92 protein-coding genes, 1 tRNA gene, 1 pseudogene and 1 riboswitch are annotated in these 92776 nt (G+C 60.6%); of the genes and pseudogenes, 42 read left to right on the forward strand and 52 right to left on the reverse strand.

The window, feature by feature from the left end; genetic code table 11:
• Positions 1–59: 59 nt before the first annotated feature.
• Positions 60–120: riboswitch (Fluoride riboswitch) on the forward strand.
• 285 nt (positions 121–405) lie between these two features.
• Both M5B44_RS27310 and M5B44_RS27315 read right to left on the reverse strand, forming a co-directional pair.
• Positions 406–570, reverse strand: a complete 165-nt coding sequence (locus tag M5B44_RS27310; RefSeq protein ID WP_248741142.1) for a DUF2986 domain-containing protein — start codon at positions 568–570, stop codon at positions 406–408.
• 68 nt (positions 571–638) lie between these two features.
• Entirely contained in the window at positions 639–1520 is an 882-nt protein-coding gene (locus M5B44_RS27315; RefSeq protein WP_248741143.1) for a LysR family transcriptional regulator, read from the reverse strand.
• A gap of 102 nt (positions 1521–1622) precedes the next feature.
• Here M5B44_RS27315 and M5B44_RS27320 point away from each other — a divergent pair, with 102 nt between their 5' ends.
• The gene (locus M5B44_RS27320) at positions 1623–2216 is read left to right on the forward strand and encodes an isochorismatase family protein (protein WP_248741144.1); all 594 of its coding nucleotides are present in this window, start codon (positions 1623–1625) and stop codon (positions 2214–2216) included.
• Positions 2217–2277: 61 nt separating this feature from the next.
• Here M5B44_RS27320 and M5B44_RS27325 read toward each other — a convergent pair whose 3' ends face one another.
• Genes M5B44_RS27325 through M5B44_RS27335 form a run of 3 tightly spaced genes read right to left on the reverse strand, consistent with a single transcriptional unit; the run spans position 2278 to position 4511 of the window.
• Positions 2278–2973, reverse strand: coding sequence for a tRNA (adenine(22)-N(1))-methyltransferase (locus tag M5B44_RS27325; protein ID WP_248741145.1), 696 nt, complete (start codon positions 2971–2973; stop codon positions 2278–2280).
• A 53-nt stretch (positions 2974–3026) separates the two neighbouring features.
• A complete protein-coding gene (locus tag M5B44_RS27330) occupies positions 3027–3623 on the reverse strand; it encodes a LysE family translocator (RefSeq protein WP_248741146.1) in 597 nt (198 codons plus the stop codon).
• A 51-nt stretch (positions 3624–3674) separates the two neighbouring features.
• Entirely contained in the window at positions 3675–4511 is an 837-nt protein-coding gene (locus M5B44_RS27335) for an AraC family transcriptional regulator (RefSeq protein ID WP_248741147.1), read from the reverse strand.
• Between the two features lie 160 nt (positions 4512–4671).
• On the opposite strand from M5B44_RS27335, the gene M5B44_RS27340 reads away from it, so the two are divergent.
• Together M5B44_RS27340 and M5B44_RS27345 are read left to right on the forward strand one after the other, a co-directional pair.
• Complete coding sequence (locus M5B44_RS27340) at positions 4672–4866, forward strand: PLDc N-terminal domain-containing protein (RefSeq protein WP_085708371.1); 195 nt, start codon at positions 4672–4674, stop codon at positions 4864–4866.
• A gap of 220 nt (positions 4867–5086) precedes the next feature.
• Positions 5087–6148, forward strand: a complete 1062-nt coding sequence (locus M5B44_RS27345) for an alpha/beta fold hydrolase (RefSeq protein WP_248741148.1) — start codon at positions 5087–5089, stop codon at positions 6146–6148.
• Positions 6149–6169: 21 nt separating this feature from the next.
• Here M5B44_RS27345 and M5B44_RS27350 read toward each other — a convergent pair whose 3' ends face one another.
• From M5B44_RS27350 to M5B44_RS27385, 8 genes are all read right to left on the reverse strand, one after another.
• Positions 6170–7195, reverse strand: a complete 1026-nt coding sequence (locus tag M5B44_RS27350) for a GlxA family transcriptional regulator (protein ID WP_248741149.1) — start codon at positions 7193–7195, stop codon at positions 6170–6172.
• A gap of 127 nt (positions 7196–7322) precedes the next feature.
• Positions 7323–8813 (reverse strand): aldehyde dehydrogenase, encoded by a 1491-nt coding sequence (locus M5B44_RS27355; RefSeq protein ID WP_248741150.1) that lies wholly within the window; start codon positions 8811–8813, stop codon positions 7323–7325.
• Position 8814: 1 nt separating this feature from the next.
• Positions 8815–9717 (reverse strand): dihydrodipicolinate synthase family protein, encoded by a 903-nt coding sequence (locus M5B44_RS27360; protein WP_248741151.1) that lies wholly within the window; start codon positions 9715–9717, stop codon positions 8815–8817.
• Positions 9718–9783: 66 nt separating this feature from the next.
• Positions 9784–11112, reverse strand: coding sequence for an MFS transporter (locus M5B44_RS27365; RefSeq protein WP_248741152.1), 1329 nt, complete (start codon positions 11110–11112; stop codon positions 9784–9786).
• 63 nt (positions 11113–11175) lie between these two features.
• The gene (locus M5B44_RS27370; protein ID WP_248741153.1) at positions 11176–12492 is read right to left on the reverse strand and encodes an NAD(P)/FAD-dependent oxidoreductase; all 1317 of its coding nucleotides are present in this window, start codon (positions 12490–12492) and stop codon (positions 11176–11178) included.
• Positions 12493–12657: 165 nt separating this feature from the next.
• On the reverse strand, positions 12658–13680 hold the full coding sequence (gene proX / locus M5B44_RS27375) for a glycine betaine/L-proline ABC transporter substrate-binding protein ProX (RefSeq protein WP_248741154.1): 1023 nt from the start codon (positions 13678–13680) through the stop codon (positions 12658–12660).
• Between the two features lie 42 nt (positions 13681–13722).
• On the reverse strand, positions 13723–14676 hold the full coding sequence (proW, locus tag M5B44_RS27380; RefSeq protein WP_085708380.1) for a glycine betaine/L-proline ABC transporter permease ProW: 954 nt from the start codon (positions 14674–14676) through the stop codon (positions 13723–13725).
• 54 nt (positions 14677–14730) lie between these two features.
• Positions 14731–15765 (reverse strand): quaternary amine ABC transporter ATP-binding protein, encoded by a 1035-nt coding sequence (locus tag M5B44_RS27385; protein WP_248741155.1) that lies wholly within the window; start codon positions 15763–15765, stop codon positions 14731–14733.
• A 366-nt stretch (positions 15766–16131) separates the two neighbouring features.
• Here M5B44_RS27385 and M5B44_RS27390 point away from each other — a divergent pair, with 366 nt between their 5' ends.
• The 3 genes from M5B44_RS27390 to M5B44_RS27400 all read left to right on the forward strand — a co-directional run bounded on the left by M5B44_RS27390 (position 16132) and on the right by M5B44_RS27400 (position 19894).
• Positions 16132–17091, forward strand: coding sequence for a LysR family transcriptional regulator (locus M5B44_RS27390; RefSeq protein ID WP_114882519.1), 960 nt, complete (start codon positions 16132–16134; stop codon positions 17089–17091).
• A gap of 123 nt (positions 17092–17214) precedes the next feature.
• Positions 17215–18555, forward strand: a complete 1341-nt coding sequence (locus M5B44_RS27395; RefSeq protein WP_248741156.1) for an MmgE/PrpD family protein — start codon at positions 17215–17217, stop codon at positions 18553–18555.
• Between the two features lie 103 nt (positions 18556–18658).
• On the forward strand, positions 18659–19894 hold the full coding sequence (locus M5B44_RS27400) for an aromatic ring-hydroxylating oxygenase subunit alpha (RefSeq protein WP_248741157.1): 1236 nt from the start codon (positions 18659–18661) through the stop codon (positions 19892–19894).
• Positions 19895–19921: 27 nt separating this feature from the next.
• Here M5B44_RS27400 and yddG read toward each other — a convergent pair whose 3' ends face one another.
• Entirely contained in the window at positions 19922–20821 is a 900-nt protein-coding gene (gene yddG / locus M5B44_RS27405) for an aromatic amino acid DMT transporter YddG (protein ID WP_318653960.1), read from the reverse strand.
• Positions 20822–21203: 382 nt separating this feature from the next.
• On the opposite strand from yddG, the gene M5B44_RS27410 reads away from it, so the two are divergent.
• A complete protein-coding gene (locus M5B44_RS27410) occupies positions 21204–22514 on the forward strand; it encodes an MFS transporter (protein WP_248741158.1) in 1311 nt (436 codons plus the stop codon).
• 60 nt (positions 22515–22574) lie between these two features.
• On the opposite strand, the gene M5B44_RS27415 is transcribed toward M5B44_RS27410, so the two are convergent.
• Both M5B44_RS27415 and M5B44_RS27420 read right to left on the reverse strand, forming a co-directional pair.
• The gene (locus tag M5B44_RS27415) at positions 22575–24563 is read right to left on the reverse strand and encodes a peptidase U32 family protein (protein ID WP_085708386.1); all 1989 of its coding nucleotides are present in this window, start codon (positions 24561–24563) and stop codon (positions 22575–22577) included.
• A gap of 125 nt (positions 24564–24688) precedes the next feature.
• Positions 24689–25069 carry a RidA family protein gene (locus M5B44_RS27420; RefSeq protein ID WP_065261325.1) on the reverse strand — a complete coding sequence of 127 codons (381 nt, stop codon included), beginning with the start codon at positions 25067–25069 and terminating at the stop codon, positions 24689–24691.
• A 510-nt stretch (positions 25070–25579) separates the two neighbouring features.
• Here M5B44_RS27420 and M5B44_RS27425 point away from each other — a divergent pair.
• Positions 25580–25963 (forward strand): DUF6124 family protein, encoded by a 384-nt coding sequence (locus M5B44_RS27425; RefSeq protein ID WP_248741159.1) that lies wholly within the window; start codon positions 25580–25582, stop codon positions 25961–25963.
• Positions 25964–26072: 109 nt separating this feature from the next.
• Here the strand turns inward: M5B44_RS27425 and M5B44_RS27430 are convergent, their stop codons facing one another.
• Positions 26073–26390, reverse strand: coding sequence for a hypothetical protein (locus tag M5B44_RS27430; protein WP_248741160.1), 318 nt, complete (start codon positions 26388–26390; stop codon positions 26073–26075).
• A 427-nt stretch (positions 26391–26817) separates the two neighbouring features.
• Here M5B44_RS27430 and M5B44_RS27435 point away from each other — a divergent pair, with 427 nt between their 5' ends.
• Together M5B44_RS27435 and M5B44_RS27440 are read left to right on the forward strand one after the other, a co-directional pair.
• Positions 26818–26985, forward strand: coding sequence for a hypothetical protein (locus tag M5B44_RS27435; RefSeq protein ID WP_248741215.1), 168 nt, complete (start codon positions 26818–26820; stop codon positions 26983–26985).
• A gap of 208 nt (positions 26986–27193) precedes the next feature.
• Entirely contained in the window at positions 27194–27838 is a 645-nt protein-coding gene (locus tag M5B44_RS27440) for a transposase (protein WP_248741161.1), read from the forward strand.
• Between the two features lie 56 nt (positions 27839–27894).
• Here M5B44_RS27440 and M5B44_RS27445 read toward each other — a convergent pair whose 3' ends face one another.
• On the reverse strand, positions 27895–28287 hold the full coding sequence (locus tag M5B44_RS27445; protein WP_248741162.1) for a hypothetical protein: 393 nt from the start codon (positions 28285–28287) through the stop codon (positions 27895–27897).
• A gap of 860 nt (positions 28288–29147) precedes the next feature.
• Here M5B44_RS27445 and M5B44_RS27450 point away from each other — a divergent pair.
• Positions 29148–30830 carry an MFS transporter gene (locus M5B44_RS27450; protein WP_134826597.1) on the forward strand — a complete coding sequence of 561 codons (1683 nt, stop codon included), beginning with the start codon at positions 29148–29150 and terminating at the stop codon, positions 30828–30830.
• Positions 30831–30865: 35 nt separating this feature from the next.
• Here M5B44_RS27450 and M5B44_RS27455 read toward each other — a convergent pair whose 3' ends face one another.
• Genes M5B44_RS27455 through M5B44_RS27475 form a run of 5 tightly spaced genes read right to left on the reverse strand, consistent with a single transcriptional unit; the run spans position 30866 to position 35669 of the window.
• A complete protein-coding gene (locus tag M5B44_RS27455; protein ID WP_248741163.1) occupies positions 30866–32899 on the reverse strand; it encodes an LTA synthase family protein in 2034 nt (677 codons plus the stop codon).
• A gap of 3 nt (positions 32900–32902) precedes the next feature.
• Positions 32903–33505 carry a hypothetical protein gene (locus M5B44_RS27460; protein ID WP_248741164.1) on the reverse strand — a complete coding sequence of 201 codons (603 nt, stop codon included), beginning with the start codon at positions 33503–33505 and terminating at the stop codon, positions 32903–32905.
• A complete protein-coding gene (locus M5B44_RS27465; RefSeq protein ID WP_248741165.1) occupies positions 33505–34800 on the reverse strand; it encodes a sialidase family protein in 1296 nt (431 codons plus the stop codon). Before M5B44_RS27465 ends, M5B44_RS27460 begins: the two co-directional genes overlap by 1 nt.
• A gap of 51 nt (positions 34801–34851) precedes the next feature.
• A complete protein-coding gene (locus M5B44_RS27470; protein WP_248741166.1) occupies positions 34852–35403 on the reverse strand; it encodes a cytochrome b/b6 domain-containing protein in 552 nt (183 codons plus the stop codon).
• Positions 35403–35669, reverse strand: a complete 267-nt coding sequence (locus M5B44_RS27475; RefSeq protein WP_114882494.1) for a PepSY domain-containing protein — start codon at positions 35667–35669, stop codon at positions 35403–35405. Before M5B44_RS27475 ends, M5B44_RS27470 begins: the two co-directional genes overlap by 1 nt.
• A 170-nt stretch (positions 35670–35839) precedes the next feature.
• Between M5B44_RS27475 and M5B44_RS27480 the strand changes: the two genes are divergently transcribed.
• The 3 genes from M5B44_RS27480 to mntP all read left to right on the forward strand — a co-directional run bounded on the left by M5B44_RS27480 (position 35840) and on the right by mntP (position 38668).
• On the forward strand, positions 35840–36502 hold the full coding sequence (locus tag M5B44_RS27480) for a response regulator (RefSeq protein ID WP_119429240.1): 663 nt from the start codon (positions 35840–35842) through the stop codon (positions 36500–36502).
• Entirely contained in the window at positions 36499–37896 is a 1398-nt protein-coding gene (locus M5B44_RS27485; RefSeq protein WP_248741167.1) for an ATP-binding protein, read from the forward strand. Before M5B44_RS27480 ends, M5B44_RS27485 begins: the two co-directional genes overlap by 4 nt.
• A 208-nt stretch (positions 37897–38104) precedes the next feature.
• Complete coding sequence (gene mntP, locus M5B44_RS27490; RefSeq protein WP_248741168.1) at positions 38105–38668, forward strand: manganese efflux pump MntP; 564 nt, start codon at positions 38105–38107, stop codon at positions 38666–38668.
• Between the two features lie 15 nt (positions 38669–38683).
• Here mntP and M5B44_RS27495 read toward each other — a convergent pair whose 3' ends face one another.
• From M5B44_RS27495 to M5B44_RS27505, 3 genes are read right to left on the reverse strand one after another with little or no spacing between them, the layout of a single operon-like run.
• The gene (locus tag M5B44_RS27495; protein WP_248741169.1) at positions 38684–40030 is read right to left on the reverse strand and encodes an MFS transporter; all 1347 of its coding nucleotides are present in this window, start codon (positions 40028–40030) and stop codon (positions 38684–38686) included.
• A gap of 49 nt (positions 40031–40079) precedes the next feature.
• Complete coding sequence (locus M5B44_RS27500; RefSeq protein WP_248741170.1) at positions 40080–41153, reverse strand: C45 family autoproteolytic acyltransferase/hydolase; 1074 nt, start codon at positions 41151–41153, stop codon at positions 40080–40082.
• Between the two features lie 40 nt (positions 41154–41193).
• A complete protein-coding gene (locus M5B44_RS27505) occupies positions 41194–42921 on the reverse strand; it encodes an amidohydrolase (protein WP_248741171.1) in 1728 nt (575 codons plus the stop codon).
• 105 nt (positions 42922–43026) lie between these two features.
• Between M5B44_RS27505 and M5B44_RS27510 the strand changes: the two genes are divergently transcribed.
• Both M5B44_RS27510 and M5B44_RS27515 read left to right on the forward strand, forming a co-directional pair.
• Positions 43027–43932, forward strand: a complete 906-nt coding sequence (locus M5B44_RS27510) for a LysR family transcriptional regulator (protein WP_096821669.1) — start codon at positions 43027–43029, stop codon at positions 43930–43932.
• Positions 43933–44014: 82 nt separating this feature from the next.
• Positions 44015–44989 carry a helix-turn-helix transcriptional regulator gene (locus M5B44_RS27515; RefSeq protein WP_119429100.1) on the forward strand — a complete coding sequence of 325 codons (975 nt, stop codon included), beginning with the start codon at positions 44015–44017 and terminating at the stop codon, positions 44987–44989.
• A gap of 29 nt (positions 44990–45018) precedes the next feature.
• Here the strand turns inward: M5B44_RS27515 and M5B44_RS27520 are convergent, their stop codons facing one another.
• Complete coding sequence (locus tag M5B44_RS27520; protein ID WP_248741172.1) at positions 45019–46929, reverse strand: tyrosine-protein phosphatase; 1911 nt, start codon at positions 46927–46929, stop codon at positions 45019–45021.
• 214 nt (positions 46930–47143) lie between these two features.
• On the opposite strand from M5B44_RS27520, the gene M5B44_RS27525 reads away from it, so the two are divergent.
• On the forward strand, positions 47144–47428 hold the full coding sequence (locus M5B44_RS27525; RefSeq protein ID WP_248741173.1) for a FecR/PupR family sigma factor regulator: 285 nt from the start codon (positions 47144–47146) through the stop codon (positions 47426–47428).
• A gap of 19 nt (positions 47429–47447) precedes the next feature.
• On the opposite strand, the gene M5B44_RS27530 is transcribed toward M5B44_RS27525, so the two are convergent.
• Together M5B44_RS27530 and M5B44_RS27535 are read right to left on the reverse strand one after the other, a co-directional pair.
• Positions 47448–48752, reverse strand: coding sequence for an MFS transporter (locus M5B44_RS27530; RefSeq protein ID WP_248741174.1), 1305 nt, complete (start codon positions 48750–48752; stop codon positions 47448–47450).
• Positions 48753–48782: 30 nt separating this feature from the next.
• The gene (locus M5B44_RS27535) at positions 48783–49961 is read right to left on the reverse strand and encodes a M20 aminoacylase family protein (RefSeq protein WP_248741175.1); all 1179 of its coding nucleotides are present in this window, start codon (positions 49959–49961) and stop codon (positions 48783–48785) included.
• Positions 49962–50104: 143 nt separating this feature from the next.
• Between M5B44_RS27535 and M5B44_RS27540 the strand changes: the two genes are divergently transcribed.
• From M5B44_RS27540 to M5B44_RS27560, 5 genes are read left to right on the forward strand one after another with little or no spacing between them, the layout of a single operon-like run.
• Complete coding sequence (locus tag M5B44_RS27540; RefSeq protein WP_248741176.1) at positions 50105–51058, forward strand: LysR family transcriptional regulator; 954 nt, start codon at positions 50105–50107, stop codon at positions 51056–51058.
• A gap of 58 nt (positions 51059–51116) precedes the next feature.
• Complete coding sequence (locus M5B44_RS27545) at positions 51117–51623, forward strand: PaaI family thioesterase (protein WP_248741177.1); 507 nt, start codon at positions 51117–51119, stop codon at positions 51621–51623.
• Complete coding sequence (locus M5B44_RS27550) at positions 51620–52003, forward strand: hypothetical protein (RefSeq protein ID WP_248741178.1); 384 nt, start codon at positions 51620–51622, stop codon at positions 52001–52003. The genes M5B44_RS27545 and M5B44_RS27550 overlap by 4 nt, the downstream gene beginning before the upstream one ends.
• A gap of 31 nt (positions 52004–52034) precedes the next feature.
• Complete coding sequence (locus M5B44_RS27555) at positions 52035–52442, forward strand: RidA family protein (protein ID WP_248741179.1); 408 nt, start codon at positions 52035–52037, stop codon at positions 52440–52442.
• Positions 52443–52474: 32 nt separating this feature from the next.
• Positions 52475–53137 carry a glutathione S-transferase family protein gene (locus M5B44_RS27560; protein ID WP_248741180.1) on the forward strand — a complete coding sequence of 221 codons (663 nt, stop codon included), beginning with the start codon at positions 52475–52477 and terminating at the stop codon, positions 53135–53137.
• A gap of 9 nt (positions 53138–53146) precedes the next feature.
• Here M5B44_RS27560 and M5B44_RS27565 read toward each other — a convergent pair whose 3' ends face one another.
• The 4 genes from M5B44_RS27565 to M5B44_RS27580 are packed head-to-tail and all read right to left on the reverse strand — an operon-like array spanning position 53147 to position 57382.
• Positions 53147–54265 (reverse strand): agmatine/peptidylarginine deiminase, encoded by a 1119-nt coding sequence (locus M5B44_RS27565; RefSeq protein WP_248741181.1) that lies wholly within the window; start codon positions 54263–54265, stop codon positions 53147–53149.
• 47 nt (positions 54266–54312) lie between these two features.
• Positions 54313–55416, reverse strand: a complete 1104-nt coding sequence (locus M5B44_RS27570) for an extracellular solute-binding protein (RefSeq protein ID WP_248741182.1) — start codon at positions 55414–55416, stop codon at positions 54313–54315.
• Between the two features lies 1 nt (position 55417).
• A complete protein-coding gene (gene aguB, locus M5B44_RS27575; RefSeq protein ID WP_134826579.1) occupies positions 55418–56326 on the reverse strand; it encodes an N-carbamoylputrescine amidase in 909 nt (302 codons plus the stop codon).
• Between the two features lie 3 nt (positions 56327–56329).
• Positions 56330–57382, reverse strand: coding sequence for an agmatine/peptidylarginine deiminase (locus M5B44_RS27580; protein ID WP_248741183.1), 1053 nt, complete (start codon positions 57380–57382; stop codon positions 56330–56332).
• Between the two features lie 137 nt (positions 57383–57519).
• On the opposite strand from M5B44_RS27580, the gene M5B44_RS27585 reads away from it, so the two are divergent.
• Positions 57520–58380: a LysR substrate-binding domain-containing protein gene (locus tag M5B44_RS27585; protein WP_248741184.1), complete on the forward strand. Its 861-nt coding sequence runs from the start codon at positions 57520–57522 to the stop codon at positions 58378–58380.
• Here the strand turns inward: M5B44_RS27585 and M5B44_RS27590 are convergent.
• Positions 58343–59284 carry a LysR family transcriptional regulator gene (locus M5B44_RS27590; RefSeq protein ID WP_248741185.1) on the reverse strand — a complete coding sequence of 314 codons (942 nt, stop codon included), beginning with the start codon at positions 59282–59284 and terminating at the stop codon, positions 58343–58345. The two genes, M5B44_RS27585 and M5B44_RS27590, sit on opposite strands and share 38 nt — an antisense overlap.
• A 134-nt stretch (positions 59285–59418) precedes the next feature.
• Between M5B44_RS27590 and M5B44_RS27595 the strand changes: the two genes are divergently transcribed.
• The 4 genes and pseudogenes from M5B44_RS27595 (at position 59419) to M5B44_RS27610 (ending at position 61612) form a co-directional block, all read left to right on the forward strand.
• The gene (locus M5B44_RS27595; protein ID WP_192553396.1) at positions 59419–59823 is read left to right on the forward strand and encodes a RidA family protein; all 405 of its coding nucleotides are present in this window, start codon (positions 59419–59421) and stop codon (positions 59821–59823) included.
• A 78-nt stretch (positions 59824–59901) separates the two neighbouring features.
• Positions 59902–60459 carry a helix-turn-helix transcriptional regulator gene (locus M5B44_RS27600; protein WP_248741186.1) on the forward strand — a complete coding sequence of 186 codons (558 nt, stop codon included), beginning with the start codon at positions 59902–59904 and terminating at the stop codon, positions 60457–60459.
• Positions 60460–60544: 85 nt separating this feature from the next.
• Positions 60545–61102, forward strand: a pseudogene (locus M5B44_RS27605) (HD domain-containing protein); the annotation flags it as partial.
• Complete coding sequence (locus M5B44_RS27610; protein ID WP_248741213.1) at positions 61100–61612, forward strand: GNAT family N-acetyltransferase; 513 nt, start codon at positions 61100–61102, stop codon at positions 61610–61612. The pseudogene M5B44_RS27605 and the gene M5B44_RS27610, both read left to right, overlap by 3 nt.
• Before the next feature lie 14 nt (positions 61613–61626).
• On the opposite strand, the gene M5B44_RS27615 is transcribed toward M5B44_RS27610, so the two are convergent.
• Entirely contained in the window at positions 61627–62079 is a 453-nt protein-coding gene (locus tag M5B44_RS27615; protein ID WP_134826572.1) for an Lrp/AsnC family transcriptional regulator, read from the reverse strand.
• A gap of 123 nt (positions 62080–62202) precedes the next feature.
• On the opposite strand from M5B44_RS27615, the gene M5B44_RS27620 reads away from it, so the two are divergent.
• The 5 genes from M5B44_RS27620 to leuD all read left to right on the forward strand — a co-directional run bounded on the left by M5B44_RS27620 (position 62203) and on the right by leuD (position 66366).
• Positions 62203–62820 carry a LysE family translocator gene (locus M5B44_RS27620; protein WP_134826571.1) on the forward strand — a complete coding sequence of 206 codons (618 nt, stop codon included), beginning with the start codon at positions 62203–62205 and terminating at the stop codon, positions 62818–62820.
• 26 nt (positions 62821–62846) lie between these two features.
• The gene (gene panB, locus M5B44_RS27625; RefSeq protein WP_248741187.1) at positions 62847–63716 is read left to right on the forward strand and encodes a 3-methyl-2-oxobutanoate hydroxymethyltransferase; all 870 of its coding nucleotides are present in this window, start codon (positions 62847–62849) and stop codon (positions 63714–63716) included.
• Positions 63713–64198, forward strand: coding sequence for a MaoC family dehydratase (locus tag M5B44_RS27630; RefSeq protein ID WP_248741188.1), 486 nt, complete (start codon positions 63713–63715; stop codon positions 64196–64198). Before panB ends, M5B44_RS27630 begins: the two co-directional genes overlap by 4 nt.
• Positions 64199–64332: 134 nt before the next feature.
• Positions 64333–65754, forward strand: a complete 1422-nt coding sequence (gene leuC / locus M5B44_RS27635) for a 3-isopropylmalate dehydratase large subunit (protein WP_248741189.1) — start codon at positions 64333–64335, stop codon at positions 65752–65754.
• Between the two features lie 3 nt (positions 65755–65757).
• Positions 65758–66366: a 3-isopropylmalate dehydratase small subunit gene (leuD, locus tag M5B44_RS27640; protein ID WP_248741190.1), complete on the forward strand. Its 609-nt coding sequence runs from the start codon at positions 65758–65760 to the stop codon at positions 66364–66366.
• Between the two features lie 40 nt (positions 66367–66406).
• Here the strand turns inward: leuD and M5B44_RS27645 are convergent, their stop codons facing one another.
• Entirely contained in the window at positions 66407–67324 is a 918-nt protein-coding gene (locus M5B44_RS27645) for a LysR substrate-binding domain-containing protein (protein ID WP_248741191.1), read from the reverse strand.
• Between the two features lie 547 nt (positions 67325–67871).
• Between M5B44_RS27645 and M5B44_RS27650 the strand changes: the two genes are divergently transcribed.
• The 7 genes from M5B44_RS27650 (at position 67872) to M5B44_RS27680 (ending at position 71978) form a co-directional block, all read left to right on the forward strand.
• The gene (locus tag M5B44_RS27650; protein ID WP_248741192.1) at positions 67872–68057 is read left to right on the forward strand and encodes a DUF1843 domain-containing protein; all 186 of its coding nucleotides are present in this window, start codon (positions 67872–67874) and stop codon (positions 68055–68057) included.
• A gap of 34 nt (positions 68058–68091) precedes the next feature.
• Positions 68092–68727: a DUF1842 domain-containing protein gene (locus tag M5B44_RS27655; RefSeq protein WP_114882446.1), complete on the forward strand. Its 636-nt coding sequence runs from the start codon at positions 68092–68094 to the stop codon at positions 68725–68727.
• A 40-nt stretch (positions 68728–68767) separates the two neighbouring features.
• Positions 68768–69349, forward strand: a complete 582-nt coding sequence (locus tag M5B44_RS27660; protein ID WP_119429119.1) for a DUF1842 domain-containing protein — start codon at positions 68768–68770, stop codon at positions 69347–69349.
• A 99-nt stretch (positions 69350–69448) separates the two neighbouring features.
• Positions 69449–70912 carry a GDL motif peptide-associated radical SAM/SPASM maturase gene (locus M5B44_RS27665; RefSeq protein WP_248741193.1) on the forward strand — a complete coding sequence of 488 codons (1464 nt, stop codon included), beginning with the start codon at positions 69449–69451 and terminating at the stop codon, positions 70910–70912.
• 79 nt (positions 70913–70991) lie between these two features.
• Positions 70992–71276, forward strand: coding sequence for a hypothetical protein (locus tag M5B44_RS27670; protein ID WP_248741194.1), 285 nt, complete (start codon positions 70992–70994; stop codon positions 71274–71276).
• Positions 71260–71709, forward strand: a complete 450-nt coding sequence (locus tag M5B44_RS27675) for a hypothetical protein (protein WP_248741195.1) — start codon at positions 71260–71262, stop codon at positions 71707–71709. The genes M5B44_RS27670 and M5B44_RS27675 overlap by 17 nt, the downstream gene beginning before the upstream one ends.
• A gap of 194 nt (positions 71710–71903) precedes the next feature.
• Positions 71904–71978: transfer RNA gene (locus M5B44_RS27680), tRNA-Gln, on the forward strand.
• A gap of 52 nt (positions 71979–72030) precedes the next feature.
• Here the strand turns inward: M5B44_RS27680 and M5B44_RS27685 are convergent.
• The 3 genes from M5B44_RS27685 to M5B44_RS27695 form a co-directional block, all read right to left on the reverse strand.
• Entirely contained in the window at positions 72031–72423 is a 393-nt protein-coding gene (locus M5B44_RS27685; RefSeq protein ID WP_248741196.1) for a DUF1801 domain-containing protein, read from the reverse strand.
• Between the two features lie 154 nt (positions 72424–72577).
• The gene (locus M5B44_RS27690; RefSeq protein WP_248741197.1) at positions 72578–72919 is read right to left on the reverse strand and encodes a hypothetical protein; all 342 of its coding nucleotides are present in this window, start codon (positions 72917–72919) and stop codon (positions 72578–72580) included.
• A gap of 85 nt (positions 72920–73004) precedes the next feature.
• Positions 73005–73649, reverse strand: coding sequence for an ATPase (locus M5B44_RS27695; RefSeq protein ID WP_248741198.1), 645 nt, complete (start codon positions 73647–73649; stop codon positions 73005–73007).
• 163 nt (positions 73650–73812) lie between these two features.
• Between M5B44_RS27695 and M5B44_RS27700 the strand changes: the two genes are divergently transcribed.
• From M5B44_RS27700 to M5B44_RS27710, 3 genes are all read left to right on the forward strand, one after another.
• Complete coding sequence (locus M5B44_RS27700; protein WP_248741199.1) at positions 73813–74058, forward strand: hypothetical protein; 246 nt, start codon at positions 73813–73815, stop codon at positions 74056–74058.
• A 51-nt stretch (positions 74059–74109) separates the two neighbouring features.
• Positions 74110–75141 (forward strand): NADPH-dependent aldehyde reductase Ahr, encoded by a 1032-nt coding sequence (gene ahr, locus M5B44_RS27705; protein ID WP_248741200.1) that lies wholly within the window; start codon positions 74110–74112, stop codon positions 75139–75141.
• A gap of 189 nt (positions 75142–75330) precedes the next feature.
• Entirely contained in the window at positions 75331–75792 is a 462-nt protein-coding gene (locus tag M5B44_RS27710; RefSeq protein ID WP_248741201.1) for a DUF3574 domain-containing protein, read from the forward strand.
• Here M5B44_RS27710 and M5B44_RS27715 read toward each other — a convergent pair.
• From M5B44_RS27715 to M5B44_RS27775, 13 genes are all read right to left on the reverse strand, one after another.
• The gene (locus M5B44_RS27715; RefSeq protein WP_248741202.1) at positions 75789–77153 is read right to left on the reverse strand and encodes an APC family permease; all 1365 of its coding nucleotides are present in this window, start codon (positions 77151–77153) and stop codon (positions 75789–75791) included. The genes M5B44_RS27710 and M5B44_RS27715 overlap by 4 nt on opposite strands.
• Positions 77154–77194: 41 nt before the next feature.
• Complete coding sequence (locus M5B44_RS27720; protein ID WP_248741203.1) at positions 77195–79582, reverse strand: TonB-dependent receptor plug domain-containing protein; 2388 nt, start codon at positions 79580–79582, stop codon at positions 77195–77197.
• Positions 79583–79690: 108 nt separating this feature from the next.
• On the reverse strand, positions 79691–80746 hold the full coding sequence (locus M5B44_RS27725; protein ID WP_248741204.1) for a substrate-binding domain-containing protein: 1056 nt from the start codon (positions 80744–80746) through the stop codon (positions 79691–79693).
• 31 nt (positions 80747–80777) lie between these two features.
• The gene (locus M5B44_RS27730) at positions 80778–81803 is read right to left on the reverse strand and encodes an ABC transporter permease (protein WP_248741205.1); all 1026 of its coding nucleotides are present in this window, start codon (positions 81801–81803) and stop codon (positions 80778–80780) included.
• Entirely contained in the window at positions 81796–83352 is a 1557-nt protein-coding gene (locus tag M5B44_RS27735) for a sugar ABC transporter ATP-binding protein (RefSeq protein ID WP_248741206.1), read from the reverse strand. The genes M5B44_RS27730 and M5B44_RS27735 overlap by 8 nt, the downstream gene beginning before the upstream one ends.
• A gap of 8 nt (positions 83353–83360) precedes the next feature.
• The gene (locus tag M5B44_RS27740; RefSeq protein ID WP_263860305.1) at positions 83361–84032 is read right to left on the reverse strand and encodes a methionine ABC transporter permease; all 672 of its coding nucleotides are present in this window, start codon (positions 84030–84032) and stop codon (positions 83361–83363) included.
• Positions 84029–84829 carry a methionine ABC transporter ATP-binding protein gene (locus M5B44_RS27745; RefSeq protein WP_248741207.1) on the reverse strand — a complete coding sequence of 267 codons (801 nt, stop codon included), beginning with the start codon at positions 84827–84829 and terminating at the stop codon, positions 84029–84031. Before M5B44_RS27745 ends, M5B44_RS27740 begins: the two co-directional genes overlap by 4 nt.
• The gene (locus M5B44_RS27750; RefSeq protein ID WP_248741208.1) at positions 84826–85635 is read right to left on the reverse strand and encodes a MetQ/NlpA family ABC transporter substrate-binding protein; all 810 of its coding nucleotides are present in this window, start codon (positions 85633–85635) and stop codon (positions 84826–84828) included. The genes M5B44_RS27745 and M5B44_RS27750 overlap by 4 nt, the downstream gene beginning before the upstream one ends.
• 27 nt (positions 85636–85662) lie before the next feature.
• Positions 85663–86715 (reverse strand): isopenicillin N synthase family dioxygenase, encoded by a 1053-nt coding sequence (locus M5B44_RS27755; protein WP_248741209.1) that lies wholly within the window; start codon positions 86713–86715, stop codon positions 85663–85665.
• Positions 86716–86963: 248 nt separating this feature from the next.
• Positions 86964–87359: a hypothetical protein gene (locus M5B44_RS27760; protein WP_114882430.1), complete on the reverse strand. Its 396-nt coding sequence runs from the start codon at positions 87357–87359 to the stop codon at positions 86964–86966.
• A 136-nt stretch (positions 87360–87495) separates the two neighbouring features.
• Positions 87496–87759, reverse strand: coding sequence for a PAAR domain-containing protein (locus M5B44_RS27765; protein WP_248741210.1), 264 nt, complete (start codon positions 87757–87759; stop codon positions 87496–87498).
• Positions 87760–87826: 67 nt separating this feature from the next.
• Complete coding sequence (locus M5B44_RS27770) at positions 87827–88159, reverse strand: hypothetical protein (RefSeq protein WP_134826548.1); 333 nt, start codon at positions 88157–88159, stop codon at positions 87827–87829.
• Positions 88156–92776 (reverse strand): RHS repeat-associated core domain-containing protein (locus M5B44_RS27775; RefSeq protein WP_248741211.1); only part of this gene is annotated, 4621 nt, incomplete at its 5' end. The genes M5B44_RS27775 and M5B44_RS27770, both read right to left, overlap by 4 nt.

The following is a 92776-nucleotide window of genomic DNA, read 5'->3' on the forward strand; positions in this document are numbered from 1 at the left end:
CCCCTGAAAATAGATCTGTCCCCTTTTGTGGTGGAAGCGCCACCTCTGAGGCTATAGGATCTTTTCCAGGAGATGGCATTCCTCCTCAAACCGCCTCGTGCTGATGATGCCTACGTGAACCCTGGACAGGGTGCGTAGGTGTGTCTCCTCCCCTGTCCCACTACACCAGGACAGGATCATGATTCGACTTATTCAACCCGCCGTTTTTCGCGTTTCCCCTCTGCTCCCTGTTTGGCCGCAACAGCCTGAAGAGGTGGCCCCGACATGCTGAAATCACTGCTGGTCATTGCCGCAGGTGCCTCACTGGGCGCCTGGTTGGGCTTTAAAGGGGACGGGCTTTAAAGGGGACAGATTTATTTTCTATTTTCTGAAAATAAATCTGTCCCCTTTAAAGAAGAAAGCACATCACTCTTCAGTGGAATGGCTCGGCTCCTGGCTGGCTTCAGCTTCCATCTTCAAGCGGTCAGCCTTGCTGATGTACTTGGGCTTGTTGCTTTTCGGCGCCAGTTTGGCGTTGGCCTTTCTGGATTTTTCCTTGAAGAGTTGTTGCAGTTTCTTCTGACGATTCATGGTGTCTTGCCTGGCTTGGAAGTGGGTGGATGATATCAGCTTCGACCCGGCGGGTTGCGCCGCATCCGTTACGCACAATCGAGCCTGTCGCGCAGAAACTCGATGAAGCGTTGGGTCTTGGCCGGCAGCAGCCGGGTCTCGGTCAGCGCATAGACCGGGACCGGGGGGGCTTGCCATTGCGGCAAGACGCGCCGCAACGAACCGCTCGCCACGTCCTGCGCTGCGATGCCATCCGGTAACAGCGCGATGCCCAGGTCCAGAGAGGCCAGACGCCGGAGCATGCCCACGCTATTGACTTCGAATCGCCCACCGACAGCCACTTGCTCGCTTCCTTTCTCGTTGGTCAGCGTCCAGCGGTCAGCATCGGGACCGCGCATTCTCAGGCATTCGTGATTCACCAGTTGAGCGGGTTGCTCCGGTTCCCCGGCGACATCCAGATATCCGGGTGATGCGTAGAGGCCGCGTTTCAGACTTGCGAGCCTGCGGGCGATCAGGTTTGAGTCGGGCGGTTCCCCCATGCGAATGACCACGTCTACAGGATCGCTGATCAAGTCTGCCTGATGCGGTGTGAGGTCGAAATCGAAGTGGATGCCGGGGTATTCTCGGGAGAACTCTGCAATGAGCGGCACCAGGTAAATGTTGGCAAAATCCACCGGCAGCGAGGCCCGCAGCAGCCCGCTCGGCCTTGCGAGCATCTCGCCCAACTGCTCGTGAGCCAGCCGCGCCTCTTCCACAATCCGCTTGCAGCGTTCGTAGTAAAGCTGTCCCGCTTCCGTCAGTTCGATGCGGCGTGTGGTGCGATGCAACAGGCGCAGGCCAATGGATTTCTCCAGGCCACTGATCCGTCGGGAAAGCGTTGAATTGGGCATGCCCAGCGACTCCGCGGCCCCACGAAAACCACGCCTCTTCACGACTTCCACAAACAACGCCATGTCATTCAAGTATTCCAACGCCCATTGCTCCACCTATGGATCAGTCATTTCAATTTAACCGGATTTATCCCGTTTTTGAATTGACTGAAGATGCGCCCGACACTGTTGAGGAGCACCGCAATGAACGTACCCTTTTCCGAAGGTTTCAACGCTGACAATGCTGCCTTTCTGCTGATCGATCACCAGGTCGGCACCATGGGCTGGGCCAGATCGATGCCCTTTGAAGAACTCAAGCGCAACGCCCTGATGCTCGCCAAGGCCGCGCGCATTCTGAAAATGCCCGTCGTGTTGACGTCGAGCATGGAAGAGCACGCACAAGGCCCGCTTCTGAGCGAGCTTGAGCAGATCCTGCCGACCGCATTCGCGAGCCGCATCAAGCGCCTCGGCATCGTCAATGCGATGGACGACGAACACTTCGCCGCCGCCGTGAAAGCCACCGGGCGCCGGAAGCTCATCATCGCCGGCGTGACCAACGACGTCTGCACCGTTTACCCGGCGCTCTCGCTGCTGCGCGATGGCTATGAAGTCCAGGTGGTCGCCGATGCCGGTGCCTCACCGACCAAAATGGCCGATGACATCGCATTGCGTCGCATGGACAAGGCCGGGGTCACGCTGACGAGCACCAATCAATTGATTGCCGAATTGGCGGGAAGCTGGGCGACGCCAGAAGGTGGCGAACTGGTTCAGGTGTTGATGGAGTCTTTTGGTAACTGAGCCAGTCAGCGGGCGAGCCCGGGATAGCGCCTCCCGGACTCGCTCGAATGGAGACGTCACCTCAAGCCAGCACGTCGGTAATCCACCGCACCTGCTGTGTGAGCTCCTGCACCTTGCGCTCGCACACCCCATGCCGCGCCCGCCCGAAGTGGCTCAGGGTCTGTTGCTTGTGCCGTAACCGGTGCTGCCACTTGCTGACAAACGCCGGGCTGCGGGCCTGCAATTGCAGCGGACCGAAGTACAGTTCTTCGGCGGAGTAAATCACCGGCTCGCCACGCTCGGCGACGATGATTTCGTAGTCGAAGCGGTTTTCCCGCAGGACTTCTTCGCAAAGGATCCGGTAGTCGTTGTCCATCAACCATTGGCGCAGCGGTTGCTCGCCGCCGTTGGGTTGCAGGATCAGGCGTTCGAGGCCGCTCAGGCGCGCCTTGCCAGCTTCGAGAATGTCGCGGATGGTCTCGCCGCCCATGCCGCACATCGTAATCGCATTGATCCCATCAGCCGGTTCCACGGCCATCAAGCCATTGGCCAGACGCACGGTGATCTGCTGCTGCAGATCGTTCTCGCAAACGGTGCGTTCAGCCGAGCGAAACGGTGTCAGAGCCATCTCCCCCGCCACCGCCGCCTCGATTGCACCACGACGCATCAACGCCACCGGCAAGTAGCCGTGATCCGAGCCGATATCGGCCAGGCGCGCACCGGCGGGTACGTGCGCAGCGACACGCTCCAGGCGCATGGACAAAGTCTGTTCGTTCAACCGCAACCTCTTTCGACTTGGGCATCCGGGATCGGGGCGCGATTCTGGGGGGACTACACCAACACCGTCAACCACGCCGACAGCAACAACAAAAACGCCAACCCGGCATTCATGCGCCTGAATGCCCGTGGCGAGCCAAAGAACCGCGCACTGCCCACACCCAGCACCGCCCACGCCGTCATGCACGGCAGGCAGACCAGCAGAAACACAAAGGCCAGCAACAGCATTCGCATCTGTTCATCGCCATTTCCGCCAAACACGCTCACCACCGCCACCGCCATCATCCACACCTTGGGATTGATCAGTTGCAGGCCGGCGGCGCCATAAACGCCGACCCCTTCTTCACCCGCCGTTGCCGGGTCAAGGGACGGCGGCGTACTGCGGAAGATCTGCCACGCCAGCCAGCTCAGCCACAGCACCCCGGCCCAGGCCATTGCCTGCTGCACGCGGGGATAACGCAGCAGCGTTTCACCCACGCCGAGCCCGACCACCAGCACCACCAGCGCCGCCGACAGACAGGCACCGAAGATGATCGGCAGCGTGGCCACCATCCCGCGCCGCGAACTGTGGCTCATCACCAGAATATTGGTCGGCCCTGGGGTGATCGAGGCGACGAAGGAAAACAGCAGAAAGGGCAACAACGATTCCATGGGATGGACTCCGGATCAGAACAGGAGTCCATGGTCGCGGTTGCGAGACGTTCAGTCTGGAAGGTTTGAGCAACGCTTGCGATAGTCCGCCGGCGTCAGGTGATAGGCGCGGCGAAACCAGCGGCCGAGATGGCTTTGATCGGCAAACCCCAGCGCACTGGCGACGTCGACGGGCGTTTCGCCTCGCGCCAGCAATTGCCGGGCCCGAGCCAGTCGCAACTGGATCAAGTAACCGTGGGGCGCGAGCCCGAAGGCCGACTTGAAGGCCCGGGTCAGCCGAAAGCGATCAACCCCGCAGGCCCGGGCCAGATCATCCAGCCCGATGTCTTCGAAGGCATGGGCATGCAGGTAGTCCCGCGCCACCTGCGCCACGCGCGGCAAGCGTGGATCGAACGCCTGACGCTTGCGCCAGTCGAGGTGGGACGTCAAAGCCCCCAGCAAGTGGTCGACCGCGCTCTGCCGGACGATACGCAGGTCACCGTGATGCAGGGCCTGAAAGGCCTGATTGATGGACGTGGCCAGACGCGGATCCTGGCTGAGGGTGTCGGCGAATCCGAGCTGACTGTTGTCCGGCGCCTGCTCGAACAGCGCCAGCAACTCGCGCTCCAGCCAGTGCGGATCGAGATAGAGCATGGAATAGGTAAAACCTTCCTCGGTGGGCGCGTGCCCGTCGTGGATCTCCTCTGGCTCCAGCATGAAAATCTTGCCCGGCGTACTGAAATGTCTCACCCGCCGGCAATCGAACTGCTGAACCCCTTGCTCGGTGACACCCACCAGAAAGCTGTCATGCCAGTGCGGATCGTAGGCATGCCCCTGGAAATGGGCACGGATCGACTCGATGCCGGTGTCGGCATCCTGAGACAGGTCGATCCAGTTGCGTTTGTCCACGCAAAGGCTCCGGAGAATTGGGTTCGATGCCTAACTTACCGCGCTTCACATCGAAGCGTTTAGAAGATTTGTGCAGGTTGACTGACGCAGGCCAGGCGCAAATTTAATGAACCCTCGGTTTCACCGCCCGCCTAACCGAATGACCATCAGGAGGTAGCTCATGCAAATCGAAACCACGTGGATTGTGCTGGCCATCATTCTTTTGCTCGTCGAACTGTGGGCAATCAATCGGGTACGCAAGAGCGAAGGGAAATCGAGCAACAAGGGCGTCTGGATCGTACTGATCGTGTTTGTACCGTTACTGGGACTGATCGCCTGGGCCCTGGCAGGACCGAAACACATTACCCAGGCCTGAATCTGCGAAAAGCGCAAAACAACCAGGCCCCGATCATTCGGGGCTTTTTCATGGACGGCGGATTTGTATCGCACTGTGTACGGGATGCCTGCTGATACACACGCCCTTAACTCGGGAGCAAAACCGAAACAGCACGGATACACCAGCAGGTTTTACTGGGCTCCAGTTCAGAAGGGTTCACCCAGAACCCCATCCCCGTCGATTGCAAAGGAGCCTGACCATGAAACCTGCACTGCACACCACCGCTACCGGCAACACCCGTCGCCGCCTGCTGGGCCTGTCGATTCTCGCCACCGCCCTGATGCAATTCGGCGCGTTCGCCAACGCTCAATCGGCGGCACCGGAACCGGTCAAGACCGTAGCCGCCACTGTAAGCGCCGACCTGCCCTTCGGCCCGTTGAAACATGTGAAGGCCGGTGTGCTGGACGTGGCCTACGCCGAAACCGGCCCGGCCGATGGCCCGGTGGTGATTCTGCTGCACGGCTGGCCCTACGACATTCACAGCTACGACGAAGTCGCACCGATTCTGGCGGCCAAGGGTTATCGAGTGCTGATGCCGTATGCGCGGGGTTATGGCGATACGCACTTCCTTTCCGACAAGACTGTGCGCAACGGTCAGCCGGCGGCGCTCGCCAGTGACGTGATCGATTTCATGGATGCACTGAAAATCAAACAAGCCGTACTCGGCGGCTACGACTGGGGCGCACGTTCGGCGGATATCGTCTCGGCGCTGTGGCCTGAGCGCGTCAAAGCGCTGGTGTCGGTCAGCGGCTACCTGATCGGCAATCAGGCCGCCGGTAAGAACCCGCTGCCGCCCAAGGCCGAGCTGCAATGGTGGTATCAGTTCTACTTCGCCACCGACCGTGGTGCGGCCGGTTACGCCAAGAACACCCACGATTTCGCCAAGCTGATCTGGCAAACCGCCTCACCGAAATGGGCGCTGGACGATGCCACCTTCGACCGCAGCGCCAAGGCTCTGGAGAACCCGGATCACGTCGCCATCACCGTGTTCAACTACCGCTGGCGCCTGGGCCTGGTGCAGGGTGAAAGCCAGTACGAAGCGCTGGAGCAGAAACTCGCCACCGCGCCGTCGATCAGCGTGCCAACCATCACCCTGGAAGGCGATGCCAACGGCGCCCCACACCCGGCGCCCGAGGATTACGCAAAACGCTTTACCGGCAAATATGAGTTCCGTCTGATCAACGGCGGCATCGGCCACAACCTGCCGCAGGAAAGTCCGCAGACCTTCGCCAAGGCAATTATCGACGCCGATCACCTCTGAAGCAATACGCCGAACGGCTCGTCATTTGACGAGCCGTTTTTCCTTGGACGGCCGATAACCGAAATAGGCGCTGTAGCACTTGCTGAAATGGCTTGGCGAGACGAACCCGCAAGCCACCAACACATCCACCTGGGACAGCTCGGTGTGCTGCAACAAACGCCGGGCCTCAGTGATGCGCAGTTCCATGTAATAACGCTGCGGCGTGGTGCCCAGTTGTTCCTTGAACAGCCGCTCCAGCTGACGCCGGGAACGCCCGGCGTACACTGCCAGTTGTTCCAGCTCCAGCGGCTCTTCGAGGTTGGCGTCCATCAGCTTCACCACTTCGCGCAACGGCGCACTGACGCTGATGTTTTCGGTGGGTTTGATCCGCCGGTAGCGCGATTCCTCGAACGCCAGAATGTCTTCGATGCCCTCGACCAGCGCCTTGTCGTGCAGGCCCTTGATCCAGTCCAGTGCCATGTGGAATGCACCGGACGGGCTCGACGCCGTCAACCGGTCGCGGTCGATCACATAAGGCTCGCTGCTGACCTGGGTGGCCTTGGAGATTTCCGCCAGCGCCGGTCGATGCTCCGGGTGAATCGCACAGCGATACCCTTCCAGCACCCCTGCCCGGCCCAGAAACCACGAACCGTTCCACAACCCGGCCAACAGCACGCCGGCCTCGGCGGCCATTTTCAGCAGGCCGATGAACTCGTCACTGGCCTTCAATTCCGTGCGGTAACCGCCGCAGATCACCAGCAGATCCAGTTCCTGCAACACACTCGCGTCAAGCCGTGAATCCGGGCGGATTACCAGCCCAAGGTCGCTGATCACTTCACCGTCGCTCAGGCCAAAAGTGCGGGTGGAAAACAGACCGGGACGCAGCAGATTGGCGGTGACAAGGGTGTCCAGCGCCTGGGTGAAGGCCGGCAGGGAAAAATGCTCCAGCAGCACGAACCCGGTACGGGTCATGCGCCCCGCCCCGGAGGAAGGCTCGTTCAGGTAGCGAAGGTTCTTGCCCTTCATGCCACCGCTGAATTGACGTCGTTCGATCAAGATGCGGTCCATCAGTTACTTGTTATGCCGCCATGCTAACCGCCGGGGCGGCAAAATACTCGGGAATGAATGCAATTCGCCCCAACCGGTACAAACGTGCCGATCGGGGCGAAAAAGACCTGCGAAAAACCGCGATGAATCAGGACGCGTCGATCCAGATGGTTTTCAGCTCGGTGTACTGGTCATGGGCCCAGATCGACTTGTCACGCCCGCCGAAACCGGACTCCTTGTAGCCGCCGAAAGGCGTCGACGCATCGCCTTCGCCGAAGCAGTTCACGGTGACGATACCGGCGCGAATGCCCCGCGAGAGTTTCAGCGCATGGCGCAGGCTGCCTGTGTAGGCCGAGGCTGCCAGGCCATAAGCCGTGTCGTTGGCCAGGCTGATCGCCTCGTCGACCGAGCTGAACGTGGTCACGCTCAGCACCGGGCCGAAGATTTCTTCCTGGAACAGACGACTGTCACGGCTGACGCCATCGACGATGGTCGGCTCGACGAAAATGTTGTCGGCCGTGTTGCCCCCCGCCAACACCGAAAGATTCTCATCCCGGGCATGGTCGAGGTACGAACGGACCTTCTCGAAATGCGCCTTGCTGATCATCGAGCCCAGACGGTTTTCCGGGTCCAGTGGATCGCCCATTTTCCAGTCAGCCAGATGCACCCGCACGCGCTGGAGCAGTTGGTCCTTGATGTCGGTGTGCACGATCAGCCGCGACGACGCCGAGCAGTTTTCACCCATGTTCCAGAACGCGCCGTTGACCACGTGCTGGGCGACCAGATCGACGTCTTCGACATCGTTCATCACCACCGCCGGGTTCTTGCCGCCGCACTCCAGCACGATGCGTTTCAGGTTGGATTCGCTGGAATACTTGAGGAACAACCGCCCGGTGTCGGTGGACCCGGTGAAGCTGACCATGGCGACGTCCGGGTGACGGCCCAGCGGTTCGCCCGCTTCCTTGCCGCCGCCGGGCACCACGTTGAACACGCCGGCGGGAATCCCGGCCTGATGCGCCAGTTCGGCCACGCGCAGGGTGCTCAGGGTGGTTTCCTTGGCCGGTTTGACCACGATGGAGCAACCGGCGGCCAGCGACGGGCCGATCTTCCACGCGAGCATCAGCAGCGGGAAATTCCACGGCAACACCAGGCCGACCACGCCAATCGGTTCGCGCACCACCATGGTCACCGCGCCGTTACCGGTCGGTGCGGTCGAGTCGTAGATCTTGTCGATCAGTTCGGCGTGCCAGCGCAGGGTATGAATTGTCTCGGGCACATCGATGTTCTGGCATTCACGGATCGGTTTGCCGCTGTCGAGGCTTTCCAACACCGCCAGTTCATGGGAGTGGTCGTCGAGCAATTGGGCGAACCGCAGCAACACCGATTTGCGCGCCGACGGGGCCAGCCCTTGCCAGCGCCCGTCCTCGAACGCAGCCTTGGCGGCGGCGACAGCAACGTCCACGTCCTGGGCACCGCAGGCGGTAATCTCGGTTAACACCGCTTCAGTGGCCGGGTTGGTCGTGGTGAACGTCTTGCCGGACAGCGCGCTGCGAAACTCGCCGTTGATGAACGCCTGATTGCGAAATTCAAGCTTCGCCGCCAGTTCGCGGTATTGCGCTTGACTCAGAAGATCGGCCATTTCAAACCTCCGCGACGATGCGCGCCACATTCTGCTTCAGGGTTTTGATCACGCTTTCCAGCACTTCCTTCTCGGACGCATCCAGCGCTTGCATCGGTTTGCGCACGCCGCCGGCACGCAGGCCGACCAGCTCGCTGCCGTGCTTGATCGACTGAACGAACTTGCCGCTTTCCAGCACGTCCATCAGCGGTAACAGCGCCGACATGATCCGCCGGCCCTTGTCGAAGTTCTTCTCCAGAACGCAGGCTTCGTACAGCGCGATGTGCTCGGCCGGAATGAAGTTCGAACCGGCACAGACCCAGCTGCGCGCGCCCCAGGCGAAGAACTCCAGGGCCATGTCGTCCCAGCCGCAAGACAGCTGGATCGAGGGGTGCGAATGCGCCAGACGGTGCAACTGGGCGGTGTCGCCGGAGCTTTCCTTGATCGCGACGATGTTCTTGCAACCGGCAATCGCTTCGAAGAACTCAGGGCCCATCGCTACGCCCATCCGCGTCGGATAGTTGTAGAGCATGATCGGCAGGCCGGCCGCCTTGTCCACGGCCAGCACGTGGGCGGCGATTTCCTTTTGCGTCGGCAAGGCATACGGCGGTGAGCCCACCAGAATCGCGTCGGCCTCGATCGACTTGGCATGCTCGGCGAAGGCCACCGCATCTTCGGTGCGGATCCCGCCAGTGCCGATCACCAGCGGAATGCGGCCATTGATCACTTCCCTGGCGCGCTCGGCCACTTTCAGCCGCTCAGCGGTGGTGTGGGCGTAGTACTCACCGGTCGAACCACCGATGACGATGCCGTGAACCCGCGACTCGATCAGATACTCGAGCACTTCGGCGAAGACCGAGTAATCGATCTGGCCATCGGCGGACAAAGGCGTAATGGCAGGGGTAAAGATGCCGTCAAAGTTCATAGGGTTTTCTCCAGTGATTACAGTGTTCAATTCGTTGGCCCGACGCCGCTACGGCCCGGGCAAGGTTCAATTCAGCGAGGCAGCCTGTTGCAGGTTGAGCGAGCGGGTTTCCGGCGCGAGCACCCACGACAGCACCAGGCCGACCAAGGTGACGGCCGCCGCGATGTACATGGTCTGGGCGATGCCCAGCGTGCTCAGGGAAACCGGCACCAGATAAGTCCCCGCCGCCGCGCCGATGCGCGACAGTGAGGTGCCGACACCGACCGCGAAGGCGCGGATTTCCGTGGGAAACAGTTCATTGGGGTACACCAGCGTCAGCACCTGGGCGCCGCCGATGAACAAGGCGTAAACGGCAAAGAACGCGAGCACCAGCGCGTTGGGCCCGGCGTGACCGATGGCCAGCCCCAGCAGCGCAAGGCCGGAGCAGAGAAAGCTGTAGATCAGCAGATTGCGTCGGCCGACGCGGTTGATGATTCGGGTCGAAATCACGCAGCCGATGACAAAGAACAAGGTAATCGCCACCGAGCCCAGGGATGACCAGTCGCCCTGCAGATTCAGCGCGGCCAGCACCTTCGGCGCATAGGCATACACGGCAAACAGCGGCACCACCGAACAGGTCCAGAACACCACGACAAACAGCATCCGCTTGCCGTAGCCGGAGTGCAGCAGGTTAAGGATCGTCAGCTTCTCGCCCACCCGGTGCTCGGGAAGATTGGCCAGGGAGAAGTCGTTGCCGTAGACCTGTTTGATGACAGCCTCGGCTTCGGCGGCGCGGCCCTTGCTCAACAGCCAGCGCGGCGATTCGGGTGTGCCGATGCGCACCAGAAACAGCATCGCGCCGATGACCGCCGCGCTGGCCAGCACCAGCCGCCAGGCATCGGAGCCCCACAGCTTGAACATCAGTTCGCCCACCACATACGCCATCGCTGCTCCGGCGAACCACATGATTGTCAGTGTCGCCAGACGCGGGCCGCGATACTTGCGCGGCATGAACTCGACCAGCAGCGAAGTCGCCACCGGGTACTCGATGCCGACCGCCACCCCCAGCAGCAGCCGCAGGACAAACAGCGCCAACGCCGAATCGACCCACAGTTGCGCCAGCGATGCCACGATGAACAGGGTCGGCCCGACAAACAGCAGACGCTTGCGCCCCAAAACATCAGTCAGCCAGCCGCCGAGAAAACCGCCGAAGAAAATGCCGATCAGCGCCGAGGCGGCGATCATGCCTTCCCAGAAATCGTCCAGCGCCAGAGACCTGGACATATGCACCAGCGCCACGCCGATGATGCTCAGAACATACCCGTCGACAAAGGAGCCACCGGCCGAACGGATCGTCAGCAGACGATGAAAACCATTGAGCGGTACGTCCTCGATTGATACAGCAACGTTGTTCATTTCTTGTCCTTGTATTCAGTGCATCGTTACTTCAGCTCATCGCGAATCGCGGGCCATGAGCGTTCAACTTTCGCGGCCGGCGCGGTATTGCCCCCACTTCAGGTTCATGTTCACGCCCAGCGACAGAAACGGTTCGGGCGGGTTGCCCGTCGGCCCCGGAGCCTGCAACAGGAAATCGATCAAGCCGTCGCGCTGCCCGGCCAACCAGTCGGCCAGCAACTTGCCGGTGACCGTGCCACGGGTGACGCCCAGGCCATTGCAGCCCAGCGCGCCGTAAACGTTCGGCGCCAGTTCGCCGAAGAAGCCGTTGTGGTTCCTCGACATGGCCAGCGCCCCGCCCCAGGTGTATTCGAATTGCACCCCCGGCAGCATCGGGAAGCGCTGATCGAACGAGGCGCGGTGACGGTGCACGAAGCGCTCGTTGTATTTGCTGTTGCTGCGGCCATCGGGGTTGAAGCTGAAGCTGTTGCGGATCAACAAACGGTTGTCGGGGGTGCGCCGCACCGTGGTGCCGAACGGATCGGCGGGGATCGCGCCCCAGAACGGTTTGCCGCCCAGACGCGCCTGCTCCTCGTCGGTCAGCGGGCGGGTGATGCTGGCGTAGGTGTAGATCGGCAACATGCGGCCCTGCAGAAAACCGAAGCGCATGCCGAACGAGTTGTTGGCGAGGATCAGTTTGTCGGCGGTGATGCTGCCGTGAGCGTGCTTGAGCAAGGTTTTGGCGCCGTACTCCACTTCCAGAATCGGCGTGCGTTCGTACAGGGTGACGTTGGCCGGCAGACTGTCCGCCAGTCCCTTGACCAGCGCCGACGGCTGAACCAGCACCGCGCCGGGAGTGAATAGCGCCTTGCGGTAAAAACGAGTGCCCAGATGCTCGGGCAATTCTTCGGCCTCGATCATCTGATACGGCTGACCGAGCTTGTCGAGCCCTCGGCGATAAGCCTCCAGCACCGCGATCCCGCGTTCTTCCACGGCAGCCTGATACTTGCCGCAGGCTTTCATCTGGCAATCGATACCGAACTGATCGACCAGATTGCGCAGGATCGACTGACCTTCCAGGTTCAGCTTCAGACTGATCCTGGCCAGGTCGATATCACCGATATAGTCCTCGGCCCCGATGTCATGGGGCAGATCGATCGCGAAACCGGCATTGCGACCGGACGGCCCCAACCCCACTTCCTGCGCTTCGATCAGCACCACTTCCTCGTCGGGGAAGTTCAGCGCGAGCTGGCGTGCCGCCGCCAGCCCGGTGAAGCCGGCACCGACGACGACCCAACGCGCCGAACGGTGGCCGCGATGGCCAGGCTCGGGGCTGCGTGGCCGGCTCAGGTGGAACCAGCCACAGCTGTCATCATCGGCGGGCAGCGAACTGACTTTCATAGTGTTGAACCGTTTATTGTTGAAATGACAAATCGAACCCGACACGAAGCGAACGCGCGGAATCGCGTTGAATGAAAACAGCCATCAAAGTTGCGTAAATGAATGCGTTTGAATGACGGCTTTACGCCACGGGATAACCGCCACTCGAACTAACGAACAACCCGCTTACTTGGCCGCCGCCCGCGCATCGCTCAGCCAGCCGTCATAACTTTGCTGGTGGGCCTTGATCCATTCGGCAGCGTGGCGCTTGATGTCGGCCAGGGACTTTTCGCCGTTCTGCATCTTCAGGTTCTGCGCACTTTCGTCGGCGGTGCTGATGCTGACTTCGGAGAGGAACTTGCGGGCTACCGGGTTCTTCTCGGCGAATTCCTTGTTCATGACGGCATTGATCGTGTCCACCGGGAAGCCGAGGTTCTTGCCTTCGTAGAAGGTGTCCTTGCTTTCCTTGCCGTCAGGCAGATCGGTGTAAGGCACCGGTAGCCAGACCACGTCGCGCCCTTCGACCAGCACGCTGGAAATCCACTGCGGCACCCAGGTAAAGAACAGCACCGGTTTGCCTTGCTGGTAGCGGGCAATGGTGTCGGCCATCAAGGCGAAGTACGAGCCGCGGTTGTCGACAACGGTCGGTTCCAGGCCGTAAGCCTTCATGTGGTGTTCGACCATCACTTCGCAGCCCCAGCCCGGGTTGCAACCGGTCAGGTCGGCCTTGCCGTCACCGTTGCTGTCGAACAGCTTGGCGATCTCCGGTTTCTTTAGATCCGACAGATCCTTGATGTGATAGGCGTCTGCGGTTTTCTTGTCGATCAGGTAACCCTGCAGCACGCCTTTCATGATCTGCCCGACCTTGACCATCACGTCATCGCCACCGGCCTTCTCGTAAAAGGCTTCGTGCAGGTGCTCCCACTCATGCACGGTGAAGTCCGCGTCGCCGTAGGACAGCGCGAGGAACATCGCCGGGTAATCGGTTTCCTTCGGCTGTTTGACGTCGTAGCCCAGTTCCTTGAGCCCGGCGATCACCACTTCACCGCGAAAGCGCTCTTCGGCGATGGTCGGGAAAATCGGCGTGATCGACACACCGGCGCCGGGTTTGTTGGCATCGGCCGCATAGGCTGCCGAACACAGCACCGTGCCCAGCAAGGAAGCAACCACACCTGCCACGACGCTTTTCTTGAGATTTGCCAGTTTCATGTTTCACCACGCTTTGGAGTTTTAATCGGTGAGCAGAAAGGTTCAGTTAATGACCGCACGAGCAACGTTCTTCTTTTTCTTCAACTTCATGACCAGGCCGACCGGCCCGCTCTCATACCAGCGCTGTCCGGTGGCCAGATCGCTGCTGCGTTCACCCATGGCCTGGGTCAGGCGATCGAGGAACACCGCCAGCAACACCAGCCCTGCTCCGCCGACGCTGGCCAGGCCCATGTCGAGGCGACCGATGCCGCTGAGCACCATCAGCCCCAGCCCGCCGACCGAGATCATCGAGGCGACCACCACCATCGACAGCGACAGCATCAAGGTCTGGTTCAAGCCGGCCATCATGGTCGGCGCGGCCAGCGGCAGTTGAACCTTCATCAGCATCTGCATCGGTGTGCAGCCAAAGGCCCGCGCCGCCTCGACCTTGTCCGCCGGCACCTGACGGATGCCGAGGTTGGTCAGGCGCACCAGCGGCGCGACGGAGAAGATGATCGTGACGATCACACCGGGCACGTTGCCGATGCCGAACAACATCACCACCGGCACCAGGTACACGAATGCCGGCAGGGTCTGCATGGCGTCGAGCACCGGGCGGATGATCATTTCCGTGCGGTCGCTGCGGGCACACAGGATGCCCAGCGGAATGCCGATCACCGCGCAGAACAACAGCGAGGTCAGCACCAGCGCCAGGGTGACCATCGCGTCGTTCCACACGCCGATCAGCCCGAGCCCGGTCAAGGTCGCCACGCTGAAGATCGCAATGCGTTTGCCGCCGATCTGCCAGCTGATCAGCCCGGCGATGATGATGAAAACCGTCGGCGGCAGCGAAAGCAGCCCCCACTGGACGCCGTCGAGCACTTGATCGACCGGCCAGCGAATCGAGCGGAAGACATCCCGGAAGTTATGCACCAGATATTTGAGGGCGGTTTCAACCCACGACCCCAGGGGGATATTCAAACTCTGGAAGGGATCCAGAAAGTTAAAGTCAGACATGACACTACCTCGCACTTGCGGACTGCGTGACCATTCTTTTTTTAAAACAGGATCTCAGCTATTGCCCAGGCAACTTAATAGATGCCCTTGCGAGATCGACCCTTTATAAAGTCCAACTTCATCAACTACCGGCATTGGTGTTGAAGATGCTGCAACAAGATGAAAGATCTCGCGCAAGGAAGCATCAGCCTTTATCGGAGTTTGACGACCCGGTTCATAAACAATGCCGGAATCGGCTTGTGCGATATCGCCGGCGCGCAATATCCGGCTGGTATCGAAACCGTTGAAGAAGTCCCGGACATATTGGTTCACCGGGTTGCACAGCAGCTCACGGGGCGTACCGATCTGCACCACCCGCCCACCTTCCATGATCGCGATGCGATGGCCGATGCGCACGGCTTCTTCAATGTCGTGGGAGATGAAAATGATGGTGCGATCCTGCTCGGCCTGAAGCTTGATCAGCTCGCCCTGCATCTCGCTGCGGATCATCGGATCGAGGGCGGAGAACGCTTCGTCCATCAGCAGGATGGCCGGGTCATTGGCCAGCGCCCGGGCCAGGCCAACCCGCTGTTGCATGCCGCCGGAGAGCTGATGAGGGAAGCACATTTCCTGCCCGGAAAGCCCGACCTGCTCAAGGGCGCCCATGGCCCGGCAGTAGCGTTCCTTTTCGCCGACTCCGCTGATTTCCAGGCCGAAGCTGACGTTGTCGATGACGCTCATGTGCGGCATCAAGGCAAACGACTGGAAGACCATGCCCATGTCTTTGCGGCGCACTTGCAACAGGTCCTTGTCGCCCAGTCCGGTGATTTCCCGGCCATTCAGAAAGATGCTGCCGGAGGTCGGTTCGATCAGGCGATTGAACAGTCGGACCATGGTCGATTTGCCCGAGCCGGACAACCCCATGATGACAAAGATCTCGCCTCGCTTGACCGAGAAGTTGGCATCGAATACACCGATGGCCTGGCCGGTCTTTTTGAAGACTTCGGCTTTCGAGGCGCCCTCTTCGATCAACTTCATGGCCAGTGCTGGCTGAGTGCCGAAGACTTTATAAACATTCTTCACGCAAATTATTTCGTCGGAGCGAGTCATACCTTGCCTCCATCGCGTTGTGCATATTCAAATTCAAACAATATGCAATCGAGCGAAACGGTTTTAGAGCGGCAGCGGTAATAGTTATAAGTCGTCACGACGGGTTTCCTTTTATTATTTTTGGGACTCCAGGAACGAGGGACGTTTCAAATTTATTAGCATCCCCCTGCTTAATCCAACGACATTTACAGGGGCATGTTGATAACGTCGGGTTATCGATCAGGCCGGCATCCGCCGCTGGCAGCCGGCATCGCCTGCCAGCGACCGCGACTATCCTTGCTGCGACGCCGGCGTATCCCTGCGCGCAGGCTTGGGCTACCCTCGTCGCGCTTCGCCCGGGAGCCGTATCGTGAGGAGGCCGTACAAATGACCAAGCATGTCGACCCAGACACCATCTTGCTGAAGATGCCGTCCTTGCGGGCCGTAAAGGCATTTGTCGCAGCCGCCAAGTACCAGAGTTTTACCCGTGCTGCCGAAGCATTGTGCGTTTCCCAAGCCGCGATCAGCCGGCAGATCCGCGAACTGGAAAGCTACCTGGGGGCGCAGTTGTTCACCCGCGTCGGGCGGGCCGTAGAGCTTACTTCGGCAGGTGCGCTGTTTTTCGACGCCGCTCAGCTGTCGTTCGTGAACATCGCCCAGGCCGCCGAGCGCATCCGCAGCAGTCAGTCGGTCAAGAAGGTGCTGACCATCTGTTGCTCCCCGGCGTTCTCGGCGCTGTGGCTGTCGAATCATCTGCCGGAGTTCTTCGCCCAGAGCGAAGGCATCGAGCTGAACCTGATCACCACCCAGAACTTCCTGACCATGGAACCGGGCGTGCAGCCCGACGTGTTCATCACCAAGATTTCGCGCATCCGCGAAGGCTATCGCAGCTACCCGCTGTGCCATGACCTGATCTACCCGGTGTGCACGCCTCAGTATCTGGAGCAGCACCCGGAAATCGCCACCATCGAAGGCGTGCGCGATTCGGCCCTGCTCAACCTCAGCCCCTACGGGCGTTCGCAAGTGGCCGAGCATGTCGACTGGGGCGTGTGGCTGGCGTTTCAGTCCATCGACATCGACGACCGCCCGGCGACCAGTCCGCAGATTTTCAACGCCAACGACTACAACCTGCTGATCAGTATGGTGCTGACTCATCAAGGCATCGCGCTGGGCTGGAATCATCTGGTTGCGCCGCTGTTGCAGCGCGGCTTGCTGGTGCGTCCGATCGAACAGGAAGTGCAACTGCGCAACAGCTGGCACTACCTGAGCTGCCGCGAGAACGCCGACAACGAAGACGCGCTACGGCGGTTTCGCGAGTGGATCCTGTCGAAGTTTCCCCGCCGTTAGCCATCGATTTGGTTATCAATTGCCCGACGAAAATGTCGTTGGAGCCGCACAACCTTCCTGACTCATTGTGGAGCGGCGCCGGCCGGGATCTGGCCGGCTCCCCTCACAGGAAGGAATTGTTGAATGTCACTCTACGAATTCTGCCGCGACTTTGATTTCCTCCAGGCCCCGGCCAAGACCCGGAATATCCTGCAGAACAGCCTGCTGGATATCGTCGGCGTCATGGCCGGTGCCGCGTCCAATGACACCAGTGTGGCGCTGCGCCGTTTTGTCGTTGCCCACTACCCCGCCGGCGAGTTCGGCAGCCGTCTGCTGTTCGACGGTCAACGCGTGAACCTGCTGGGCGCGGGTTGGGCCGGCGGCTTTTCCGCCGACAGCCTCGACGCCCACGAAGGCCACTTCCGATCCAAGGGGCACGCCGGCGCAACCGTGGTGCCGGCCCTGCTCGCCCTCGCCGATGCCCTGCATCACCAAGGCAAGGAAGTCAGCGGGCATGAGCTGTTGAGCGCGCTGTGCATCGGTTATGAAACCGGGCTGCGCGCCGGAACGGCGCTGATGGCGACCTCCCCGACTTATCACGCGTCCGGCGGCTTTTCGGCGATTGGCGTGGTTTGCGCCGGTGCCCGGCTGCTCGGTTTTGACGAGCCGACGTTCCGCCATGCCTTGGGCATTGCCGAGTACTTCAGCGCCCGTTGCCCGATGATGCGCCTGATCGCGTTTCCGACCATGTTGCGCGACGCCCACGGCAGCGGCGCCTTTGTCGGATTGAATGCGCTGTTGATGGCCAAGGAAGGCGTGACCGGAGCGCCGGCGGAAACCGTCGAGGACGCTTCGGTGGCCGAGCACTGGCTCGACCTCGGTCAGCGCTGGGAAATCGACAGTCAGTATTTCAAACCCTGGCCCGTGTGCCGCTGGGCGCAACCGGCGCTGACCGCGATGCTGCAACTGCAACAGGATCATCCTGGGCTCGACGCCGAGGTAATCGAGACCATCCGCGTCGAGACCTTTTATGAGTCGATGTGCCTGCAAGGCCACACCCCGGCGGATGCCGATCAGGCGCAATACGCCCTGGCCTTTCCGCTGGCGGCGCTGATCGTCAGGGGCAAACTCGGGCCGGACGAAGTCACCGGCGAATCGATCCACGCCGCCGACATTCGCGCCTTGAGCGCACGCATCGAGATCGTCGAGGCGGCCGATATTTCCGCGCGGTTCCCCAATGAAATCCTCTCGCGCGTCACCGTCACGCTGAAAAACGGCAACGTGCTCGTCAGCCCGATCACCGCCGCACGGGGCGATCCCGAAACGGCCCTGAGCCGGGAAGAACTGGAGCAGAAGTTCGACCTGTTCGCCTCAAGCCTCGGCCACGAACGCAGCCTCGCGGTGAAACAGGCGATTCGCGATCTGGGCCAGTCTGCGTCGGCCATCGCCACGCTTGAGCCGATCTTCGAACGGATTCACCCATAACCTCAACGCATCGATTGCCCGCAGGAAATGTCGTTTGTGACGGCTTTCCCGGCACAGATAGGCTGGAACCCGTTCCGGCCCTACGCGCATGACGAGGATAACAATGAACAATAAAGACACCGTGGCTGACCTGATCGCCCAGCGCAAACCCTGGCACTCCCTACCGGGCGCCCTCTACCAGGATGAAAACGTCTACCGCCAGGACCTTGAACAGATCTGGCACAAGGACTGGATTTTCGCCGGGCACACCTTCGAAATTGCCAAGCCCGGCCAGTACTTCACCCTGCAGATCGGCGATTACCCGGTCGCCGTGGTGCGTGGCAAGGATGGCGAAGTCCGGGCGTTTCATAACGCCTGCCGCCATCGCGGCGCCAAGATCTGCGAACACGAGCACGGCAAGGTCGCGAAGATGGTCTGTCCCTATCACAAGTGGACCTACGAGCTGGACGGCAATCTGCTGTTCGCCGGCAACATGGGCCAGGATTTCGACAAGGCCCAGTACAACCTCAAGTCCGTGCACTGCGAGATCGTGCACAGCTACATCTATGTCTGTGTCGCTACTAGGGCACCGGACTTCGAAGGCTTTCGCAAAGCAGTCAGCCCGTTCATTGCCCCGCATTATCTGGACCACTGCAAAGTGGCGTTCGAGTCGACCATCATTGAGCAAGGCAACTGGAAATTGGTGTTCGAGAACAACCGCGAGTGCTACCACTGCGACGGCTCCCACCCCGAACTGCTGAAATCCTACGTCGACAACCCGTCCGTGGGCGGCGCCGGCGGCGAGGATGATCCGCACCTGACCGCCTACTGGAACACCTGCGAGAAGGCCGGATTGCCGAGCCGCCTAGTGATGGACATCAACGGCCAGTACCGCATGACCCGCATTCCGCTGTCGTCCGGGGCCGTCAGCTACACCATGGACGGCAAGCCGGCGGTGAACGGGCGTCTGGACAAGACCGCCGAGCCGGACATCGGCGCCCTGCTCTATTTCCACTACCCGTCCACCTGGAACCACTTCCTCGGCGACCACGCGCTGAGCTTCCGGGTGCTGCCGATCAGCGCCACGCAAACCATGGTCACCACCAAATGGCTGGTGCCCGACACCGCGATGGAAGGCGTGGATTACGACCTCGAACGCCTGACCAAAGTCTGGGTCGCCACCAACGATCAGGACCGCACGCTGGTCGAAGGCACCCAGCGCGGCGTGACGTCCCCGTCCTATGAACCGGGGCCCTACTCGGAAACGGCGGAAACCGGCGTCTGCCAGTTCGATGACTGGTACTGCGCCACGATGACGGACCGGCTCAAGGGGCCGGTTCCGTTGAAGTCCGTAGGCTGATTGGCATTCGCGGCAACGCCGGTTTTTTCAGGAGATCTGACGTTGCCGCGTCGCCTGCCAGCAGATCAGCGAACCTGCGGTCACCAGCACCGCACCCTGCCAGAACTGCATCTGCAAACTGACGCCCAGCCACAGCGCGGCGAACGCCGACGACAGTACCGGTGCGCCGTAGGACGCGGTGGCCAGCAAGGTCAGATTGCCGCGCAAGATGCCGATGTTCCACAACGCATAACCGCCGGCCATGGCGATGCCGGTGGCGATCAGCTCCAGGGAGTTGCTAAGAGTGAAGGCGGAAATCCGTTCACTGCTGAAGCTCCACTTCACCCACAGCACAATCGCCGTCAGCACAAAAAACAGCACCACCAGACTCTGCCCGTTGGCGTAGCGGCGCGTGACGTTGCAATACAGCGCAAACGTGATCGCACAAGCCAGCGCCAGGCTGTAACTCAGCGGGTTGGAATTGACGTTGGCGATGATCCCCGGCAGCGACAGGCCCTGACCGCTGACCACCCAGAGGATGCCGAACAGCGCGAGTGCACTGCCGGGAACGATGAACCAGCGGGTCTTCTGCCCGTTCATGAAGATCGCCAGCACCACGGTCAGGCACGGCCACAGGTAATTGACCACGCCCAGTTCGATGGACTGTTGCCGGTCACTGGCAAAACCCAGCGCCAAAGACAGGCACACCTCATACGCAACGAACAATGCACTGCCGAGCAGGAGATACAGTGTTGACGTGGAACGAAGACGCGGTCGCCCGAGAAACATCACCAGCAGGATCGCCCCCAGGGTGTAAATCATCGCCGCCCCGCCGAGCGGGCCGAAATGTTCACTGACGCCCCTGATCAACCCGGCGGCGGTGCTCCACAACACAATCGCCAACAGCCCGCACGCCGTGGCGGCACGCTCGCCTCTTATCTGCATCATTGCCTCTGGATCAATATCTCGATTCGACCGTACAGGCTAACGAGGGAAACCGCATTGATACAGCTACTTTTCCTCCGGGCAAAGAATGCGCTGCCGTTATCGATCCTGTCTTTATCGATCCGGCCTGCGTCCCAACGTCGCAGGCCCGGCACCTTGGCAAACGCCGCACAAGGCTTAAAATCGCGCCTCCTCTTGCAGTCGCCCGACCGGCGCCTGCCCGCAGCCATGACAACCCTCAGGTTTGAACAGCCGGCGACTTTCACGAAGTCAGCCAGGCTCAATCGTCCTGCCCGTTCGGCGGTCGTTTGTCTTCAACACACTTCGGCTTGGCACTCGCATGCGCAGAGGCGCACGTTCCGCTGTTCGATCACTTGAGGTTTTTATGACACCGCGTTTGCTGGCCATGGCGCTGGCGCCCCTGCTCGGGCTATTCATTGTTGCCCTGGGCAACGGCTTTCTGTCTTCTTTGACCACCTTGCGCCTGGGCGCGGCCGGCGAATCGGCGACGATGATCGGCATCGTGTCCTCGGCCTATTTCATCGGCCTGACCCTGGGCGCGATCTTCAACGACCGGCTGATCCTGCGCATCGGCCATATCCGTGCCTACAGCAGCTTCGCCTCGCTGATCGCCGCGACCATCCTGCTGCAAGGGCTGTTTTATGACACCTGGGGCTGGGTCGTGCTGCGCCTGATCAACGGCTGGGCCACGGTCGGCGTGTTTCTGGTGATCGAGAGCTGGCTGCTGCTGGCCGGTGACGCGAAGATTCGCGGGCGTCTGCTGGCGCTGTACATGATCGTCCTCTACGGCGCCGGGGTGCTGGGTCAGGCGTTTTTGGGGAGAATCACCGGGCTGGGCGACACCGCTCCGTTCATGGTCGCCGGCATGCTGGCGACATTGTCGGTGCTGCCGATCGTGATCCTGCCGCGCGTTTCGCCGTTGCTGGAACAGGTCGAACCTCTCAAACCACGGGCCTTGCTCGGCGTATCGCCTACCGGACTGGTCGGCTGCTTCGGTTCCGGCGTGACTATCGCCGCGATATACACCCTGCTGCCGTTGTACCTGCAACGCATCGGCCTGAACGTCGGCGAAGTCGGCAGCATGATGGCCTGGACGGTCCTCGGCGCGATGCTCCTGCAATACCCGGTCGGGCGCTGGTCCGACCGCAAGGATCGACTGCAAGTGCTGACCGTACTGTGCGCCGCGTGCACCGTGCTGTCGCTGGTGATCGTGCTGGTGCCGCTGTCCTCGGCCATGCTCGCGGCGATGCTGTTCCTGCTGGGCGGCGGCGTGTTCGCGCTGTACCCGGTGGCGGTCAGCCATGCTGCCGACCGTGCGCCGGTGGAAACCCTGGTGCCGATGATTCAGGGCATGCTGCTGATCAACTCGCTGGGCTCGGCGATGAGCCCGCTGCTGATCTCGCCGGCGATGAACGCCCATGGCGAAACCGGCCTGTTCTGGGCCTTCGCGCTGGTCAACCTGGCCATGGTGACGTTCTTCTTCTGGCGTCGTGGCAAGCGTCCGGTACCGGCCAACCCGGCACCGTTTGCGGCGGCAGCGACGTTCTCGCCAACTGGCGCAGAGCTGCGGGTGACCGAAGATCTGCGTCAGGCCGCGCAGGACCATCCGCCGATGGTCGATGCGTTGAGTGGCGAAGCGGCGCCGCCAACGGCATCGCGCTACGAAGCCAGTTGAGTTTCTGGCAGGCATAAAAAAACCGGTGACTTTCGTCACCGGTTTTTTATTGCCTGCAAATTAGTGCGGCGCCCGAGGAATGGTCTTCATCAGGTCTTCAGGGCTGATATGCCCCACCACACTGCCCGGCTGCGGCAGATTCAGGATGTGGCCCTTCATCTTGCCGATCACGTGCATTTCGCACGGTTTGCAGTCGAACTTCAGGGTCAGCACTTCATCGCCGTGAATCAGCTGCATCGGCGCGACTTTGGTCTTCACGCCGGTCACGCCTTTGGCCTGTTTCGGGCACAGGTTGAAGGAGAACCGCAGGCAGTGCTTGGTGATCATCACCGGCACTTCGCCCGCCTCTTCGTGGGCCTCGTACGCCGCGTCGATCAGCTTCACGCCGTGACGGTGGTAGAAGTCGCGAGCCTTCTGGTTGTAGACGTTGGCCAGGAACGACAGATGCGCCTCCGGGTACACCGGCGGTGGCGTGGTCTCGGCCTTGCGCGAGCCGCGTGGGTGGGCGGCAACGCGGGCAGCGGTCAGCGCTTCGATCACTTCACGGCGCAACGACTTGAGCTGCGAGTTCGGGATGAAAAACGCTTGCGGCGCATCGAGTTTGATCGAGGTCGCGTGGTACTCGGTGGTGCCGAGCTGGCCGAGCAGGTCGTGCAAGGTGTCCAGCGCCTGTTCCGGTTTGTTGGCGACGCCGAACGGGCCGTCCAGCGCGACGCTGGCGCTGATGCCCTCTTCACTGGTCACGGTCAGTTCCAGACGCTCTTCACGCAGCTTCGCCAGCCAGCTCACGCCGATACGACGCTCGGCGGAGGTCTTGAGCAAGGCCTGCTGCCAGTTGTGGTCGAGGTTGCGGTTCAGCGGATGGTTCGGGCGCAGCTTGTACAGGCCTTCCGGCATTTCGTTCGGCTCGACGCGGTAGCGGTAACGCTTCTCGCCTTCTTCCTCGAACTCGCCCTTGGCTTCGGCGATGTTGGCGCGGAAACCCACCACTTCGCGTTTGACCAGCACGTTGAGGCCGTCGCCGTTGGACAGCGGCTCGTGGGTGATGACCTGCATGTCACGCTTGCCGACTTTCTCGACCGTGCCCACCGCCAGACCGGTGAAGGTCGGCGAATCGAAGGCGCCGATGTCGATCTTGCGCTCACTGACGAAGTAGTCGGTGCTGCCACGGTGGAAGGTCTTTTCCGGGTCCGGCATGAAGAAATGCGCGGTGCGGCCACTGGAAGCGCGGGCCAGGTCCGGACGGTCGTTGAGCACGTCGTCGAGGCGCTGGCGGTAATAGGCGGTGATGTTCTTCACATAGCCCATGTCCTTGTAGCGACCTTCGATCTTGAACGAACGCACACCGGCCTCGACCAGTGCGCGGATGTTGGCGCTCTGGTTGTTGTCCTTCATCGACAGCAGGTGTTTTTCGTAGGCGATCACGCCACCCTTTTCGTCTTTCAGGGTGTACGGCAGACGGCAGGCCTGGGAGCAGTCGCCACGGTTGGCGCTGCGCCCGGTCTGCGCGTGGGAAATGTTGCACTGACCGGAAAACGCCACGCACAACGCGCCGTGAATGAAGAACTCGATGGCAGCATCGGTTTCATCGGCGATCGCGCGGATTTCCTTGAGGTTCAGTTCACGGGCCAGAACCAGTTGCGAGAAACCGGCCTGATCGAGGAACTTGGCCCGCTCAAGGGTGCGGATATCGGTCTGGGTGCTGGCGTGCAGCTCGATGGGTGGAATGTCCAGCTCCATCACGCCCAGGTCCTGGACGATCAGCGCATCGACGCCGGCGTCGTACAACTGATGGATCAGCTTGCGTGCCGGCTCCAGTTCGTTGTCGTGCAGGATGGTGTTGATGGTGGTGAAGATGCGCGCGTGATAGCGACGGGCAAATTCCACCAGTTCGGCGATTTCGCTCACCTCGTTGCACGCGTTGTGGCGCGCCCCGAAGCTCGGGCCGCCGATGTACACCGCGTCGGCGCCATGCAGGATGGCCTCGCGGGCGATGGCCACGTCACGGGCGGGGCTGAGCAGTTCCAGGTGATGTTTGGGCAAGGACATATGTTTTTTTAGTCAGGCTGTCACGGTCGAAGCGCGCATTGTAGCCGCGAAACGCGTGGGCGGCACGCCTGTGCTGCCGGGTGGCAGCCCTGCTCAGGGCAGAACTGCCAAACCGAACCGCAAACTCAGGCCTTGGCAGCCATCGCAGTCACTTCCACCTTCATCCCTTCAACCGCCAGCGCCGCCACGCCAACCGCCGCACGCACCGGCCAAGGCTTGGCGAAGAAGCGTTTGTACACCTCGTTGAAGGCAGCGCGATCAGCCATGTCGGTCAGATAAATGGTCAGGTGCAGCACGCGGTCCATCGAGCTGCCGGCCTTTTCCAGCGCCACTTTCAGCGCCTGCAACGTGCATTCGCTTTGCGCGGTGACGTCGCCCAGTTCCAGGCTGCCGTCGGCACGGGTCGGGATCTGGGTCGACATCAGGATGCCGTTGAATTCGGTCACGTCCGAAGAGATCGAGTCTGCATCCGGGTCCGGGGTGTAGGTGATGTCTTGGTTGGCCATGGGAAAGTCCTTCGCTGGCAGTGAGGACGGCGCCATCGCGCGCCGTTTCGGGCGGCCAGTTTACAGACACGGCGGCGGGATTGAAGCCATGGCGGTTTTCGGGGTGGTTTCTGACGGATGTTTCAGTGTGTTTTGTTGGCCGCCAAACACGTTTCGATGCGGGTGTTTAGAGACATCTGGAGTTACGCGCAATTGCCCACAAATCCTTGCGCCAGAGCCTACGGCTACGCCAGAATCCGCCGGCTTGTGCGCCTTGGGGTCGGCCGGTAACTTGGATCGGGTCACTGATTCGCAGTGATCGGGTTTAGCAGCCCGGAGCATTTCACCCAAAGTTGCACGTGCTTTATCCAGTCAGGTCTTGACCTGTATTTGATGGTGGCTGTGCGCATGGCGTCCTCGGACGCGCCGGTTTTTTGGGTGGCTTTGGCCGGTCTGCTAACTTGCGCACAGCTGCCTCCCCCTTCGTTTAGCAGCGAGACGGTTGCAGCCTCAAATTAGAGGTTACCCAACATGTTCAAAGCAACGCCAAATCCCCCGGTCACCGAACCGGCCAGCATCACCGACCCGACTTCCCCCTACGAATGCCCTGATTCGAAGAAATTCAACGAAGCCGCCAACCGCGCCCTCGACTACCACCTCGGCCCGATGACAGCCCACATGATGGCCGCGCCCTACTCCCCCAACCGCCTCTACCAGACCAACCCGGCCAGCAACAACGAATCCCTGTTGGTCGACGCCGTCGAAACCCTCGGCTCGGCCAACGTCATGCTCCACAACTTCGCCGACCTGCTCCAAGGGCCTCACCGCAAGACCGCGCAGGGTATTGCGCAGGTTGTGATGCTGGCGGAGCTGGCGGTGAATCGGGTGTTGGATAAAGTTGTGCCGACGGAATAAGTCGCACCGGTAAAGTCTCATTTACGCTACCACTCAACATCAAAAGGGGACGATTAAACAAATCTGTCCCCTTTTAATTCCGTCCCCTTTTAATTCCTTTTGACCTAATTTATTTCGACTGAGCCTCATCCCCTACATAAGCATCTTTTTGCCCCATGCCAACCATAATACCGTGGTGCGCCCTACTATATCTTTCATCAAACAAAGCCGAAGTCGAATCCAAAAAGTCTGAAACGATGACATCCTCGGTATACCCCAAGATTCCCCGCAGCTTCTCGGAATCATTCACATATACCAATGCCTTTGATTTTGACCTGTCGATCTGAATAGCATCAAAACCAATTCCCATAACCCTTAGCTTTGCTTGAAGATCTGAATCCGTTAGTAATTCTTCCGAGGGAAGATTCATCAACAGTAATTTTTTCACAACCACACCCTCCAACAGACAATACAACCAACAAAGACAATCAAAGGGGACAGATTTAATTACTGCGCCCCCATAAGCAAAGTATCAACATAAATACCCACAAACACACCTGATAGAAATGACAGGTTTTAATACTTATTTAGAACAACAAAAATTCTGAATAACTATAAAAACCACGAACGCAAACTCATTTAATTCATTCCCTCCCCGAACCAACCAACCCATCTCCATTTCGCCCCATCCACACCGTTCCCAACTGGATATCCCCCCAATCCCAATTATGCTCAAAGAAACCCCGCCCTCCCGCGAGGTCGAGAGTCTGTGCACGCTCCACGAAGCACCTGCTCCAGCACCAACCAAAGGCCTCGGGTACGCGACGTTGATGAAGTGCTCCGGCCTCTAACAACAAGCACGACGGAGAACCCCCATGGCCGTACTCGACAGCATGTCCACCGGCAGTGCGCCGCATCCGCACCACAGTGTCAGCAAGGAGGAGCGCAAGGTCATCTTCGCCTCCTCCCTCGGCACGGTGCTCGAACGAACAAAGGGGACAGATTTATTTTCCGACCCTCCACCCGAAAAAGTATCGACATAAAGGCCTAAAACCACACCTGATAGAAATGACAGTTTTTAATACTGATTCAGAACAACCAAAATTCTGAACAATCATAAGAGGTAGCAGGCACAGACTTATTTAACTCACCCTCTCAGCCCAAGCGGATACATTCTCTGACACATCCCACCAGCTTCAGCCTCACCACCTTCTAAACTTCATCCGTCAAAACAAGGACGTAGGAAGACTCATGCCCAGAACGGGACGCATCGTGCTACCCCACTACCCGCACCACATCGTGCAGCGCGGCCACAACAGGCAGGTCGTATTCGCCGCGCCAGCTGACTTCGAACGCTATCTCTCTGACCTGCGCGAACTCAAAGAAGCATTAGGTATAAAAGTTTATGCCTACTGCTTGATGACCAACCATGTCCACTTGCTGCTCGCCCCTGGGGAATCAACGTCCAGCCTTGGACAGCTCATGAAAGCCCTCGCCGGACGGATGACGCGGTATCGCAACAAGGTAGAGGGGAGGACCGGGACGCTGTGGGAAAGTCGCTACATCGAGCTAAACCCGGTGCGGGCCCGGATGGTGGCTCGTGCAGAAGATTATCGCTGGTCAAGTTTTGCCCTGCGCCTGAGCGATTTCTCTGCATCCACATGGCTGGACAAAGATCCCTGTTTTCTGGAGCTGGGGCCTACGGATGCCATACGGCGAGAACGCTATAAATCGTTTATTGAGATGGCGACACCCACCAATGAATTGCAACTCATAAGGGGTGCACTTCAGCGGAGCCAACTGACTGGAAACACGAGATTCGTCGACGAGATCGAGAAAATCACCGGAAAACGAATTGACTTCAGAGCGCGAGGACGGCCCGAAAAAGATGCTTAACGTCAAAAGGGGGCGATTAAATAAATCTGTCCCCTTTTGATGTTAATATTTTTGAATCAGGGAGCGTACAAGTCCAACATCCCCTCCACCCTTTCATCACATTGAACGTCACTTATAAAGCACAAAAGAGTGCCCTTGTAATTGCTAATAGTAGTCGTTGGTTTCGTTTTGACCGTTATGACTGTCTTCGCCGCCGAGAATGCCTGATAAGTTGAGGTGAGTATTGAATTCCGTCCTTGCTCACCAATGAACTGCACCGCACAGCTAACTTTCCCCTGTAGATCATCGTCCACAGTCAATTCAACCCCAATGGGGCTCCCTGCCGCCACGTCGGGTGTTGTCAGAAGTGCTGACACTCCATCGCAGGTGGTCGGTGCTGCCTGTAGAACTACCGGCACACCTGAAGCGATAAAAAACACAAAAGCCATACTTGCGCCAAGGTAACTCATAAGTTCTCCTCCTTAACGGCGAGGACGCCCAGATAAAACTGCTTATCGTCAAAAGGGGCGATCAAATAAATCTGCCCCCTTTTGATTTTAAATAAATCTTTCCCCTTTTGATTAATAAAGGGAGACCAATAAAGGGACAGATTTATTTACCAAAGGACGATTAAATAGATCTGCCCCTTTTTTTATTTGTACGGCTCCAATAGATCAACTACCTTTATGCCGGTGACCAGAATCTCATCTTGCACAGAAAGCTCAACAAACTCTGGCGCTTCATTTTTTTGCCGAGGAAGATCGCGAAGCTACTTCTGCGTACTCAACGATGGCTTTCCTAGACTCCCTTTCTATCGAAACGCTTATTACCATCACCCCAACTTTTCGCAAATCAGCAGCAAGGTTTTCGGAAGTTGCTGCTAATGGTACGTCGGGCAACATAAATTTAGGCATAACCAACTCCTCAAAACAAATGTAAAAAAAATATGGGGACAGACTTATTTTCCGACCCTCCACCAAAAAAAGAATCGACATAAAAGCCTGAAAGCGCACCTGATAGAAATAACAGTTTTTAATAATTATTTAGAACAACTCAAATTCTGAATAACCATAAGAACCTACGCCCGCAAACTCTTTTAACTCATTCTCTCCTCGAACCAACCAATCTCTCTCCGTCACTGCCCACATCCGCCGACACTGGATATCCCCCCAATCCCAATTATGCTCAATGAAACCCCGCCCTCCCGCGCGGGGCGGTGATTCTGTGCACGCTCCACGAAACACCTGATACGGCATCCGCCACAGGCCTCGGGTACGCGACGTTGATGAAGTGCTCCGGCCTACAAAAACAAGCACGACGGAGAACACCCATGGCAGTACTCGACAGCATGTCCACCGGCAGTGCGCCGCATCCGCACCACAGTGTCAGCAAGGAGGAGCGCAAGGTCATCTTCGCCTCCTCCCTCGGAACGGTCTTCGAGTGGTACGACTTTTACTTATACGGCTCACTCGCGGCGATCATCGCCAAGCACTTCTTTGCCGGGGTGAACGAGACCACCTCCTTCATCTTCGCCCTGCTCGCCTTCGCCGCCGGTTTTGCGGTACGGCCGTTCGGTGCGGTGGTGTTCGGGCGATTGGGGGACATGATCGGGCGCAAACACACGTTTCTGATCACGATTGTGATCATGGGTGTGTCGACGGCGATTGTGGGTTTCCTGCCCGGTTACGCGACCATCGGGGTCGCGGCGCCGATCATTCTGATTACCCTGCGACTGCTGCAAGGCCTGGCGCTGGGCGGTGAATACGGCGGCGCGGCGACCTATGTGGCCGAGCATGCGCCGAAGGGTAAACGCGGGTATTTCACCTCGTGGATTCAGACCACCGCGACGCTGGGGCTGTTTCTGTCGTTGCTGGTGATTCTGGCCTGCCGCACCGCGCTGGGCACCGAGGCGTTCGAGGCCTGGGGCTGGCGGATTCCGTTCCTGCTGTCGATCCTGCTGCTGGCGGTGTCGGTGTACATCCGTCTGCAACTGAACGAGTCGCCGGTGTTCATGAAGATGAAGGCCGAAGGCAAGGCGTCGAAAGCGCCGCTGACCGAATCCTTCGCCCGTTGGGATAACCTGAAAATCGTGATCATGGCCCTGCTTGGCGGCACCGCCGGGCAAGCGGTGGTCTGGTACACCGGGCAGTTTTACGCGCTGTTTTTCCTGCTGCAAACCCTGAAGATCGACCCGCAGACCGCCAACCTGCTGATTGCCGGATCGCTGCTGATCGGGACGCCGTTCTTCGTGATTTTCGGCAGCCTGTCCGACCGCATCGGGCGCAAGGGCATCATCATGGCCGGGTGCATTCTGGCGGCAGTGACCTACTTCCCGATCTTCCATGCGCTGACCCAGTACGGTAACCCCGACGTGTTCATCGCCCAGGAAAAGAATCCGGTCAAAGTGGTCGCCAGCCCTGACCAGTGCTCGTTCCAGTTCGATCCGGTGGGCAAGGCCAAATTCACCAGTTCCTGCGACCTGGCGAAAACCATCCTGGCCAAACGTGCGATCCCGTACGAAAACGTGGTGGCGGAACCGGGCACCGTGGCTCAGGTGCGCATCGGCGACAAGGTCATCGAAAGCTTCGAAGGTACCGCCCTGCCGGCCGCCGACTTCAAGACCCGCAACGACGCCTTCACCGCCAGCCTAGGCACCGCATTGAAAGAGGCCGGTTACCCGGAAAAGGCTGACCCGGCCAAGACCAATTACCCGATGGTCTTGCTCCTGCTGACCGTGCTGGTGATCTACGTGACCATGGTTTACGGCCCGATTGCGGCATGGCTGGTCGAGCTGTTCCCGGCGCGCATCCGCTACACCTCGATGTCGCTGCCCTATCACATCGGCAACGGCTGGTTCGGCGGGTTCCTGCCGACCGTGGCGTTTGCCATGGTCGCGGCCACCGGGGACATCTACTACGGCTTGTGGTACCCGATTGTCATTGCGGTGATGACGGCGATTCTTGGCATCTTCTTCATGCCGGAAACCAAGGATCGGGACATCCATCACACCTGAAACCGTGGCGGCCCTCTTTCGTCGAGAGAGGGCCGTCAACGCACGTTGCGATACAGCATCAGCCGTGCGCTTTCGTGCAGTCCCCGGGTCAGCTCGACCAGTCTCTGAAATTCTTCGGGATGCGCATCGGCGACGTTCTCCAGCGGTGTCGCCGATTTCAGGTCATGCAACGTCGGCGCGCTGCCGTCGTGTTGCATCTGCAGCAAGTGATCCTTGGTTACTCCGCCGATCAAAGGGAACGTCCCTTCGCGCAACACCAATGGCACCACCCGCTCGCCTTCGGGCGCCGGTTGCTGCAGGTCGCGGCCCATGGCGCCGTTCTCAAAAGCCACGCCGGCCATGCCCGCCACCGTCGGCAGCAGATCGGCAAGCCCCACCGCCTCTTCGATCACCTTCGGCTTGAGCAGCCCCGGCGCATGAATCAGCATCGGCACATGGTTGCTTTCCAGCCCCAGTTGTTCGAAGGCCGGCGGCATGTGCGGGATGCGGCTGATGCGGGTGTTGTGGTCGCCGAAGAACACGAAAATCGTGTTGTCGTAGTAGCCGCCGGCCTTGGCCAGTTCCATCAGGCGACCGATGTTGAAGTCCAGCAGCCGCACCGCGTTGTATTGCTCGACGCTGCGCGAGCCGGCGTTTTGCACCTGCTCCAATGAGAGATTGCTGATTTCGAAGCCGTCGTTGTCCTTGGGAATGGTGAACGGCCGGTGATTGCCCGAGGTTTGCACGTAGGCAAAGAACGGTTTGTCCTTGGGCAGTGCGCGCAGAATCTCATCGCCTTCCTTGAACAGGTCCAGATCGGAAATCCCCCACACATCCACCCGTGGCGAACGCCAGTCGCGCTCTTCGTAGAGGCGCACACCGTCGATGCTTTGCTGGATCAGCGCATTGATGTTGGCCCAACCGGCGTTGCCGCCAATCATGTAGAGCTTCTGGTAGTCGGTGAAGGCATTGATCAGCGTGCGTTGGTTGGTGATCAGCGGATGGCGGGTAGCGGTCTCCTGCCGGGTGACGTCGGGGACGCCGGTGATGCTCGCCCACACGGTTTTCGCAGTGCCGGTGACCGGGACGTAGAAATGTTTGAAGAACCAACTCTCGTTTGCCAGCCGATCCAGGTTAGGCGTCGGATTTAACGGGTTTCCGTATGCACCCACCGCGCTGGTGCCCAAAGATTCAAGCATCACGAACATCACATTCGGCGCTCGCTCCGCCGCGACGCTGTAGGGCTGCACGGATTGCCGGCGTTCGAACGCAAGGCTTTGCGCATCCGGCGGATCCACCCCCAGATAACGGGAAATGACCGGGTAATGCGCCCGCACCTGCGCCTCGTCGAACTGCGCCTGCCCGGCCTTTAGCGTGTCATAGAGGAACAGCACCGGATTCAGGCCCACGGCAGCAATCTGTCCGTTACCGGAAAAGAACGCATCACTCCAGCGCAGCGGCACCGGGTTTTCCAGGTTGAGCTTGTCGACCCGGCCCAACACCGCCAGCAGGACGGCCACGAAACCTACACCGGCACCTACGGCGATTGACCTGCGACGAATAACCCGTGGCTCGCGGACCAGCGTCAATCGTTCCAGGCGCACAAAACCGTAGAACCACAGCGTAAGAACCGCGAGCCAGCCCAACGCAATCCACAGCACCGGATAGGTTTCCCGAACCATCTGCTGCGAGATCTGCGCATCGTCCAGATATCGCAGCACCGTGGCGTTGATCCGCACGCCGAGGTAGGCGTAATGGCCAAAGTCGATGATGTACACCAGACCGATCAGCCCCAATGCCAGCAACAGATAAACCCGGGCCACGCCGCGCAATAGCGGCACCGTGGTCAGATTCCAGCGCGGCAGCCACGCCAGCACCGCCAATGGCAGCACCAGCAACAGCGCCAGCCTCAAATCGAAACGAAAGCCGATGCCCAGGGTTTGCAGCCATTGCGGGTCGGCAAAGAACTGCGCGGCATCCACCCCGGAAAACCCGAACAAGAACACCAGCCGCAGCAACGCAAACAGCAGAAACGCCAAACCTGTCGCGCCCACGCCATAGCGCAGGCGACGCGATTGCAACCACCCCATCGTTTACCTCTGTGTTGTTCGTTGAGATGGCAGGAATTGCCACGCTGCCTTGATGCAAAATCCGAAACCGGCGATCAGGCAATAACCCGCCAGCAAAGGATCGATCAGGTAATCCCAGTAGTTTTCCGAAGGCTTGAGGCGCAGCGCGAACGCCAACGTAGCCAACGCCAGCATCGCCACGCCCAGTGTGTTACGCAGCCAAAGCAGCGCCAAAGTCGCCAGCCCGACAGCCACAATCATCGGCCGCGGATTGAAGCCCCAACGGTAAGGATCGACATAGGTCAGGCCCATCGTCGCCGGGTACAACAGCGCCGTCAGCATCACGAACAGTCCTAACACCTGCACTCGCGAAAACGTTCTCAAGGGTTGAACCACACCGAGGCGCAACAACGCGGCCCAGCCAAGAAACACCAGCGTGGTGATCGCCAGATCATCGGTAAAACTGCGTACATATGCCGCCAGCGGCAGGCCGTTGAGCGGGATGAAGCTGACCAGCGCCAGCATCGGCAACAGCCACGGACGCCAGCGTTGGGTGAATTGAAAGGAACCCAGCAAAACAAAACCGAGCAGGATGAAACTCAAATGGGCTTGCCAGAGAAACAGCATCACAGGCGCTCCGCCAGCCAGGCATCGTTGAAGCTGACATGTTTGATGAAGGTGTTGTTCCAGGAATAAACCAGGTGATACAGGCCATCGCTGCCACGGCTGAAGTACGGGTATTCGTACTCGAATTCACAGCCTTCGGGCTTGCACACGCGGTAGTCGAGATTGCTCAGGAAACGTTGTTCCAGTGGCAAACGCTGGGCGCCGCTGGAGGCGCGAAAGCCTTCGCCGATGATCGCCTTGTAGGTCTCGGGCGAAAACGGCTGGCCGAGGGGATCGGGGGACTGGTCGAGTTCGATCACGTTGCGCCAGTCGTTGAGATTGGCATCGGTGCCGTACAGGCTGAGCTTGAAGCGACCGTCGCGCAGGTCATTGAGCGCCACCAGCAAACCGTCATCAGCGGTGCCTACCGCCGCCAGCGACGAATTGGGGTTGGCCGGTTCCAGCGGATAGGGCTCGCTCCAGGTCTGCCCAGCGTCTTCGGTGCGGCTGGCCAGCACCTTGTGATGGGTTTCACCGGCATAACGCAGCATCGCCACGGCGCGGCGTTCGTCCTGCGGCACGATGGTCGGTTGCAGCGAATGCTTGCCCCGGCTGATGCGGAATTTGTCGATCACGGCGCCGTCCGCGCTCAGGTACAGGTACTCGGCGAACTTGCCCATGAACTCGTGATACACCGGCAGCCCGATCGAGCCATCGGCATGAAACACCGGCGCGGCGCGCACCAAAGTGCTGATATTGAAGAACGGCGAAGTGATCAGCTGTCGCGGCGCCGTCCAGTTGCGCCCCAGGTCATCGGAAACCATCACGTTGATCGCACTGGTGGCCCAGCCGCCCACGGATACCGAGACATAGAACATCCACAAACGCTGATCCGGCGCGAGAGCGATCACCGGGTTGCCGAGTTTGCGGATGTAGCGCTGGGTGCCGGCGACGGTGGACTCGCGGGTGGCCAGCACCTGTTCGGCGCCCCACTCTGCGGTTTTGGCGTTGTAACGCGCGGTGCGGATCTGCACGTCGGCGGCGCCTTCGCGGGAGCCGGCGAACCACACGGCCATCAGGTCGCCGCCGGGCAGCGCGGTGAGCGAAGACGAGTGCACGAAATCATCCAGTTCCGAGGACACGAAACGGCTGCTGTACATCGGTTCCGCAGCGTTCGCCGAGGGTTGGACGGCAGGCGTTTCAACCGCAAACGGCGCCAGTACATGCTCCGGGTGACTGCGCCACGCCGCGATAAAAATCAGGCTCACGGCAAGCGCGGCGACAACGAATCTCAAGCGAAAGGACAAGGCACGCATAGGCAGCTCATGGCAGTTACGAGATGGCAAACCATCGAAAGAACATCCCTGTCACTGGCCCGGATCGTCCGGCAGACGGCGCCGGCGCCGGCGCCCGGTGAGCATCGACAACGGCAGGTTGTCGCGCACTTGAACACTTTCAAACAGCGCCGCCGCGATGTGCACGATCACCAGCGCCAGCAACGCATCGGCGGCGGTTTCGTGGACTTGCAGCGGCCAGTCGGCGCCCCACAGGGCATCGATTTCTTCCATGGCCCAGCCGCTGAGGCCGACCGTCAGCATCGCCAGCAGCATCGCGATCATCACCAGTGCGCCGATCGGCGAATGCCCGAGACGATGCTCGGGCCGCCCGGCGATCAGCGACCGGGCATGGGCCGCCAGCCGTGACGGCGTCGGCCAGAAGTCCGACCAGCGCGCACTGCGCGGCCCGACGAAACCCCACACCAGACGCACCAGCAGCCAGCCCATGGCGTAATAACCGAGCCAGACATGCCAGTCGTCACCGGCCTCATTGAAGAAGTAGTTGGCGGCAAAGACCCCGGCAATGGACAGGTGGAACACCCGCACCACCGGGTCCCAGAGACGCAGGGAGTCCCGTGGCATCAACCCTTGATCTCGGTTTTCACCGCTTTGCCGCTGACCGGGTCGTGGTAGATCTCGACCTTGCGCTTGTCCTTGTCGAAGCCGTAGATCTCGTAGCAGTTGCCGTCGGTGACCTTGAACTTGCTGATTTCGTAGCCCTGGGATTTCAGCTGTTCCTGAAACGCCTTCTGGTCCTGCCACTGCGAACGTTCGGCCGTGGTGCATTGCGGGCCGGCGACGGCCAGGGGGCTGGCGACAATCAGGGACAACAGCACAAGTTTGCGCATGGAAGCACTCTCGCTGGATGGGAAAGGCCTCACTGTGCAAAACCAAGCTTAACGAAAGCTTAGTTGGCAACGAGTCGTAACATCTTCGCCGGCGCAAGGGCTGCCACGGCAGCAAGGCGAGCGGCATGATGCCGCCGGACACGCGCCCGATTTCCCACAGAGAACATGCCATGCGCCTACTTCTGGTCGAAGATGACCGCGCCCTCGGCCAGGGCATCCGCGTAGCCCTGAGCAACGAGGGCTACACCCTCGACTGGTTGCAGGATGGCGTCAGTGCGCTGCATGCATTGCGCAGCGAAAGCTTCGATCTGTTGCTGCTCGACCTCGGCCTGCCAAGGCTCGACGGCCTGGCGCTGCTGCAACAATTGCGCGCCAGCCAGCATGATTTGCCGGTGCTGATCCTCACCGCCCGCGACGGCACAGCCGAACGCATCGCCGGGCTGGACGCCGGCGCTGACGATTATCTGGTCAAGCCATTCGATGTCGACGAACTCAAGGCGCGCATCCGTGCCTTGCTGCGGCGCAGTCAGGGCCGTGCGCAACCGGTGCTGGAGCACGCCGGCGTCTGCCTCGACCCGATCAGCCAGCAAGTCACCTGGCGCGGCAGCACGGTGGTGGTGACGCCGATGGAATATCAGCTGTTGCACCAACTGATGGCCCGCCCCGGCAAGGTCGTCACCCGCGAACGCCTGTCGCGCACCTTGTACGGCTGGCAGGAGCGGGTCGAAAGCAACACCCTGGAAGTGCTGATCCACAACCTGCGCAAGAAACTCTCCGCCGAGCTGATCCGCACTGTGCGCGGTGTGGGGTATGTCGTGGAGCTCAAGCCATGAACTCGATTCGCGCGCGGATTCTGCTGCCGGTTCTGTTTCTGGTTCTACTCGGCGATGTGCTGATCAGCTGGGCGGTGTTGCGCTACAGCCACCACGAAATCGAAGAAATCTACGACGCCCAGCTGGCGCAAAGCGCCCGCCTGCTGCAAGGCGTGCTGGCCCAGCGCGCACCCGGCGACAACGATTGGGAGCGCCTGCATCAGGCCTTCGACGAAGCGATGAGCCGGGACGGTGACGGCGATGGCGAAGCTGCTCACCCTTACGAAACACGCCTGACCTTTCAGGTCTGGCGCAATGACGGCCAGTTGCTGATGCGCTCGGCCGAAGCGCCGATTCTGGATGCACCGCCGGCCACCCTCGGCGCCCATGACCTGATGGAAAACGGTCGCGACTGGTGCGCCTTCCTGCTCCAGGACCCGCGACAAGGCCTGTTGATCTGGGTCGGCGAGCGCGACGACATCCGCCAGGATCTGATCACCCGCATCGTCGGCCATACCCTGTGGCCAAGCCTGATCGGCGTGCCGCTGCTGACCATTTTGATCTGGCTGGCCATCGGCTGGGGTTTGCAGCCGTTGCGGGCCATGGCCCAATCGATTCGCGGCCGCGACACCGACACCCTGAAACCCCTGCACCTGAGCCCCCTGCCCCAGGATCTGGAACCGATGCAGACCGCGCTCAACCGCCTGCTGCAACAGATCGACAACCTGCTGGCCCGGGAGCGACGCTTTATCGCCGACGCCGCCCATGAACTACGCACACCGCTGGCGATCCTGCGGATTCATGCGCAGAACGCGCAATTGGCCAACACCCCGCAACAGCGCGAGGAAGCGCTGGAGTTTCTGGTCAGCGCCGTGGACCGCGCCACGCGTATCGCCAGCCAGTTGCTGACCATGGCGCGCATCGAACCGCGTCTGGCATCCCCGCAAAACGCCCGCGTCGAACTGACCGCGCTGGTGCGCGAGGAACTGGCCGAGCTGACACCGCTGGCCCTGGAAAAAGACGTCGAACTGATCCTCGACAGCGATCATCACTGCCCGGTCGATACCGATCCGGTGGCGTTGGCCATCGCTCTGCAAAATCTGGTAACCAATGCGCTGAACTTCGCCCCGCCCGGCAGCGAAGTGCGGGTTCAGGTGCAGCCACAGGCCTGCGGTTCGGTGTCGATCAGCGTCGAAGATGCCGGCCCCGGCATCGATGAGCAGCAATACGCGCGGTTGTTCGAACGCTTCTATAGCGAGGGCCACGCCAACGGCGCCGGTCTCGGGCTGGCCATCGTGCAGATGATCGTGAGCAAGATCGGCAGCACCCTGCAGCTGTACAACCGGCCTGAAGGCGGGTTGTGCGCCGAGCTGCTAATCCCTGCGGGGTCAACCGAACCTGCGCCGGGCATTTAACGAAATTTTCATGTTTGCCTGCCTATGATCCGGGCCTTCGTTGGGGAGTAACCTGCTTCCGAGCCCCTCGGAAGCGTTCGTATCAACATATTCGGCAACATGCCGTGGTGCGAACACCTTCGGGTTGGTGAGACCGACGACACATCCATGCCGAAAGTCGGGCGTGTGGTTGTGTCGTTGACTCATGGCCCGACTGGAAGTATTGCCCGTGAATCCTGTTTCCCTGATCTTCCTCGCACTCGCCATGTCCACGGATGCCTTCGCGGCCGCCATCGGCAAAGGCTCCAGCCTGCACAAACCGCGTCTGACCGAAGCCCTGCGCACCGGTTTGATCTTTGGTGTCATCGAAGCAATCACCCCGGTCATCGGCTGGTTCATCGGCCAGGCCGCCACCCGTTGGGTGGAAAGCTGGGACCACTGGATCGCCTTCACCCTGCTGGTCGCGTTGGGTCTGCACATGATCCACAACGGCCTCAAGCACGAGGAAGCCGAAGAAGAAAAACCGGGGCAGCACTCGTTCTTCATCCTCGCCGTCACCGCCGTGGCCACCAGCATCGACGCCCTGGCCGTCGGCGTCGGCCTGGCGTTTGTCGATGTGAACATCTGGGTGGCCGCTGCCGCCATTGGCCTGGCGACCATGACCATGGTCACCCTTGGCGTGATGCTCGGTCGGGTGCTGGGTACCGTGGTCGGCAAGCGTGCGGAAATCGTCGGTGGCGTGGTGCTGATGATCGTCGGTGCGACGATTCTCTACGAACACCTTTCGGCCTGAACCTGAATGCCGGTGTCAGGGTGTCTGCAAACGCCCCGGCACCGGAGCAGAGCTCGACGCGCCGCCCGATGGCGCGTCGATTTGTTCCAGACTCAAGTGCGCGGTTTCCCTGAGGAAGAACGAGCAGACCGCCACGATCCCCAGCGCCACCGCCCCGTAAACCGCAACGCCAAACGCATTGTGGTTGTTGGCAATCAGAATGGCCGTGGCCGCACTCGATGCCGTCCCGCCTCCCAGCGCAGCACCGATCTGGTACGCCGCCGACATCCCTGAATAACGCATGTCCCGTGGGAACTGCTCGGCCAGGAACGCCGGGATCGGCCCCTGTGTTGCGCCCATGAACGCACCGATCACGATGTAGGCGAACGTCGATACCAACAGGCTTTTCAACCCTACCAACGGAAAGAACACGAAGAACCCGGCCGCCATGATGAACGCCCCGAGGATCATCACCTTGCGCCGGCCGATCCGGTCGGAGAGCAAGGCAAACAGCGGCGCAGTGATGACGATGGCAACCGATAAGGCGATGTCGAAAATCAGTGCATCGGTGCTGCCATAACCCAGTTGCGTGGCGTAGGACAGAAAGAACGTGCTGCCGATGTAGGCGATGGTCACGTAGCCAAACGCGATGCCGGTGCACAGCAACATGGCCCGAGGTCGTGCGCGCAACGCTTCAATCAGCGGCATGCGCCCGTGTCCCTTTGACTCGCCCAACGACTGCGCCGGTTTCTGCAACCGCGCATACAGCCCGACCAGCACCAGCACACCGCCCAGCCAGAACGGAATGCGCCAGGCAAAACCGGCAAGGTCATCGTTCGCCGCCACGCTGACCACGGCGAACACCGCTGAGCCGAGAATCCCGCCAATGCCAATGCCCATGCTGGTGAAGCTGCCCCACAACCCTCGACGCCCCACGGGTGCCGATTCGATGCCGAACAGCGCAGCCCCGCCCCACTCGCCCCCGGCGGCAAAACCCTGCACCAGTCGCAACAACACCAACAGCGCTGGTGCACCTGCGCCGAGGGTGGCGTAACCCGGCAAACAGCCGATCAGAAAGGTGCTGAGCCCCATCAACAACAAGGTGATGACCAGCATTTTCTGGCGCCCGAGTTTGTCGCCGTAATGCCCGAACACCACGCCGCCCAACGGCCGGGCAAAGAACCCTGCGCCGAACGCGCCAAAAGCTAAGAGGGTCGCGGTGAGCGGTTCCATCTGCGGGAAAAACACCTTCGGGAACACCAGCGCGGCGGCGGTGCCGTAGATCACGAAGTCATAAAACTCCAGGGCGGTGCCCATGCCGGAGACGAAGAAAGTTCTCAGTGCCGACGGTGAACCCGCCGTGCGTTCAGGGTGACTGGCCATGTGGGGTGCTCCTCTTGTTGTTGTTTTTCGGGGCATTGCTTTGGGGTTTTCAGAAACGCTGGTAACCGTTGCGGGCCAACTGTTTCGGGTTGCCGGCGGCGAATTCGAGCACGCAGTGTTCAGTGTCGATGCCGATGGTCAGCAAGGTTTCCCAGCGCTCGGTGGCCGGCATGCTCGGGTCGGGATGGAAGCAGATCGGCGCCTCTTCGCCGGCCGCGCCGCACATGGCATCGGCCCGGCGCACGAGGTCGCCCTCGGTCATGCCGTTCAGCAAGGCGTTGACGTGATCGATGCGCGCGTAGGTGGTCGAGGCGTCCGGCGTGCGTTCGCCAGCGCTCAGGTTTGGGTCAAGGAAATGGTTGGTGTGGGTGATCCAGCCTTCGGCGTCCGGCAGCACCACGGCGGTGGCGGCAGGTGACATTTCGACGCTGCAGGCGCGGATTTTCGAGTCTTCGCGTGCGAACACCGTCAGCACCGTGGACGCACTGACCCGCGCCGAACGCGCCAGTTCGATGGCCTCATCGACGCTGCGCGCCTGCTCCAGAATCCGCCGCGCAATCGCGTGCACCGGCACCCCGCCGCTGCCGTTGTCGCTGGCATGGTGAAGGATGTTGAAGTGCAGCCCGAGGCCTGCGCTGTTGACGCCGATCTTGCCGAGCATGCCGAACTCGGTGAACAGCTTGACGGTCATCCCGGCGTCGGTGGTCAGTTGCAGGATCAGGCCGTTGGGCACCAGCGTGTCGTGCCAGTCCCAGGTCTGGATGGTTTTTGGTGCCTGCGGGCCATGGGGTGCGAAGACCGCCGTCGAGCATTCGCCTTCATTCGAGGGCATGACCGCGAGGATTTCGGTGCGGGCGTTCAGGGCCGCGAGTTGCCACAGCGGCAGATCCGCGCCTTCGGCCATGGCGACAACTTCCTCGGCCAGCGCCGGGCTCCAGTCATCCAGGGCTTTCAGGCTGGCTTCGCCGATGGCGCGCACTTGCTGTGGCGGGATATCGAGCTGATTGAAAAAGTCGAGGTACAGCGCAACGGTCTGGCGAATCTGCGCGCTGAAGGCATCACCGATCTGGTGCCCACGGGTTTGCGGGTTACGGGTGTCGGTGACGAAGCAATGAAGGTTCACGAAAGGGTTTCCTTTTTTGGCGTTGTAATCGGAGTGCGGCTTACGGCTGGCGGCGATAGATTTCGCGGCCGGCGAAGAAGGTGTTGAGCACCAGGGTGTCGCGCAGGGCTTCGGGGGCGACCGTGAATACATCGCGGTCGAGCACGATCAGGTCGGCCTGTTTGCCGGGTTTGAGTGAGCCGATGCTGCCTTCAAGGCGCAGGACCTTGGCGGCATTGAGGGTGTAGGCCTGGAACATGACCTGGCGGTCGATGTCTTCGGCGGCGTTGAGCACGCCTTTCGGGCCTTTGCGGCTGACGGCCTGGTAAATGGCTTTCCACGGTTCCGGCGTGGTGATCGGCCAGTCGCTGGCACCGGCGATGGTGGCGCCCTGCTTGAGCAGCGAGCGCGCCGGATAGGTGTACATGAAGGCCATGGCGCTGACGTAAGGCTTGACCAGATCCATGCTCGATTCATCGGCGCTGGCCCAGTACATCTGCATCGACGCGATGACGTTCAACGCCTTGAACCGGGCGAATTCTTTCGGGTTGACCATTTGCAGATGGGTGATGGAATGGGCGATGCCGCTCTGGCGATCCTTGCGCGCCTGCTCGATGCCGTTGAGGGATTCACGCACCGCGCGGTCGCCGATGGCGTGGATGTGCACCAGCCAGCCACGGGCGTCGGCGGCGCTGACCAGTTCGCCAAAGTGCGCCGGGTCGATCAGCAGCTCGCCGGACTTCTTCGAGTTTTTGTAGGGCTCCAGCATCGCGGCACTCTGCGCGGGCGATTCGGCCACGCCGTCGGCGAACACCTTGATGCCCGGCAGCGTCAGGTTGTGCACGCCGAGGAACTGCTGGCGGACCTTCTCCAGCTCATCGAGGTCGGCGGGTGTGGCCTTCGAATCGGCCATCAGCAACGCGGCGACGTGGGCGGTGAGTTCGCCGTTTTCCGACAGCGTCTTATAGGTTGGCAAGACGCCCAGCGAGTCGTTTTTCACGTCGGCGCCGGGCAGTTCGTTGGCCAGCGGGTCCATCCACCCGGTGATCCCGAGGCTTTTGTAGTAATCCAGCGCGGCGCGACCGCCCGCCAGCAACGCGTCATCGCTCGGCGGCGGCAACAGGGCCTGCACCGGATAGAGCCCGGCGTCCACCATAAAGCCGTTCGGTTGTCCGTTTGGGTGATGACCGAGGGTGTCTTTCTCTTCGGGTTTGAGCGCCTGAATGCGCGCCGCATCGATGCCGGCGCGTTTAAGCATCGCCTGATTGGCCCAGCCGGTGTGCAGGTCCCAGCCCAGCAGCAACAACGGCTGATCGGCCCACTCACCCTGATTAAAGCGCTGTTCCAGCGCGTCGATCCGGTTCCAGTAAGTCGAGGGCAGTCCACCGACGCTGAGGAATTCGCCGCGTCGGGCCTTGCCGTCCTCACGCCATTGGCGCAAGCGCGATTCCAGCTCATCGAGCGGCAACATCTGCCCGTCGAGATTGGCCTGCAGCATCTGCAAGCCACCCTTGAGGGTGTGGGAGTGAGAGTCGATGAAACCGGGCATCACCACTTTGCCGCCCAGATCGATCAGCCGGGTGTCGGCGTTCTTCAGGCGCAGCACCTGCGCATCCGAGCCGACCGCGACGACCTTGTCACCTTCGATGGCGACGGCCTGCTGCAACGGCTGGCCGGGTTCGGCGGTGTAGATTTTTGCGTTGTGCAGGATCAGGTCGGTGGCCGCCAGACTTTCCAGCGAGGCACAGGCCAGTGCGGACGACACCATCAGGGTCAGAAGCTGCTTCATGAGCGTTCTCGTTATTTTTGTTAGGCTGAGGCCAGATTAGCCAAGCCCGCCGGATAACTGAATGCCGTCTCACGCACAACTTCTGTGCCCATCAGGAATAGATCAATGGACAAAATGAGCGCCCTGACCATGTTCGTCGCCACCGCCGAACACGGTAATTTCAGCCGTGCCGCCGAGGTGCTCGGCAACACGCCGTCGGCCCTGACCAAGGCCGTGGCGCAATTGGAAGAGGAGCTCGGCAGCCGTTTGTTCGACCGCACCACACGACGCATGGCGCTGACCGAGGCCGGGCGGATCTATCTGGAAGGCGCACGTCAGGCGCTGTTGCAGCTGCAACTGGCCAGCGAAGGTGTCGAACAGCTCAAGCACGAATTGCGCGGCGAGTTGCGCATCATCGCCCCGCCCTCCTTCGCCCCGGCCTTTCTCAATCAGGTGTGCTGCCGCTTTCTGAACGAGCACCCGCAGGTGAATCTGGAAGTGGATCTGAGCGACAACTACGACGATCCGGTGGATGGCAGCTATGACCTGGCGCTGCGAGACGGGCCGATCGATCTGCCGGGAGTCATCGCCCAACCGCTGGTGGAAAACCGCGTGCAGCTCTGCGCCAGCCCGGCCTATCTGGCGCGCAAGGGCAGCGATGTGTCGCTGGACAACTATCACCAGCACGACTGGCTGATCTTCCGTCATCCGCTGCTCAACCGGCATTTCTGGTGGGTCAAGCAAGGCGAGCGACGCCTGCGCATGACCCAGCCGACGCCGCGCATCGCCAGTGACAATTACGATTTCCTGCTGGCCTGCCTGCTTGACGGCCAGGGCCTGCAATTTCTCCCGCAGTGGAGCGCCGCGCCGTATCTCGCGCGGGGCGAACTGGTGGAATTGATGCCCGAATACTGGCGTGAGCCCAGCGCTTTCGGCCCGTGGATCTACGTGCTGTACCAGGCCCATCGGCGCAATACGCGCAAGGTCAAGGTGTTCATCGATTTCCTGAAGGCGCACTGGCAAGCGGCGTAATCCGTTTGTGTCATGCCGCTGTCATTCTCGGTTGCTAACGTCCTCGCGCCTCTTTGCCCCGACTGCCAAGGTGACCTTCCCGGTGTACTCAAGCCCGACGCGCCAGACCATCATCCTCAGATCCGCCGACATGTCCTGCGATGACTTCGGCGCTTTGTTTTCCCGCATGTTCGGCAATCGTTATGGCGACACACCGCCACCGCCCAAGGACATCATCATCGGCGGCGTCTACGGCCGACACGACGGGGTCAGTTTCCGGCGCATGCATTACCGGGGTGATTTCACCGTGGCGTTCCCCGAGCCCTACGATGAAATCACCTTCGTGATCCCCACCGCCGGCAAGATCATTTTCAACGACTCGACCGAATCGCTCGGTATGCCGCACATCGGGCTGGCCATCGACAAGGCGGATCTGCGCTCGATGCGCTTCGTCGACAATCATGCCCAGCACGGCATGTCGATCAGCCGCGCCGCGCTCACCGAACGCCTGTCGTCACTGCTGGGCCGACCGATCGTGCACAAGCTGCATTTCGAGCCGAGGGTGGATCTGAACAGCCCGGCGTTTCAGGGCATTCGCGCATTGATCGATCTGGCCACCGGCACCGAGTTCGACCTGCTGTTGAACGCCGGTTCGCTGATGCCGTCGCGCCTGCGGGAAATGCTGGTGGACGCGGTGCTGGAAGCCTGGCCGCACAACTTCAGCGAAGCCTTGCGCCGACCTGAGGCGCAGATCGCACCTCGGCATGTGAAGCAGGCCATCGAATACATTCAGGCGCATCCCGAACAACTGGTCAGCGGGACAGATCTGGCGGGACTGGTCAACGTCAGCCTGCGGGCCTTGCAGGAAGGTTTCCGGCGGTTCGTCGGCACCTCGATTGTCGCGTACCAGCGCCAGGTCAGGCTGGAGCGTGCCTGCGAAGCGCTGAAGCGAGGCCCATCGTCCTCGGTGACCGACGTGGCCCTGCAATACGGATTCAGCAACGTCGGCCGGTTCTGCCAGTATTTTCAGGACGCCTACGGCGTGAGCCCCGCAGAAATGCGAAAAGGACTGCGCTGAGGCAGTCCTTTTTCTTCACCTTCGGTTGATCAGAACTGATAACTGGCCTTGAGCCCGCCGCTGAAACCGTGGCTGTCGCCCCCGCCGCTGGCACCGACTTCGGCGCCCAGGCTCATGGCGCCGAGGTTGGCCATCAGGTTGACGCCGCCGCTGAACTGATCGCGGTTGTCGAACGCCGCGCGTTGTTCGATATCCAGCCCCAGCAGATGGCCTTCGCTGTCGACCTGATGATCACCGAGCACACGCTCGTAGCCGACCCGCACACCCGGCACCAGTTGCCACGCGCCCATCGGCATCGGGGCGAACGAAACGTCGAGATTGGCCACGGCGCTGCGGCGGGTTTGCTGGATGTCGTCGACATCGAGGGCCAGTTCGCTGCCCTTTTCCTGGAAGCCCGACAGGTCCAGACGACTGACGCGCACGCCAAGGCTCGGCTCCAGAACCATATCGTTCATCGGCAGGCGATAACCCAGCGCCAGTGTGGCGCCGCTGAGGTTGCCATGGGTGTCGCCCTTCGCCGAACCGAGGCCGCCGCCGAGATCGCGCTTGCTGTCGTAGTCGACGTAACCTGCGCTGAGGTTGGCATCGGCAAACAGGCCACGTTCCAGACTGGTGAAGCCATAACGGGCACCCAGATTGAGGAAGGTGAAGTCGGTATCAGCCTCGCCGCCCGCTCCGCCGACGGTGCCTTTGCTGTAACCGATCCCGCCCCGTGCGCTGAGTTGCTCGGAGAAGCGCTGGGTAACGCCGACCATCAGGCCCTGACTGTGTTCGTTGCTGCTTTGCGCATGGGCCGAACCGTCGGTACCGAGGTAACCGGCGAGCGCGGTGCTCCACAACCGGTACTGGCCGACCTTGAGGTCGGTGCCGCTGGCGAAAGGCGCGGCGGCTTGCTCGATCATCGCGTTCTGACGCAGCAGGTAACTCGCCGCATCGGCGTGCACCTGACCGCCCACTGTGGACTCGACGCCGCCCAGAGTGCCGGCGTCGATAGCCGATTGCAGGTAGTAGTTGTAGGCGCTGTAGGTGCCCGACAGCTTGCTGTTCTGCAGCTCCTGCAACAGTTGCGCACCGGCGGCGGCGTTGCCGATCAGTCCGGCCTGACCCGGCAGGCTGTTGTACTCGACCATTTTGCCGCGCAGCACGTAAATGGTTTCCTGGGACAGACCGAGTCCCTGCTTGAGGTAGTTGTCCATGCTGCCGTACTGCGCGGTCACCTGATCCAGACCCGCTTGCAGGTAACTCGCTTCCACACCCAGCAGCGGCGCGTAGACCGCGGCCATGCTCGGCGGCATCATCGCCAGCGTCTTGGCCACGCGGGCGGCGGTGTAATCGTTGGTCGCCAGGTAGTTGCTCATGATCGTGGCGTTGTCGACCCCGGCGATGCTTTGCAGCACGGCCGCCGTCCAGCCGGTGCGGTCCTTGCCGGCGGTGCAGTGGAACAGCGCGGCGCCGTCGACGCCGGCCAGTTCGTTGAACAGCACGCCCAACTGACCGCGCATGCCGGCGTCGCTGACGAAGGCGCGGTTGGTCTCCTGCATCATCGCAATCGCATCGGCCGCGCTTTTGAACGAGACCGTGGTGATGCTCGCGCCCGAGGTGGTGGCGCCGATGATGTCGATGTTCTGGTAGGTCGCGCCGCTGATCATGGTGTCCGGCGTGGCCGCGATTTCGCTGGGGGTGCGCAGGTCAAAAACGGCCTTGATCCCCAGACCGTTGAGGGTCGCCAGGTCCGACGCCGTCGGCGTCAGCGCGTTGGAGCGGTAGAACACACCGGCGCGCATCGTGCCGTCATGGGGCGTCGAGTAGGCCGTGGTGATACCGGCGACATCGCGGAAGTTGTCGATGCCCTGCAGGCGCGGGGTATCAAGGTCGGCCGCGTGGGCGGCGGCAATGGACAGACTCAACACGGACAGCGAACACAGAAGACGTGGAAACACGATGCAGCCTCATTGGAAACCGGTTGGGCTGCCCACTATCTACAACCAAATGTGACTGAATATGGCAAAACCCCGAAAAGCGTAAATGGCGGCGCAATCTGTCCGGCGGGCGCGCGTTCTGTCCGTCAGGCAGGCTAAATCCCTGTCGAACTTTGACGTTTTTTTTGCAAGAGGCAGGGTAAAGTGGCCTCTCCGGCCATCCTGGAAGCAGTCAATGAACCTCCAAAGCCCTCAAGACGCCGACGATGAAATCCTCAATCAGGCGGCGCACTGGTGCCTGCGCCTGCAAGACGAAACCTGCACGCCTGACGAACGCCAGGCCTTCCAGCAATGGATTCAGAGCAGTCCGCGCCACGCCTTCGAGTACGCGAAGATGCTTGAGGTCTGGGAGTTGAGCGATCAATTGCCCGACAAGCACGACAAGTCGAAGAAACGCAAAGCCACGACGCTGCCGTGCAGCTTCGAAGAGTTTCAACGCAACCTGGCGCAGCGCAACTAGTGCGCCGCGCCCGGGCCGCTCACTCCAGCGGCCTGCCTGCGGTCTCCCGCACCAACGCCAGCCCCGCCAGGGTCAGGCACAGACACGTCATCACATACAGCGCAGGCGCGTTGTTGTTGCCGGTCAGACCGATCAGCCCGGTGGCGAAAAACTGGGCGAAGCCACCAAACACCGACACACCCAGGCAATAGATGATCGACAGTCCTGACGCGCGAATCTTGCGGGGGAACATCTCCGTCACCAGCACCAGCGTCGGCACGGTAATCAGCACCAGAAACAATGTGGTGACCATTGAAACGCCCAACAGCGTGCCCAGGGTCGGAAAGCGGTTCATCAACATGAACGCCGGATAGATCAGCAACAGCATCGGGATGCAGCCAAGCGCGATAGTGCGGCGACGGCCGATGCGGTCACTCAAACGACCGGCCCAGATCGACAGACTGATCTGCACCAGCGCCCCAAGACACGCAGCCGTGGTGCCCATGGTCATCGGCAGGTGCAGCACGCTGACGGTGTAGTTGGTCATGTAATCGAGCACGATGTAGCTGGATGCCGTGCTGCCGATCACCAGCAGCACGCCGGTCAGCAGGACTTTGCGATAGTCCCGGAAAATCAGGCGCAGGCCGGAGGTGGCGCCATCGCCTGGTGGTTCCTGCTCGGCGGTTTCATCGAGGTGACGACGGATATACAGCCCCACCGGAATCACCAGCATCCCCAGTACGAACGGCAGTCGCCAGCCCCAGCTCTCGAGGGATTCGGCCGACAAGGTCGAACTCAACCCCAGCGCCACCAGCGCGCCGAACATGAAGCTCAAACCCTGGCTGAACAGTTGCCAGCTCCCGTAGAAACCTCGGTTTTTATCGTCGGCGTATTCCATCAGCATTGCCGTGGAGGCCCCCACTTCGCCGCCCATGGCAAACCCTTGAACCAGCCGCGCCAGCACAATCAGCACCGGTGCCGCGAGGCCGATCTGCGTGTAGGTGGGGGCGATGGCAAACAGCAGCGAACCGAGCGCCATCAGCCACAGCGTGAGCATCATCGCCGGTTTGCGCCCGACCCGGTCGGCGTAGGCACCGAGCACGATCCCGCCGATCGGACGCATGCCGAAGCCGACGCCGAACGTGGCCAGTGACAGCAGCAATTGCCCCAGCGTGCTCTCTACCGGGAAAAACTGCCGGCCGATGAGTGTGGCGAAAAAGCTGTAGACGGAAAAATCATAGAACTCGAGGCCGGAGCCAATGGTGATCGCGGCAATCGCCCGCGCACCGATGGGTTTGCGCGTTGCGTTTGCGGCGGTAGCCGCGCTGGAAATGGCAGTGGACATGGGGCGAACTCCTGAAATTGTCGAAGCGGATCAGGCCAAAAAGGCTTCCACCAGTCGCACCCAGTAGCTGGCGCCGGTCGCCAGGCAGTCGTCGTTGAAGTCGTAACCGGGGTTATGCACCATGCAGCCGCCCTCCCCGTCGCCATTGCCGATCAGCAGATAACAGCCGGGGCAGCGTTGCAGCATGACCGCGAAATCTTCGCTGCCGGTCAGCGGTTTCATGTTCGGGATCAGCCCTTCCTCGCCCACCCAATCGATCGCCACCTGCCGCGCAAAAGCGGTCTTGGCTTCATCGTTGAACAGCGCCGGGAAGCGTTGCGCCTCGTCCACATCCACCGTCGCCCGCGCCCCGAAACCGCTGGCCTGGGCCTGGGCGATGCGGGTGATGCGCTCGATCAATTCGTCACGCACCGAAGCCTTGAGCGCACGCACGCTCAACTGCAACTCGGCGTGATCGGGAATCACATTGGCGGCGATCCCGGCGTGAAAGGCACCGACCGTCACCACGGCCGTGTCGAGCGGGTCGACAGTGCGCGAGACGATGCTCTGCAACGCCATGACAATTGCAGATCCCGCCAGCACCGGATCGACCGCTTTGTGCGGCATCGCGCCGTGGCCGCCCACACCGTCGACGCGAATCGTCACGGTGTCGGTGGACGCCATGAACGGGCCTTCGAGGAAACCCAGCTTGCCCACCGGCAACCCCGGCATGTTGTGCATGGCGAACACCGCGTCGCACGGGAACAGCTCGAACAAGCCGTCATCGAGCATGCGTTGCGCGCCGCCGTCACCTTCTTCGGCGGGCTGGAAGATCACCACCAGCGAACCGTCGAAGTTGCGGCTTTCGGCCAGATAACGCGCAGCCGCCAGCAACATCGCCGTGTGCCCGTCATGCCCGCAGGCGTGCATCACGCCTTCGTGGCGGCTGGAATACGGCAGCCCGGTCTGCTCGATGATCGGCAGTGCATCCATATCGGCGCGCAGGCCGATCATCTTGCCGCCGCTGCCTTGGCGCAGCAGGCCGACCACGCCTGTTCCGCCCAGCCCGCGATGCACCTCATAGCCCCACTCGCTCAGCTTGCCCGCCACCAGATCGGCGGTGGCGAACTCTTCGAAGCTCAGTTCCGGGTAAGCGTGAATGTGTTGGCGCAGCGCGATCATTTCTTCTTCGAGCGCACGGATACCGGGCAGTGCAGGCAGATCGGTCATCAGCAGGTTCCTTGTTTTTATGGGGGCGTTTGCGGGTGTTCGACTGATACCCTGCGATCCTAATGACTTGCCGAATGCCGCGGCAGTCGCAAAAAACGGGGGCTGAAAACCGTGGGTTTACACCGTCACAACGGGAGAAAAGGATGAAGCTGCATCAACTGCGGGCGCTGGTGATGATTGCCGACTGCGGCAGCATTCGTGCGGCGGCGCGGCAACTGGGGGTTTCGCAGACCGCCGTGGCCAAGGCCCTGCGCGAACTGGAAGAACACCTGCAATTGCCGCTGCTGGTGCGCAATGCCAGCGGCGTGGTGCTGACCGCTTACGGCCAGTCGCTGCTGCAGCATGCGCGGCAGATGCTGAGTCAGCTCGAACGCGCACAACTGGAGCTGACGCACCTGAGCGATCAAGCCCAGGGCCAGTTGCGCCTGGGCATCTCGCCGTGGATGGGCATGACCCTGTTGCCGGAAGTCGTCACCCTGTTCCGCCAGCGCATGCCGCAGGTACGTCTGGAGATCTTCGAAGGCTTGATGGCCGTGGCCCTGCCAAAACTGCGCGACGGCACCATGGAGTTCGCGGTAGGCCTGGTCTCGTCGCTGCTGCCGCGTCCGGAGTTCGTCAGCGAACCGATCTTTTCCTACCGCATGGCAGTCGTCGCCCGCCACGATCATCCGCTGCGCGGAGCCAACTCCATTCACCAACTGCTCGATCAGGACTGGGTGGTCAACTACCCCGACGCCAGCCACGAAGGCTTGATGACCGAGCTGTTCTGGCAACACGGCGCGCAGATCGACCTGCAACACATCCATCGCGCGCACTCGCCGCAACTGACCCTGTCGCTGATCGAGCAGACCGACATGCTCAGCTACTTTCCCGAGCCGATGCTGACAGTGCCCGGCTACCGCGAACGCGTGGCCCGGCTCGATCTGGCCGAGACCTTCGCCAACGATGTCATCGGCATCGTCACCCCGCGCAACGCCCCGCTGGGCGCGGCGGCGCAGTGTTTTGTCGATTGTCTGCTGCAAGTGATCCGCCGCCGCGCACGCTCGGCGAGGCCGGAGGATGTCGAGTTGTTCGATACGTTGGGGTTGTTGATCTGAGGCTGTTCAAGGTTAAGATTCGGCCCGGTTCGGCTAACAGTTTAAGGATGACCCCGGCATGTCCCCTCTCGACACCTCCCTGCAAGACACCGCCGCCCCCGACGGCGTCTGCTTCGGCTGCGGCAGCAGCAACCCGCACGGTTTGCACATCAAGAGCTTCTGGCACGAGGACGGCGTGCATGTCATGGCCGAGCATGTGCCCGAAGCCAAATACTGCGGCTGGCCGGAGCTGGTCTACGGCGGTTTGATCGCGATGCTGGTGGACTGCCATTCCAACTGGACCGCGATGGCCTACCACTACCGCGCCGAAGGGCGTGAAGCCGAGAGCCTGCCGCGCATCAACTGCGTCACCGGCAACCTCGGCATCAAGTTCATCAAGCCGACGCCCATGGGCGTGCCGCTGACGTTGAAGGCAAAAGTCGAAGGAGAAGTCGGGCGCAAGAGCCGGGTGATCTGTGAGGTGTATGCCGGGGATGTGCTGACGGCGGTGGGTGATTCGGTGTTTGTTCGGGTCGATGCGGGGCAGTTGGCAGCGGCTGCTCATGGCCGGAATGAAGACCAATGAGTACCAAGGCAATAAACATGGCGCTGATTGCCGCCATCAGCCTGATGGTGGTGGGCGGTCTGAATTGGCTGATGAACGAATCCTGGCTGATCGCCACGCAAGCAAGCGGCGAAGATGCGTTCTCGTATCTGATAATCGAGATTTTGCAGGCAGTGGCCATCCACACGCTGGCAGTGGCATTCATCCCGCTGCTGTTGGCGTTCTTTAGAAAGACACTCGCCAGTTATGTCGTGCTGTTACTGATGCTATCGCTCTACATGCTGTTCATCACCGGCATCAATGCAGTCGGTCCGGTCGTGGCCGGTCTGGCGATTGCAGCTTTGGCATATGCCGTGTTCACGAAAACCGCCAACCTGATCCGGTACTTCCGCGTGAAGTGACCCGACTCACGGTTTACCCGGAGCCACTGCCATGCCCGATCGCAAAATCATCATCCCCGAATCCATGAAACCCATCGTCGAACGCGCCGGTTACGCCCCGGCGGTGCTGGTCGGCGATACGCTTTATTGCGCCGGTCAGGTGGGCCGCACGGCTGATCTGACAGTCATCGAAGACCCCGGGCAGCAATTCATCCGTGCCTGGGAAAACCTCGACGAAGTGCTGAAGGCCGGTGGCTGCACCTTCGAGGACGTGGTGGAGATGACCACTTATCACGTCGACATGAGCCAGCACATGCTGGTGTTTCGCGAAGTGAAGAACCGCCTGTTCCCCAAAGGCTTCTGCGCCTGGACCTGCATCGGCGTCAGCGAACTGGCCCATCCGGGGCTGCTGGTGGAAATCAAATGCGTGGCCGTGCGCAGGCGGGCTATACCTGTGTAGTGCTTTTCACCACCATCGCGAGGCGTTGAACCATGGACTTGACCCTCTACTACCATCCGTTGTCGTCCTACTGCCACAAAGCCCTGATTGCCCTGTACGAACACGGCGTCGCCTTCGAGAAACGCCTGATCGACCTGTCCAGCGAAGCCGAACGGGCCGAGTTGCGGGCGCTGTGGCCATTGGTCAAATTCCCGGTGCTGCAGGACCGTGCCCGTCAGCGCAACGTGCCGGAGTCGAGCGTGATCATTGAATACGTGGACCGCTATCACGCTGGAACGGGCCGCTTGATCCCCGACGATTGGGACACCGCGCTGCAGGTTCGACTCTGGGACCGGTTTTTCGACAACTACGTGATGACGCCGATGTCGCAAATCGTCGCAGACCGCATCCACAGCAGAAACGCTGACCTGAGCAGCCAGCGCACCTTGCTGAACACCGCCTACGACATGCTGGAAAACCAGCTGGCGACCCACTCGTGGATCGCCAGCCCGGATTACAGCATGGCCGATTGCTCGGCCAGCCCGGCGCTGTTTTACGCCAGTACGCTGGTGCCGTTTGGCGCCGACCGCCCTCGCCTCAGCGTTTATTTCGAGCGGTTGGTGCAGCGCCCGTCTTTCAGCCAAGTGATCGACGAAGCCAGACCCTGGTTTGACTTCTATCCCTTTGCCGAAGCGCTTCCCCAACGGTTTCGCTGAGGAACGACCTCACGCCGGCTGGTGACTGGTCACGCAGTGAATCCCGCCACCACCGGCCGCGATGGCGTCGATGTTGATTTGCACCACGTCGCGGTTCGGGTAGAGCTGTTTGAGCAGGTCGAAGGCCTTCTTGTCGGCATCCTTGTCGCCAAACTCCGGAGCGATGACCGCGCCGTTGATGACGAAGTAGTTGATGTAACCGGCCGCGAAGTCGTCGTTGTTCTTGTTGAATTTGGTCTTGCGTGGTTTCAGCGGTGGCGACACGGTGTGGATCTGCAACGGGCGACCGTCGGCGTCGGTGGCCTTCTTCAGGATTTCCAGATGCGCCAGCGTGACCTTGTGATCGTAGGATTGCGGGTCGGTGTCGAGGTTGGCGATGACCACGCCCGGCTTGACGAAGCGCGCGTAGAAATCGACGTGGGCATCGGTGATGTCCTTGCCCTTGATGCCCGGCAGCCAGATGATTTTGCGCAATCCGAGGCGTGCTTTCAGTTCCGCCTCGACATCGGCCTTGCTCCAGCCGGGGTTGCGGTTGGCGTTGACCCAGCAGCTTTCGGTCATGATCCCGGTGCCGTGGCCATCGACTTCGATGCCGCCGCCCTCGCCCACCAGTTCGCTGCGGATGTAGGTCGCTTGCGCGTCTTGCGCCACTCGTTGGGCGATTTTCGCGTCTTTGGAGTGCTGTTGCTTGTTGCCCCAGCCGCTGAAATTGAAGTCCACCGCACCGAGGCCACTTTTGTCATCGATGACGAAGTTGGCGCTGATGTCACGCATCCAGATGTCGTCGAGATTGGCGATCTGATAGGTGATGTTGGACGTGCCGCAGATCTCTTCGGCCAGGCTGCGTTCGCCGCTGCGGCAGTAGATGGTCAGTGGCTCGTAACGGGAGATGGCGCGGGCGATCCGGCCCAGCGCTTCCTGGACGTCTTCGGTGAAGTCTTCCCAGATCGCGTCCTGCGCGCCGAAGGCCATGTAGGCGCGTTCGTGTTTGTCGCCCTCGTCGGGCATGAACCAGCGACCTTCGCTGGCCGCCAGCACCCGTGCCGGGGACAGGCCGAGGCCCATGACGGCAGCGCCTACGCCGGCGGCGACTGAAACCTGTTTGATGAACTCGCGACGAGTGGGCATGTGTACGTTCCTGATGTGTAAGGGGCCGCCGAAGCGGCCCGGAAAAATCACTTTGCAGTGGCGGTCTTGAACTTGGTCCAGGTGCGCATGCGGGCACGCATGTCGGCCTGGGGAATATCCTTGCCCGGTATCAGACGAGCATAGGTCGCTTCGTCGAGGTAGATGTCCGGGTTGTTGCGCATCGCCTCATCCACCATTGGCCGGGCCTTGGCGTTGGAGGTCGGGTAACCGGTGAAATTGCTGATCGCTGCCATGTTCTCCGGGCGCATCACGAAGTTGATGAACGCGTAGGCATATTCCGGATGCTTGGCATCGACCGGAATGGCCATGGTGTCCATCCACACCGTGGTGCCTTCACGGGGCACGCGGTACTGGAAGCGGGTCTTCTTGCCGGCGCTGTCCGAGGTGCGCTGGGCCTGGGTCATGTCGCCGCTGTAGCCGAGGGACAGGCACAGGTTGCCGTTGACCAGATCGGTGACCGGTTGCGACTGGAACTTGCGGATATACGGCCGCAGTTTCATCAGCAAATCACTGGCCGCTGCCAGATCCTCGGATTTGGCGCTGCGCGGATCACGGCCCAGATAATTGAGCACCACCGCCAGCACTTCGTCCGGCGAGTCGATCATCGAAATCCCGCAATCGGCGAACTTCGCCGCCAGTTCCGGCTTGAACAGCATGTCGAGGCTGTTGACCGGGGCGTCGGCCATGCGTTGTTTGATCTGCTCGGCGTTGTAGGTCAGGCCGATGGTGCCCCAGGTGTAGGGCACCGTGGCCTTGTTCGAGTGCTCGTAATGGCTGCGCAGTTTCTGCAGGCCCGGTTCGATGTCGTTCATTGCCGTGACTTTCGAAGGATCCAGCGGCAACAGGCTGCCGGCGCGCATCAGGCGTTCGGCCACGGTGTCGCCGGGAAAGATCAGGTCGTAGCCGCTGCCACCGGAAAGCATCTTGGCTTCCAGGGTTTCGCTGCCGTCCATCACGTCGTAGATCACCTTGATCCCGGTTTCGGCGGTGAACCTGGTCAGCGTGTCTTCGGCGAAATAATCCGCCCAGTTGTACAGCCGCAGCGTCTTGTCTTCGGCGTGCACGGCCGGCATCAGACCGGCCAGCGCCAGACCCAGAGCGCCGAGCAACCACTTGTGTGAGGTGTGCATATCAGACTCCTTGAGGATTCCAGCGGGCGTGAAGGTGACGACCGTCCTGACTGAGCAGCGCGCCGTACATTTCCGGGCGACGGTCGCGGTAGATGCCCCAGCTCAGGCGCTCTTCTCGCATGGCCGACAGATCCAGGCTCTGCACCAGAACGCCGGTGCTGGCGCGGTCGGCTTCGGCGAGCATTTTTCCCTTGTGGTTGCAGATGAACGACGAGCCGTAGAAATTCATTTGCAGCGCCGCATCGGTGCCCGCCACTTCGCGGCCAACGCGGTTGGAGGCGATCACCGGCAGCAGGTTGGCAGCCGCGTGGCCACGCATGGTCATCTGCCAGTGGTCCCGCGAGTCCAGATCCGCGCAGCCCGGTTCCGAGCCAATGGCGGTCGGGTACAACAGCACTTCGGCGCCCATCAACGCCAGACAGCGAGCGGTTTCCGGAAACCACTGATCCCAGCAGATGCCCACGCCGAGGCGGCCGAACGCGGTGTCCCAGACTTTGAAACCGGTGTCGCCGGGACTGAAATATTCCTTCTCCTGATAGCCGATGGCATTGGGGATGTGAGTCTTGCGGTACACACCCAGCAAACGCCCGTCGGCATCCGCCACGCTCAGGGAGTTGAAGTAGGCGTTGCCAGCCTTCTCATACCAGCTCAGCGGGAGCACCACGCCGAGTTCACGGGCCAGCGCGGCGAAACGCGACAGCACCTGACTGTCGCGGTACTCCTCGGCCAGCGCCATATGGTGGTGGCTCTGCTCGATGCAGAAATACGGCGTGGCGAACAACTCCTGCAACAGGATCACTTGCGCGCCCTGCGCCGCCGCTTCACGCACCAATTGCTCGGCGCGATCAAGGTTGCTGTTCAGGTCCCAGGTGCACGGCATCTGGGTGGTAGCGACTTTCAACATCGTCATCGATCAACCCTCCACCGGCCAGGCTGGCTGCTGTTGGGTGATGCAATGCACACCGCCACCGCCATGGGCCAGGTGATTGATCTGCACCGGCACCACTTCACGTCCCGGGAACGCCTTGGCCAGGGTTTCTGCCGCCACATGGTCGGCCTCGATGCCGTACGCCGGCATGATGATCGCGCCGTTGGCGATGTAGAAATTGGTGTACGAAGCGCAGAAGACTTCGGCTTCGGTGTCCACCGCATCGGTGGCTTCATACAGCTCGATCAGCTCGAACTTGCGGCCCTGGGCGTCGGTGGCCAGTTCCAGTGCGCGGCGGTTTTCCCGCACGACTTCGGCGTACACCGAGCTGCGATCGTGAGTGGCATCCACCAGCAACACGCCGGGACGGGCGAAAGCGCAGACGCCATCGACGTGGCCGTCGGTCATGTCGCCGGTGACGTAATCCGGATCCCCCGGCAGCCAGATGGTTTTCTTCACGCCGAGCAGACGGCTGAAGATCTCTTCCATTTCATCCTTGCTCACGCCCGGGTTGCGGTTGGGGTTGAGCAGCACCGATTCGGTGGTGATCAGCGTACCCTCGCCGTCCACATGGATCGCGCCGCCCTCGTTGCTCAGCGCCGTACCGAAGCACTCACCGCCCAGGTGATTGAGTACGCGGCGGGCCAGGCTTTCGTCCAGATCGTGGGCCGACTTGCCGCCCCACGCGTTGAAGCGCCAGCTCACCCCGGCCAGACCCTGCTCCGGATGAACGACGAAGCTCGGGCCGGAGTCGCGGCACCAGCTGTCGTTGACCGCCAGCGGTATCAGTTCGATGTTCGGCCCGCACAAAGCTTTGGCGCTGGCGATGGCCGACGGATCGACGACCATTTTCACCGGTTCGAACCGGGCGATGGCATTGGCGACGCGGGCGAAATCTTCCTGTACCAACGGCAAGGTCACGCGCCAGCCCGACTCCCACAGGGCCTTGTTGTGGGGCCAGACCATCCAGGTCGCGGCGTGCGTTACCCACTCTGCCGGCATCATCCAACCGCTGTTGTTGTTTTTGTTCTGCTGCATGGTAAAAAGCCCTTTGAGTTAAGCCATTGTGTTCAATGAAAACAGCCTTGGCGGCGTTGACGTGCATGCTAATGGCGGCCTCAAGACCAAACAAACGATGGATTTAGCGGAAAACTGATTAGAGGAACTTATCGATCATGCTGAAACACTGGCCACCCCTCAGCTCGTTGCGCGGCTTCGAAGCCGCCGCAAGGCTGGGCAGTTTTCACAAGGCTGCCGAGGAACTGAGCCTCACGCAGTCGGCCATCAGCCAGCAGATCCGCAGCCTTGAGGCGTACCTGGAGCAGCCGCTGTTTTTCCGCAGCGGACGCAGCGTCGCCCTGACCGACGCCGGCCACGATCTGCTCAGCACGACTCAGGCGATGCTGCAGCAACTGTCGGTGGGCATCCGGCGGCTGGGGCAGTACCAGAAACCCAATCAACTGGTGCTCAACACCACGCCGGCGTTTGCCCGGCACTGGTTGCTGCCGCGTCTGGGGGATTTCCGCCGTCAGCATCCGAATGTGGACCTGTGGATTTTCAGCACCGATGAAGTGCCGGACATGGCGACCCAGACCATCGATCTGGCGGTGCGCGACGACATCAGTTCTCAGGCTGAATGCAGCTTCAAGGTGCTGCATGCCGACCGGCTCTATCCGGCGTGTCACCCGAACCTGCTGAGCGTGCCGAGCGCACAGCGGACAACGCTGCACGGCGAGCGGGAAATGGACTGGAGTCATTGGGCGGTGGAATCCGGGATCGACGTCGGCCAGCAGGATCAGGGCCTGAACTTCTCAGATCCGGGCCTGTTGCTGGATGCGGCCTGCGGCGGGCTCGGCATCGCGCTGGTCAGCCAGTTGCTCAGCCGCAAGGCCCGGGTCGACGGGCTGTTACAGCCCTTGGTGGACGACACCATTCGCGGCCCGAACTGGGCGCTGCTGACCCACCGCGACAGCGAAAGCGACCCGATGGCCCGCAGTTTCACCGAGTGGTTGCTGGCGAACCTGGGCGATCCATGACCGGTGCGTGACGAGCCATCACCTCGGTGACCCAGTCGATGAACACCCGCAGTTTGCGGCTGATGTGGCGGTTCGGCGGGTACGCGACGTAGAGCGGCATCGGATCCAGGCGCCAATCTTGGAACAGCGGCACCAGATCACCGCACGCCTCGTGTGCTTTGGACATGTATTTGGGCAACCACAACACGCCCAGCCCCGCGAGACCCGCCGACAGGTAGGCATTGCCGTCATCCACCGCCAGCACATGACGGCCCTTGATCTGTAGATCTTCGTGTTCGTTGTGCAGGGCGTAAGGCACGGGTTTGCCGGTGCGCGCCCACAGGAAACCGACCACCCGGTGATGGCTGTCCTCCAGCTCCCGGGGATGCATCGGGATGCCAGCACGGGCCAGATAGCTCGGCGCGGCATAGACGCCCAGTTGCAGATCCGCCACCTTCCGGGCCATCAGCGACTGATCCCGCAGCTCCCCGCCGCGCACCACGCAATCAACGTTTTCATCAATGATGTCGACGATCCGGTCGCTGACGCCCATGTCGATCTGGATCTCCGGATAGCGCGCGCAGAACTCGGGCAGCGCCGGCACCAGAATCAGATTGGCCAACGGGCTCGGTACATCGACCCGCAAGCGGCCCTTGGGCTGGGCCGCCGCGCCGGGAAGGCTGGTCTCGGCATCGTCCATGTCCGCCAGTAACCTGATCACCCGCTCGTAATAGGCCGCGCCGTCCGCCGTAGCGTTGACCTTGCGCGTGGTGCGGTTGAGCAACTTGACCCGCAGGCGCGCCTCCAGTTGCTGTACCAGATGGGTCACGGTGGTCTTGCTCATGTGCAGGGTCTCGGCGGCCTTGGTGAAACTGCCCGCCTCCACCACCCGGGCGAAGGCCTGCATCGCGTCGAAACGGTCCATATCCAACCTCTAATGGCGGCTCGATTGTTTGGCTATCCCAAACAGTGAACGCCAAGGTTGCGCGTTTATCGGGCCGATGCAAGTCCCTAGAGTTTCTCCATCGCAGGTTTTCAACCCATTGAAGGAGACACCCCATGACCCATGCCCAGCCAAAACGCGATGTGGTTTTTCCGCCCGGACGCCATGCCCTCTACGAGCGCAATCGCTATTCGCCGGCCGTTCGATCCAACGGTTTTCTGTTTGTCTCCGGGCAAGTCGGCAGCCTTGAGGACGGCTCGCCCGAGCCGGATCTGAAACAACAGGTGCGCCGGGCCTTCACCAACCTCAACGCGATTCTTGGCGCGGCCGGCGGCAGTTTCGATGACGTGGTGGACGTGACCGTGTTCATGGTCGACCCGCAATCGACCTTCGAAACCATCTGGGAAGTGGTGCCCGAGTTCTGGGGTGAGGCGCCGCACCCGACCATTACGGCGGTCGGCGTGACGTGGCTGTATGGCTTTCAGTTCGAGATCAAGGTGATTGCCAGGGTGCCGGAATGACCTGACATCGCGTCGATTTGCAGCACGGGCCGCCAGTCTTCAGACTGTCGGCCCGCATTCCATTTGCGATCCATCGCCATGCCCGACACCTTGCTCAAGCCCAGTCTCCCCGGCATCGCCCTGCGCCGCTGGCGCGTGCTGCACCGCGTCAAACAGAGCCATGCCGCCGAGTTGTTCAAGGTTACCCAGTCGACGATTTCCCGCTGGGAAAGCGGTGTGCAGGCGATGGACACGGACGCGCATCGGCAACTCGAAACGTTGCTCGCGGCGCGACTCGACAGCGCCGCCGATCAGGCCCTCGCACGACTGGTGACAGAAAGCGCACGGCCGGTTCATCTCGTCTGCGACCTGACCCATCGCCTGTTGGCCTGCTCCCCGGCCCGCGCCGCGCAGTTCGCCAGCCCGCTGAGCGATCTGCTGGGGCAATCGCTGTGGCGTTTTGCGACGGCGGAAATCCAGCACAAGGAATCCTTGCTGGATGACACCGGCTGGCGGGAAGTCCAGGCGCCGCCGGCTCTGGAATTCGTCACCGGCCACAATGACTCAACCCTTGTCCCCATCCGCGAAAGCCTGTGCCGCTGGACGCGGATCGCACTTTCGGACGGCACCGCCGCACGGCTGGTGGAAACGCTGTAGGCCACCCGCCGCATATTTTATGCGTGGACGATGATCGAGGCCGGGCCTAGGCTTTGAGCCCTGCTCTCCTTACTCCGGCCACCGTATGAACCTCGAAAAGATCAAGGGACGCCTCGACTTCCTGCGCGAAGCAGAACGGCTCAAGGACGTCCTCAGAAGCGCGCACACTTCCTCCGGGCGCAGCGAAAGCACCGCCGAACACAGCTGGCGCCTGTGCCTGATGGCGATCGTGTTCGCCGACGACCTCGCCGGGCTCGATGTGCTGAAAGTCCTGAAAATGTGCGTCATCCACGACCTCGGCGAGGCCATCAACGGAGACATTCCGGCGGTGGTTCAAGCCGGTTTTCCCGACAAGGGCGAACAGGAACGCAACGACTTGCTCCTTCTCACCCGATCTCTGGACGACGCCCTGAGAAACGAAATCCTCGCGCTCTGGGACGACTACGAAAACGCCGGCTCCCCCGAAGCCAAAGCCGTAAAGGCGCTGGACAAGCTGGAAACACTTTTACAACACACTCAAGGACAGAATCCGCCAGACTTCGACTATGGCTTCAACCTGGCCTACGGCAAGCAATACACCAACGCCGATCCGCTGTTCGAAACCCTTCGAACCCTGATCGACCGGGATACCCGAGAACGCATGAATACAAACATCACCGTCCGCAACGAACGCCCCGAAGACATCGACGCCATCGCCCGAATCACCGAGGCCGCGTTCCAGCACGAAGAACACTCCAGCCACACCGAACAATTCATCGTCAACGCCTTGCGCCACGCCGGTCAGCTCAGCGTTTCGCTGGTGGCAGTGGAAAATGACTCGGTGGTCGGCCATGTGGCCATTTCACCCGTGACGATTTCCTCCGGCGCTCAAGGCTGGTATGGCCTGGGCCCGATCTCCGTGTGCCCGACCCGCCAGCAGCAAGGCATCGGTTCCGCGCTGATGAAAGCCTCGCTGGCGGAGTTGCAGCGCATCGGCGGCGTTGGCTGCGTGGTGCTTGGCGATCCAGGCTACTACGGGCGTTTTGGCTTCAAGGCCCATGCGGGTCTGGAGTTGCCGGGGATTCCGGCGGAGTATTTTCAGGCGTTGGCGTTTGGTGGGGAGTTGCCAATCGGTGTCGTCAGCTACCACAAGGCCTTTGACGCCACCGAGTAACCGTTCTCTGTCGTTCAAAGCGGCAGCGAACGATCCTGAATCACCCGTTTCATCACCAGCGTAGAAGTCAGTCGCTGGACATTGGGCAAGGTCGACAAGCGCTCGTCATAGAGCTGCTGAAAGGCCGGCAGATCCCGCGCGACGATATGCAGCAAGTAGTCGGGCTCACCGAACAGTCGTTGCGCTTCGACGATTTGCGGGATCTGCGTCACTGCGTCTTCAAACGCCTCCACCGCCTGGCGATTGCCCTCGCGCAGCGTCACAAACACCATCGCCGAAAAATTCAGACCCAGCGCGCCCGGCGCCAGCTGCGCACGATAGCCGATGATCACCCCGCTCTCTTCGAGCGCCCGAACCCGACGATGGCAAGGAGACAGGCTGAGCCCGACCCGATCAGCCAGTTCTGTGATCGACAGACGACCGTCGGCTTGCAGCTCGGCAAGAATCTTCTGATCAATTCTGTCCATTAACGCTTTTCTCCCACATCACACTGCCAATACTGGAACATTTGGGAAAAGATTCTAGCCCGATTCCAATATTCTTTTTCGTGAACGTTGCACGCCAAAAGCCCACTGTTTACGAGATAAAAGATGTCCCTGAGTCTGTTCGCCGCCTTCTGGGCGGTTTCGTTTCTGTTCGTGATCACCCCCGGTGCAGACTGGGCATACGCCATTTCGGCGGGGCTGGTTGGCCGTGTCGTGCTGCCCGCCGTGGCGGGATTACTGATCGGGCATTTGCTTGCAACGCTGGTAGTGGCGGCCGGAGTCGGAGGGCTGGTGGCGAGCAATCCCCTCGCCCTCTCGATACTGACGATCGCCGGCAGCCTTTATCTGCTGTGGCTGGGCATCAACATGTTGCGCAATCCTTCCACGCCCGAAGCGGCAGAGAATCAGACGTCGGGTTCCTGGTCACGCTGGACGATCAAGGGTGCCTGCGTCAGCGGCCTCAATCCCAAGGTCTTTCTTTTGTTCCTGGCCCTGCTGCCGCAATTTACAGACCCGACAGCGGCATGGCCGGTGCCGATACAGATCATGGCGCTGGGGCTTTTACACGCTTTCAGCTGTGGGGTGATTTACCTGTTGGTCGGATTCGGCTCGCGTTCTGTTCTACAGGCACGTCCCGTGGCTGCGCGATTCGTCAGTCGCCTTTCTGGCGCAATCATGGTGTTGATCGCAGCGTTTCTGCTGGCAGAACAGATACCCACCTGAAAATGACGCTCACAAAAGGCACAACCATGAGTGACACAACCTCGTCCTATGGCAACAACCAGAACCCGCACTCACGCGTTCGCATTCCTCATCTTCAGCAAATGAAGGTGCTCGGCCAGAAATGGGCGATGCTCACGGCCTACGACATGTACGCCGCGAGCATCTTCGAAGAGGCCGGAATTCCCGTTTTGCTGGTGGGTGACTCGGCCTCCAACAACGTCTTCGGCCATGAATCGACATTGCCTGTGACGGTTGATGAGTTGCTCCCTCTGGTGCGTGCCGTCAGCCGGACGACGCGCAGACCTCTGGTGATCGCCGACCTCCCGTTCGGCTCGTATCAGGCTACGCCGGAGCAATGTTTCCATACCGCCGTACGCTTCATGAAGGAAGGAGGTGCACATGCCGTCAAGATCGAAGGTGACATGGAGATACTGCCCCAAGTCGCGCTACTTGCGCGCTCCGGAATACCTGTCATGGCGCACATCGGATTCACACCGCAAGCTGAACATCAACTCGGCGGCTATCGTGTTCAGGGACGGGGGCAGGAGGCACATCGGCTGATCGAGAGTGCTCGTGCCTTTGAAGCCGCAGGCGCCTTTGCATTGCTGATTGAAATGGTGCCCGACGAAGTCGCGGCGCAAATCACCGCCGCTGTTTCCATCCCCACCGTTGGCATCGGCGCTGGCGTGGGCTGCGATGCTCAAGTGTTGGTATGGCAGGACATGGCGGGGTTGAGGACCGGACACCTGCCCAGATTCGTCAAGCAATACGCCGACCTTCGCGGTGTGCTGCTCGGCGCGGCCCGCGACTTCGCCGACGATGTGCAAACGGGGAAGTTTCCGGGGCCCGAGCATGCATTTCCTCTTGATCGTGCACAGGAAAAAAACCATCGATGAAAAGCTTCAGACAACGCGCGGCCGACGGTCTGAAAATCGGCGACCGCTTCACCCTCTCCCGCTGCTTCTCGGTCGAAGACATCCTGCGTTTTGCGCAGATTTCCCGCGACTATAATCCCGTGCATTTCGACCAGCGCTTTGCCGAAGCACATCACTTCAAAGCGCCCGTCTCGCACGGATTGCTGACGGCCAGCCTGGTTACTGAAATTGGTGGTCAGATCGGCTGGCTGGCAGCGTCGATGACTTTTAATTTCAAGCGACCAGTTTATCCGGGAGACACCGTGACATGCGTTTGGCTGATCACTGAATTAGATAGCAAAGGACGGGCGACGGCAGTCGTCACCTTGACCAACGAGGATGGTGTCGTCGTTCTGGAGGGCGAAACCCGAGGGGTGGCTCCAAGTGCAGACCAGCGAGAGCTACTGAAGCGTTTGCTGATTGCAGGAGATAGCGGCGATGCTGCTCGTGCGCCAAAGCAGTAATTTCAATCGCCGCTGACGTGATGACTGTTCACACTTCGTGTCCTATGGCATCACCAATGCGCTCTTGATGCCGGGTTGGCGATCAATAACTCTGTTAGCACGTTGTTTTGCACTGACAGAAAAGAGCCAACGCCATGCCCAGCCCCAGAACCCTGTACCAGAAACACATCGACAGTCACACGGTCTGCACCCTCGACGATCAGGGCCATGTGCTGCTTTACATCGACCGCCAGGTCGCCAACGAATACACCAGTCCGCAAGCCTTCAGCGGATTGCGCGACGCCGGACGCAAGGTCTGGCGCCCGGCGGCCACGCTGGCGGTGGTCGATCATGTGAACCCCACTGCCCCGACCCGCATCGCGACCATGCCGGACGCCGGAGGTGCGCGGCAGGTGTCGTATTTCGAAGAGAACTGCCGCGACTTCGGCATCGAGCTGTTCGATGTACTGGACAAGCGCCAGGGCATCGAACACGTCGTGGCGCCGGAACAGGGTTTCATTCTGCCGGGCATGGTGGTGGCGGCCGGTGACAGCCACACCACCACTTACGGCGCGTTGGGCGCTTTCGGTTTCGGCATTGGCACCTCGGAAATCGAGCACCTGCTGGCGACGCAGACCCTGGTCTACAAACGCCTGAAAACCATGCGGGTGACGGTGAACGGTGAGCTTGGTGCGGGTGTCACGTCGAAAGACATCATCATGGCGCTGATCGGGCAGATCGGTGCTTCAGGGGCCACCGGTTATGCCATCGAATTCACCGGCCCGGCGATCAGCGATCTCAGCGTCGAAGCACGCATGACCATCTGCAACATGGCCGTGGAGGCCGGTGCCCGTGGGGCGTTCATGGCACCGGACGACAAGGTCTTCGCCTATCTGCAACTCAAGCCGCGTGCGCCGAAAGGCGAAATCTGGGAACTGGCGGTCGAGCGCTGGAAAGGCCTGCACAGCGACCATGGCGCGGTGTTCGACAGTGAAGTCAGCCTGGATGTCTCGGCTCTGGAACCGATGGTCACCTGGGGCACCAGCCCAGATCAGGCCGCTCCGGTCGGCGGTCGTGTGCCGGATCCGGCCAGCCAGCCCGATCCGATTCTGCGTCAGGGTTTGCAACGCGCCCTCGATTACATGGGTCTGACACCCGGCACGCCGCTGAGCGAAGTGGTCATCAGCCACGCCTTCATCGGCTCCTGCACCAATGCGCGGATCGAAGACTTGCGTGACGTTGCCCGTGTGGTGCGGGGCCGACATGTGGCGCCCCACGTGCGGGCGATGATCGTGCCCGGCTCGACGCTGGTGCGCGATCAGGCGGAAGACGAAGGGCTGGCGCAGATCTTTCGCGACGCCGGTTTCGAATGGCGGCAGTCTGGCTGCTCGATGTGCCTGGCGATGAACGACGACGTCCTTGCGCCGGGTGATCGCTGCGCCTCCAGCACCAATCGCAACTTCGAAGGTCGTCAGGGCGCCGGTGCGCGCACCCACCTGATGAGTCCGGCGATGGTCGCCGCAGCCGCCATCACCGGACATTTGACTGACGTTCGCGCCTTCGCGCCGGGAGTTTGAGCCATGCAACCGTTCACCACTATCAGCGGCAGCGCCGCGCCGTTTCTGGCGGCCAACATCGACACCGACGTGATCATGCCCAAGCAGTTCCTCAAGGGCATCGATCGTCAGGGGCTGGATCGGGGACTGTTCTTCGATCTGCGTTTTCTGGCCTCGGGTGCGCCCAACCCCGAGTTTGTGCTCAATCAGCCCGCCTGGCAGGACGCGGCGTTTCTGGTGACCGGACCGAATTTCGGCTGCGGTTCCAGTCGTGAGCACGCGGTGTGGGGCATGAAGCAGGTCGGTATCCGGGCGCTGATCGGCACCACGTTTGCCGGGATCTTCTACGACAACTGTCAGCGCAACGGTGTGTTGGCAATTCAGCTCGATGCCGCGCAGCACAAGCTGATCGCCGACCTCATCAGCGTTCCGGCAACCGCGCATATCCGCGTGAACCTGCCCGAGCAGACCATCGAACTGGCTGACGGAACACGGATCGCTTTCGAGATCGATGAACTGCGCAAACAGTCACTGTTGCTGGGGCTGGACGCCATCGGCACGACGCTGCAACGGGCCGAACAGATTCGTGCGTTCGAGGCACGACATCTCGCGGAAAACCCTTGGCTGGGCTGAACACAAAAAAACCGGGTGGCTCACTGAACCACCCGGTTTTTCATTCGACGGACAAGTCGCGGAAATACTCTTCGAGAAACTCCACGCACACCCGCAACTTGGCCGACTCGCTGAGCCGCGTCGGGTACACCGCCCAGACGTTGGCGCTCTGGGTGTAATCAGCCAGCACCTGCACCAGCCGCCCCTGTTCGAGCATCGGTTTGACGTCCCACATCGAGCGCAACAGAATCCCGCCGCCGCTCAAGGCCCACTCCATCACGATTTCGCCACTGTTGGAGGACAACGGGCCGCTGACCCGCACCGATTCCTGCTGCCCGTCCTTGGTGAGTTCCCAGATGCCGAACGCATTGTTGCGTTCCTTCAGCACCAGGCAGTCGTGGTCTTGCAGATCTTCGAGGGATTGCGGCGTGCCCCGGCGCTCGAGGTAATCCGGCGTGGCGCACAACACCCGCCGGTTGCTCACCAGTTTGCGCGCCAGATGCTGGCCCGGCAGGTCATCGCCGACGAGGATTTCCAGATCAAAACCCTCGCCCACCAGATCGACCACGCGGTCGAACACGTCCAGGCGAATGTCGAGCTTCGGGCAGGCTCGGGCCAGTTGGCTGATCGCCGGTGCGACGTGATTGCGGCCAAAACCGAAGCTGCTGCAAATGTGCAGCGACCCGGCTGGCTGGTGCCGGGCCTGGGCAATCTCGCCGAGGAAATCATCGAAATCCCCCAGCAGCTTTTCCGCCCAGATCCGTACCCGCTCGCCATCGTCGGTCAGGGCGATGCGCCGGGTGGTGCGGTGCAACAGCTTTGTCGAGAGCGTGCTTTCGAGCACCGCGATGCGTTTGCTGACGTAGGCCGGGGAATAGCCCAACTCGTCGGCGGCGCTGGCGAAGCTGTTCTTGCGGATGACCGTCAGGAATACCTTGAGGTCTTCGGGCAAGGGAAACTGGTCACGATTCGTGTTCATACAGCTCGATCACCCACTGCCTGCTTCATGATTCGCGCAGGATAGCAGCGGCCATGACCGTTCGGCGCTTTTTCTGGCAGCCCCCCACAAACAGGGCTAGGGTTGCGTGGCTGGCGATATGCTGGCCACTTGGCAAACGTCTCTCGACGAACGCCATCAGCAGCACTGGAAGAAAAATCAGGGATGGTTTTTGTGCTTGCGGGTTAATGCACTCTTGATGAGTGAACAACCTATCCCTGTGTTTCGTTGCTTTCTATCAAGGACAGAAAGATGACCAACGTACAGGCGAACTTCTCTTGCCCTCTGCCACGGCAGACGCGCTCCCCGATTCCGGACAGCAGACCGGACGGTTTCGGCTGACGCCCGCGGCGTCGCATCGGCGCCCATTCAATCACCACGATTTGACGGATCCGGACGGATCAGGCCTTCACCTCGCCAGGCACCACTGTCGCCAGTGTTTCCTGCCGCTGGCTGTCGCCTGCCTGTCAGGAAAGACGCCCCTCGCCTGAAGGGGATGTTCGGCAACCACCACGAGGAAACCCTCGATATGACTGGCTCAAAACACAACATGCCGCCTTACGGTGTCGCTATCCAGAGCGCCATCACGGGAGGAGATCTGCATCAGATGAAGACTTTGTTGAAGCAGCGCGATTCAACGAAGCCGGAAGCGAAGGAGCTGCAAACCGCGTACGAAAAACTGGCCAAAGAAGTTTCCCGTCTGGAAAAACACTAAGGCCATTTCCCACATTGCAATGGAGGCAATTCACATGTCTGGTTCTGTTTCGCAACAAAACGTCGGTCTGTTTCCGGTGAGCTACCGGATCAGCACGGGACTGCCTGGCGCACCAAGCCTGGTACTCAACCTCCTGGTTTCAACGCCTCAGGAGCAAGTCAACGGCAATGCCACCATCACCCAGGCCGTCAATCCGCCGCTCGACCTGCATTCCGATGTATGGGGTGAATACACCTATCTCACCGTCATGTCCCCCGGTGTCAGCAAGATCCTGATCACCGCCCAGGGCAATCATGGCGGTCCAGGCTCCAACTCCATCGTCAACTTCAAGATCCGGCTGGTAGTCGGTACTGACTGGAGAGAAGGTGTCGCCAATTACGAGTATTACAACGGTTCTCAATGGATCGAAGTCACCAATGCCCCGGCGCATCTGGTCGAGTCGGTGCCATCTAACGCCTTTCAGCCTTTCCATCCCGGCCCCGTGATCCAGCCACACCGTCCGATCATGCCGCTGTACGCCGCCCCCATCCAGAGCGCCATCGCCGCCGGCGACCTGGCCCAGATGAAAAGCCTGGCCGCACTGGCCAAGCAACAACTGGAGCAGCTACCGCAATTGCGGATCGCGCTGGATACCGCAAAAAACGAACTCAGCCGCCTGCAAAGTCGCTGATCGGCCACTGGACTCCATCATCATTCAAGGAAGCAGCATCATGTCGATCGGACTTTTCCATACCCGCCTCATTGTCAGAAACGATTTACTCGGCGCACCTGTCTTGACCCTGGATCTGCTGGTCAACACCGTCAGCAAGAAAGTCAGCGGCGTGGCCAGTGTATTTCAGGCTACCTGGCCTACCGTCAATTTTCGGGCTCAGGTCTGGGGCGACTACAGCCAGGTCAAGCTGACCTCGGCGGTCGAGAACCACATCATCCTCAACCTGGCCGGCAGCCCGAGCGGCCCGCTCAGCCAGATCGCCCAGACCTTCCATCTCAAAGGCATTCTCGGCGGTGACTGGGCCAGCGGTTTTGCCGACTACCGCTACGAAGAGCAAGGCCAATGGCACGTCGTAAAACACGTCGCGGTGCATCAGGCTCAAACCGTGGAGCCGCAACCGGTGCCGCATCCACACGTGCCGCTGTACGCCGTTGCCGTGCAACAGGCCCAGACCAGCGGGGATCTGGCACAGCTCAAGACCGCCGTGCAACAGGGCGAGCAGCAACTGGCTCACGAAGGCGCATTGCGCAGTGCCCTTGAGCAACTGAACGCGGAGATTGCCCGACTGGAAGCACGCTAAACCGCATACGCCGGGCGCGATCCTTCGCGCCCGGCGTCTTGCCGGATTTCAAGGTCAGTCCAATCGTGCCGCGCACAGGACCGTGCGCAAGGATCTCCCATGACAGACATCCGCCCTGCCCGCTACCTCAGTGACACCGATCTCAAACGCTACGTGCCGGTGCACGTGGTCTGGGAAATCACCCTGGCCTGCGACCTCAAATGCCTGCATTGCGGCTCACGCGCGGGTCATCGACGCCCCGATGAACTGAACACCCGTGAATGCCTCGACGTGATCGATTCCCTCACGGCCCTCGGCACCCGCGAGATCACCCTGATCGGCGGCGAAGCCTATTTGCGCAAGGACTGGACGCAACTGATCCAGGCCATCCACGACCACGGCATGTACTGCGCGATCCAGACCGGCGGACGCAACCTGACGCCGGCGAAGATGCAGGCAGCAGTCGATGCGGGCCTCAACGGGGTCGGAATTTCTCTGGATGGGCTCGCGCCGTTGCACGACAAAGTGCGCAACGTCCCCGGTTCGTTTGACAAGGCAGTCGATACCCTGCGCCGGGCCAAGGCGTCCGGGCTGGCGGTGAGCGTCAACACCCAGATCGGCGCAGCGACTCTGCCTGACTTGCCGGAGTTGATGGACACCATCATCGAACTCGGCGCCACCCATTGGCAGATCCAGATCACCGTGGCCATGGGCAATGCCGTGGATCACCCGGAACTCTTGCTGCAACCCTATCAATTGCTGGAGGTGATGCCGCTGCTCGCACGGCTGTACCGCGAAGGCGTGGATCGCGGCCTGCTGATGAACGTCGGCAACAACATCGGCTATTACGGCCCTTACGAACATTTGTGGCGCGGCTTCGGTGACGAGCGCGTGCACTGGAGCGGCTGCGCGGCGGGTCAAACCGTACTGGCGCTCGAAGCGGACGGCACGGTGAAAGGCTGCCCGTCACTGGCGACCGTCGGTTTCTCCGGCGGCAACGTGCGCAACATGAGCCTGCACGATATCTGGCACTACAGCGAAGGCATCCACTTTGGCCGCCTGCGCTCGGTCGACGACCTGTGGGGTTACTGCCGCAGTTGCTATTACAACGATGTCTGCCGGGGCGGTTGCACATGGACATCCCACTCGTTGCTGGGCAAACCCGGCAACAACCCGTACTGCCATTACCGCACCCTGGAACTGCAAAAGCGCGGACTGCGCGAGCGCATCGTCAAGCTCGAAGACGCGGCGCAACGCTCCTTCGCCGTCGGCCGTTTCGACCTGATCACCGAACGCATCGACACCGGCGAACACGTCAGCAGCGTCAGCGACAGCGGCCAGGTGATCAAACTCGCCTGGATCAATCAGGGCCAGAAGTCGCCGGAGGAAGGACGCATCCCCGTGCAACTGGCGCTGTGCCGCAGTTGCCTGCAATACATCCACCCCCATGAATCGATCTGCCCGCACTGCCACGCCGACGTCGCGGCGGCCGAGGCCAGGCACCAGACGGACCGGGCTCGTCAGCAGGCGATCATGAACACGTTGACGGGGTTGCTGGGGGTGGCGCCGAGTACGTTGAGCTGAGCCGGACGCTGCACGGGAGAGACCACCGTCAAGAACATCTGTATCCTTGGCGGCCTCTCTCTATGTGTCAGGTCATGCCATGCAACGTGACTGCGAAGAGGCCTGCCCTCGCTGCGGCTCGGCTCACGCCGTTCGCCCCAAAAGTATCCTCATAGGCGCTGCCAGCCCGAGCAAGCTGTTTCCCGAGGAAGAAAAAACAGGCTATCGCCGGCTGGACCAACTGGCCATAGACGAGTGCGAGCCGCAATCGCTCAATGCCCCGCCTCTTGAGCAATTCATCAACGGACTTTACTGCGATCAATGCGCAATCGGTTTCGTGGCAAACACATTGGTTAAAGGAAGCGTTCATGCAGGTAGCAAGTGATAACAGACCAGAGGATTTCCTTCGATTGGAGCACCTGCTTTACGGGTGGAATTATCAGGTGTGGGTTAACGTTTACGGTCCTCTGGACGCGAATCAGTCATTGGTCGATGCGCTCAGGGCTTCGGTCTCAGGCAACTGTGAGGTGGATCGCACGACACCGTTATCCGTCGAGGATGCAAAGGAGCTGGTCATTGAATCATTGACCTACCCTGGCGATGAGGGCGCCGGCCCTATCGATCTGGAACTGAAACGAGCCGAGGTCTTGCAGCTTGCCGGGAAACTGCTGGAAGCCGCACACGTTGAACAGGCTGATCAGGTGTGCACTTTCTGGCTAAAAAAGGGTCACCCTGGCTATCCCGTGTTCTGGGAGTTCGCGCTCGATGTTCACGCCCAAGGCCAACGCTGGATTCTGCTCGGCTGCAGCAGCGACTGATTTCGCCTGACCCGGACTGAGTACCCTGCGACCCGTGAAAAAGCCCACAAACACGCTCACAAAACACGGGTTTGAAAATAAGTAGCTGTTTTCCATGAAATTTATTTGCTTCAGGGGTTCCCAGAACGCAAGAGCGCTGGTAAAGTGCCGCCCACTGTTGCAGAGGTCCTCTCGGGACTGAAACCAATAGCTACAGGGGCGTCGCCAAGCGGTAAGGCAGCAGGTTTTGATCCTGCCATGCGTTGGTTCGAATCCAGCCGCCCCTGCCATTTTTTTCCTCGTTTCACCCTCCTCCGCTTCACCTCTGCCTTCAACGGCAAATCATTTTTTTGAATTCAACGTAATCGCCGAACGCACCAGCGCTTTCAGTGCCTTTGCATCTATTTTGTCGTCTTCGTGAACATCAATCGCCCGCCGGGTATTGCCTTCAAGGCTGGCATTGAACAGTCCTGACGGATCCTCCAGCGCCGCGCCCTTGGCAAACGTCATTTTCACCACGGCCTTGTAGGTCTCTCCGGTGCAGATGATGCCGTTGTGTGACCAGACCGGAACGCCCCGCCACTTCCACTCCTCGATAACCTCCGGATCGGCCTCGTGAATGATCGCGCGGATCTCGGCCAGTTTCTGGCCGCGCCAGTCGTTGAGTTCGTTGATTCTGGCGTCGATCAGCACCGAGGGATTCTCGGTCGCCGCGCCACCGCTGTCCTTCTTCATCTCCTTGTTCTCCCGAAAACCTTGTCCGCTATCCAGCGTAGCGCCGACTGCGCCAGACGCCGGGCAAAAAAAAGCCCCGCAAGGTGCGGGGCAAAGGAATTGGTTGGTTGCGGCCAACCAAAGGAGCATCGTCAAAAGCGCTGACCGTCGGGTGTTACAGGCACTCCTGGGCGGCTCGTTCAAAACTCGACGGCATGAAACTCGACGCCAGCAAGTGGCGCTCGTACAAGAACACCTTGCCGCCGTCCTGCGCTTTGTAGGCTTCCAGCACGTTGTCTGCCGACACTTTGCTCGGCACCACGATCCGGTAGCTGCGCTGGGTCTGGGAGACGGTCGGGTTCATCGCACTGTTTTGCAGTTTCGGCACGACGCATTCGGCGTACTGGGCCGGGGTCTTGTGGGTCTGCAAGGTCAACGTCGGATCGTTCGGCGCGGAAGCGCAGGCGGTCAGCAGCAAAGTGGCAGAAGCCATGGCAGGGATAAAAAGGGCACGCATGGATAAGATCCTGAAAATAAAAGGTTCGGTTCTCAAGCAACGTGCAGCGTCACGGGCGCTGCCGTTGCGGTTTTAATAAGAGTGTTCAGCCTGCACTCACCAGGGCCTTGAGCGAATCATCGAACTGCTTCAGGGCGCTGAATTGCAGATCCCGTTGCTGTTCAATCTGCGCTGCAATCTCGGGCGCTGCCTTGTTGTGAACCCACACCGACGGCAGTTGTTTTTCCACCGCACCTTCGGCCTTGCCGATGTATTGCAGGTTGGCGTCGTAGAAGCGTGCGGCGAAGCGCGCTTCTACCTGGCTGTTGCGCTGGGTCAGCAGACGGTTGTGGGTGTCGAGCATCACCACCACGTCGGGATGGGCCTGCACCAGTTGATCCAGGTTGTCGTAGACAGTCACCGAGAGAAACTGCTGTTGCAACGAACTCATCAACCAGTCGATGGCCAGTTCCGGATCGGAGCTGTTGACGAAGGCCTCGCGGATTCGCGCATCGAGCGCATCCTTGGCACCGTTCACCGCCACATCGTGGTAACGCTCGAGGTATTGCAAGTTGTCCAGGGTGTTTTCGCTGTACAGCACACCCACGGTTTGCGAGTGCTGCAGTCCGCTGCCGGCGCCGCCGATGGGAAGAAAATGGCACGTACCGGCGTCGGCTGCGTAAGTCGGTGCAGTGGTGGTTACCCCGCCCATCAGCAGGGCGACCAAAGCCAGTCGGGTCAGAGTCTTCATCGCGCAAATTCCTTGAGCTGCGTTTCGATGGAGGCGATTTTCCGCCTGTCGGCCGCAAAGCAGAACTTGCGTTTCTTGATGGTCACTATTACTTGAACCAATAGTTGCCCAGCGTGCAGACTGCTGCACACTCGATCACAACGAAAACAAATGAGGATTTTCCGTGCGTACCTTTGATTTGATCCGCGATGCCGTCCTGCCCGAATTCCGCGACCGGGTGGCCGAATACCTCGTCGAATACGAAACCGTGCTGGGTCAGTCAGCGACTGATTCGGAGTCGGTACGGGCCGTGGCCAATCAGTTGCGCGGCTATCTGCGCGGCCTCAACACCACGCGGGTGCTGGGCATGGCGGACTGGGAAGAACTCGACCGGCGCGTGCTGGACACCTGGCTCGCGCATACGCGATGACCCGCTAGACTCTTCAGGCTGCGCCCGCAGCGCCAGACTTGGAGGTGTCCGATGAGCAATAACACCGAACCCACTACATTTACCGGTTGGGCCGCCACCTCGGCCGGCGCTCCGCTGGAGCGTTACAGTTACGATCCCGGCCCGCTCGAGGATGAAGAAGTCGAAGTCGCCGTGGAATACTGCGGCGTCTGTCACTCCGACCAGTCGCTGATCGACAACGATTGGGGCATCAGCCAATACCCGTTCATTCCCGGACACGAAGTGGTTGGCCGCATCGTGCGTGCAGGCCCGCAAGTTCGCGGACTGGAGGTCGGACAGCGGGTGGGCATCGGCTGGTACAAGGGTAGCTGCATGCACTGCTCTTCCTGCATCGGCGGCTCCCATCACCTTTGCGCCACCGCCAAACCCACGATTATCGGCAGCCACGGCGGTTTCGCCGATCGTCTGCGCACCCATTGGGCCTGGGCGCTGAAACTCCCGGACAACCTCGATCCCGCCCTCGCCGGCCCGCTCTTCTGCGCCGGCTCAACGGTGTTCAACCCGCTGGTGGAATTCGACATCAAGCCAACCGATCGGGTCGGCGTGGTGGGCATCGGCGGCCTCGGCCACCTGGCGCTGCGCTTTCTCAATGCGTGGGGCTGCGACGTCACGGCGTTCACCTCGTCGCTGAGCAAACAGGACGAAGCCAAACGTCTTGGAGCGCACAAGGTCGTCGCTTCCACCGACAGCGGTGCGCTGAAGGCGATTGCCGGAACGCTGGATTTCCTGCTGATCACCGCCAATGCCAACCTCGACTGGACAGCCATGCTCGCCACCCTGCGCGGCAAGGGGCGGCTGCACTTCGTCGGCATCGTGCCCGATGCGATTCCGGTGCACGTGTTCAACCTCATCCCTCAGCAAAAGTCCCTGTCAGCCTCACCGGTGGGCTCGCCTGCCACGGCGGCGACCATGCTGGAATTCTGCGCACGGCATCAGATCCTGCCGCAGGTCGAAGAATTTCCGATGAGCAAGGTCAACGAGGCCGTCGAACATCTGCGCAGCGGCAAGGCACGGTATCGGATCGTATTGAACGCCAGCAAATGAATGAAAGGCGCATGAGTTAACAGCTCATGCGCCTTTTTTGTCCCGGAGAAAATGCTGTTTCATGGTTTTCTCGCTGATCTCCTTATTCCGTAAATCAAGCAGACGGCCATTTTTTAATCTTTTATCGCTATTACTGATGCCCCTTATGATGGCTCTCGCCTGCACTCAACTCATAAAAAAGGACGTTCCATGCAAAAAAGCCTGTTGGTGGCTGCACTGTTTCTGGCAATCAGCGGTTGTGCCACGCCTCCTCCTTCCTCCGTACACACCAAAGATCCCGCCAGTTCAACCCTGCAAGGCGATGCCACGCGCCCGGCCCAGGCGCAGTGGGTGCGCACCGAGTTGTACTTCTCGGTGGGGCCGATAGAAGGCAAGGAAGGTGTGGTGAGCCCCGCGCGCTGGCGGGAGTTTCTCGATCAGGAAGTGACGTCGCGGTTCCCGGACGGTTTCACCGTGCTGGACGCCTACGGGCAGTGGAAGGACCATGATGCGAAAGTGCCTGAGCGGCTGGCGACCAAGGTGATTGTGATCCTGCACGAAAGCGGGCCGAAGCGTGAAAGCGACATCGAGGCGATTCGTCTGGCGTACAAGCGCATCACGGGGGATTTGTCGGTGTTGCGTTTGTCTCAGCCGGCCCAGATATCGTTCTAATCCGCTGTCTGCTGCAGAGCTTGCCGAGGTGTCGACACCAGGCGGCTCAACCCCGCCAGCACCAGCGCCCCCACCAGCAACACCCCGATCCCCAGAAACGCCCCCAACCCCACCACCGTCACGCTGGAATACAGCATGTACACGCAAAGCCCGAAAAACAGCAGCGGCAACAGCGGATAGAGCGGCACCCTGACCGGTCGTGGCACCTCGGGAAATCTCCGCCGCAGAATGATCAACGCCAGGCTGCTCAAACTCAGGAACAACCAGTACACCGGTGTCAGGTACTCGACCATGGTGTTGAATCCACTCTGGGTAAAACTGCCGAACAACACCAGCAACAACGCTACCGCCCCCTCCGCCAGCAAGGCCTTGCGCGGTACGCCATCGCGCTCGTCCCACTCGCCGAAGCGACGCAATTGCGGCACGTCCCGGGCGGCGGCGTAGGTGGTGCGGGCACCGACCAGCAGCGTGGAATTGATGGTGGCGATGGCCGCGATGCCGACCATCAACAGAATCAGCAGCACACCGGGAGCACCGAATGCACGATTCAACAGCTCCACCGCCGGCGCATTGCTCGCCGCCAGGCCTTCGAATCCCAGCCCTCGGACGAACGCCCAGTTCAGCGTCAGATAGATCGCCATCAACACCGTCAGTGCGCCAAGCATGGCGATGAAGATTCCGCGTCGGCCATCGCGCACTTCGGCGGATAACGTCGCCGCATCACTCCAGCCGCCGAAGGCCAGAAACACAAAGATCATCGCGGCGGAAAATCCTGCCGCGCCGGTGTGTTCGGGCACGACGGGATCGCTGGGCAGCGTCGGTTCGATCCCTTGCCACGCCAGCCAGACCCCGGCGCTGGCAATGCTCAGGAACCCGAGAGCAAGCAGCCCGACCAGCACGGTCTGGGTGATGAAACCGATGTGCTTGCCCGTCAGATTCAGCAACACCAATGCCGCAATGATCGCGCCGGCAAACAGCCCCGAGCCGTACTGTCCCAGCGGAAAAACCGCGTTGAAATAGTCGGCAAACATGAACGCCGACAACGCGATCCACCCGGTGTGCATCACTGAAAAACGCGACCAGGCGAACAGAAAACCCATGCGCTCGCCGTAGGCGGTGCGCAGAAAATGATAGTCACCGCCCGAGTGCGGAAACGCGGTGGCCATCTCGGCAAAGCACAGGGCCCCGGCCATCGACGCCAGTCCGCCGAGAACCCAGACCCAATAGAAATGTTCCGGCCCGACGTTCAAGGCAACGGTCGGCGCGGTTTTGAGAATATCGGTAGTGATGACCATGCCTAGGGTGATCAACAACGCCTGGAATACCGGCAAATGGCGTTGGGGGCCGTTGGTTTGACTCATGCGTGATCCTGCAGAGGGTCCGCCATCCATGGCGGCAAATCTCAGAAGCCGTAAGTGGCGCGGGCATAGTAGTAAGCGCCGTTGGTGCCGATCGGCGAGAGCACGTCATACGGCAGGTTGCCACCGTAGTTGATGGCCGAGCCGGAGCGTTCCGGGTAGTTGTCGGTCAGGTTGTTGCCGCCCAGGGCAATATTGAATTTCGGGGTGAATTTGTAAGTCACCTCGGCATCCAGTTGCCACACCGCGCCATAGGTTTGCTCGGGCTGCGAGTCGCCGAAATCGAACACCCGGGTAGTCTCGCCCTGACGGGTCAGACGTCCGAGCAAGCCCCAGTGTTCGCTGGCCCAGTTGGCGGAAAACACGAAACGATCCTTGGGGGCCGCATCGGTCAGGGTGTTGGTTTCCTCGACACCCACCAGCGCATCGTTGCCGATCCCCAGCGCGGTCAGCTGCGATGGCGTGCCCTTGGTGCTGGTGACCTTGGTGTGGTTGTAGGTGTACGCGGTGGTCAGGCCCAGTTGCCCTTCGTAGAACGGCTGGTGGTAGTTGAGCACCAGTTCCGCACCGTGGGTGCTGGTGTCGGCGGCGTTGGTGAAGAAGTTCACGTCGTGCACGCCCGGCACGCCGAAGTTGTCGTTGATATAGCTTTCCAGTGCGTCGCTACCGATGCGCTGGGACAGCGTGATGCGATCCTTGACGTCGATGCGGAACACATCAAGGGACGCATCGAAACGTTCGTTCAACTGGAACGTCAGGCCGAGGCTGTAGTTGTTCGAGGTTTCCGGATCGAGCTTCTGCGCACCGAGGGCCCGGGCAATCGGGTCGTTGACCGACAGCACACGAATGTCGGTAAGCGTACCGCCCTCGCCGAAGTTGCTGGTGGTGTTCTGGAAGCCGCTCTGCGCCAGCGAAGGTGCGCGGAAGTTGTTCGACACCGCGCCTCGCACGGCCCACTGCTCGGTCAGCTTGTAGCGGCCACTGAGCTTGCCGGTGAGTTTGCTGCCGGCATCGTCGTAATGCTCCCAGCGGGTGGCGGCGTCGACGAAGAACCGGTCGGTGAGATCGCCGGACAATTCGGCGTAGGTGCCGAACACGTTGCGGTCCAGATCCGATTCTTCACTCGGGCGCAAACCGTTGGCGCCGTCGGCCCCGGAGCCGATGTAAGAAGCCTCGTCACCGGCGAACGTCAGGTAGTTCTCGTAACGATATTCGCCGCCCAGCGCCAGCACGAACGAGCGGCCGCCGAGGTGCAGCTCACGGCTGAAATCGAGGTTGGCCGTGGTTTGGCGCAACTCGTAATCGCCAGTGTCAAAACGGGTCGGCGAGTCCGCACCGAGGCTGACGTTGAGGGTGCGCCGGGTAGCCGATTCGAAGCGGTTGCGGCCATGGGTCAGGCTGCTGTCGAAGTCCCAATCGTCGCCGATCAAGCCCTTGAAACCGGCGGTGGCGGAAATGTCGGTGTTGTCGCCAAGGGATTGCGGCAGGTAGCCGTTGGGATAGAACTGCGGCTGCTCCGACGGATAACGATAGAACTCGGCGCCGGTGGTATGGCGCTGGTTGTAAGTGCCGAAGCTGTAGGCCTTGCCGCCGGCCAGCGGCAGTTCACCGTTGAACCACAGGTTCACGTCCCGCGCCAGGCCATCGCCCATCACGTAGTTACGCTGGCCCGGCGTGTCGGCAAAACCATCGAAGCCGGCGCGGTTGGTCGGGTTGCGGTTCTTGTACTCGGTGCCGCCACGAATAAAACCGCCCTCCTCGCCCAGGCGTGTGCCGATCTTGGCGGTGGTCACGCTGTTCTGGCCGTCGGTGGTGGTTTTGCCGATGGCGTCCTGATGGGTGTGATACGCGCCATAGCTGGTGGACACTTCGCCGCCCTCTGGGGCGTCGTCGAGGATGATGTTGATCACCCCGGCAATCGCATCGGAACCGTACTGCGCACCGGCGCCGTCACGCAGCACTTCGATGCGTTTGATGGCGCTGATCGGGATCGAGTTGAAGTCCACCGGCGCCGTGCCACGGCCGATTTTCGACGAGTCGTTGACCACCGCCGAGGTGTGCCGGCGCTTGCCGTTGACCAGTACCAGCACCTGGTCCGGGCTCATGCCCCGCAGCTGTGCGGCGCGCACATGGTCGGCGCCGCCGGAGTTGGACTGGCGCGGCAGGCTGAACGACGGCAACAGCGTCTGCAACGCCGCGCCCAGTTCGCCGTCGGCGGCACCGGCGGACTTGAGGTCTTCGGCGGTCAGCACATCCACTGGCACCGGCGAATCCAGTACCGTGCGCGCCGTGCCCCGGGTGCCGGTGACCAGCACGGTGCCCAACCGTGTGTCATCGTCGATGTGGGTGGAAGTGTCCTCGGCTTGTGCGGGAAGTTGCCAGATCGCACTGACAACAGCGACAGCCAGTAATGAACGGGAACGGTGAATCATGTGACAGCTCCTTTTATCGCAGCTAATACCCGTCCGCTGCCGACAAAAAAGGAGTCGTCAGTCAGTGCACGGCAAATGTCTGCTGTAGTTTTTTGGGTGTTGGGATTTTCAGTTCGCCACAGGAATCCACGGCGCCCGCGCGACATTGGCGGTATCACCGAAGGACGGCAGTTTCTGCCCCAGATCGCGGACGTTTTTCACATCCAGATCCAGCAACTGCTGGCGGGTAATCAAGGTCGGCGGCACCAGCACCTTGTGCCCCGGATTCTCGCCGGCAATCAGCAACGCCAGACTGCGCACGCTGATCGCGCCGGCCACTTGCGGATTGACCGCCGCCGTCGCCGCCCAGGCGCTGTCGGGTTCTTTCATGATCTGGATGTCGGCGGTAGAAATGTCGGCGCTGTAGATCTTCACCTTGCTGCTCAGGCCCGCCTCATCGACGGCGATCTTCGCGCCTTTGGCGAACTCATCGAACGGCGCAAAGATCACGCTGATCCCCGGATTGGCCCGCAGCACGGCGCTGGCCTGATCGGCCACGGAGTTGGCAATCGGCGGATTGAGCGTGCCGAACCGCGCCTTCTCGATAATCCCCGGATTGCTCTTTTTGACCTGGCTCCAGATCTCGTCGCGACGCTCCATCGGTGTGAAACCGCTGATGTAGACGTAGCCGGCGTCGAAGCGGTTGCCGTTGTCCTTCACCGCTTGATCGAGTGCCAGACGCGCCAGTGCGTGGTGGTCCTGCTCGACCTGAGTCACCTGCGGTGTGTTCAGATCGACGTCGAAGGCAACGACCTTGATGCCTTTGGCGAGCGCACGGTCAATCGGCCCCTTGAGGGTTTCGGCCAGACCCAGTTGCACGATGATCCCGTCCACTCCGAGGTCGGCCGCCTGATCGATCATTTCGCCCTGACTGGCCGCCTGTTGCCGGGCATCGAATACCCGCAGATTGGCGCCCAGTGCTTCGGTCTGTTTCTCGACGCCGCGCAGGTAGGCTTCGGGGAAATCCCCGGAGAACAGATACCCCACCAGCGCAATTTGTACCTGACCTTTATCGAACGGTGCCGGGGCACCGGGCAAGGCCTTGGCCTGGGCATTCAGCGCCAGAGCCGAAAGCAAGGCGCCGGTGAGGCAATGACGTGCGAACTGCTTGATTGAACCGTGCATGGATCTTTCCTTGAAGCATCAATGAGCCGGCTCAACGCGCCCGATGCGCGAGGCCGAAGGTGAACATCAGGGCCAGCACCAGCACCAGTCCCTTGACGAAATCCTGCGCGTAGTAAGGCGCGTTGAGCATGGTCAGGCCGTTGAGCAACGAGGCCACCAGCAGCGCACCGACCAGCGTGCCGAACGCGTTGGGCTTCTTCGCCCCGAGCACGGCAAAACCGATCAGCGCAGCGCCGAGTGCATCCAGCACCAGACCGTTGCCGGAGCTGACATCGCCGCGCCCCAACCGCGCCGCCAACAACACTCCGCCGAGCGAGGCCAACAGCGCCGACAGCACGTAAGCGAGCAACTTGAAGCGCTGCACCGGCGCACCGGCCAGACGCGCCGCCTGCTCGTTGCCGCCAATCGCGTAGAACAACCGGCCGATGCGCGTGCGTTCGAGAAACAGCCACACCGCCAGCGCGACAACCGCCGTGATCAACACCGGAACCGGCACCACGTCCCACAGCCGTCCACGTCCGAGGGCGAGAAACAGCGCACTGAACGCGCCTTCGGTTTCATCGCCATTGGGCAGGGTCATGCCCACCGCAATCGAGCGCCCGCCCGTAGGGATCAACTGCACACCGATCACCAGAAACATGCTGCCCAGCGTCGCGAGAATGTCCGGCACGCGCATCTTCACGATCAGCCAGCCGTTGAGCAGCCCGACCAGCGCGCCGCCGGCCAGACTGATCAGCACCGCCGGCAGCGCTCCCCAGCCGAGCACCACCATCACGTAACTGGCGATCATCAGGCTCATGGCCGCTACCGCACCAATGGACAAATCCAGCCCGCCGACGGCCATGGTCAGCGTCACGCCCAATGCCAGCAGCGCGACGATCGACACCGACTGCAGGATGCTGAACAGATTGCCGACCCGCAGAAACGCCGGCTCCGCCACACTGAAAAACACCACGATCAACGCCAGCACCCACAGCAGGCCATAGCGAATCAGCGCCTGCACGAAGCGCTCGGACGTCGCCGGCGCGGATGACAACAGGGAACTCGAATCAGGCACTCGCTCTACTCCTTGGCGCGGCTTGAACAAAAGAATTCTGCGGATCGACACCGGCCAGCGCAGCGACCAGAACGGCGCGATCCAGACCGGCACGCGGGTACTCGGCGACCACCGTGTGATCGCGTACCAGCAGAATCCGGTCGGCGATTTCCAGGGCTTCATCGACATCCGCACAGATCACCAGCGTGGCGCGGCCATCGGCGCTGTCGCGCAGCAGTTGGCCGATCTCGCGTCGGGCACGTACATCGACGCCCTGAAAAGGCTCGTCGAGGATCAGCACCCGGCCCTCGCCGAGCAGCCAGCGACCGAGCACGACTTTCTGCTGATTGCCGCCGGACAGCGCACTCATCGGCACATCGATACCGGCAGTCTTGATCCCCAGCGCCGCGACCTGCGCCTCCACCGCTGCCGCTTCGGCGCGGTTGCGGATGAAACCGCCACGGGTGAAGCGTTCGAGAAACGGCAAGGTCAGGGTTCGGCGCAATGAAAAATCCGGCACCAGCGATTGGCTGACGCGATCTTCAGCGGCGAAGAACACGCCGCTCTGGATCGCCTGACGCGGCGAGCCCGGTTGCCAGTCGGCGCCGTCCAGTTGCAATGACCCGGACAACGGTTTGCGCAGGCCGAAGAGCACTTCGGCGATCTCGCTTTTACCGGCGCCGAGCAACCCGGTCAGCACCACCACTTCGCCTTCGTGCAGGGTCAGGTCAAACGCTTGCGTGCGTGGCAGCAGTTTCACGTCGTGCAGTTTCAGCACTTCGCGCCCTGCGGCTCGCGGCGTGTAGACATGCGCCTCCAGCGCCTGGCCGAGCATGGCTTCCAGCGCTTGAGGCAGTTGCCGCGCACTGAACTCACCGGCCAGTTGCCCGTCACGCAGAACGATGGCTCGATCCGCCAGCCGTTGCAGATCCGACAGGCGATGGGAGATATAAACAATCGCCACACCCCGGCTGCGCAGCGTGTCGATCAGACCGAACAAGCGTTGTGCTTCGGCATCCGACAGCGCTGCTGTCGGTTCGTCGAGAATCAGCAACCGTGGCTGCAGAGCAAAGGCACGGGCCAGCACCACCAGTTGCCGTTCGGCCTGGCCGAGGTGTTCGATCGGTTGCTCCAGCGGCAACTCCAGCCCGAGTCCGGCAGCAATATTCGCGGCGCGCTCCAGCAGGCGTTTGCGGTTGAGCCAGAAATCGCCGTCCGGGCGGCACAGTTCATCGAGCAGCAGGTTTTCCGCCACGCTCAATCCGGGTGCGATACCCTCGTTGATCTGCTGATGAACCGCGACGATCCCGACCCGCCGCGCTGACAGCGGCGAGTTGAATTGCCGAGGCTGACCGTCCACCTGAATCTCGCCGCTGTCGGCGGACTGGCTACCGGCGAGGATCTTCACCAGCGTCGATTTGCCCGCGCCGTTGGCGCCGAGCAACGCCACCACTTCAGCGGGAAAAATCTCCAGGCTGATCCGATCCAGCGCACGGTTCGAGCCAAAGGACTTGCTCAGCTCACGTACACAAATCAGCGGCTCGGAGGCCACGGCGACAGGCGCACTCATAGAACTCCTTAACGTCGGTGAGCCAGTGAACGCACCAGTCGATCACCCATGCTCTGCACACCCTGAACGAGGATGACCAGCACCACCACGGTGGCGACCATCACTTCGTTGTTGAACCGCTGATAGCCGTAACGGATGGCCAGATCGCCCAGTCCGCCGCCACCGATGACCCCGGCCATGGAGGAAAATCCGATCAGCATCACCAGCGTCAGGGTCACGCCCGCCAACAGGGCCGGCAGCGCTTCGGGCAGCAGCACTTTGAAAATCACATGGCGGATGTCACCGCCCATGGCGAGGATCGCTTCGATGCGGCCCTTTTCGACTTCGTCCAGGGCGTTCTCGACGATCCGCGCAAAAAACGGAAAGGCGCCGATGGTGATCGGCACCACGGCGGCGGTGCTGCCCAACGTGGTGCCAACCACCAGACGGGTCAACGGGATCAGGGCAATCAGCATCACCACGAACGGCAGCGAACGACCGAGGTTGATGATCGCGCCCAGTGCCTGATTGATCCGGGGCAACGGGTACAAACCCTGACGGCGACTGATGAACAGCAACACCCCCAGCGGCAGGCCGATCAACAGCGTGAACAGCCCGGCGAGCAGCACCATGTACAGGGTTTCGCCGGTGGCGTTGAGCACCAGTTGCAGGATTTCATTCCAGTCGATGACTCGATTCATGAATGGGCCGCCCGTACGCCGTATTGCCGCAGAAAACTCAGGCCCGGCGCGTCGTGCCCCAGCGGCAAACCACAACTTGGCCTCAGCGAGGCACCGAGCGCGGAATCCGGAGTCGCCAGTAATCTGGCGACCGGGCCCGCCTCCACCAGTTTTCCGTTGGCCATGGACGCGGCGTGATCGCAGATCGAACGCACCACGTCCAGTTCATGAGTGATCAGCACGATGGTCAGTCCGAGCTGACGATTGATGTCGCGCAGCAGTTCCAGAATCGACGCGGTGGTTTCCGGGTCGAGGGCGCTGGTGGCTTCATCCGACAACAGGTACGCCGGACGTGCCGCCAAAGCCCGGGCGATCCCGACCCGCTGCTTTTGGCCACCCGAAAGTTGCGAAGGAAAGGCTTCAGCCTTGTCGCTCAGACCCACCAGATCCAGCAGTTCCCGAACCCGTTCATGACGCTGTGGTTTGGCGACCTTGGCGATTTCCAGCGGCACCGCGACGTTGTCGAACACATTGCGCGAATGCAGCAGATTGAAGCCCTGAAAGATCATGCCGATGCGCTGACGCTGGCGACGCAGTTCCTGATCGGACAGCGCGGTGAGGTCTTCTCCATCCAGCAGAATCCGCCCGGCGTCCGGACGTTCGAGCAGATTGAGGCAACGCAGCAGCGTCGATTTTCCCGCACCGCTGCGCCCGAGAATCCCGTAGATCGCGCCATCAGGAATGCTCAGTGACACCTGGTCCAGCGCCGGGGACGACGCTGACGGATAGGTCTTGCTCAACCGCTCGACGACGATCATGGCTTGGCATCCGCCACAGGGATCACCGAGCCCTTGAAGCTCTCGGCGATGTACTTGGCGACTTGCGGCGAGGTCAGGTCTTTGGCCAGTTGCTGAATGCGCGGATCGTTTTCCAGTTTCGGTGTGGTTACCAGAATATTGGCGTACGGGTTGTGTTCGGCCTTCTCCAGACCGAGCGCATCCCTGGCCGGCACCAGCCCGGCTTCCAGCGCGTAGTTGCCGTTGATCACCGCCAGATCCACGTCGTCCAGTGCGCGGGGCAGTTGCGGCGATTCGATTTCGAGGATCTTCAAGTGTTTCGGGTTTTCGGCGATGTCCTTGGGCGTTGCCTGATCGGCCGCCGGGTCATTGAAACCGGGCTTGAGCTTGATCAGGCCGTTGTCCTGCAACAGGTACAGCGCGCGGCTCAGGTTGGTGACGTTGTTCGGCACCGCGACGGTGCCCTTGTCCGGCACCTGGGCAAAGGTTTTGTGGCGGTGGGAATAGATGCCCAGCGGTTCGATGTGCACCGTGGCCGCCACCGCAAGCTTTTCGCCGAGGGCCTTTTCCTGGGATTGCAGGTACGGCAGATGCTGGAAGTAATTGGCGTCCACATCGCCGTGTACCAGCAGCTCGTTGGAGTTCACGCCCTGAGGAATTTCGATCACCTTGAGGTTCAGTTGCGGATCGATTTTCTGGATGTAGGCCAGAATCTGCGCGTGGGGCACCGGGTCGGCGGCAACCCGCAACGGCTCGAGCGCTTGAGCACTGAACGAAGTCACCAGCGCGCCGAGGACGGCCAGGGTCAAACCTGCTGTTTTCAACATGGGGAGCATCCTTTAGCGAGTGATGGATCAGGCGTTTGCGGTCTTGCGAGCCGCTGGTTCGGGCAACAAGGCGTCGGCATAGAACCGACGCGCCACATCGGGGTGCGAACGCAGCCGGCCCTTGAGGTAGTTCCAGCCGACATCGCGGAACAGCGGATTGAGCGGATCGCTCGCCGGGCCTCGCGCTTCGCGCAGCAACACCGCCGGCAGCGGGTACAGCGGCACCACCGCGTCGAGTTGCGCGCCGAGGAAAAACGCGATGGACAAGCGCTCGCTGCCCGCCGGCGGCGAGACCACGCGATGCACCGTGGCGCGCAGATAACCGTTGGTGGCCAGCTCCAGCAGCTCGCCGATATTCACCACCAGGGTGTTGTCCCGTGGCAACGCGTCGATCCAGCGTCCCTCTTCGATTTCCACTTGCAGACCGGCGTGCCGGTCTTGCAGCAGGAAGCTGAGGAAACCCGAATCCTTGTGCGCGCCGACGCCTTGATTGCTCGCCGTCGAGGACTGCCCCGGATAGCGCATCAGCTTGATGTGTTCGTTGGGTTTGTCGCCGTACAACCGGTCGAAGGCGTTCTCCGGCAGCGCGAGCGCCTGGGCGAAAGCACGCAACAGGCGCAGCGACATATGGGTCATTGCTTGCTGCCAGTCGAGCAGCAACGGCTTGAGTTGCGGCAACGCCTGCGGCCATTGATTCGGACCCTGCAGACGCGCCCACAGCGGACTGTCGGCCGTCAGCGGCAAGACCTCACGTTCGGCACCCAGATCGAACTGTTCACGTTGATCCGGCTGGCCGCGAGTGATCTCCGAAGCGGCGCGATTGTAGCCACGAAAATGCGGCGAATTGATCATGCCGACAGCGGTTTTCTCACTGTCGGGCAAGGCGAAAAACTGGCGGGCGTGATCCTGAACCTGCTTGAGAAGATTGGCGTCGATGCCATGGCCGGTCAGGTAGAAAAAACCCACATCGCGTGCGGCGTGGCGCAGGTCATCGAGAAAAGCCTGGCGCTGCTGCGGTGTACCGTCGAGCTGCGACAAGTCGAGGATGGGTAACGCGGTGATGTTTGAGGTATGCGGCATGATTCACTCCCGTGTGAATCAAACCTGAAGAGCCTGTGATCGATTCAGCGTGTGCCGTCATGGCAATCGGGGGTCTGTCGGTTTGATGCTTTTGATTCGTCTGTGAATAAAAACTAAACGATATATAAAACTCCGAACAAATATCTTTTTTGCATTAGCTTAGGCCTGTATATCGGGGGCTCAACTGACCTGAAGACCGACTGCGGCAATCGACTTGCCGTTGCAGCCGGTCCTGAATGGGCTGACGGCTACAGACCGACGCGCTTCAGCCCTTCGCGCATGCCCTGATCCGCTTGCTCGCACCATTGTTTGAGCGTGAGGTTCGGCGGCAGGTTGCTTTCCAGGCTCTTGTATTCCCCATCCGTGAACACTTCGCCTTTACGGCCAGACTGTTCGTTCTTGTCGCCGTCGCGCTTGTCGAAATCACCTGGCATGTTGCCGACGAATGCGGCCATCTTGTTGGCGTTCTCGGTGCTGTCCGCTTTCAGGAATCCCTTGTCGACACAGCTTTTGATCAGGCCTGACATGTTGCGACCGTTGTCGTAAATCCCTTTCAGGGTGGCGGCGTCTTGCCCTTCGGCGTGGGCGAGCGAGTGGGTGCCAAACGCGGCTGCCATGGCAAGAATCAAAGAAGCGGTCTTCATATTTATTCCTTTAAATGTTCGAGCGTTTTGAGCTCTTTTTGAGGTGAAACTTGTTTTGGTTGAAGCGTGTTTTGTTCAAACGACGCGCCGAAAAGGCCGCTTCATGGGAGATGGCAATCAATGCACAGATATGGATTTAACTGACCACGGCCCCTTTGGGTCCATTGGCTATCAACGCTGCACCGCAGGCGGTTTTCATGCCGTCGAGCGCGATGGGCACGCCATCGACGGTGTAGGTGCTGCTGCCCTCGGCAATCGGGAAAACCCCTTTGCACAATGGGCAACTGACCATGTGGCCGACCCCGGCAATCGGCTTGCCGTTGAGATCGGTCCGGGAAAAGGCTTCGAGCACCTTGCCACCGTGGGTGGTGGAGTCGCCGAGGCGGATTGCGTCTTTCATGTTGTCATTCCTTTGACCATGGCCTGTCTATTTGCACTGACGCACAATTCAGAAACTCAAGCGTTCTTCAAGCATTGCCCTTGATGCGAAATGCTTCCTTGAGCGGCACCTCTTCATCGTCATCACCATCCTCAAGACATCTATAGTCGCTGTCGCCCAACGCCGAGAGCATGGTTTGGTACAGGCTCAATGATTTGAAATTGACCTGAAGCCACAGAACGCTCTCACTTTCATAGATCACTCGAGCGTCATAATCAGCACTGCTGTTGAGCGACTGATCTTTCAGGTAGAGGTCGCCAGGCTGTTGCGCGCGAACGCATGCATCGCTGTCCTCTATTTCCTTCATTACCTTGCTGGCAGAGGTGGTGTCGTCGAACACCACCTTGTATTCATAACTCATGATCCGTGGGGCCTGTGTCGAACAGTCGGTAGGTCGGCAGGGTTGCGCATGCCGATGTGTGTTTTGTTTGGGTCGGTGGATACCGACCCACGATCGTCCAGCTGATTGCCGGAGGGGTCTTCTTTATGTATATGCGCGTTATTGCCTGACTTGTAAGGGCAAGGATTCTGGTTCCCGTATTTATGAACCCTGACCTCTGACCCATCGGGATGCTTCCACTTCTGATTGATGCCATTATCGTTGGTTTTTGTGAAACCGGCATTGGTCAATGTACTTCCTGCGCGACGGGTGCTCGTTCCCTTCATGCGAGGTAGATCCGAAGAGGCCGAGAGACCCAGCGGATCAACCCAAGTCAATGGATTGAGCACGTATTGATACAGGTTCAAGCCACCGGCGAGGCCAATAGGATCCTTGCTGATGAAGCGTCCTGTTTCGGGTTCATAGTATCGATAGCGATTTAAATGCAGACCGGTCTCATGATCATGATACTGACCCTGGAATCTTATCGGGTTCTTGATCCCGTGTTGTCGGGCCCATTCTGAACGCTGTTCCGTGGCAACACCCCAAACCTTGTACTGCGCACTCCAGGCAATCTGTCCCTGAGCATCCGTCAGCTCCTGTGGTGTTCCTAAATGATCGCATTGGTACCAGGCCAACGTATCAAACGGTGTCGCGATGGATTCGTTGTTCCAGACCGGGTCATTTTCCAGACTGTATTCACCATTGAACTCAGGCACTTCAGACAGGTTTATCGATACATGACGTACTGCCTGCGCCAGAGGAACATAGGATTGGGGTTCAAAAACGTAGTGAATCGTCCGACCGGGTGTTCCATCCATTTCATCCGGGCTGCTCTCCCAGGCCAAATTATCACCGTCCCAGCCATAGAGCGTAAAACCGCAACCCTGTTCACGCTGTACGCGACAATATTCATTGCGATTCCACTGAGAACCCGCCTCCGGCCGGCGTTTGAAGTGTGCAACGGATTTTTTGTAAAGGCGCCTGCCCAGCGCGTCATAAGCAAAGTCCACCGCAAGGCGGTTGTCTTCGAAATGCACGAGGCGATCAAACAGGTCCCATTTCATCTGGCTGCGATTGTCGCTTTTCCAGCGCTGAATCATGTTGCCACGATTGTCATACTCGAAATGAGTGCCGGCGTACTCCTGCAACACATTGTCGGCCAGTTTGTTGTGCTGTGGGGTCAGATCCAGCGGCCCGCGCATTTCTGTGGCTTTGTTCTCCAACAGATTGCCCGCCGGATCGAACGCGAAAGTTTCCTCACCATGGCGAGTCATCGCGCTGAGCAACCGCCCGACAGGATCGTAGAGATAGGTGTGAGCACCGCGACGCGAATCATTGATGCCGGAAAGTTGTGCCGCAGCGTCATAATGATAATCACGTTTGAGCAGGGTCGCTTTGTCATCGCTCCGACCGATCAACTGCTCCTGCAGGCGCCCCAACGGATCCCACTTTTGCGATTGCACCAGGCGGTTGCCCTGATGGCGAGCCACCTCTCGATGCATGTCGTCGCGCTCATAGTTGACCAGCTCGTGATCATCAAGCCGCATACCCAACAGGTGACCACTGCCATAAGTCAGCCAGCTGACACGATGCCCGTCGGGACGAAGGGTCGCAACACGTTGATTCAACGCATCGTAGTCGTGCCGCCAGACGGCGACGGCTGGTTTTTCCAATGTAAGATAGTGATGGTGCTCGCGCTGAAGATTGCCGGCTGGGTCATGAAAGAACTGCAGGCGGCTATCGGCGTTTTCGGCCAACACCATCTTGCCGTTACCATCGTAGGCGAATGCCTCACTTTGTACCTGGTCCCCCTGGCTGGCTTGACGCCCTGTCACTCGCCCCATCGGGTCATAGCTGAATGAAACTATTCGCTCGCCGTCGATGATGCGTGCCAGACGCCCGGTTTCGAGATCGTACTGATAGTGAGAGGTACGACCATCGACGCCTGTTTCGGCCAACAGACGTCCAAGCGAATCATATCGAAATACCGTGGAGCGACCATTCTCGTTTTCCAGCCCGGTCAACCGACCCAACGTGTCCCAGCTGTAACGCAGGATCTGTTCAGTTGCGTCAACTCGTTCAATCACCAGACCTGCGGTGCTGTAACGCCAGGTAGTGCAATGGGCGAGGCCATCGGTATGCGCAAGTAACCGGCCTTCTGCGTCACGATCGAATCGCTCTTCGGTACCGTCGGGATGTCTGATCAGTACCAACTGGCCTGCATGGTATTCGTATTCAGTGCTTTCACCGCAGGCGCCCGTGAAACAAACCATCTGCCCACGCGAGTTGTATTCCCAGGCACTCTTCTTGCCAGAGCAGTCGGTGTATTTGACCAATTGTCCAAGGTCATTATATTCAAGGGTTTTTTCGTTTCCGTTGGCATCTTTGATAGCGACTGGTACGCCCGCCGCGTTGTAGGCGTACTCGGTCTTGTTCCCTAGCGGGTCGGTGGTCTCGACGAGATTGCCTTGATCATCAAAGCCGTGTTGCCATTGTCCGCCCTCGGCATCACTGATCTTGGTCAACAGGTCTTGATCGTCGTAAGCGAAATGCACTTCGCTGTTGTCGGCTCGAATATGTTCGAGGAGATTACCTCGCTCATCGTAGCTATAACGATCTGTGCTGCCATTGGCATGCACGTGCCTGATCAGGTTTTTTGCGTCATCCCGGAACAGCCACTCGGAACGCTCATCGGGGTGACGAATACGATAGGTGTAGCCAAGGATGTCGTAGTAGTGCCAGGTCTCGTTTCCGTGGGCATCGGTCACGTAAGTCAGACGAATGTTTTCGTCCCATTCCAGTCGGGTGTCGAAGCTGCCATCATCCGCCCATTCCCGAATGGCCTTGGCATCGGGTCCCTGGCCAAGCCACTCGATGTTCATGCCTCGTTCGGTTCGATCCGTATAGCGTGTGATCAGATGGTGTTGATACTGATAATTCCAGACTGCGCCATTCTCATCTTGAGCCAAAATGAGGTCACCGTTGGTGTCGTATTGATACGCACACAGTTGACGCTCTGGTTGACCCTCGCAAATTTCCCAGAACCCCGCAAGGCGCCCGTGCTCATCCATCATTGTGCCGATATGCGTGAGGACATTCGTAACATCGCCCTGATATGTCATCAGGTCGGACAGCACAGGCGTGTCCCCATGGCGGTGCTCATAATGCAGTTTGATACCCGCACCGCTACGCAAGACAACGCCACTCAACAGATAACGCTGTCCACTTCGAACATAGGACTCTCGTCGCTCGAAGCCACGGCATATCAGCAGCTCAGTTTCATCTACTCGAACCAGCGTGATGTTTTCTATCGCGTCGTAATGAAACTGTCCGACTTTCGGTAAAGGGAAGAAATGACTACGGCCATCTATATCGTGGAACTGCAACCCCTCGTCGACACAGTCCAGACGCGTCGTAAATTCAGTGATCCACCGAGCGCCCATTTCACCTTGATCGTAAGCGTCGAGTCGTGAACTATAGGTACGCACCCACTCGATCGAAAACGGTCCAGGCAAACGAAAGTCAACATGGCTGAGGCTTTCTGACCCCAAAGCGAAGCTGATACTGTTTCCGGTACCTGCCTTGACGCCGTTTTTGCAGCTGTTGCAATTCGCTGATGCCGGTGCCTGACGACTGCTGGCTTCAAGACGACCTTCGCCGGCCTTATGCTTGGCTTGGGTGGTTGCATTTGGCTTGAGGACTGCACTTTGCCCGTGTCCACGACGTTTGCGAAAACTGGTGACAGCGCCGCTCAATACCTGAATCAACCAACCGATTGAATGCCGTGTGCCAGGGTCGGCCAATTTACTCAGCTGGCTTCGCAACTCTGGACCCAGCGCTTTTAACGAAGTGGTGTGTTTGATCACTAACTGCCTGGCTTGCTCCGGAAGAAGGTTCTTCGCCGCACTATTGGCTACGCCTTTTCCAGCTGCTTTATAGGCACTGAATGCTGCACCAAAAATATTACTGATCGCAGCTTTCGGATCATTGAGCAACTGATCGCCTGCGGCGCTCAACTTTTGTCTGGCTGCCTGAACATCACCCTTAGCGTTGAGATTGCCATTGACCGTTGTCTCCAGACCTTTGGCGATTTCGGTAATTGCACTCTGACCCAGTTCGCCCGCATCGTTGAGAATACCCGCAAGCTTGGGTTGGGCCTGCTTTACAAAGTCATCGATGGTACCAACAATTGTGGCGTTCAAATGCCCGACCAACACCTCGATCATCGAATCACCCAACAGCATTTTGGCGCTATTGCGTAACTCCTGACGTACAAGGAACAGCGTCGGGCGCAAACTCATACGAGCTGCAGCCATTGTCGGCGGTGCCGGCAGCACACCGATCAAGTTGATGCCCAGACTGACCCAGTCGAGCACTTCACGTTGCTTGCTTTTGGCCAGAGTTACAATGTCACCCAAGGCATCGACCAGTGCCATGATGTTACCGATGACAGGCAAGGCCCCCGCGACATTCTTGATGCGATCCAAAGTAACCACACCACCACTGATCGATTGCAGCCATGCGTCAAAAACCGCAGCGCCACGTCCTACATCCTTGATGTCAACGGTATTGAGTGGAACGATCGCAACTTGAGGT

This window comes from Pseudomonas sp. MWU12-2029, from assembly GCF_023242425.1.
GTDB lineage: Bacteria > Pseudomonadota > Gammaproteobacteria > Pseudomonadales > Pseudomonadaceae > Aquipseudomonas > Aquipseudomonas kribbensis.

Excerpts from the sequence above, each read along its gene's own strand:
- M5B44_RS27310 (WP_248741142.1), bottom strand. The coding sequence starts at position 570 with ATGAATCGTCAGAAGAAACTGCAACAACTCTTCAAGGAAAAATCCAGA.
- M5B44_RS27320 (WP_248741144.1), top strand. The coding sequence starts at position 1,623 with ATGAACGTACCCTTTTCCGAAGGTTTCAACGCTGACAATGCTGCCTTT.
- M5B44_RS27330 (WP_248741146.1), bottom strand. The coding sequence starts at position 3,623 with ATGGAATCGTTGTTGCCCTTTCTGCTGTTTTCCTTCGTCGCCTCGATC.
- M5B44_RS27340 (WP_085708371.1), top strand. The coding sequence starts at position 4,672 with ATGCAAATCGAAACCACGTGGATTGTGCTGGCCATCATTCTTTTGCTC.
- M5B44_RS27345 (WP_248741148.1), top strand. The coding sequence starts at position 5,087 with ATGAAACCTGCACTGCACACCACCGCTACCGGCAACACCCGTCGCCGC.
- M5B44_RS27350 (WP_248741149.1), bottom strand. The coding sequence starts at position 7,195 with ATGGACCGCATCTTGATCGAACGACGTCAATTCAGCGGTGGCATGAAG.
- M5B44_RS27355 (WP_248741150.1), bottom strand. The coding sequence starts at position 8,813 with ATGGCCGATCTTCTGAGTCAAGCGCAATACCGCGAACTGGCGGCGAAG.
- M5B44_RS27360 (WP_248741151.1), bottom strand. The coding sequence starts at position 9,717 with ATGAACTTTGACGGCATCTTTACCCCTGCCATTACGCCTTTGTCCGCC.
- M5B44_RS27365 (WP_248741152.1), bottom strand. The coding sequence starts at position 11,112 with ATGAACAACGTTGCTGTATCAATCGAGGACGTACCGCTCAATGGTTTT.
- M5B44_RS27370 (WP_248741153.1), bottom strand. The coding sequence starts at position 12,492 with ATGAAAGTCAGTTCGCTGCCCGCCGATGATGACAGCTGTGGCTGGTTC.
- proX (WP_248741154.1), bottom strand. The coding sequence starts at position 13,680 with ATGAAACTGGCAAATCTCAAGAAAAGCGTCGTGGCAGGTGTGGTTGCT.
- proW (WP_085708380.1), bottom strand. The coding sequence starts at position 14,676 with ATGTCTGACTTTAACTTTCTGGATCCCTTCCAGAGTTTGAATATCCCC.
- M5B44_RS27385 (WP_248741155.1), bottom strand. The coding sequence starts at position 15,765 with ATGACTCGCTCCGACGAAATAATTTGCGTGAAGAATGTTTATAAAGTC.
- M5B44_RS27390 (WP_114882519.1), top strand. The coding sequence starts at position 16,132 with ATGACCAAGCATGTCGACCCAGACACCATCTTGCTGAAGATGCCGTCC.
- M5B44_RS27395 (WP_248741156.1), top strand. The coding sequence starts at position 17,215 with ATGTCACTCTACGAATTCTGCCGCGACTTTGATTTCCTCCAGGCCCCG.
- M5B44_RS27400 (WP_248741157.1), top strand. The coding sequence starts at position 18,659 with ATGAACAATAAAGACACCGTGGCTGACCTGATCGCCCAGCGCAAACCC.
- yddG (WP_318653960.1), bottom strand. The coding sequence starts at position 20,821 with ATGATGCAGATAAGAGGCGAGCGTGCCGCCACGGCGTGCGGGCTGTTG.
- M5B44_RS27410 (WP_248741158.1), top strand. The coding sequence starts at position 21,204 with ATGACACCGCGTTTGCTGGCCATGGCGCTGGCGCCCCTGCTCGGGCTA.
- M5B44_RS27415 (WP_085708386.1), bottom strand. The coding sequence starts at position 24,563 with ATGTCCTTGCCCAAACATCACCTGGAACTGCTCAGCCCCGCCCGTGAC.
- M5B44_RS27420 (WP_065261325.1), bottom strand. The coding sequence starts at position 25,069 with ATGGCCAACCAAGACATCACCTACACCCCGGACCCGGATGCAGACTCG.
- M5B44_RS27425 (WP_248741159.1), top strand. The coding sequence starts at position 25,580 with ATGTTCAAAGCAACGCCAAATCCCCCGGTCACCGAACCGGCCAGCATC.
- M5B44_RS27435 (WP_248741215.1), top strand. The coding sequence starts at position 26,818 with ATGGCCGTACTCGACAGCATGTCCACCGGCAGTGCGCCGCATCCGCAC.
- M5B44_RS27440 (WP_248741161.1), top strand. The coding sequence starts at position 27,194 with ATGCCCAGAACGGGACGCATCGTGCTACCCCACTACCCGCACCACATC.
- M5B44_RS27445 (WP_248741162.1), bottom strand. The coding sequence starts at position 28,287 with ATGAGTTACCTTGGCGCAAGTATGGCTTTTGTGTTTTTTATCGCTTCA.
- M5B44_RS27450 (WP_134826597.1), top strand. The coding sequence starts at position 29,148 with ATGGCAGTACTCGACAGCATGTCCACCGGCAGTGCGCCGCATCCGCAC.
- M5B44_RS27455 (WP_248741163.1), bottom strand. The coding sequence starts at position 32,899 with ATGGGGTGGTTGCAATCGCGTCGCCTGCGCTATGGCGTGGGCGCGACA.
- M5B44_RS27460 (WP_248741164.1), bottom strand. The coding sequence starts at position 33,505 with ATGCTGTTTCTCTGGCAAGCCCATTTGAGTTTCATCCTGCTCGGTTTT.
- M5B44_RS27465 (WP_248741165.1), bottom strand. The coding sequence starts at position 34,800 with ATGCGTGCCTTGTCCTTTCGCTTGAGATTCGTTGTCGCCGCGCTTGCC.
- M5B44_RS27470 (WP_248741166.1), bottom strand. The coding sequence starts at position 35,403 with ATGCCACGGGACTCCCTGCGTCTCTGGGACCCGGTGGTGCGGGTGTTC.
- M5B44_RS27475 (WP_114882494.1), bottom strand. The coding sequence starts at position 35,669 with ATGCGCAAACTTGTGCTGTTGTCCCTGATTGTCGCCAGCCCCCTGGCC.
- M5B44_RS27480 (WP_119429240.1), top strand. The coding sequence starts at position 35,840 with ATGCGCCTACTTCTGGTCGAAGATGACCGCGCCCTCGGCCAGGGCATC.
- M5B44_RS27485 (WP_248741167.1), top strand. The coding sequence starts at position 36,499 with ATGAACTCGATTCGCGCGCGGATTCTGCTGCCGGTTCTGTTTCTGGTT.
- M5B44_RS27495 (WP_248741169.1), bottom strand. The coding sequence starts at position 40,030 with ATGGCCAGTCACCCTGAACGCACGGCGGGTTCACCGTCGGCACTGAGA.
- M5B44_RS27505 (WP_248741171.1), bottom strand. The coding sequence starts at position 42,921 with ATGAAGCAGCTTCTGACCCTGATGGTGTCGTCCGCACTGGCCTGTGCC.
- M5B44_RS27510 (WP_096821669.1), top strand. The coding sequence starts at position 43,027 with ATGGACAAAATGAGCGCCCTGACCATGTTCGTCGCCACCGCCGAACAC.
- M5B44_RS27525 (WP_248741173.1), top strand. The coding sequence starts at position 47,144 with ATGAACCTCCAAAGCCCTCAAGACGCCGACGATGAAATCCTCAATCAG.
- M5B44_RS27530 (WP_248741174.1), bottom strand. The coding sequence starts at position 48,752 with ATGTCCACTGCCATTTCCAGCGCGGCTACCGCCGCAAACGCAACGCGC.
- M5B44_RS27535 (WP_248741175.1), bottom strand. The coding sequence starts at position 49,961 with ATGACCGATCTGCCTGCACTGCCCGGTATCCGTGCGCTCGAAGAAGAA.
- M5B44_RS27540 (WP_248741176.1), top strand. The coding sequence starts at position 50,105 with ATGAAGCTGCATCAACTGCGGGCGCTGGTGATGATTGCCGACTGCGGC.
- M5B44_RS27545 (WP_248741177.1), top strand. The coding sequence starts at position 51,117 with ATGTCCCCTCTCGACACCTCCCTGCAAGACACCGCCGCCCCCGACGGC.
- M5B44_RS27550 (WP_248741178.1), top strand. The coding sequence starts at position 51,620 with ATGAGTACCAAGGCAATAAACATGGCGCTGATTGCCGCCATCAGCCTG.
- M5B44_RS27555 (WP_248741179.1), top strand. The coding sequence starts at position 52,035 with ATGCCCGATCGCAAAATCATCATCCCCGAATCCATGAAACCCATCGTC.
- M5B44_RS27560 (WP_248741180.1), top strand. The coding sequence starts at position 52,475 with ATGGACTTGACCCTCTACTACCATCCGTTGTCGTCCTACTGCCACAAA.
- M5B44_RS27565 (WP_248741181.1), bottom strand. The coding sequence starts at position 54,265 with ATGCCCACTCGTCGCGAGTTCATCAAACAGGTTTCAGTCGCCGCCGGC.
- M5B44_RS27570 (WP_248741182.1), bottom strand. The coding sequence starts at position 55,416 with ATGCACACCTCACACAAGTGGTTGCTCGGCGCTCTGGGTCTGGCGCTG.
- aguB (WP_134826579.1), bottom strand. The coding sequence starts at position 56,326 with ATGACGATGTTGAAAGTCGCTACCACCCAGATGCCGTGCACCTGGGAC.
- M5B44_RS27580 (WP_248741183.1), bottom strand. The coding sequence starts at position 57,382 with ATGCAGCAGAACAAAAACAACAACAGCGGTTGGATGATGCCGGCAGAG.
- M5B44_RS27585 (WP_248741184.1), top strand. The coding sequence starts at position 57,520 with ATGCTGAAACACTGGCCACCCCTCAGCTCGTTGCGCGGCTTCGAAGCC.
- M5B44_RS27590 (WP_248741185.1), bottom strand. The coding sequence starts at position 59,284 with ATGGACCGTTTCGACGCGATGCAGGCCTTCGCCCGGGTGGTGGAGGCG.
- M5B44_RS27595 (WP_192553396.1), top strand. The coding sequence starts at position 59,419 with ATGACCCATGCCCAGCCAAAACGCGATGTGGTTTTTCCGCCCGGACGC.
- M5B44_RS27600 (WP_248741186.1), top strand. The coding sequence starts at position 59,902 with ATGCCCGACACCTTGCTCAAGCCCAGTCTCCCCGGCATCGCCCTGCGC.
- M5B44_RS27610 (WP_248741213.1), top strand. The coding sequence starts at position 61,100 with ATGAATACAAACATCACCGTCCGCAACGAACGCCCCGAAGACATCGAC.
- M5B44_RS27615 (WP_134826572.1), bottom strand. The coding sequence starts at position 62,079 with ATGGACAGAATTGATCAGAAGATTCTTGCCGAGCTGCAAGCCGACGGT.
- M5B44_RS27620 (WP_134826571.1), top strand. The coding sequence starts at position 62,203 with ATGTCCCTGAGTCTGTTCGCCGCCTTCTGGGCGGTTTCGTTTCTGTTC.
- panB (WP_248741187.1), top strand. The coding sequence starts at position 62,847 with ATGAGTGACACAACCTCGTCCTATGGCAACAACCAGAACCCGCACTCA.
- M5B44_RS27630 (WP_248741188.1), top strand. The coding sequence starts at position 63,713 with ATGAAAAGCTTCAGACAACGCGCGGCCGACGGTCTGAAAATCGGCGAC.
- leuC (WP_248741189.1), top strand. The coding sequence starts at position 64,333 with ATGCCCAGCCCCAGAACCCTGTACCAGAAACACATCGACAGTCACACG.
- leuD (WP_248741190.1), top strand. The coding sequence starts at position 65,758 with ATGCAACCGTTCACCACTATCAGCGGCAGCGCCGCGCCGTTTCTGGCG.
- M5B44_RS27645 (WP_248741191.1), bottom strand. The coding sequence starts at position 67,324 with ATGAACACGAATCGTGACCAGTTTCCCTTGCCCGAAGACCTCAAGGTA.
- M5B44_RS27650 (WP_248741192.1), top strand. The coding sequence starts at position 67,872 with ATGACTGGCTCAAAACACAACATGCCGCCTTACGGTGTCGCTATCCAG.
- M5B44_RS27655 (WP_114882446.1), top strand. The coding sequence starts at position 68,092 with ATGTCTGGTTCTGTTTCGCAACAAAACGTCGGTCTGTTTCCGGTGAGC.
- M5B44_RS27660 (WP_119429119.1), top strand. The coding sequence starts at position 68,768 with ATGTCGATCGGACTTTTCCATACCCGCCTCATTGTCAGAAACGATTTA.
- M5B44_RS27665 (WP_248741193.1), top strand. The coding sequence starts at position 69,449 with ATGACAGACATCCGCCCTGCCCGCTACCTCAGTGACACCGATCTCAAA.
- M5B44_RS27670 (WP_248741194.1), top strand. The coding sequence starts at position 70,992 with ATGCAACGTGACTGCGAAGAGGCCTGCCCTCGCTGCGGCTCGGCTCAC.
- M5B44_RS27675 (WP_248741195.1), top strand. The coding sequence starts at position 71,260 with ATGCAGGTAGCAAGTGATAACAGACCAGAGGATTTCCTTCGATTGGAG.
- M5B44_RS27685 (WP_248741196.1), bottom strand. The coding sequence starts at position 72,423 with ATGAAGAAGGACAGCGGTGGCGCGGCGACCGAGAATCCCTCGGTGCTG.
- M5B44_RS27690 (WP_248741197.1), bottom strand. The coding sequence starts at position 72,919 with ATGCGTGCCCTTTTTATCCCTGCCATGGCTTCTGCCACTTTGCTGCTG.
- M5B44_RS27695 (WP_248741198.1), bottom strand. The coding sequence starts at position 73,649 with ATGAAGACTCTGACCCGACTGGCTTTGGTCGCCCTGCTGATGGGCGGG.
- ahr (WP_248741200.1), top strand. The coding sequence starts at position 74,110 with ATGAGCAATAACACCGAACCCACTACATTTACCGGTTGGGCCGCCACC.
- M5B44_RS27710 (WP_248741201.1), top strand. The coding sequence starts at position 75,331 with ATGCAAAAAAGCCTGTTGGTGGCTGCACTGTTTCTGGCAATCAGCGGT.
- M5B44_RS27715 (WP_248741202.1), bottom strand. The coding sequence starts at position 77,153 with ATGAGTCAAACCAACGGCCCCCAACGCCATTTGCCGGTATTCCAGGCG.
- M5B44_RS27720 (WP_248741203.1), bottom strand. The coding sequence starts at position 79,582 with ATGATTCACCGTTCCCGTTCATTACTGGCTGTCGCTGTTGTCAGTGCG.
- M5B44_RS27725 (WP_248741204.1), bottom strand. The coding sequence starts at position 80,746 with ATGCACGGTTCAATCAAGCAGTTCGCACGTCATTGCCTCACCGGCGCC.
- M5B44_RS27735 (WP_248741206.1), bottom strand. The coding sequence starts at position 83,352 with ATGAGTGCGCCTGTCGCCGTGGCCTCCGAGCCGCTGATTTGTGTACGT.
- M5B44_RS27740 (WP_263860305.1), bottom strand. The coding sequence starts at position 84,032 with ATGAATCGAGTCATCGACTGGAATGAAATCCTGCAACTGGTGCTCAAC.
- M5B44_RS27745 (WP_248741207.1), bottom strand. The coding sequence starts at position 84,829 with ATGATCGTCGTCGAGCGGTTGAGCAAGACCTATCCGTCAGCGTCGTCC.
- M5B44_RS27750 (WP_248741208.1), bottom strand. The coding sequence starts at position 85,635 with ATGTTGAAAACAGCAGGTTTGACCCTGGCCGTCCTCGGCGCGCTGGTG.
- M5B44_RS27755 (WP_248741209.1), bottom strand. The coding sequence starts at position 86,715 with ATGCCGCATACCTCAAACATCACCGCGTTACCCATCCTCGACTTGTCG.
- M5B44_RS27760 (WP_114882430.1), bottom strand. The coding sequence starts at position 87,359 with ATGAAGACCGCTTCTTTGATTCTTGCCATGGCAGCCGCGTTTGGCACC.
- M5B44_RS27765 (WP_248741210.1), bottom strand. The coding sequence starts at position 87,759 with ATGAAAGACGCAATCCGCCTCGGCGACTCCACCACCCACGGTGGCAAG.
- M5B44_RS27770 (WP_134826548.1), bottom strand. The coding sequence starts at position 88,159 with ATGAGTTATGAATACAAGGTGGTGTTCGACGACACCACCTCTGCCAGC.